This window comes from Pseudarthrobacter sp. fls2-241-R2A-127, from assembly GCF_030209355.1.
Classification (GTDB): Bacteria; Actinomycetota; Actinomycetes; order Actinomycetales; family Micrococcaceae; genus Arthrobacter.
This window is the reverse complement of the sequence record NZ_JARVSF010000002.1, coordinates 281176-371096: the sequence shown is the minus strand read 5'-3', so window position 1 is coordinate 371096 and position 89921 is coordinate 281176. Positions and strand designations below refer to the sequence as shown.

Genomic DNA, 89921 nt, shown 5'->3' with positions numbered 1-89921 from the left:
GCTTTACTTTAAAAGGCTTCTCACCCGTCCTACGCAATAGGACTTACTCATCTAGCGGCCCGGGAGGACGCGCCATGTGCCGATTGTTCGGGCTGCACGCCGGTCCGCGGACCGTCCGGGCGACATTTTGGCTGCTGGATGCCCCGGACAGCCTCACCGAGCAAAGCCGCCGCGAGCCCGATGGAGCCGGCATCGGGACCTTCGACGCTGATGGCCGGGCCAGGCTGACCAAAAGGCCGCTGGCCGCCTGGGAGGACCACACGTTTGCCCGCGAGGCACGGGAACTGCGGAGCACCACCTTCCTGGCCCACGTCAGGTACGCGAGCACCGGTGCGCGAACCGTGGTGAACACGCACCCGTTCATGCAGGACGGGCGGGTCTTTGCCCATAACGGTGCCTTCGCCGGCATCGACCGCCTTGACCACCACCTCACCGATCTGGGGGTTGCGGACCTGGTGCAGGGCCAGACGGACAGTGAGCGGCTGTTCGCCCTCATCACGGCCCATACCCGCGGGGCGGGCGGCGACCTCGGGGAGGGCATCGTCCGGTCCGTCGAGTGGATCTCGGCGGAGCTGCCGGTCTACAGCCTGAACCTCATCATCACCACTGCCACCGACCTCTGGGCGCTCCGGTACCCGGCCAGCCACGAGTTGTACATCCTGGAAAGGAACCCTGCCGCCGAACCGGCCCCAGCGGCCCCGCTGGACGCCAGAAGCCCGCGGATCCACTCCCGCAGCACGGATCTGTCCCTGTCGCCGCACGTCCTGTTCGCCACCGAGCCCATGGACGACAACCCGCGCTGGCGCGCCCTGGCGCCCGGGGAGCTGGTCCATGTGGGTCCGTCGCTGGCGATAACGGCCACTTTCCCGTTTCCGGAACATCCAGCGCACCTGCTGACCCTGGCCGATCTTGAACCATCGGCTGCAGCGTCCCAAAAGCCGTGATGGCAGCCGCTGCCGCGGCCCGGCCACTCCCGTGGTTTCGGGCCGGAGGACAACACGCGGGCCTGATTCCACGGAATGTCAGACCCCGGTTGCACACTGGATTTATGGAGAACCAAACCGTTCAGGAATTTCACGTCACCTACTTCGACGCCGACTGTGGCCGTGCCCGCGCCGAGGTTTTCGACACCTTGGTCGAGGCGGAGCGTTTCGCCAGCAGGCAGTGCACGGGCGAGGACAGCTGGGTCGTGGTGGACGCCGTGAGCGTGCAGCCGGTCAGAATCGCTGCCTGACCGGCCGGAACAGGAACACGCAGCGCGGGGGCGCCCGGCCGCGTTAAAGGCGTCAGCCCGCGCTGCCTGGCGGTTGCCGGCAGCACGGGCTGACGTTGGATTGGCGGGAGTCCACCGGCCGGGTGAGGCCGTGGGCCGCCGTCGCGGAATAGTGGAACCGCGGGCTTACTGGAAGTCGGAAACGGCAGGATCGGGTCCGATGCGGCCCTCGCCGCCGGCGGTCCGGTCCAGGGCGTTGATCGCCTCGACGTCATCGGCGTCCAGGGAGACCTCAAGGGCTGCGAAGTTCTCCTTGATGCGGGACTCGGTTACCGACTTGGGGATGACCACGTTGCCGATCGCAAGGTGCCAGGCGATGACAACCTGCGCCGGTGTGGCCTGGTGCTTGGCCGCGATGGACGCCACGGCGGGGTCCTCCAGCAGCTCGCCGCCCTGGCCCAGCGGGGACCAGGCCTGGGTCAGGATGCCCTTGTCAGCTCCAAACGCCCTCAGTTCACGCTGGCTGAAGTAGGGGTGCAGTTCGATCTGGTGGATGGCCGGAACCACTCCTGTTTCGTCGATCAGGCGCTGCAGGCCTTCTGCCGTGAAATTGGAGACACCGATGGACTTGACGCGCCCGCGCTTTTGCAGCTCGATCAGCGCCTTCCAGGTATCGACATACTTGTCCTGCTTGGGCTGCATCCAGTGGATGAGGTACAGGTCCAGGGTTTCGAGGCCAAGGCGGTCCATGGACTCCTCGAAGGCGGCGAGGGTCGACTCGTATCCTTGGTCCGCGTTCCACAGCTTGGTGGTAACGAAAATCTGCTCGGGCGAGAGGCCGGAGCCGGCAATGGCGCGGCCCACGCCTGCCTCGTTGCCGTAGATCTTTGCCGTGTCAATGTGGCGGAAGCCGGCTTCGAACGCCTGGCGGACAACCTTTTCAGCCACATCGTCCTCAACCTGCCACACACCGTAGCCGAGCTGGGGGATCGTGTTTCCGTCGTTGAAAGTCAAGGTAGGTGAAAGAGTCATAAGTGCATCCTGCCAAAACCCGGGAGCCCAACGCTGCGAAATCGGGCTCTGTCAGCCAGACGCTTAACTGAAAAGTAGGCTTCCAAATTGGGAATATTCCTGGGCACCCGCCCGGCCTATCCCCCGTGAAGCTGCCGCTCGGCGTCGTCCACCTGCTGGAAGACCGCTTCGGCGCGGCGGTGGACGGACGCGGCGCCCACCGGCACCGGCCCCACGGCGAGCCGAAGCATAGCCGCAGCTTCCGCCGTGGTTGCCAGTGAATTTCCTGCCTTTGACAGGGACCTGTGGACGTTGGACAGTGCGGCGGGAATGTCCAGGCCGTCGCTGGGAGCACGCCGCTGCGCTTCCACGCAGACTGCCCTGACACGCGGCAGCAGCGCAGCGAGCTGGTTGGCAATCTCCACCAGCTCGCCGTACAGCTGGTCGTCCTCCACCCCCTCCAGCACCTGGTGGAAGCGGTCCAAACCCCGGTGAAAGCGGTCGTGCGCACGGCGCCACAACCCCTTGCCAAGTTCGGCATCATCTTTGCGCCCCTGCCTGGCGGCGCTGAAAAAGCCCAAGCGGAGCCTACAGGTACTGCCCGGGACCGTGGTCCGGGTCGTCACGCTGGTTGGGCGCGCCCTGCGCGGGCGGGCGTGCCCCGGCCGGCGCCCGCTGGGGCTCACCGTTTTCACCGATGACGACGCCGGGCGCAATCATGGTGCCAGGCGGCAGTTGGCGAAGCTGCAGCTGTGCCGCAGCGTGTTCCCGGGCAGCGTTCTGCGCTGCGATGGCCGTCTGGATGCCATGGAACAGGCCTTCCAGCCAGCCCACCAGCTGGGCCTGGGCGATGCGGAGTTCAGCATCCGAGGGGGTGACATTGTCGGAGAACGGCAGGTTGATCCTGTCCAGTTCAGCCACCAGCTCGGGGGCAAGGCCGTCCTCGAGTTCCTTGATGGAACGCTTATGGATGGCGGCCAGCCGCCCCCTCGCGGCCTCGTCCAGGGGTGCGGACTTCACCTCTTCCAGCAACTGCCTGATCATGGTGCCGATCCGCATCACCTTGGCCGGCTCGTCAACAAGGTCGTGCAGGCTGCTGCGCTGCGGCCTTCCGTCCGTTCCCAGCGGTGCCTGGAGCGGCGACGGGTCGTCCTCAACGGGGGTGCCTTCTACCGGGAGGTCCTCAGCTGCCTGAGTGTCATTGGGATCGCTCATGCGTTCATACTCTCATGCGCCATCGGGCCCGGTGCCACCCCAGGAACGCCTCGTGCGCCTTGTCCGCTGCGGGCTCAATCAGCAGCACCTGCCTTGCGGGTTGCTGTCCTGGCGGTCCGTACGGTCCCGCCAGAATTCCCGCTCGCTGAGCGGTGCTTCCTGTTGCCCGGAGGCCCTGTGGTGCTCAAGGTACTTGGCGTAGGCATCCGCGCCCATGACACCGCCCAGGTAGCGCGCAAACCCGCGGAAGCCATTGGCCACCGCGGTGATGCCTGTGCTCATCAGTGTCCGGCCCGTTCCATGCGGGCGTCGGCGGGCACCTTGTCCCACTCCGCGCCCAGCACGCGCTCGGCAGCCGTCGGGACCAGGCCGGCGGGAGCGAACACCCGGGAGGGCACTGCGGGGTCTTCGTTGTCCGTGGTGGCCGTCCCGGAGGCACGGTCACGGAACGCCTTGGCCGTAGCGAGTACCGCCGTGGCGATCACGATGATGCTCAGCACCACGAAGATCACTGACAACCAGCCCTGGATGGCGGTGTTGCGGACCACGGCCTCCATGGCAGCCACGGTCTTGGCCGTGCCAAACTCGGTCTTGCCGTCCGCGAGCGCCTTGCTGAACGCCGCATTGTTGGCGAAGTACCCCACGGCCGGAACGGGCGAGAAGATCTTCTGGTAGCTCGCGGTAATGGTGACCACCGCGGCGAAGGCCAGCGGCAGGGCAACGATCCAGAGGTATTTGAAGGTTCCGCGTTTGGCGACGATGGCCAGGACCACGGCCAGCGCGATGGCGGCGAGCAACTGGTTGGCGATGCCGAACAGCGGGAACAGCGTGTTGATGCCGCCGAGCGGATCGGTGACGCCCATCAGCAGCACGGCACCCCACGCCGCGACCATGATGGCGGTGCAGAGCCAGGCGCCCGGCCGCCAGGAGGCTTCCTTGAACTTGGGGACGAAGTTGCCGATCGAGTCCTGCAGCATGAACCGGGCCACCCGGGTTCCGGCGTCAACGGCGGTGAGGATGAATAGTGCCTCGAACATGATGGCGAAGTGGTACCAGAAGCCCATCATGGCCGTCCCGCCCACGAACTGGTGCATGATGTGCGCCAGGCCCACGGCCAGCGTGGGTGCACCGCCGGTGCGGGACACAATGCTCTGCTCCCCCACGTTCGCGGCCGTTTCGCTAAGCAGGCCCGGGGTGATGTTCACGCCGCTGAGGCCCAGGCTGTTGACCCACGCGGCTGCCGTCTCCGCGGTTCCGCCGGTAAGCGCCGCGGGGGCGTTCATGGCGAAGTACAGGCCACGGTCGATCGAGATGGCCGCAACGAGCGCCATGATGGCCACGAAGGATTCCATCAGCATGCCGCCGTAGCCGATGTACCGGGCCTGCCGTTCCTTTTCAATCAGTTTGGGGGTGGTGCCGGAGGAGATCAGGGCATGGAATCCGGAGAGCGCGCCGCAGGCGATGGTGACGAACAGGAAGGGGAACAGGGCGCCGGAGAACACGGGCCCGTTCTCACGGCCGGCGAATTCACTGAAGGCCGGGACGGTAATTTCAGGCCGGACCACCACTATGGCCAGCGCGAGCATCACGATCACACCGATCTTCATGAAGGTGGAGAGGTAGTCGCGCGGGGCCAGGAGCAGCCACACCGGCAGGATGGCGGCAATGAAGCCGTAAATGATCAGGCCCCAGGCGATGGTCACCTTGTCCAGGTGGAAGAACGCGGCGCCCCACTCGGTACCGGCCACCGCGCCGCCGCCGATGATGGCTGCCATCAGCAGGACGAAACCAATGATGGAGACTTCCATGACCTTGCCGGGGCGCAGGTAGCGGAGGTAGACACCCATGAACAGGGCAATCGGGATGGTCATGCCGACGGAGAACACACCCCACGGGCTTTCGCCCAGGGCATTGACGACGACGAGCGCCAGGATGGCCACGATGATCACCATGATCAGCAAGGTGGCAATGAGGGCGGCCGTGCCGCCGATGACGCCCAGTTCCTCGCGCGCCATCTGGCCGAGCGAGCGGCCGCCGCGGCGCATGGAGAAGAACATGACCAGGTAGTCCTGGACGGCGCCGGCGAGGACTACGCCGACAATGATCCAGATGGTGCCGGGGAGGTAACCCATCTGGGCGGCGATGACAGGACCTACCAGCGGGCCGGCGCCGGCGATGGCAGCGAAGTGGTGGCCGAAAAGTACATTGCGGTCGGTGCGGACGTAGTCCTTGCCGTCGGCCTTGTACTCGGCCGGGGTGGCACGGTGGTCGTCCGGCTTGGTGATGTATCGCTCGATCACCTTGGAGTAGAAGCGGTAGCCGATCAGGTAGGTGCACACTGAAGCGAAGACGAACCAGATGGCGTTGACGGTTTCACCGCGGACAATGGCCAGCATGAACCAGGCGACGCCGCCCAGCAGGGCGATCGCCACCCACATTGCGATCTTTGCGGGGGTCCATTTCCGGTCTTCGGCCTCGAGCGTTGCCTGGTCCACGGCGGGCGGCGGGAGATCCGGGTCTGTCGCCAGCCCGCCCTCCGCCCGGGTACCGTCCTTCCGCTGGTCCGGTATTCCGGCCATGTCTCCTCCTTGAGAGTGTTCCCGCTTCTGCTACCCGGCACCCTACCAATGCCCCGGCGGGCAGGGACGGCGGTGCACGGTGCGGCTCGGGACTGTGCGGTGAGCGGCGGCGAACCGGCGACGAACGAGCGGGAAACAGGTACGGAGGCATGCGGCGGAAGGCCGCGGAATCCGGTTCCTACCCCAGGGCGCGCCGTGACATGGGCAGCCGGGAACGAGTGAGGGCCCAGGCGAGGGCAGCACCGGTCAACGGCACCGCCGCCACCAGGACGGACAGGGGCAGCCACGGGATCTCGACGGCGGTCCGCAGGTCCGTGGAGAGCACCAGGAGGAGGGCGGGAACGGTTCCTGCCAGCGTTCCCAGCACCGCCCCGACGCCGCTGGTGAACAGGGCCTGGGCCCCGGCCAGGGCCTTTCGCAACCTCGGCGCGGCGCCCACCCCGGCCAGCGTTGCATGGTCTGTTCGGGCGTCCGCCAGCGACAGGCCGGTGGTAATGCCCGCGGCGCTGAAGGTTATGAGTGCACTAACCACGACAATGATCCAGGTGGTCCACTGGCCGCCCTGGGAGATACCCGGTTCCGCCCGGAAGGTTATTCCCGGTAACCCGTAGACCGATGCCGCCGCGGCGGATGCGGCGTCCGTTTCCGCTTCGGACGGGGCGCCGGCCAATTGGACCAGCAGGGCCGCTGGTTCCGGGTGCAACTCAAGCCGCTGCGCCGTTTCGGGTGACACGACGCCGTAGTAGGGGACGGGAACCAAGGGCTCGAGCACTGCCGCGGCGAGCGGCGTGCTGCTGACCGTAGCGGGGACCGCGCCTGGCCCTTGAACCGCCGCCTCATGGGTCCTAACGTCCTGTGCCTGCAGCAGCACGTTCCCATCGCTGACGAACACCGGATTGGTCACCACCATCCCGCCGGCGTTCAGCACGGCCATGGCCTCCGGGGTGGCGTCCCGGCCCAGCACGGCGCGAATGTCGTCTTCGCCTCCCACCAGGACTGTCCCGTCGTAGGTCGACCGAAGGGTCATCGAACCGCGGCACCGCCAGTCACCCGGATCCGCCAGCCTCCCCTGCGGGGTTCGCGGACACGCGTTGGCTTCGGGCAGGGCGAGCGAGTACTGCAGGCAGTTGGACGAGGACGTCCGGGGCCGCAACCCAGGGTCGGACTGACCGTCCGCACAGGTGCGGGTGCTTTCCGGGGCGGTGATGGGATGGGTCCATTCGACCGTGCCCAAGGCGCCGGCCACGGCAGCGGAAAGTGCGGAGGCGTCCACGTGCACCGGCGGTTGCCTGCTGCCACCGGCGCCCATCGGCGGATCCACCACCAGCGGCAGGGAGGCCTGGTTCTCCAGTCCGCCCCACCAGTGCGATTGCCGCAGCCCCGCCTGCTGGCTGGCCGAGAGCACCATCGCGGCACTGGCCAGCGCCGCGGCTGCCAGGACCGCGGCGACCGCGGGGACGCTCCGTCCCCGGTTCCTGGCCGAGTCCCGTGCCGCCATCCGGAAGGACAGTGTCATCCACCGGGTGCGGGACGTCAGGCGGAGGACCAGCCAGCCGGTGACCATGACCAGGCCGGCAACGCCAAACACGGCACCGAGGATCAGGAGAGTGACCACCAGCGGCAGCTTGGCGGCCCGCTGGTCGGGATCGGTGGTGGACGTGCCCAGCACCCAGCCGGCCAGCAGGAGCACCGCCGCAGCCACCAGGGCCACGGCACCTGCAACAGTGGACCGCCGCGTCTTCGGAGCCGGTGCCCGCCCCGATTTCAACGCGCCAAGTACCGCCTGGCGTGACACCTGCCGGGCCGGCACCATGGCGGCGAGGACGCAGGCCGCCAGGCCCATGGCAGCAGCGGCCAGGGTCATGGGGACGTCCGGGTGCACGCCCGCCAGCCGGACGGATCCGGTCAGTCGGACCAGATGGACGACGACGGCAGCGGCCCCCAGCCCCACCGCGGCTCCCGCGGCAACAGCGATGCCGCCAAGCCACAGTCCGGCCGCCGTGACCACCGCGCGGATGGTGGTGCTTTCCGCCCCTGACGAAGCCAGGAGCGCCAGTTCGCGCACCTGCTGCTTGGCACCGACGGCGAACGCTGCGCCGGCGAGCAGGCCCACCTCCAGGAGTGCGAGCGCGCCGACCAGGCCGAAGGTGGCGTAGACGGCCATCAAGGCGGAAGAGTCGTCGCGGGGCTGCGAACCCGGGACGACGCGCTGATCGAGTGGCGGCGGGTCCAGGACCACGCTGCGTGACAGCACGGCCACGCCCTTGCTGTTGGCGTCCTTGATGTAATCCCATGTCACAGGCTCAGGGCCCACCAGGTAATACGAAACTGACAGATGGGCCTGCGGTCCGGGGGCGAGGTTCGCCGGCACCTGGTTCGACTGCAGGTACAGGAAACTGTTGCCGTCAGCCGAGCCGGCGTCGCGGATGGTGCCCACCGGGACGAAGGTTCCTGCCGACGTCGTGATTTCCTGGCCGAAGGTGAGGTGGAAGCGGGCCATGAGCCCGGGTGAGGCGAGGACCTCCGCCCCGCCGTGCGGGGGCCGGCCGTCCAGGAGCGTGAACTTGCCGGCGAAGGCCGGATTGAGTGCGTCCACCTCCCTGCCCTGCAGTGCTACCAGGGCTGCCCCAACCCCGGTGGTCAGCTGCAGCTGGCGCTGTGGCAGGACTTGATAGCCGGCGGGAAGGACATCGCGGGGGTCGGCCGGCTTGAAATCCGGGTCGTAGCGGCCGGTGCTGGAGGCCACCATGGCGTCGTTGAGCGGGTCCTGGAGCGAATCCGAGCTTGGGACCGGCAGGGCGCTGAACCGGGCCTGGGTGCCGCCGAGTTCGTAGTCCACGATTTCCGCTGGCGTCCGCTGGGAGCTCTGGTAGAGGGTGGCGGCGCCGGTCATCCCGGCCACCGGCACCATGATCAGCAGGATGATCAGGAGTGACCGCCCCTTGTGGCGGCCGATGTCGCGGCGCGCCAGCCGCAGGGCAACCCGAAGGCTGCTCCGCCGCCCACTAGGCGCCGGAGCCAGGTCCAGCGGCATCAGAGTCCGGCCTGGGTGAGGAGCATTGTGGGGTCGTGCATGGCGGCGGCCTGGTCGATGATCCGGCCATCCCGGAGGAAGACCACCCTGTCAGCCCAGGCGGCATGCCGCGCCTCATGGGTGACAAGCATGACGGCGGCGCCGGCGTCGGCGCGGGACCGCAAGACCTCCATGACCCCCTGGCCGGTGGTGGAGTCGAGGGCGCCGGTGGGCTCGTCGGCCAGGATCAGCCGGCGTTGGCCAACGATGGCCCGGGCGATGGCCACCCGCTGCTGCTGGCCGCCCGACATCTGGTCCATGAACCGGTCCGCGAGCTCTGGAATGCCTACCTGCCGGAGCGCGTCAGCTGCCTGCCGGTGCGCCTTCCGGGCCGGGACCCCGTCCAGTTCCAGGGGCAGCGCCACATTCTCCCCGGCGGTCAGCGTGGGAACGAGGTTGAAGTCCTGGAACACGTAACCCACCGCGCGCCGGCGCAGCCGGGCCAGCTCGTTCAGGCCCAGCCCCGCCAGCGGTGTGGATTCCACGAAGACAGCGCCCGACGTCGGGCGGTCCAGGCCACCGGCGAGCGCCAGCAGGGAGGACTTGCCGGAGCCCGAGGGGCCCATAACGGCGACGAACTCCCCCGCGTCGATGGTGAGGTCGACATCGCGAAGGGCAGCGACCGCCGTCGCGCCCTCGCCGAAGGTCCTGCCGACTTTCGCGAGCTCGAGGACCTGTTGCGGCCCCTGCACGCTCACCGGCGGATATCCGCGTTCAGCGGGGCATCTTCCATGGCCCCGTTGGGCGTCTTCCGGGCGCCGGCCGCAGCGGCGGACTGCGCCTGCTGGACCATCCTGGCCTCGCAGAGGTCCAGCCAGCGGACCTCCGCTTCGGTTTGGAAGATGAGCGAGTCAAGCACCAGCAGCCAAGCGGTGTCCGCCGCACGCTGGTTCGCCGCGGTGTCGCGGCGGGCCTTGGTGTAATCCTGCAGGGCCCTGATGGAAGCCACGCGCTGGGCCTGGATGATGGCCTGGACGTCGACGCCGGGCAGCGTCACGGCGAGCGCCAGCTTGATGGCCAGCTCGTTGCGGGGCGGGTTGTTGCGCTCGACGGGCGCGGCGAACCAGCTCCGGACCTCGGCCTGGCCGGCCGGAGTGATGCTGTACACCACGTGGCCCTCGCCGTCGTCGCCGTCCCTGGCCACCAGTGCATCGCGTTCCAGCCGGTCCAGCGTGGTGTACACCTGCCCGATATTCAAGGGCCAGGTGGCTCCGGTGCGGTTCTCGAACTCGACCCGCAGCTGGTAGCCGTAGCGCGGCTGGTCCTGCAGCAAGGCGAGAAGGCTGTGGCGTATGGACATTGTGCTCCCCCGGGCTGGTGTCTACCGGTATGCACGAGCCCCCAAGACTCGTGCATACCGCGTATGGACAACAGTAATGGGCGGTCCGGTCCATGGCAATACTGAGTATCTAGGTCCTACATGACCAGGAGGACCTTGCCCACATGGTCCCCGCTGTCGAAGTACCGGTGCGCCTCGCTGACCTGATCCAGCGGGAAGGTCTTGGCGACGAGCGGGCGGATCCTGCCATCGACGATCAGCGGCCACACCGCCTCCCGGACGGCGCTCATAATGGCCCCCTTCTCTGCCACAGGCCGTGGCCGCAGGGCCGTGGCCACCACGGCCGCGCGCTTCTTCAACAGCAGCCCCAAATCCAGCTCCCCCTTGGTGCCACCCTGCAGGCCGATCACCACCAGCCGCCCATAGTCGGCCAGGGCATCCACATTCTGGGGAAGGTACTTGGCCCCCACGACGTCAAGGATGACATCGGCGCCCTTGCCGTCATTTTGGCGGCGGAGGCTCTCCGGAAAGTCCTCTTCCTTATAGTTGATGGCAATGTCTGCGCCGAGGAACGCCTTGGCGGTGCCCACTTTCTCGTCCGTGCCTGCCGTGGCTGCAACCCGGGCGCCAAACGCCTTGGCCAGCTGGATGGCCATGGTGCCGATTCCGCCCGTGGCGCCGTGGATCAGGACGGTCTCGCCCGGCTGCAGCTGCGCCGTCATGACCAGGTTGGAGTACACCGTCGCCGCCACCTCGGGCAGGGACGCCGCTGTGACCAGGTCAACGCCTTCGGGTACCCGCAGCACCTGTTCAGCAGGGACCGCCACCTGCTGGGCGTAGCCGCCGCCGGCCAGCAGGGCCACGACCTTATCCCCCACCGAGAAGGGCTTGCTGACGCCGGGGCCGAAACCCGCGATCCGGCCGGATACTTCCAGCCCGGGGACTTCGGAGGCACCGGGAGGGGGCGGGTAGAAGCCGCGGCGCTGCTGGACGTCGGCCCGGTTCAGGCCGGCAGCCACCACATCGATCAGCACTTCGCCCTGGCCCGGCACCGGGGCGTCCACGTCGCGGACTTCCAGCACCTCCGGGCCGCCCGGTTCCGAAATGTAGACGGCTTTCATGGACTTTCTCCCGTTCCTGATTCAAATCCTGGCTGCAACCAGTGTGCACCGGGCTCCTGCCCGCGGCCTGTTTTGTTGCAGGCAAGTGCCTATGAAACACTACTAGCTGAGGAAGGTTGTCCGAGCGGCCGAAGGAGCTGGTCTTGAAAACCAGTGTGCGGTAACCCCGTACCAAGAGTTCGAATCTCTTACCTTCCGCAAGGGAACCCCTGGCAGCCGGTACCGGCCGCCAGGGGTTTTTTGCTTTAAGCTCCCGGCCCGGCCGTGTTGCGGATACGTAAATTCTTTGGATAAAGCCCCCTCCAACACCTGAACGCGATGCTACTGGCGGGTATCGTTTGTGACTGCCGGCACACCACTGGGTTGCCGGCGAGCATCATTCCCGCCACCAGCATCTCCGGAACGGGCTTGGGGAAAAGCCCGGGCCGGACGGCGGGGCGCTCCGCTGGGGACCGCCCCGCCGAATGCACGCGCCAGCAACCTTGCGTTCATTCGGTGCTGTTGTCATGTGCCTGGACAACCATCCGGCCAGGCACAATCCTGCCCAGTCCGATCCATGAAGCATGGACGCACCCACCGGGCCACCCACCCGGTACTCCTCAATGAAAGTAAGAGCGGATGCATCAAACACCCTGGAAGTTAGCGCTCGGCGCAGCACTGTCAGCGGGGCTCATCGCAGCCCCGCTGGCCGCTGTTCCGGCGGCCGCGGAGGTCTCAACCGCCGGCACATCCCCCGTTGTCATCAACGAGGCCTACCTGAGCGGCGGCAGCAGCGGCGCCGCCTACAAGAACAAGTTCGTGGAGCTGTACAACAGCTCCGACACTCCCGTCTCCCTGAACGGCTGGTCGGTCCAGTACCGCCCCGCCACCGGCACTGCGGCTCCCACTGCAGTCGCCGCGTTGACGGGGTCCATTCCCGCAAAGGGCTACTTCCTGGTGCAGGGCGGGAGCAACGGCACCAACGGCGCCGACCTGCCCGCACCGGACCTCGTGACCGGGGCGCTCAACTTCGGCGGCAGCGGAGGCACCATTGTGCTCGCCAAGCAGCCCACCGCCGTCGGGCTTTCCACCGGCTCGGTAGTGGAGCCCGCGGGCGTGGCCGACCTCCTGGGCTACGGCACCTCCAACACCTTTGAGACCAAAGCCGCCGCGGCACCTGCTTCCAATAAGGATGTGAAGAGCCTGAACCGGACCGGCGGCGCGGACAGCAACAGCAACGCCGCAGACTTCACGCTCAGCGCCACGCTCACCCCCACGTCTTCCGGCGGCACCGCCGTGGACCCGGCCCCGGCGCCGGACCCCGTCGCCAAGACGATCGCCGAGATCCAGGGCACCGGCGCCGAAAGCCCGCTGGCAGGAGCGGCCGTCACCACCAAGGGAAAGGTCACCGCAGCCTTTCCCACCGGCGGATTGAACGGCTACTACCTCCAGACTCCCGGCACCGGCGGTGACCTGAACGCCACCAACCACGCCGCCTCCGACGGCATCTTCGTCTACTCCCCCGCCACGGTGGGATCGGTCCAGGCCGGAGACTACGTCCAGGTCACCGGCACGGTAGCCGAGTTCTACGGCATGACCCAGCTGAACGTCACGGCGGCAGCAAGCCTCACCAAGCTCTCCGAAGCCGCACCCGAGGTCAAGCCCACTGTCTTCACGCTCCCGGCCGGCGAGGCCTTCCGCGAGTCGCTGGAAGGCATGCTGCTGGCGCCACAGGGGCCCATGACGGTCAGTGACAATTACAGCCTGAACCAGTACGGCGAGATCGGCCTGGCCGGCGGCACCACCGCCCTGGAGCAGCCCACCGCCGTGGCGCCCTACGGCTCGGCTGAGTACGCCGCCGTAGTGGCTGGGAACGCAGCCCGCGGCATCAAGCTCGACGACGGGTCCAGCACCAACTTCCTCAAGGACGCCTCCACCAAAGCGGAGGTGCTGCCCTACCTCACCACCTCAGATCCGGTCCGGGTGGGCTCCCCGGTCAGCTTCACCACCAACGTGGTCCTCGGCTACGCCAACAATGCCTGGAAGTTCCAGCCGCTGACCCACCTGACGGCGGCCAACAAAGCCACCGTCCAGCCGGCAAGCTTCGGCGCCACCCGCGCCGATGCCCCCGCGGCGGTGGGCGGCAGCCTCAAGCTCGCCTCCTTCAACGTGCTGAACTACTTCCCCACCACCGGCGACCAGGTGGCCGGCTGCACGTTCTACAAAGACCGGGTCGGCAACCCGATCACCGTCCAGGGCGGCTGCAACGTCCGCGGCGCCGCCAACGCCGAGAACTTCAAGCGACAGCAGGACAAGATTGTCGCCGCCATCTCCAAGTCCGGCGCCGACGTCGTCACCCTGATGGAGGTGGAGAACTCTGCCCAGTTCGGCAAGAACCGGGATGACGCCCTGGCCAAGCTCGTGGAGGCACTCAACATCCCCACCCCCGGTATCTGGGACTACGTCCGCACCCCCGCCAATGCGCCCCCGCTGTCCGACGAGGACATGATCCGCACCGCGTTCATCTTCAAAAAGGCCGCCGCCGAACCGGTGGGCGAGTCCATCATCCACAACGACACTGTGGCCTTCGCCAGCGCCCGCAAGCCGCTGGCCCAGGTCTTCAAGCCGGCCGGCGCCCCTGATGACAAGAAGTTCATCGCGATCGCCAACCACTTCAAGTCCAAGGGCTCAGCAGCCACTCCTGACGACACCGACAAGGGCCAAGGCAACTCCAACCTCGCCCGCACCGCCCAGGCGCAGTCCCTGCTGGCCTTCGCCGACGAGCTGCAGAAGTCCAAGGGCACGGACAAGGTCTTCCTGATCGGCGACTTCAACTCCTACGCCAAGGAGGACCCGATCAACGTCCTCACCGGCGCCGGGTACGTCAACCAGGACGAGAAGGCCAGGAACGCCGACGGCTCCGCCAAGCACTCCTACCTCTTCGGCGGCCTGGTGGGCTCCCTGGACCACATCCTCGCCTCCCCGGCGGCCAACGCAGCCGTCACCGGCGCGGACATCTGGAACATTAACTCGGTGGAATCCGTGGCGCTGGAATACAGCCGCTACAACAACAACGTCACCGACTACTACGCCCCGGACCAGTTCCGCGCCAGCGACCACGACCCCGTGCTGGTTGGCCTGGACCTGAACGCGGGCACGGCCCTTCCGGCCAGCGTCGACCTGAACCTGCTGGGGATCAACGACTTCCACGGCCGGATCGACTCCAACACCGTGCAGTTCGCCGGCACCATCGAGAAGCTCCGCGCTGCCGCCGCCCCCGGCGTCACCGCATTCCTCTCCGCCGGCGACAACATCGGCGCCTCCCTGTTCGCCTCCGCGGTGGCCAAGGACCAGCCGACCATCGACGTGCTCAACAGCCTGGAACTGCGCACCTCGGCCGTGGGCAACCACGAGTTCGACGGCGGCTGGGCCGACCTGCGTGACCGCGTCATCGCTGGCGGCGCCAACGCCAAGTTCCCGTACCTGGGGGCGAACGTTTACAAGAAGGGGACCACCGACCCGGTGTTGCCCGAGTACACCGTGCTGGAGCTGAACGGCATCAAGGTCGCCGTGATCGGCACCGTCACGCAGGAAGTGCCCTCGCTGGTCACCCCGGCCGGCATCGCGGACCTCGAGTTCGGTGATCCGGTCGAGGCGATCAACCGGGCCGCCGCGAAGATCAAGGCGGACAAGCTCGCCGACGTGATCGTGGTCGAAAACCACGACGGCGCCGGGTCCGGAGCGCCCGAAGGCGCCACCCTGGAGCAGGAAGTCGCCGCCGGCGGCCCCTTCGCGGCCATGGTCCAGAAGGTCAGCCCCGACGTGGCCGCGATCTTCAACGGCCACACGCACAAGCAGTACGCCTGGGATGCCCCGGTCCTGGACGCCGCAGGCCAGCCGACCGGCAGGACCCGCCCGATCGTCCAGACCGGCAACTACGGCGAGTTCATCGGCCAGATCCAGCTCACCATCGACACCAAGACAATGTCCGTCACCGGTTACAAGGCGGCCAACGTCAAGCGCAGCACGGATCCGGCCGCGGACCTGATCGCCGCCTACCCGCGGGTCGCCGCGGTCAAGGCCATCGTGGACAAGGCCGTCGCGGACGCCGCCGTGATCGGCAACCAGCCGGTGGGCAAGGTCACAGCGGATATCACCACCGCGTTCGGCGGCTCCCCCGCCGTCCGCGATGACCGCAGCAGCGAGTCCACCCTGGGCAACCTGGTGGCCGACTCGCTGGTGGACGCGCTGAAGGCACCCGAGCTGGGCGGCGCCGAGATCGGCGTCGTCAATCCCGGCGGCCTGCGCAACGAGCTCTACTACGCGCCGGACGGCACCATCACGTACGCCGAGGCCAACGCGGTCCTGCCGTTCGTGAACAACCTCTGGACCACCGCCCTGACGGGCGCGCAGTTCAAGACGTTGCTGGAGCAGCAGTGGCAGACCAACCCGGACGGCACGGTTCCCAGCCGCGCGTACCAGCAGCTGGGCCTGTCCAAGAACGTCAACTACACCTACGACGCCGCCCGCGCCGCGGGCGACCGGATCACCGCGATCCGGGTCAACGGTGCGCTGATCGACCCGGCGAAGTCCTACCGGATCGGCACCTTCAGCTTCCTGGCCACCGGCGGCGACAACTTCCGGATCTTCACCGCCGGCGCAGGCACGAAGGACTCCGGGCTGGTGGACCGGGACGCGTGGATCGCCTACCTGAAGGCCCACAACCCCGTCTCGCCGGACTTCGCACGCCGTTCCGTGGCCGTGGTCAACACCACCGCGGCCGAGGTCAAGGGCGGAGAGGCCATCACCCTGGCGGTCTCGAAGCTGGACCTCACCTCGCTGGGCAGCCCGGCCAACACCTCGCTGCTGGCCGAGTTCACCGACGCCGCCGGGAAGGTCACCGCGCTGGGCACCGTTCCCGTCTCGGCCGGCGCCGCCACGGTCAACCTCACCGTGCCGGCAGGTGCCGCTGCCGGTACGGGCACCCTGGCGCTCACCGCCGTCGAGTCCGGCACCGTGGTGAAGACGGCGGTCCTGGTTGGGGCGGACACTCCGTCGCAGCCGGTCTGCGTCCCGCCGGTCAAGCCGTCGCGGCCTGCGGACCTCAAGGGCCAGGTGAACTACGGACAGGCCATGGCCGCCTACCGGGCCTGCCTGCGCGGCTGACACCAGGATGCGCCATCACTTGTGGTCCCTATTCCGCCGGTTTAGGGACCATAAGAGATGGCGCATCGCCATTTAAGACCTGGGCGTCAAGCCCTGCGAAGGATGGCTGCCGCGATTTCGTCGGCATCGTGGAGCGTGCGCTGGCCGCTGGCGTAGGCGGGGCCGCCGGGCTGGAGGGCTTCGGCGGCGATTGCAGTGCCCCATTGTGCCGAGGACAGCTGCAGCCCGAGCACGAACAAGCCCTCCGTTACCGTCCCGTTGGCCCCCACCGGCCGGTATGGGTGGGGCTCCACGTCCAGTCCGGTGGACTCCACCGGGGCGCCTTCGGCGGTCATCATCAGCTTGGATCGGACCAGCCCGTCGGCCAGCAGCTGGTCGAGGAGGGGGGAATCGTTGGCAGACACCCGGTTGCCCGGGGCCAGCGCTTCCACCATGGTCCGTGCCGTGGCCGGCGGCCCGGAAACCCATGGTGAGGAAGCGGTGAACTCCGCAGCTTTCCGGTCCACGCCGAATTTGGGGTCCGGCCCAACAAAACTGACCACCCCGGCCCGGGCGAGCGCGGCGAGCTGCTCGGAACGCACCGCCGGCGGCCCGCTGGCCAACCCTTCCACAAAGGACTCAAACCAGCCTCGAAGCCCGGCCACCCAGGACTCGTCGGTGATGCCGCCGTCGGCCACTGCCGTTTTGAGGAGGGCGCGCCCGTGGTGCAGGGCGCCGATGGCCATCTTGACCGGGTCGTCCTCACCAAGCGCGGAGCGGCGTGCGTCGTCGAGCAGGAACTCCACCACGGCGGCGTCATGCTCGGCCCGGGAAGCAAACGAACGGCCGGCCAGCGGAGCGGCCAGTCCCAGCAGGTCAAGGCGGTGCCTGGGGCCGACGTGGACGGCAAGGACGCTGTCCACGCCGTCTTCCCATTTCACGGCGCTGTGCGCATGCGGCTGCAGGGCTTCTTCCAGCGCGGCCAGGAATTCCGGGGCATCAGGGACCGCTCCCGGCTGTGAGCGCACCAGCGTGGCGTAGTAGGCCCAGATGGCGTCACGGTGCAGCAGCGGCCACAGGTCATGGTCGAACGAGGGCCGGATTCCTGCCTTGGCAAGCCGCCCGAGGGCCGCCTCCGTGAGGTAGCGCAGCGTGACGGAGGTGGCGTAATAGCCGTCCAAGGCGGCCTTGGCGCGGTAGGGGGTGCCGCGCCGGGAAGCGGCAATGATCAGCGGCTCCTGGCCGGAGGGGTCGTACTCGAGCCGGTTGCCGGTGGCGACGAACTTCCCGCCGCGGCCTTCGGTGAGCTGTCCCATGGTGTCAAAGAAGTTCAGCCCCATACCGCGGACCAGGACAGGTTCGCCGGCCGGTACCCGGGACCAGTCCACATCCGCGGGCGCGGCGGGCGGAAAGTACTGCAGCCCCAGCCGCGCTGCCGAGTCCTGGAGGTCGCGCTGTTCCGGGTTCAGCCGGGACGGGATGTGCCCCAGCGCGAGCACCACGGAGTTGGCTCTGATGGTTTCGCCGGCGGCCAGTCCGACGTCGAACATTCCGTCCGCTGCCGGGCGCACCCACAGGGCGGAAGTTTCGTGGAATTCGATGGTGACGCCGGCTGGAGCCTTGGCCAGCAGGTCCGCGAGGGTGCTGCGAAGGTACCGGCCGTACAGGGCACGGCTGGGGAAGTCCCGCGAACCCAGCACCGCGATTTCGGCCCGTTCGTCATCGGTGAGGGCAGCCAACGGATCCTGCTGCTGCCGCAGCCGCCACTGATCGAACGTGGTGCCGGCAACCGGGGCCGGCAGCGACGGGTCCTGGGGCACCAGGGTGGGGTAGAACGACTGGGTGTTCATGAGGAACAGCCGGGACTGGCCAGGCTGCCAGACATGCCCTGGGCCCGCCGGGTAGGGGTCCACGACGTCGATTCGCAGGCGCACGGGGTGCCCCGCCGCGGCCGTGTGGGCGAGCAACCGCTCCAGCACGCTGCTGCCCCGGGGGCCGGCACCTATGATGACGGCCCGGGTGCTCTGCGATAATTCCACGCCATCCAGCGTACGGGCTCAGGACAGCCGGCGCCCCGACCGCTTGACTTGCCAGCGTTGGGGGATGTTGTTTGGATGGGGCGCATGACCACCACAGCAGCTGATCAAGCGTCCGTTCCCGGTCCCGGCCGGGACACCTCCGCCACCCTGTCCGCGGGCTCCGCTCCCGAACCGGTCGACGAAAATGTGTGGTTGGAGGACATCTACGGCGAAGAACAGCTGGCCTGGGTCAGGGAGCAGAACTCCCGCACCGAGGACCTGCTCGAGGGCGCCGACTACGCGGAACTGGAAGCGGGCATCCTCGAAGTCCTCGACTCCACCGACCGGATCGCCATGGTGGGCAAGCGCGGCGACTGGTACTACAACTTCTGGAAAGACCGGCAGAACCCGAAGGGCCTTTGGCGGCGCACCACGTGGGAGAGCTACTGCACCGATTCCCCGGAATGGGACATTCTGCTGGACGTCGATGCACTGGCCGAGGCCGAGGGCCAAGAGTGGGTGTTCCACGGCGCCACATTCCTGCGCCCCGCCGCGGGCGAGCCCTACCGGCTGGCACTTCTGGCCCTCTCCCCCGACGGCGGCGACGCGAACCGGTACCGCGAGTTCGACGTCGAGGCACGCGGCTTCGTGGATCCTGCGCAGGCAGGTTTCGACCTGCCCACTGCCAAAGGCAACGTGTCGTGGCTGGACGCGGACACCCTGCTGGTCGCCTCCACCGCTGACGGGCTGCCCAAGACAGCCTCCTCCTACGCCCGCACGGCGGTGACGCTTAAGCGCGGAGAGTCCTTGGCAGCGGCTCCGCGCCTCTTCGAGGTGCCCGAAGACCACATGATGGCCATGGCAGCCCACGACTCCACACCCGGCTTTGAGCGGACCTTCGCCGTGGACTACATCGACTTCTACAACCGCACCAACTTTGTGCTGCGGGACGAATCCTGGATGGAGATCGACGTACCCACCGACGTCAATGTCAGCGCCCACCGGGAGTGGCTGCTCTTCCGTCCCCAGCAGGACTGGGTCCTGGAAGGCACCACGCATCCGTCCGGGTCCCTGCTTGCCGCCAGGTTCGAGGATTACCTCGCCGGCAGCCGCGACCTTACGGTCCTGTTCACCCCTGATGCCCACACCTCCCTGCAGTCCTGGAGCTGGACCCGGGACTTCCTCCTGCTCAACCTGCTCAAGGACGTCTCCGCTGAGATCCGGGTGCTGGACCCGTCCCGACCTTCCGGCGCGCAGGGCGGCTGGGCTGCCACCCTCCTGGACGCCTGCCCGCCGCTGCATGACGTGAACGCCTATGCCGTGGACGACGAGGACGAAGGGCCCGCCGACGGCGGCACGGGCGACGACTTCTGGCTCATCGCCACGGGTTTCACCACGCCCACCACGTTGATGCGGGGCACCCTGGAGCGGGACAGCGCACCGGCGTCGGGCAGCGCCGGGACGTCCGGCGTCGTGAGCCGGCACGCGGTGGTCAAGTCCTCGCCGTCGTTTTTTGCGGACGGCGACTATGACGTGGAGCAGCACTTCGCCGTGTCCGACGACGGCACCCGGGTCCCGTATTTCCAGGTGGCGCCGCGCGGGCTGGCTTTGGACGGACAGAACCCCACCCAGCTCTCCGGTTACGGCGGGTTCGAGGTATCACGGACACCCGCTTACAGCGGCACCGTGGGCCGGGCGTGGCTGGAACGGCGGACCACGCTCTCTGACGGCAACGACGGAAAGGCACCGCACTCCCGCGGCGGCGTGTACGTGGTGGCGAACATCCGCGGTGGCGGCGAGTACGGGCCGGCCTGGCACCGCGCCGCACTGAAGGAAAACCGGCACAAGGCATACCAGGACTTCGCGGCAGTGGCCCGGGACCTCATCTCCCGCGGAGTGACCTCTCCGCGGCGGCTCGGTTGCGTGGGCGGCTCCAATGGCGGCCTCCTGGTGGGAAACATGCTCACCCGGTACCCGGAACTGTTCAGGGCGGTTTCCTGCGGCGTGCCGCTGCTGGACATGCGCCGCTACACCAAGCTGTCCGCCGGGCATTCCTGGATCGCCGAGTACGGGGACCCGGATGTTCCAGAACAGTGGGAGTACATCAGGACTTTCTCGCCGTACCACCTGCTCAAGGACGCGGTGGAGTACCCCGAAACCTTCATCTGGACCGCTACCTCGGACGACCGGGTGGGTCCGGTCCAGGCGCGCAAGATGGCCGCTCGCATGCTGGCCATGGGGATCCCCAACGTCTGGTTCCACGAAGCCTTGGAGGGCGGCCACGCCGGCGCCTCCGACAACCGGCAGGCGGCAGCGCTGCAGGCCCGCAGCCAGCATTTCCTCTGGAAGGCGCTGGCGGGCTGAATGGCTGCCGGCATGGCGGTCCGGAGGGCTGTGGCCGGGGACATTGAGCAGGTGGCCCAGGTGCACATCCGCTGCTGGCGGGAAACGTACCGGGGCATGTTGACCGATGCCTTCCTTGCCTCGGTGGATCCCGCGGGCCGGCTTGCCCTGTGGCGGCGCTTGCTGGACCGTCCGGACCCTGCCGAGGCCTGGGTGGCGTGCGACGGCGGGACGGTAGTTGGTTTCGCCGGCCGGCGGCGGCTGCCCGCCCCGGGTTCCCCCGTTGGTCACCCGCCGCCGGCTTCCGGCGACTTGGAGCTGTGGGGGTTGTATCTGCTGGCCTCGCATCAGGGCCTGGGCCTTGGCGGCCAACTGCTGACCGCTGCGCTGGGTACCCGGCCGGCGAGCCTCTGGGTGGCGGCGGCGAACAGCAACGCCATCGGTTTCTACCGCCGCTTCGGCTTTGAACCTGATGGCGCCAGGGATGTCCTGGCTGACTGGGAGGACCTGCCGGAAATCCGGATGGTCCGCGCGGAGCAACGACTCCCCTAAGGAACCCCGCCAAGGCACGCCGCCGGGGCACCCCGCCAAGGCACCCCGGCGCCGGGTTCCGGGCCTGGCTCCCCGGCGTAGCGCCGTTGCTGCCGGCCTGTTTGCCTGGCCGGGCACCGTTTTGCACTGCATGGCCGGATCTGCGTATCCTTGGTGGGCTAGGAATAGCAAATGGAGACGTGCCAGAGCGGCCGAATGGACTTCACTGCTAATGAAGGGTCGGGGTTAAACTCGACCGGGGGTTCAAATCCCCCCGTCTCCGCGTTTGGCCCCGGTCCTTGGACCGGGGCCTTTTGCGTTCCCGGGGTCTTTTTGCGCGCCCGGGGCCTTTTGCGCTCCTGGGGTCCCCGCGGCTGCTTACTGCCGACGGCGCCCGGATTGGAATGCGCAGTCCGCCCAACGGACGCGGAGGGCGGAGTTCCGGAGTCGGTGGCAGGATTGGCCCATGGCGGCACGCAGCAACCCACCCATGCCCGAAGGCACCCGGACGGCATGGAATCCTCGCCTGGCACTCCTGGTGGCGGCGACCTTCTTCATGGAGTTCCTTGACGGGACGGTCCTCACCACCGCCATCCCCAGCATCTCGGCAGACTTCGCCATTCCCGCCGCGGACGTGAACATCACCATGACCGCCTACCTGCTGACGGTCGCCGTCGGCATTCCCCTCAGCGGCTGGTTGGCGGAACGCTTTGGTGCGCGCCGGATCTTCTGCCTGGCAATCGCCGTCTTCACCCTCGCGTCGTTGGCCTGCGCCCTCAGCCCGGACCTCACCACCCTGACCTTGAGCCGCGTCGCCCAAGGGGCGGGCGGCGCCATGATGGTCCCGGTGGGCACCCTGGTGGTGCTGCGCGGCACACCCAAATCCGAGTTACTGCGCGCCACCGCGTTCCTGGTGTGGCCCGGGCTCCTGGCACCGGTCCTGGCCCCGCTGGTGGGCGGCGCGCTCACCACCTACCTGTCCTGGCACTGGATCTTCCTGGTCAACCTTCCGCTCGGTGCCGCCGCGTTCGTGGCTTCGCTCCGGCTGGTCCCGGTGTCGCCGGGCGATCCCGGCCGGCGACTGGACTGGCCCGGCCTGGCACTGACCACCGCCGGGGTGGGCGCGCTCGTAGCCGGTCTGGAGCTTGCCAGCAGCCACCCCGAACTGCCCTGGGCCGCGATCAGCGCCGCCGCCGGGGCAGCGGCGCTGGCGGCGGCCGTGGCGTGGATGCAGCGCACCCCGCATCCACTGTTCAACCTGCAGGTCTTCCGCGCCAGGACGTTCCGCGCCATGGCTACCGGCGGTTTCGTGTACCGGGTGACCATCAGCTCGGTCCCGTTCCTACTGCCGCTGATGTTCCAGGCCGGGTTCGGCTGGACCCCCTTGCATGCAGGCGCCCTGGTGGCCGCGGTGTTCATCGGCAACATCGGCATCAAGCCGGCCACCACGCCGCTGATCCGGAAGTTTGGCTTCAAAGCGATGCTCGTGTTTGCCTCCCTGGCCTCCGCCGCCACCTTCGCCGCCTGCGCCCTGCTGACTCCGGAAACCCCGGAAGCCCTGACGGTCGCGCTGCTGGTGTGCAGCGGGGCCTTCCGTTCCATCGGCTTTTCGTCATATGCGTCCGTCCAGTACGCGGACATCCCGCCCGCACAACTCACCTCGGCCAACACCGTGTCAGCGACCCTGGTGCAGCTGGCTACGGGCTCGGGGATCGCCGTCGCGGCCCTGCTGATCAGGACGTTTGACGGGATATCCCCCGGGCACCAGGATGCGGCCGCACCGTTCCGGGCCGCATTCGTGGCCATGGCCGTCCTGATGCTGGCCAGCACTGCGGACAGCATCCTCCTGCCGCGGCACGCCGGGGCGTCGGTGAGCCAGCGGGGACACCGGACGGACGCCGGTGACCGGCCCGGCCCACCCGCCGCCGACCAGGCCCGGCCCGGGACAGCCGGCGGCCCTGGCACTGGAGCCGGTGGCGTTGGAGCCGGCGGCCCTGGCAGTGGAACCGGCGGCGCGCAGAAACTGTGACCGGCGGGCCTGGCACTATGGCCGGCGGGCCTGTGGTCAGCCCGCCTGCGCCAGCACCAGCGGAAGCACCGCCCCCGCCCCGGCCTGCCGAAGGGCCCGCCCGGCGACCGTAAGGGTCCACCGGCTGTCGGCAAGGTCGTCAATCAGCATGACCGGCTGGCCTTGGGCAGCCTGCAGCGCGGCCTCAAGCTCCGGGCCCACCACCAGCCGGTCCCACACTCCCGCCAGCCGGTACGCGCTGTTCCCGCCACGGCCGCCGGTGGGCCCGCCGTGCGCCAACTGCAGCTCGCCAAGGTAGGGGATGCGCCCGATGTCCGAGATCCCGCGGGCCAGCGAACCCACCAGCTGCGGCTTGCTGCGGGAGGGGATGCTGACGATCGCAGCCGGCCTGCCGGCCCCGCTCCACCCCGGATTCCGGGCGTCCCTGCTGCCCCACTCACGCAGCACCTGCACGCAGGCCTGGAGCATCCCGGGGTCCACCGGCCGGTCCTGCGCGCCGGAGGCGAACAGCTCCCGCAAGGCCCCGCCCCAGCCGAGGTCCGTCAGCCGGGCAAGGACACGGCCCTCAGCAAGGCCTTCCGCGGGCTTGAGCTTGCCTTTCACCGGAACCCCCAGGCGGTCCATGCCGCTGGGCCACTGCAGGCGGGGCTCCAGGACCCCGCCCGCCCTGCTCAGGGTCTGGCTCGCGGCCGCTGTGGCATCGGCCGCGACGTCGGCGGGGAACCATTGGCCAGCACAGTTGTCGCACCGCCCGCAGGGCCGCGCCGTCTCATCGTCCAGGACCGAGGTGATGTACTCCATCCGGCAGCCCGCCGTGTCCTGGTAGATCACCATGGAGTCCTGCTCATCCACGCGTGCCTCGGCGATCCGGCTGTACCGCTCGGCGTCGTAAACCCAAGGCTGGCCGGTGGACCGCCAGCCGCCGCCCACCCGTTCCACGGCACCGTCCACGGAAAGTACCTTCAGCAGCAACTCGAGCGGCGTGCGCCGCAGGTCCACCCTGGCTTCCAGCGCCACCGTTGACAGGGCCGTTCCGGCCTCGGCCAGGGCGGTCAGCACGGCCCCGGCCTTCTCCTCGGACGGCATGGACGCGGTGGCGAAGTATTGCCAGATTTCGCGGTCCTCGGAGCCGGGCAGCAGCAAGACGTCGGCGTTGGCCGCCCCACGGCCGGCACGGCCCACCTGCTGGTAGTAGGCCACGGGCGACGACGGTGCGCCCAGGTGGACGACGAAGCCAAGATCCGGTTTGTCGAAGCCCATTCCCAGTGCCGACGTAGCTACCAGCGCCTTGACCTCGTTGTCCTTCAGCAGTTGCTCGGCCCGTTCCCGGTCGGCAGGATCGGTCCGGCCGGTGTAGGCCAGCACGTGGTGCCCGGCCTCGGCCAGCAGCCTGGCGGTGTCCTCGGCTGCGGACACCGTCAGGGTGTAGATGATGCCGCTGCCGGGGAGATCCGAGAGGTGTGTCAGCAGCCAGCCCAGGCGCGCTTTGGAATCGGGAAGCGACAGGACGCCGAGCCGCAGCGAATCGCGACCCAGCGCGCCGCGGATGGTCAGGACGCCCGCACCAAGCTGCTCTTCGATATCGTGCACCACCCGTGAATTGGCCGTGGCGGTGGTGGCCAGGACCGGCACCGAATCCGGCAGACGCGTGATGAGGTCTGCGATGCGGCGGTAGTCGGGGCGGAAGTCGTGGCCCCAGTCGGAGATGCAGTGGGCTTCGTCGATCACCAGGAGGCCGGTCCGGCGGAGGAGCTCGGGCAACTGGGTCTCACGGAAGGCGGGATTGGTCAGCCGTTCCGGGGAGACCAGGAGGACGTCCACTTCATCGGCGGCCAACTGCTCACGGACCGTGTCCCACTCCAGCTGGTTGGCGGAGTTGATGGCCACGGCCCGGACGCCGGCCCTCGCGGCGGCGGCGACCTGGTCCCGCATCAGGGCGAGCAAGGGCGAGACAATCAGCGTGGGGCCCGCACCCCGGCGCCGCAGCAGCAGGGACGCCACGAAATACACGGCGGATTTGCCCCAGCCGGTGCGCTGGACCACCAAAGCCCGCCTCCCGGCGTCGACCAATGCCTCAATGGCTTCAAACTGCCCGTCATGGAACACCGCACCGGGATGCCCCACCAGGCCGCGAAGCACCTCGAGGGCCTCGGCATGGGTGGCAGTTCCCGGAGCATCCGGGCCTTCGGGGTTTGCAAGTGTGGTGGCGGAGGTTGTGGAAGCGTACTGGTTATCGGCCATTGATTCAGTATCCCAGCACCCCCTGACAGCCGGCACAGTCCGGGACCGCTATGTGGAAAGCGGCGGCCGGCACGCCGGAATGCGCGCAGCTGTTACGAAAGTGCGCCCGGAACCAGCTTGGCTGCGTCCGCCGCCCACGTAAGATAAAGCCCGTGACTAGCGAACAGACAACGACATTTGATCTCTCGGCATCCTTCAAGGCCTACGACGTCCGCGGGATCGTGGGCGAATCGATCACCGCCGAAATCGTCGAAGCCGTGGGGGCCGCGTTCGTGGACGTCCTCAAGCTCGAAGGCCAGACCATCGTGGTGGGCGGCGACATGCGCCCTTCCTCCCCCGAGTTCACCAAGGCCTTCGCCAACGGCGCCGCCACGCGGGGTGCCAACGTGGAGCTGCTGGACCTGATCTCCACTGACGAGCTGTACTTTGCCTGCGGTTTCCTCAACCGCGCCGGCGCAACCTTCACCGCCAGCCACAACCCTGCCGCCTATAACGGCATCAAGATGTCCAAGGCCGGGGCTGTCCCGATTTCCTCCGAAACCGGCCTCAAGGAGATCCAGGCCCTCTCGGAGCAGTACCTCAACGCCGGGTCCATCCCCGCAGCCGGCGCCCGTGGAAACATCAGCGTCCGCGACGTCCTCAAGGATTACTCCGAGTACCTCCGCAAGCTGGTTGACCTCTCGGCCTCCCGCCCGCTGAAGGTGGTGGTGGACGCCGGCAACGGCATGGCAGGCCTGACCACGCCCGCCGTGCTGGGCGACACCCTGCTGCACAAACTGCCGTTCGACATTGTTCCGCTGTACTTCGAACTGGATGGTTCGTTCCCCAACCACCCCGCCAACCCGCTGGAGCCGGAGAACCTCCGCGACCTGCAGGCGGCGGTCATCAAGCACGGTGCGGACATCGGCCTGGCGTTCGACGGCGATGCGGACCGCTGCTTCGTCATCGACGAGAAGGGCGAGCCCGTATCGCCGTCGGCCATCACCGGAATGGTGGCGCGCCGCGAGATTGCCCGCGCCAAGGCACAGGGCGAGGAAAAGCCCACTATCATCCACAACCTCCTGACCTCCCGTGCGGTCGCCGAGCTGGTGGAGCACGACGGCGGACGTGCTGTCCGGACGCGCGTGGGCCACTCATTCATCAAGGCGGTCATGGCTGAGGAAGGCGCCGTGTTCGGCGGCGAGCACTCCGCGCACTTCTACTTCCGCGATTTCTGGAACGCGGACACCGGCATGCTGGCGGCCATGCACGTCCTGGCCGCACTGGGCGAGCAGGACGGTCCGCTGTCCGACCTCGCACGCGAATACGAACCCTATGTCAGCTCCGGCGAGATCAACTCCGAGGTGGAGGACAAGCCGGCGGCGGTAGAGCGGGTGCGCCAGGCCTTCGCAGACGAGGACCTCACCATCGACACCCTGGACGGCAGCACGTTCACTGCCAACGACGGCAGCTACTGGTTCAACCTCCGCCCGTCCAACACGGAACCGTTCCTGCGGCTCAACGCCGAGGCAACGGACCGGGCCACCATGGAGCGCATCCGCGACCGCGTCCTCTCGCTGGTACGGGCCTAGCAGCGGATGGCTGACCACACCGGGCAGGCAACGGAGGGCCTCGGCGGGCAGGAGAGCTGGCGCGATTCGGTGCCGGAAGCCACGGCAACCGACCTGGAGAACCTGCTGGGCACGGGTGTCAGCGCGGCCCAGGAGCAACTCCAGCGCAACGGCGGCTTCCTGCCCTTCGCCCTCACGGTCCAGAACGACGGCGAGGTGCGGCTGGTTGCCGTCTCCCCGGCAGAGGCCGGGGAGGACACGGACGGGGATTTTGACGCCGAGGCAATGATCCAGGATCTCCAGGCGCTCCTGCGGCAGAACCGGGACGACTTCCGGGCCGCCGCGCTCGTGTGCGACATCCTGTTGGTCGAAGAGTATTCCGACGCCATCCACGTCGCCGCGGAGCACCGGGACGGTTCCCTTTTCGCGGCTGTCCTGCCGTATGCCGCCAATCCCACCACCCAGTCCTGGGATTTTGGCGAGCTGGGCGCGGATGCCAGCGAGCCCGCCATCTGGGTGGACTAGACCAGCGGCCCTCCGTGAAGATCAACGCCTTCGCTGACGTGAGCCTGCGCGCACTCATGGTGCTCGCAGCGGTCCCGGACGGCACCCTGCTGACTACGCAGAGCATCGCGGACTCGGTGGGGACGCCTTACAACCACGTCAGCAAGGCCATGGCCAAGCTGCGGAGCCTGGGACTGATTGAGGTTGTCCGTGGCCGCACCGGCGGGTCCCGGCTCAACCACGCCGGCCGCGTTGCCAGCGTGGGGCAGATCCTGCGGCAGCTCGATTCCAGGGCCGATCCTGCCGATTGCGTATCGCCGGCCGGCAACTGCCCCCTGATCACCGAATGCCGGCTCCGCAGCGCCCTGGCGCGCGCCCGGGAAGCCTTCTACGCGGAGCTCGACTCCGTGCTGATCGCGGACCTTCCCCACGCCCGCCAGATGGCGCCCGTGTTCCAGATGATCGGCCTCCGCCCAGGCTTGTAGCCACCGCATCCGGGCGTCGACTACCAGTTTGCTTTCAAACTTCTACGCAGTGTAGAACTGAGGCAGAAATACTTGTATTTGAAATGCGAGTTTTCATCCGGCCGGACGAAGGCCCCGGCCATAACCTCAGGAGTTTCAGATGCTCTCGGACAAGTCCCGCCCCGTCATTGAGGCCACCCTGCCGCTGGTCGGCTCCCGGATCGGATCGATCACCCCGAACTTCTACGCCCGCCTGTTCGCGGCGCACGCCGAACTGATGGATGGCCTGTTCAGCCGCTCCAACCAGCGCTCCGGGAACCAGCAGCAGGCCCTCGCCGGGAGCATCGCAGCCTTCGCCACCCACCTGATGAACAACCCGGGCACCCTGCCGGAAACGGTCCTGTCCCGCATCGCACACCGGCACGCCTCCCTGGGGATCACCGAACCGCAGTACCAGGTGGTCTACGAGCACTTGTTCGCCGCCATCGCCGAAGACCTGGCAGAGGTCATCACCCCCGAAATCGCAGAAGCCTGGACCGAGGTGTACTGGCTGATGGCAGATGCCCTGATCAAGCTCGAAAAGGGGCTCTACGCGGCCCAGGCCAACGACAAAATGTGGACGCCGTGGCGGGTGGCGGCCAAGGCCTCCGCCGGAACCGGCTCCATGACCTTCACCCTGGAACCGGCGGATGACACCCCTGTCACCGCAGCCTTGCCCGGACAGTACATCAGCGTGAAGGTGCCGGTCGCTGACGGCCTGCGCCAAGTCCGGCAGTACTCCCTTTCCGGGGATGCCGGCACCAGCCGTATCTTCACCACCAAACTCGACGACGGCGGCGAGGTTTCCCCCGTCCTGCACCACACCGTCCAGGTGGGCGACGTCGTCGAAATTTCCAACCCCTATGGCGAGATCACGCTCAAGGAAGGCGACGGCCCCGTTGTCCTGGCCTCCGCCGGCATCGGCTGCACCCCCACCGCGTCCATCCTGCGGTCGCTGGCCGCCTCAGGCTCTGACCGGCAGGTACTGGTGCTGCACGCGGAAAGCACCCTGGACAGCTGGGCCCTGCGCAGCCAGATGACCAACGACGTCGAGCGACTGGACGGTGCCGAGCTGCAGCTCTGGCTGGAGCAGCCGGTGGACGGCGCCAAGGAAGGTTTCATGTCCCTGCGCGAAGTGGACCTGCCCGCGGATGCCTCCCTGTACCTTTGCGGCCCGCTGCCGTTCATGAAGAACATCCGCAACGAGGCCATCAACGCCGGCATTCCCGCCACCAGGATCCACTACGAGGTCTTCGGCCCGGACATCTGGCTCGCCAGCTAGCAAGGCATCCGTTGGCGGCTGGACAAACGACGACGGCCCCGCACCTTTTCGAAAAGGTGCGGGGCCGTCGTCGTGCTTCAGGCGGTGGTGCTTAGGAGAGGCGGCCCTTCAGGCCTGCCAGCTCGGACTGCAGGGCTTCGGGCAGAGAGCCGCCGAAGTTGGCGAACCAGTCTTCGATGGAGGCCAGCTCGGTGGCCCATTCGGCGGGGTCAACCTTGACGGCTTCCTCGACCTGCGCGGCCGTCATGTCCAAGCCCTCGAGGTCGATGGCCTCGCCGGTGGGCACGTAGCCGATGGGGGTTTCGACGGCGTCTGCCGTGCCTTCCAGTCGCTCGATGGCCCATTTGAGCACGCGGGCATTGTCGCCGAATCCAGGCCAGGCGAAGCCGCCTTCGGAGTTCCGGCGGAACCAGTTGACCAGGAAGATCTTGGGCAGGCGCTCCGGGTTTGCCTTGGCGGAGAGGTTGACCCAGTGGTTCAGGTAGTCGCCTGCGTCGTAGCCGATGAAGGGCAGCATGGCCATGGGGTCGCGCCGGACCACACCCACCGCGCCGGCAGCGGCGGCGGTGGTTTCCGAGGACAGGGTGGAGCCCATGAAGATGCCGTTGGACCAGCTGCGGGCCTCGGTGACCAGGGGAATGGTGGTCTTCCGGCGGCCGCCGAACAGGATCGCGGAGAGCTCCACGCCGTCGGGGCTGAAGTATTCCTCGGCCAGCATGTCGATCTGGTCGATCGGGGTGCAGAAACGGGAGTTCGGGTGCGCTGCGGGCTTGTCCGAATCCGGCGTCCAGGAGTTGCCCTGCCAGTCGGTCAGGTGTGCGGGCACCTCGTCCGTCATGCCCTCCCACCACACGCCGCCGTCGTCGGTCAGGGCCACGTTGGTGAAGATGCTGCTGCCCTTGGCGATGGCCCGCATGGCGTTGGGGTTGGTGCCCCAGCCGGTGCCGGGTGCGACGCCGAAGAGGCCGGCCTCGGGGTTGACGGCGCGCAGCTCGCCTTCCTTGCCGAACCGCATCCACGTGATGTCGTCACCGAGGGTTTCGACCTTCCAGCCCTTGATGGTGGGATCCAGCAGGGCGAGGTTGGTCTTGCCGCAGGCGGAGGGGAAGGCCGCGGAGATGTAGTACGTCTTCTGCTCGGGCGAGGTCAGCTTGAGGATAAGCATGTGCTCGGCCAGCCAGCCTTCGTCGCGGGCCATCACGGAGGCGATGCGCAGGGCGTAGCACTTCTTGCCCAACAGCGCGTTTCCGCCGTAGCCGGAACCGAAGGACCAGATGGAGCGCTCTTCGGGGAAGTGGACGATCCACTTGTCCGGGTTGCACGGCCACGGGACGTCATCCTGGCCCGGCACCAACGGAGCGCCCAGGGAGTGCAGGGCCGGGACGAAGAAGGCGTTGGTCTCGGTGATCCGGTTCAGGACATCCGTGCCGATGCGGGCCATGATGCGCATGGAGGCGACGACGTAGGCGCTGTCGGTGATTTCCACGCCGAACTTGGGGTCCTCGGCATCCAGGTGGCCCATGACGAACGGGATGACGTACATGGTGCGGCCACGCATGGAACCGGCGAAGAGCCCGCGCAGCTTGTCCTTCATCTCGCGCGGGTCCATCCAGTTGTTGGTGAAGCCGGCGTCACGCCTGTTTTCCGAGCAGATGAAGGTCTGTTCCTCGACGCGGGCCACGTCGGCGGGATCTGAGAACGCGGCGAAGGAATTCGGGAACAGGTCGTGGTTGAGGCGCGTGAGGGTTCCGGCAGCGACAAGCTCGTCGGTAAGGCGGGTGTTTTCCTCTTCCGACCCGTCAACCCAGTAAATGCGGTCCGGCTGCGTAAGCTCAGCAACCTCTTCGACCCATGCCAGCAAGCCGGCATGTGTGGTGGGTGCTTTCTCAAGCAGCGGCTTCTGCGCCAGATCGCCCATTGCAGTTCCCTTCCTCGGGTTCATCGGTGTGTCCTAAATGCTATGGTCCGGACCACTGGAGTTTTTGGGGAGCTTGACTGACATCTCCGGTCACGAAAAGTGAATTCCGCGGAAAATCAAGGAATTGTTGCGGCAAAAACGCCGATTAAGTGACTAAGGTCACCTAGACCGGTCTAGTTGCGGAGATTACAAGCGTTTCGATTTGGCACTACGGCCCCGGCTCGCGTAAAGTAATTCGAGGTTCGGGGAGAGCGGTTCTTCTCCCGGAACACGGAATGCGCCCATAGCTCAGCTGGATAGAGCGTCTGTCTACGGAACAGAAGGTCAGGGGTTCGAATCCCTTTGGGCGCACCAAAAAGGTCCGCACCGGTTCGCCGGTGCGGACCTTTTTCGTGCTGTCCCGCCGCTCCGGCCCGGCTAGGCTGTGCACATGATGCCCGAGGCCGCTGAGCGCGAATTTGATGTTGTTGTGATCGGCGCAGGCGCCGTTGGAGAAAACGTGGCGGGCCGTGTGGTCCAAGCGGACCTCACCGCCGTCATGGTGGAGGCGGAACTCGTTGGCGGTGAATGCTCGTACTGGGCGTGCATGCCGTCCAAGGCGCTCCTCCGGCCTGGCACCGCCCTGCATGGGGCGCAGACCACTCCCGGAGCCAAGGAAGCCGTCACCCGAACCCTCGACGCCGCCGCCGTCCTGGCACGCCGCAACTACTTCACCTCCAACTGGCAGGACGACAGCCAGGTCACCTGGGCTGAGGACACCGGCATCGACCTGGTGCGCGGCCATGGCTGGCTGACCGGGCCCAAGACGGTGGAGGTGGCAGGCCTGGACGGGGCGCAACACCTGCTGCGGGCCCGGCATGCGGTGGTCCTGGCCACCGGATCGACCCCCAACAACCCTCCCATCGAGGGACTGGAGGACGTGCAGGTTTGGGGCACCCGGGAAGCGACGTCGGCAAGCGAGATTCCGGAGCGCCTCATTGTCCTGGGCGGCGGCGTGGCCGGAACGGAGCTGGCACAGGCCTTTGCCCGCCTGGGCTCAAGCGTTACCTTGGTGGCGCGCAGCGGCCTGCTTGGCACATTCCCCGAGGAAGCGGCGTCGCTGGTCGCGGCGGGGTTGCGGGCAGACGGCGTCAACCTCCGGCTGCACACGGCCACTGAACGGATCGCCGCGAACGACGACGGGACGCTCACCCTCAGCCTGGGTGACGGAACCACCGTGACGGCCGAGAAGGTACTGGTCTCCACCGGCCGGCACCCCGCCCTCGAAGGCCTGGGCCTGGAAAGCGTCGGCTTCGAGCCGGGCGAATCGGGGCACCTGAGCCTGTCCACGGACACCACGGGCCTCGTGGAAGGCACCCCGGGCGACGACGACTGGCTGTATGCAGTGGGGGACGCCGCGGGCAAGAACCTCTTCACCCACCAGGGCAAGTACGAGGCCCGCGCCACCGGCGACGCCATTGCCGCCCGGGCCAAGGGCGACCTCAAGGGAGCCCCGGGCGACTGGACCCGGTACGCCCAGACTGCCAACCAGCACGCGGTGCCCAGCGTCGTCTTCACCGATCCCGAACTGGCCAGTGTGGGGCCCACGCTGGCGACCGCCAGGAAGGACGGCTACAACGCCTCCTCCGTGGAGCTGCCCATCCAGGTGGCCGGCTCCTCCCTGCACTCGGAGAACTATGAGGGGTGGGCACAGTTGGTGGTGGACGAAGACCGGAAGGTCCTCCTGGGCGCCACCTTCGCCGGGCCGGACGTAGCCGAGCTGCTCCACGCGGCCACGGTGGCAGTAGTGGGCGAAGTTCCGCTGGACCGGCTCTGGCATGCGGTCCCTTCCTATCCCACCATCAGTGAGGTCTGGCTGAGGCTGCTGGAGAAGTACGGCCTGTGACCCTTATTTGAACTGACCGGTCAGTTTGGTTAGTCTTGATGCAGACTTCTTCTGCGAAAGGCAAACCTTGCTCTCAGCACACCAGCTCCAGGCCAAAGGACGCCGGGATCCGCTGCTTCCCGCCACGTCGCTGACGGCTGCCCGCGGCGGGCTGCTGCTCGTTGCCGGCGACCGCCAGGACCAGCGCACCGCGCTTTCGCTCCTGCTCAGCGGCAGGATGAAAGCCACCGGCGGCGGACAGCTGAGCTGGGACGACAACCCCCGGACCAAGCAGCTCCGGCTCGCCGCGGCACTGGTGGACTCCCCCGGCGTCAATGAACCGGAGGAACACCTCAGCGTCCGCGACCTGGTCACCGAGGACCTGGCCCTGATCCCCCGCCGCTACCGTGGCGCCCTGCTCAGCCGGCCTTGGCTCAAGGTCAACCGGTTCGAGGACATCGCGGACCTGTGGACCGAACAGCTCGAGCCCCGGCGGCGGCTTGAGCTGCTGACGGCGCTGGCCCTGGCCAACCCGCGCACCGACCTGCTGGTGGTCGATTCCCCGGACCGGCACAGCGCGGATGAACTCACCTGGCTACCGCGGCTCCAGGAGTTGGCGTACGACGCCGGGCGGCCGCTCGCCGTCGTAGCGGCCGTCAGTGCCGTCCCCGCCTCGTGGGACGGGCCGGTTGCCCACATCGGCAACGAGGCGCCTGAACCCGCCACCGAACCGGCGCCGGAACCCGCGCCCGAAGCCCCGGCCGGCAAGCACTCAGCGGAGTCCTCGCCTGGCCGGGAAGACCAGGAAACCGAACTCGAAACCGAGGTTGCCAAGTGACTGTCCTGCGGCTGGCCCGCTCCGAACTCAAGCGCATGACCGGCGGTCTGCTGCCCAAGCTGACCATCCTGGCGCTGAGCATGGTCCCGCTGCTCTACGGTGCGGTGTACCTGTATGCGAACTGGGATCCCTACGGCCACCTCAACAACCTCGACGCCGCCCTGGTGGTGGAGGACTCGGGCGCCACCGCTGCAGACGGCAGCCGGCTGGAGGCCGGCACCAAGGTGGCCGACAGCCTGGTGGAAGGGAACGTGTTCCACTGGGTTCCGGTGGCCAGCTCCGCTGAGGCCGACGCGGGAGTCAGCAGCGGCCAGTACGCCTTTGCCCTGAAGATCCCCAAGGATTTCTCGGCAAACCTGGTCTCGCCGGGCAGCTTTGATTCCGCGAGCCAGGCCATGCTGAACGTCACCACGAACGATGCCAACAACTACCTCCTGAGCACCATCGTGGACAAACTGACCACGGCAGTCCACACCACGGTGGCCAAAGAGGTGGGTGAGGAGACGGCCAACCAGTTGCTGACCGGCTTCGGCACCATCCACAGCAAGATGGTCCAGGCCGCGGACGGCGCCAACCAGCTGGCCGACGGCGTGGCCACGCTCAGGGACGGCACGGTCACCCTCCACGAAGGCACGACCGCCTTGAGCAGCGGCGCCGACCAGTTGTACGCCGGCCAGCTGAAGCTGAGGGACGGCGCCAACCAGCTGACCGACGGCGCGGGGCAGCTCAGCACCGGGTTGTCCACGCTGAAGGACAAGACCGCCACGCTGCCCACCGATACCCAGACGCTCGCCTCCGGCGCGGCCCAGGTGGCTGCCGGCAATGCCCAGCTCAATACCAAGGTGCAGGACGTGGTGGCCCAGCTGGATGCAGCGGACCAGGGCCTGCGGGCCCGGGTGGTGGAGTCCAACAGCAGGCTGGTCGCCTCGGGCGTCCTCACCCAGGAACAGGCCGACAAAGTGCTGGCTGATTTCGATGCCGCCGCAGCGTCCGGCCCCGTGGCCGCGGCCAAGGCCAAAATCCAGACAGACGCCGGACAGGTCCAGCAGCTGGCCGACGGATCCCAGGCCGTCAGCGTCGGGGCAGCGCAGCTGGCCGCCGGAATGCCTGCGCTGAAGGACGCGATCGGGCAGGCCTCGGCCGGGGCGAACCAGCTGCATACAGGTGCCGCAGCGCTGGCAACCGGTGAGCAGTCCGCCGTCGACGGCGCCGCGGGCCTGGCTGACGGGGCGCGGAAGGTGGATACCGGCGCCGCCCAACTCGCCGATGGCGCAGGGCAGGCCGCCACGGGTTCGCGTACCTTGGCTGATGAGATCGGAAAGGGCGCCGGCCAGGTCCCCAACCCCGACGACACCCAAAAGAGCAACCTCTCGCAGGTGATGGCGGATCCTGTGGCGGTCAGCAATGTCTCCCAGGCCAAGGCCGGTTCCTACGGCGCAGGGCTGGCACCGTTCTTCCTCACGCTCGCCCTGTGGATCGGGATCTTCATGCTGATCCAGGCAATGCGCCCCATCACCCAGCGGGCCCTGGCCTCTAACGCGCCGTCGTGGAAGATCGCGCTGGGCGGCTGGCTGCCGTTCCTGCTGGTCTCGGTGGTGCAGGCGTCCCTGCTGACCCTGGTGGTGGATGTGGCGCTGGGGCTGAACCCGGCCCACCCGGTCCTGATGTGGCTGTTCCTGCTGGCCGCGGCCATGGCGTTCAGCGCCCTCATCCAAGGGATCGTGGCCCTGCTGGGCTCCCCGGGCAAACTGGTGGTGCTCATCCTGCTGGTCCTGCAACTGGTGTCCTCCGGCGGCACCTTCCCGTGGCAGACCACCCCCGAGCCGCTGCATGCGGTGCACCAGGTCCTGCCCATGGGCTACGTTGTGACCGGCATGCGCCACCTGATCTACGGCGCGGATCTGTCCATGATTGTTCCCACCCTGGTTGGCCTGCTGGGATATACCCTCTTGGGTGCGGCCCTCTCCACACTGGCTGTGCGCAAAAACAAGTACTGGACACTCAAGACGCTGAAACCGGAGATCGCCGTATGACCACCGAACCCCAGGCCGGGGCGAAAGCGCTCCGGCCTGCCCGGACCAACGCCACGCGCCAGAAACTCTTCGATGCCTCAATGGAGCTGATCGGCGAACGCGGGGCGGCCAACGTGACCGTGGATGAGATCGCCGCCGCGGCCGGGGTGTCCAAGGGCACGGTCTATTACAACTTCGGCAGCAAATCCGAACTCATCGCCCAGTTGCTGCGGCACGGGGTGGACATCCTCAAGGCCCGGTTGCTTGACGCCGCTGACGGGCGCGACGGGAGGGACCCGCTGCTGGCCATGGAAGCGATGATCGGCCAGGCCATGGACTTCATGGCCGAATACCCCTCGTTCGCCCGTCTCTGGGTCAGCGAGAACTGGCGGATCCCCAGTGAATGGCAGGGCACCTTTTCGGTCCTGCGGGGTGAGCTCCTCGAAGTCATCGCGCAGGCCGTCGAAAGCGTGGCCGCGGCGTATCCGGTGGATGACTCGGTTTCCCGGGGCAGCCTGGAGACCGCCATCTTCGGCGCCTGCTTCGTTGTGGGGCTGGACCGGCAGACCTACAATCCTGAGCGCACCCGTGACCAAAGTGTTGCAGCAATCATGGCCATCATGCGCGGCTACGTCCTGAAGGAGGCTGCTCCTCGGGGATGATGGAGCACATGCGCCATACCGGGAAGAGCGGAAAGTTTGCGGTGATCTGCGGCGTCGTCGCCGCCGGGCTGCTGGTGCTCACGGGGATGACCCTTGCCGAGCCGGTGTTCATCGCCTTCATTGGCGTCCTGGGGCTGGCCTACCTGGCGGCGGTTGCCGAGATCGTGGTCCGCCGCCGGCGCTTCGCCTTGTTCGCAGCAGGTGCCGCCACCGCCCTGGCCCTCGGTTTTTCGCTGGCATTCATCAGCACCTGGACGCTGGCGTACGACGACCAGTCCTCGTTCCTGGGCACGCCGCTGCCCACCCGCGACCCGGACAACTACTTCCTGGGCGCCGGGGTCGCGGCCGCGGCGACGTTCGGGATCCTCTTACTGGGCGCGCTCTGGCCGGGGAGGCGGCGCGCAGCACCGGTCCGCGGGCCGGCCGGAAGCAGCAGGCGCCCGGCGTCCGGTGCGCGGCCAGGTACCCGGTCCAACGCGCAGGGCCCCGCACGCCCGGCACCGCAGCGCACCCCGTCACCACGGCCCGCTCCGGGGGCGCGCAACCCGCGCGCTGCCGCAACACGGACCGTCGGCCAGGGGTCCGGGCCGCAGGCATCCGGCGCCCAGCCGTCCACCGTTCAGCGGACGTCCGCCTCGCGTGCGCCCGCCCGCGGGACGTCAGCGGCAGCCAAGCGCCCGTCGTCGTCCGCGTCCCCGGCGCCCAAACCGGCACCCCGGTCCGGCAGCGGCTCAGCCCCGCGCCGCTGACGGCGACCGCGCGCTCCGGTGAGCACCGCCGTCGCGACGCCGCCCAGGAGGAGCAGGCCGCCCGCCAGTTCCGTGGCCGACGGCACCTCGGCGAGGACAAGCCAGGCAGTGCTCATTCCCACCACCGGGACCAGCAGCGTGAAGGGCACAACGGCCGACGACGGGTGGCTGGCAAGGAGCCGGTTCCAGATTCCGTAACCCACCAGCGAGGCGAAGATTGCCGTGTACAGTGCGCTGAGCACGGTGGGCGCCTGCAGCGTGGCCAGCGACTGCCACACCGTATCCGGCCCGTCCACCAGCACGGACAATATTGCCAGCGGGAGTGGGACCACGGCCCCGGACCACACCACCAGCCCCAGGCCTGACGCCGCTTTGGCCTTCCGGGCAACGACGTTTCCGGCGGCCCATGACAACGCCGCGGCCAGGACGATGATGAGCGGCAGCAACGGTGCCACGGCACTGCGCCCCGCTGCCACGAGGGCGAGTCCGGCAACGCCCAGCACCACGCCCGCCAGTTGCCGCCGGCTGGGGCGTTCTCCCAGGAAACCCGCGGCAAGGAGGACGGTCAGCAGGACCTGTGCCTGCAGGACCAAGGACGCGAGCCCCGCGGGCATGCCCAGTGCCATGGCCAGGTAGAGCAGGCCGAACTGGCCTGCGCTCATGAAGAGTCCCACCCCGAGAATGGCCGACCAGCTGACGTCCGGTTTCCTGATGAAGAAGATCCAGGGAAACACCACGAGGACAAAGCGCATGGCGACGAAGAGCAGCGGCGGAAAGTCGTGGCCGCCGGCGTGAAGTCCGAGGTCGATGGCCACGAAGTTCAGGCCCCACAGCAGGGCAACAAGGACGGCAAGGAGGGAATCGCGCAGGTTCACAACCCATACTTTGGCAGGCTTGTGGATGAAGCACCAGCGCTGATTAACACCGCAAATCATGTACCTTTGCTTCATGATTGATATCGGTTCCCTGCGGGCCCTCACGGCGGTCGAGCAGCACGGCTCCGTCATTGCGGCCTCGGAAGCCATGGGGTTCAGCCCGTCGGCCGTGTCCCAACAGGTGAAGAAACTCGAGAAGGAGGCCGGCTTCGCGGTCCTGGAGCGCCGGGGACGCGGCGTCCTGCTCACGGAGCGCGGACTGGCCCTGGCGGCATACGGCCGCCGCATCCTGGCCGAACTGGAGGAGCTGCAGTCCACCCTCCTGGCAGATCCGGCCACGCCCAGCGGCAGCCTCCGGGTGGTGTCCTTTTCCACAGCCTGCCGCGGCTTGGTGGGCCCGCTGCTGGCGCGGCTCGAAGAGTCGGGTGCAGCGTTGAGCATCTCGGTGCTTGCCGAGGATCCACGCGAAGCCGTAGCCCGGGTGGCCAACGGGGAAGCGGACCTTGGGCTGGTGCACAACTGGAATTCGGTGCCGCTGGTGATTCCGGAGCATCTGACGCTGGAGTGGCTGTGCGAGGATGTGGCGGACGTCCTGGTGCACCGCCGCCATCCCCTGGCAGGCCGGACCGAGGTTGCCCCACCGGAGCTTGTTGACGAACGGTGGATCAGCACGCCGGCCGGGGCAATCTGCAACGAAGCCCTGCTGCGGATTTTCGCGGACCTGGGGCGGGTGCCGGATATCCGGGTTTACGATCCCGATTTCGCGACACACATCGCGATGGTGGAGCAGGGGGTGGCGGTGGCGCTCGTTCCCCGGCTGGGGCGGCCTGTACTCCCCCGGGATGTCGCCGCCGTCCCGGTAGTCAACCCGGTCCAGGCACGCCAGGTTGGGCTGGTCCACCGCAAGACCATGACCGCAAGCCCCGGCATCAGGCATGTCGCGGGCATCCTGCGGGAGCTTGCCGGCAACGGGGTTCCCGGCAACGAGGTTCCCGCCAGTGGGGTTCCCGCGGGCGGGGTCCCGGTTAGTGGACCCGCGGGACCTTGAACCGGGTAATCCTGGCGTCCTGCCCATCCAGTTCCGCCCAGGGCTTCTCCGTCTCCAGCACGGTCAGCGCATTGGTGGGGAAGCGGGTGGCGGCGTCCATATAGGCGTCGTGATCGGATTCCCGCGAGGCGAGATGCATTGCCAGGTCCTGCACACCAGGCAGGTGCGCGATCAGCATGAGCGTGGTCACGGTGTCCGGCACATGGTTGACCACGGTGAGCATCCGCTGGGCCGTGGCCGCGTACAGGCCGTCCTCAAGCTTGGGCGTGGGCGCCTTGTCCCCCAGCTCGGCGCAGACCCAGGTGCACGTCTGCCGGGTGCGCAGGGCGCTGGAGCACAGGATGAAGTCCGGAACGATGTTGTGCTTGAGCAGCCAACGCCCGGCGAGCGGGGCTTCCCGGTGCCCGCGTTCTTCGAGCGGCCGTTCATGGTCGGCCACCCCGCCCGGCCAGTCAGCCTTGGCATGGCGCATGATCACGAGGCGTCGAACATGATGCGAACTCATGGCCCAAGCCTATCCAAACCACTTAGCCGCGGAGGTCAATGCCTGGCTGGGCAAAACGAACTCAAGAAGGCGGCACATCCCGAAAGCGCCGTTGTTGCGTTGGGCCCACGCCGCCAGGGTTCCCTGGCCGAGCTTGCGAAGCGAGGGAGGCGGTGGGGAGGAACGAGCGCAGGCGCCGAGGGATATGCCGCCTTTAAGCGGAGGTTAGAGAGGAGTTAGATCGAGTATTCCGGAGCGGCCCAGACAACAACCTCGGGGTGCTCGTAGAACCGGTAGCCCTGGCCGCGGACCGTGCGGACGGTGTTGGCGAGGCGGCCCAGCTTGGAACGGAGGCGGCGGATGTGGACGTCGATGGTGCGCTCATTGGGTACTTCTTCGGCGTTGCGCCACAGGCCTTCGAGCAGTTCGTCGCGGCCCACGGTGCGGGTTCCGTTCTCGACAAGGTAGTTCAGGAGCTCGAACTCCTTGAACGTGAGGTTCAGGGACTCACCGTCGAGGTGGACTTCGCGGCGGGCGAGGTCGATCAGGACACCGGAGGGGCGCGGTTCCTGCGCCTGGGCAGGACGGGCGGCCTCGGTGCGCTGGCGGGAGTTCACCGTGGGGTCGCCGAACGTGGAACGGACGACGTCGAGCGCGGAACCAGGGGTGCCGGCCGGAGCCACCGCAACCGCGGCGTAGCTTTCGGCCCCGGAAACCAGCGACTGGGCGTACGCCCGGATTTCCTGGGCGAGCTTGGCGATGGAGGTGCCGGCAGCTGCCGCGGTTTCCTCGTCGATGCCCATGTAGAGGACGAACCCGCGGGCAACGTTGTCGTTGGCCACCGGGCGGACAGCATTCGGGCCGGCCACCACAGGGGTGGGGGCGGTAACGGGAGCGGCCTCGGCGGGCTGGACGGCGCGGAGTTGGCCGTAGGAGTTCGGGTTGTATCCCTGCGGAGCGTAGCCCTGCGCGGGGAAGGTGCTTCCGGAAGCCGGAGCGAGCGACGGGCGCGGCCCGAAGCCGGGGCGCAGGCCGGAGGGCTGGCCTGCCTTGGCGGCGTTACGGACGGAGATGTGGACGTATCCGGATGCAACTGACATGAATGCTTACCTCAATGTGAATGGCCGCCTTCGCGGCTCGAATGCTGGATTCCCCATACACGCGGACCGGGGAGAGGCGCCCGACGCTGGGCTGGGGGGCGAATGCCTAAGAACTTCAGGGGTGCGAAGGTCAGGCGTGCATTCGACAACAGCGCATGTCGGCAGCAGCGGATGTGCTGGGCCAATATTCTGCGGCTGCAGGTGCTGTTGAGTTCTTGTTCACATTGGAAGTGTGCAGCGTAACAATGCCAACTTGCAAGTAACAATGGACCGATTCGTCCACATGGTGAGACAAAACGGCGGATTGTGCTTCAGATCACTATTTCGAGATGGGGAAATAATAACGTTCGTTATCCGGAGAAGAGTCTCAGATCCCCCTTCGTTCGGAAGATAATTCGATAGATGTCCACTTTTTCGAATCTCCCCGAAATTCAATCGCTTGACATAGAATCGGCCGGACGGCTGCTTGCCGTGTCCAGTCCCGGTCCTGCCGGCGGCAGATTTTTTTGCCCGAAGAGCGGGCGTGGGCCGGCGGCAGGACCTGCCTGGGAGTGGTACGGCATGCCGCTGTCAGTTGGTGCTGGTCCCCGAGCCGGCTGAGGTACCGGCCGAGGTACCGGCGCCGGCAAGCTGGATGTCCTGGGCCGTGTAGGCGTCGCCATTCTTGAGGGCGGTCACCCGAACGCTGGTCCCGGTAGTCACGCTGGACATGCTGAGGGTGCTTCCCGTGGATGTACCCCCGCGCTGCCGCATCCCCTGCGTGACCTGCACATCGGAGCCCACTGAGTAGGTGCGGGAGAAACCGTCCTCGCTCTTGACTGTCAGCGAGGTGGCCGAGACATCCGTTACCGTGCCCGCCTGGCCCGCCATGGTCACATAGTTGGAACCTTCCAGGACCACATACTCGGAGTGGATGGCAGCGTTCAGGCCGGCTGCCCCCATCCCCAGGCCGCCGGGGCCACCGTTCATGCCCATGCCGCCGGCCGCGCCGCCGTTGGTACCAGCCTGGCTGCCCGGCCCCGCCATCCCGTTCTGGCCGCCGGGACCGAACTGGCTGGCCGCGCCCGCGCCTTGGGCGTTGGCGGCCGTGCCCGAGCCGTTTCCGGCTGCATACGCTCCGGCGCCGGCCGCTGCGCCCAGGACCACGGCCGCGCCCCCGACCAGCAGCCCCTTCTTAGCCGTCCAGGTGCCCTTCGGCCCGCGGGAGGAAGGGGTGGAGGGGTACTGCTGGGGGGCGCCCCAGCCCGTGCCGGCGTTGGGCACCTGGCTGTTGGCCGGCGCGGTACCCCAACCTGGCGACTGCGGACCGGGGACGGGGGCGCCCCAGCCCTGTGCAGCCTGCCCTTGCCGGGACTCGCTGCGTGGATGCCCGTCGCTGGCGGCCGGAGCCTCCTGGCCGGGGGCCGCTGCGCCGTTGCCGCTGACTTCCGATGGGGTTCCCCAGACGGGGACCGGCTGCCCGTTCTGCCCTGATGCGGCCGGCCCTGGTTGGTTGCTGTGCTGGTCCATTGCATTCTCCAAAGATGTTGAACTGAAGGTGGTGACGTTGCTTGTTCCAACAGGCTCTGCCGGTTTGCTGTGCGGGGGCTGTGCAGCAGGCCACGTCCGCCTGTGACCTGCACGGCCCCCTTGCGCACAGGGAACCGCCGTCCCGCTGGTCCAGGTGGCTAGGCTGGAGCTCACAGCTGGAACACAGCAACGGCAAAGCACCGGCACACCGGTAGATCGGAGAGTTGTCCCATGGCATCCCCGCACTCCATGACCAACAACCTGCCCCAGCTCACCCACCCCGACGGGTCCCCCATCCGCGCCTTGGTGGTGGATGACGAACCCAGCCTGTCGGAGCTCATGAGCATGGGCCTGCGCATGGCGGGCTGGTCCGTGGCGGTGGCCGGGGACGGACCCACGGCGGTCAAGCTCGCCAAGGACTTCCATCCGGACGTCCTGGTACTGGATGTCATGCTGCCGGGGTTCGACGGCGTGGAGCTGCTGGGCAGGATCCGCGCCTTCGCGCCGGAGGTGCCTGCGCTGTTCCTCACGGCGAAAGACGACGTCCAGGACCGGATCGTAGGGCTGGCCGCCGGCGGCGACGACTACGTGACCAAGCCCTTCAGCATGGAGGAAGTCCTGCTCCGCCTGCACCGCCTGGTCCAGCGCTCAGGCGTGGCCGCAATGGACACCGCCGAACTGGTGGTGGGCGACCTGGTCCTCAATGTGGACACCCGGGAGGTCACGCGCGCCGGGGAGGCAATCCAGCTGACGGCCACGCAATTCGAGCTCCTGCGCTACCTCATGGAAAACCCCAAGCGCGTGGTCAGCAAGGCGCAGATCCTGGACCACGTGTGGGACTACGACTTTGGCGGCCAGGCGAACATCGTGGAACTGTACATTTCCTACCTGCGCAAGAAACTTGAGGCCACCCATCCGCCCATGATCCATACCGTGCGCGGAGCCGGTTACGTCATCAAACCCGCAGACTAAGCCAAAGGAAACGCGTGTCTCTTTCCGGCGTTCCCCGGCCCACCGGCCGGTCATGGTTCAACCCCACCACCTGGCACCTCCGTACCCGCCTCATCCTGCTCTCCATGGCCCTCCTGGTGGCCATATCCGGCGCGATCGGCGTGGTCAGCTACGCCTCCATGGACGTGGTCCTCTCCAACCAGCTCGATGCACAGCTGATGCTGGCCTCACGCGGCCGTCCGCCGGAGGGCAACCCGTCCGGCCGTCCCGACCCGCTGGATGCGCGGGGACAAAGCGTGGGAACACTCAATGCCAGGGTGGTGGGCGGCCAGGTCAGCCGCGAGGCCGGCTTCCTCTCCTCCGATGCCACCCGCACGGCGCTGACTTCGCGGGACATCAGCACCCTCCAGTCGCTCCCCCACAACGGAGTCGCCGTGGACCGCGAGCTGTCCAACGGCGATTACCGGCTGATCGCCACCGCGACGCCCTACGGCGACGTGGTGATCACGGGGCTGCCGCTGGCAACCAAGGAAAGCACCGAAGCCTCCCTGGTATTGACCATGGTGCTGGTGTCACTGGGCGGCCTGGTCCTGATCGGGCTGGCCGGGACAGCGTTGATCCGCCGGACCATGCGGCCGCTGGAGCAGCTGTCCGACGTCGCCACCAAGGTTTCCAAGCTGCCCCTGGACGCGGGCGAGGTAGCCCTGGCGGTGCGTGTGCCGCCGTCGGCAGCGCATCCCACCACTGAGGTGGGCAGCGTGGGGCACGCGCTGAACCTGATGCTGGACAACGTCTCCAGCGCGCTGGAAGCCCGGCAGCGCAGCGAGATGAAGGTGCGCCAGTTCGTTGCCGACGCCTCCCATGAACTTCGGACCCCGCTGACGGCCATCCGCGGATACACCGACTTGATGCGCATGACCGAAACCCTCACCGAGGACGGCCAGAAGTCGCTGGGCAGGGTGCAAAGCCAGTCGGAGCGCATGACCGCCCTGGTGGAGGACCTGTTGCTGCTGGCCCGGCTGGACGAAGGCAAGGCGACCGAAACCACCGATGTGGACCTCACCCAGCTGGTCATCGAAACCGTCAGCGACGAAAAGGTCATGGCACCGGACCACACCTGGCAGCTGAAATTGCCCGAAGAACCCGTGACCGTCCGCGGCGACACCACCCAGCTGCACCAAGTACTGGCTAACCTGCTCTCCAACGCCAGGAAGCACACGCCGGCCGGAACCACCGTAATCACCGGCGTGATGCGCTCCGCCGACGGCAGCGTGGTGGTGACGGTCACGGACGACGGGCCCGGCATTCCCGCCGAGTTCCAGGGCAACATCTTCTCGCGGTTCACCCGGGCCGATGCCGCCCGTTCCGGCTCTGCCTCCGAGGGCTCGTCCGGGCTGGGGCTATCGATCGTCGAATCCATCGTCGCGGCCCATGGCGGCACTGTGGAACTCGTCTCCCGGCCCGGCAGGACCGAGTTTGCCGTCCGCCTGCCGGCAGCCGCCAGGTCCTGATTGCTCCAACCGGCCCACTTACACAGGCACGTCACAGGTTCCGCCTAAAGCCTTCAAATGCGGCGGCGCGACCCTTGATCCATGACCCTCACCGACTCCACCTCAGGAACCCTGCCGGACGCCGCGGTGGCGCCGGTGGGCATTGCGTCCCGGGCCCGCACCGGACGGCGCGCACCCGTGGACACCCGCACCACCGTGCCCGTCCTCGACGTCACCATTCCGGTCTTCAACGAAGAACGTGACTTGGAGGAGTGCCTTCGCAGGCTCCACGCCCACCTGCTCGAGACTTTTCCGCACACGTTCCGGATCACTGTGGCGGACAACGCCAGTACGGACGGGACGTTGAAGATCGCCGAACGGCTGGCCCGGGAATTCACAGAACTCGCGGTGGTCCACCTCGACGAAAAAGGCCGCGGCAATGCCCTGCGCAAGGTGTGGCTGGCCTCGCCGTCGCCGGTCCTGGCCTACATGGACGTGGACCTCTCCACCGACCTTGCGGCCCTGGCGCCCCTGCTGGCGCCCCTGATCTCCGGCCATTCGGACCTGGCCATCGGCACCCGGCTGACCCGCAACTCCCGCGTTGTCCGCGGGCCCAAACGGGAATTCATCTCCCGCGGTTACAACCTGATGCTGCACTCCTTCATGGGTGCCCGGTTCAGTGACGCACAGTGCGGGTTCAAGGCGATCCGCGCGGACGTCGCCCAGCAGATCCTCCCGTACACCGTGGACAACTCTTGGTTTTTTGACACCGAGCTCCTGGTCGTGGCGGAGCGGTGCGGCCTGCGCGTCCATGAAGTTCCCGTGGACTGGATCGACGATCCTGATTCAAGCGTTGACGTGCTCCGGACGGCGCTGGCGGACGTCCGGGGCATGGCACGGCTCACCCGCGACCTGCTCTACGGCCGCATCCCTGTTCCGGAGCTGAGGGCAGCCCTGGCACGGGGGCCGCTGCCGGCATCGTCCCGGGCGGCCGAACAAACCCGCGGCACCAGCCTGTTTGGCCAGCTGGTGCGCTTCGCCGCCATCGGTGCCGCGTCGACCCTGGCCTACCTTGCCATCTTTGTCTTCTGCCGGGGCTTCATGGATCCACAGCTTGCCAATTTCCTGGCCCTGCTGATCACGGCGGTGGCCAACACGGGAGCCAACCGGCGGTTCACGTTCGGCATCCAGGGCGGCAACCCGGTCCGGCACCACTTTGAGGGGCTTATCGTGTTCGGCATCGGCCTGGTGCTCACCTCTGGTGCGCTGGCACTGGTGCACCGGACGACGACGCCGGACCGCTGGGCCGAGATCCTCACCGTCGTGGCGGCGAACCTTGCCGCCACCGCCGTCCGGTTCCTGCTGTTCCGGCTCTGGGTCTTCCGGGAACGGACGCCGCGCACAGCACCTACCGCCCACGCCGGCCGGCGAACAGGCCTTGGCCGAGGAACAACGACCGCCGGAACCACTGCGGCGCCAACCGCCGACGACACGACAGCCACCGCATCCACAGAAACGGCAGCACCATGACCTCCACCATCTCACCGGCAGGCGCCGGATCAACCGCGGGATCTCCCTCCACCCGCCAGGACCCCTCCGAAGCTCCTGGTTCCACCACCGCCGCACGGCCCGGGCCACGCTGGACCCGTTACGTGTACGGCAACCAGCCCCGCTGGGTGGGGCCCTCGGCCGCCGGCCTGCTGGTGGCCACGGCCATCCTGTACTTATGGAACCTGGCCGCCACCGGATATGGAAACTCCTTCTACGCGGCAGCCATCCAGGCGGGCACCAAGGACTGGACCGCATTCCTTTTCGGATCGCTGGACGCCGGCAACGCCATCACCGTGGACAAGCCGCCCGCCGCGCTCTGGATCCCGGCCCTCGCAGGCCGCATCTTCGGCTTTTCGTCACTGAGCATGCTGGTGCCCGAAGCGCTCATGGGAGTGGCCGCCGTCGGCTTCCTGTACCTTGCGGTGAAGCGGGTCTCCGGGCCGGCGGCAGGGCTGCTGGCCGGTAGCGCCCTGGCGCTGACCCCGGTAGCGGCGCTGATGTTCAAGTTCAACAACCCTGATGCCATGCTCACCCTCTGCCTGGTGCTGGCGGCCTATTTCACTACCCGGGCCATCGAACGGGCCGGCTGGAAGTGGCTGGTGGCCGCGGGGGCCGTGCTTGGCCTGGCATTCCTCAGCAAGATGCTGCAGGGCTTCCTGGTGGTTCCCGCGCTTGGACTCGCCTACCTCTGGGCAGCTCCCACCACGTTGGGCCGCCGGCTGGTCCACCTGCTCGGCGCGCTGGGCGGCATCATCGTGGTGGCCGGCAGCTACGTTGCCTTGTTCCAACTGACGCCCGCCTCGGAACGGCCGTACATGGCCGGCTCCACTACCAACAGCTTCCTGGAGCTGACTTTCGGCTACAACGGGTTGGCCCGCATCACTGGGTCGGGCGAAGGAATGCCCGGCGGCGGAGCGGGCGGCCCCGGCGGCGCGGCGGGCGGCTTCGGCGGCGGCGCGGGAGGCTTCGGCGGCGGCAATACCGGATTCGGCGGCGCAGCTGGCGTGCTGCGGATGTTCGGAACCAGCTTCGGCGGCGAGGTGTCCTGGCTGCTGCCGGCCGCCCTGGTACTGCTGGTGGCTGGCCTCTGGTTCACCCGCCGGGAGGCGCGCACGTCCCGCAACCGCGCGTCCCTGATCCTGTGGGGCGGCTGGCTCCTGGTCACGGCAGGGGTCTTCAGCTTCATGAGCGGCATCGTCCACCCCTACTACTCGGTGGCACTGGCACCGGCTATTGCGGCACTGGTGGGTGTCGGCTCAGTTGAACTGTGGCGGGGCCGCGGGTACTGGCCGGCACGGATCACCCTTGCCGTCGTGGTCCTGGGCACCGCCATCTGGTCCTCGGTGCTCCTGGGCCGTGACACGTCGTGGCTGCCGTGGTTGCGCATCGCCACCCTCGTCCTCGGCGTCCTTGCCGCCGCCGCCATCCTCCTCCGCCTCGACGCCAAGGGCGCTGCGGGACGGTTCCAGCGCTCCGGGGCCGCCGCCGTCGTCGTCCTCTCCTTGCTGGCCGGTGGGCTTGGAACGACTGCCTGGACAGTTGCCACCGCTGCTTCCGCCCATGCAGGATCCATCCCCACGTCGGGGCCCGCGGGTTCCTCGGCGGGCGGCTTCGGCAACAGGGCTGCCGGGTTCCGGGACGACGCCGCACTCCGTGGCGACCGGACCGGCGGCACGGATACGGCCCCGGATGCAGGCAGTTTTGATCCCGCGAATGGCGTCAACGGCGCCCCGGGTGCCGGCGGGGCCGGTGGTCCCGGCGAAGGCACCGCCGATGCCGCCGTGACCGCACTGCTGACGGGCACCACCACGAAGTGGTCGGCGATCGTCTCCGGGGCCAGCCAGGCCGCCAGCCTGGAACTGGCCACGAACACCAACGTCATTGCACTGGGCGGCTGGAACGGCGGTGATCCCTACCCGACGCTCGCCGAGTTCCAGGACATGGTGGCCAAGGGTGAGATCAGCTACTTCATCGAAGGCGGCATGGGCGGAGGCGGCATGGGCGGCCGGGGCGGCAACTCCGAGGTGGCCGCGTGGGTGCAAGCCAACTTCCAGGCCCAAACCGTGGGGAACTCCACGGTGTACCAACTCACCAAGTAGGACCCGATGGCCAGCTATCAGCCCACCACAGTGGCTCCCTCCGCTTCCTCGGCCCGCGGCCCTGCTGCCGCGACCCGCATGCGGCGGGATCCCCTGGCCCTCCGGCACCGGCTGGAACTGTCAGCCGTGCTGGCAGCAACCGCCGTGCTGTACCTGTGGAACCTCGGGGCCTCAGGCTGGGCCAACGCCTTCTACTCCGCCGCTGCCCAGGCCGGATCGACGGACTGGGCAGCCTGGTTCTTCGGCTCCTCGGACGCCGCCAACTCCATCACGGTGGACAAGCCACCGGCGTCCCTGTGGATCATGGGCCTCTCGGTCCGGATTTTCGGCCTGAGCTCGTGGAGCATCCTGGTTCCTGAGGCCCTGATGGGCGTGGGCACCGCCTGGCTGCTGTATCTCGCTGTCCGGCGGGCGGCGGCGCCGGCCACCGGGGACGCGCGGCTCGCCCACCGGGCAGGCTTGCTGGCCGCCGTGGTGCTGGCCCTGACCCCGGTGGCCACCTTGATGTTCCGGTTCAACAACCCGGACGCCCTGCTGGTGCTGCTCATGACCGCCGCCGGCTACGCGGTGCTCCGCTCCGTCCAGGAGGACCGGCTGCGCTGGCTCCTGCTGGCAGGGGTATTCCTGGGCTTCGGGTTCCTTGCCAAGCAGCTGCAGGTCCTGCTGGTGGTTCCCGGGTTCGCGCTCGCCTACCTCGTCGCGGCGCCGGCCGGTCTGGGCCGGCGGCTGTTGCACCTGCTCGCCTCCGGTGCCGCGATGGTTGCCGCAGCCGGCTGGTGGCTGGCCGTCGTCGAACTCACCCCGGCGGCGGACCGGCCGTTCATTGGCGGCTCGCAGGACAACTCCATCCTGGAGCTGACCCTCGGCTACAACGGCCTGGGCCGGCTGACAGGGGACGAGACCGGAAGCGTGGGCGGCGGCAACGGCTGGGGCGTTCCCGGCCTGCTGCGGATGTTCAACAGCGAATTTGGCGGCCAGATCGCCTGGCTGCTGCCCTCCGCGCTGATCCTTGCGGCCGGCCTGCTGTGGATCGGACGCCGGGCGCCGCGGACTGACGCCGTCCGGGCGTCGGTGATCATCTGGGGTTCCTGGGTGCTGGTTACCGGCCTGGTCTTCAGTTTCATGGCCGGCATCATCCACCCGTATTACGCAGTGGCATTGGCGCCGGGGATCGCCGGGCTTGCCGGGCTGGGCGCGGTCCTCCTGTGGCAGCATCGACGGCAGGCCGCTGCTGCCGCCCTCCTCGCCGCAGCCGTGGCGGCGGCAGCCCTGATGGCTTTCACCCTGCTGGGAACCACGTCAGCCTATGGCCCGTGGCTGCGCTGGCTGGTGCTGGCGGCGGGCCTCACGGCCGCGGCGGGGATTGGGCTGGGCGGGTTTATCCGCCGGCGCTTCGTGCAGCGGACGACGACGGCACTCGCCCTTGCGGCTGCGCTCGCCGGACCGCTGGCATTTTCCATCTCGACGGCGGCAACGGCGCACAGCGGGGCCATTGTCAGCGCCGGGCCGGCGACGTCGTTCGGCGGGCCTGGGTTTGGCGGCGCGGGCTTCGGCGGAAACCGGGCCGGCGGGTTTGGCGCGGGCGGGAACGCCCGGCAGTTCAGCGGCAAAGGTTCCGGCCAGGCTGGGGCCGGCCAGGGTTCCAGCCAGGCTGGGGCAAGCCAGTTCGGGACAAGCCAAGGTTCCGGCCAGTTCGGCCCCGGCGGGGGTGTCCGCGGGGGCGGGATGGGCGGACTCCTGGGTGCGCCCACGCCGTCGGCCGAGCTCGTGGCAGCACTCAAGGACGGAGCCTCAAACTACACCTGGGCGGCGGCAGTAGTCGGTTCGAACAACGCCGCCGGCTACCAGCTGGCCACGGAACTTCCGGTGATGGCCGTGGGCGGCTTCAACGGCACCGACCCCTCCCCCACGCTGGAACAGTTCCAGGCGCTGGTATCCCAGGGCAAGATCCATTACTTCATAGCCGGCGGGACCATGATGTCCAGCAGCGGCTCGGACGCCTCCACCCGGATTGCGCAGTGGGTAACATCTACCTTCAAGCCGCAAAGCATCGGCGGGACCACCGTCTACGTCCTGGCCGGATAATCGACCACCCTGGAACGAATCATGGAGCAAATCGACGCGCCAGGAATCGTGACTTCCGTTACCCAAATGTGACTAATGCGAGATCTTCCTGTACCGTCGATTGGGTGCGGTCCCCGTTCGGGCCGCATATCCCGGGTTGACGCCAAGCTCTGCCGCTTCCCGGATTCCGCTTGAGAAACGGCAGAGGCGGGGGACCCACCGTCCCGGGCAATGATCGCCCTTGGGGTTAAGCCAGCACGTGTTTGTTCCGTGCGGCCGGATGCCCTCATCCGAACCCGACAGCTAACTCCGCAGGTGTGAGAGGCGATCAATCATGTCTAAATCCATGGCAAAACCATGCCCGCAAACCAGGGCAAAACACCGGGCCAAACCCCAGCCCGCCAAGAAGACCACCGTGGGCCGGCGTGCCGCAGTCCTCGCAGCATCCTGCGCGGTGCTGGTTGGCGTTGGCGCGGCCGGCCAGGCGACCACCAGCATGACCCAGGCGTCGTCTACCGGCTCAACTGCTTCCAGCTCAGCGGCGGACGCCCAGATGAGCATCGAGAAGAGCGAAATCCGGTCCAACCCGGCCGCGAGTCCCGCTCCTTCCGCCATCAGCGTGGCACCGCAGGCAGCGGAGCCGGCCCCAGCGCCTGCACCCGCCGCCCCGGCCGCTGAAGCACCCGCACCGGCGCCGGCCCCTGCACCCGCTCCCGCTCCCGCCGTCGCGGTCAACGATCCTGCGGGCGCCCAGGCCTATGCCGCCAGCCAGCTGTCCTCCTTCGGGTGGGGACCGGACCAGATGCAGTGCCTCCAGACGTTGTGGACCAAGGAATCCGATTGGACCACCACGGCCACCAACGCCAGCAGCGGCGCGTATGGCATCGTCCAATCGCTGCCCGCGGAGAAGATGGCCAGCGCAGGTGCCGACTACCTGACCAACTACCGCACGCAGATCAACTGGGGCCTGGACTACATCAAGAAGAGCTATGCCTCGCCCTGCGGTGCGCTGAACTTCCACCTGGCACACAACTGGTACTAGGCACCCTGGCCTTCCGCTGAATCTTCCCGTTTTCGGCCTTCGCTGACGGCGCGCCCCGGCCAGCCGGCGTCGTACGCCGCGCCCAGCCCGCCAAAGGTTGGAAACTTCAGCACAGGCAGCGGCCCGCATCCGTCGATGCGGGCCGTTGCCTGCTTTAATCAGCCGGCGCCCTGCCCGGCGTTCCGCCAGGGGATGTACTGGACGGACCACTTGTTGCCGTCGGGATCAGCGAAATACAGGAAGTGGCCCCACTGCTGCACGTCCACGTCGCTGACATCCACGCCGTTGCCCTTGAGCTGGCGGTGGGCCGCCTCGATATCGCTGACCACCAATTGCAGGTTGGAGCCGGTGCCCGGCGGAGCATCGGTGAGCCCTTCGCCGATGCAGATGGAGCAGGCGGAGCCGGGGGGCGTCAACTGCACGAAGCGGATGGAATCCGACGGGCGCTCGTCGTAATCGGCGTTGAAGCCAACCTTGTTGACGTAGAAATCCTTGGCACGGTCCACATCGGAGACAGGGACAAAGGCAAGTTCAAGTTTCCAGTCCATCCGCACAGGCTAGCGGCGGGACCCGGCGCGGGAAAGGGGCGGTGCTACCCGGCGATCCCGTAGAGGCGGTCACCGGCGTCGCCGAGGCCCGGAACAATGTAGGACTTTTCGTTGAGCTTCTCGTCGATGGAGGCCAGGACGATGTGCACGTTCGCGTCGCCCAATTCCTCCTCCAGTTTCGCCAGGCCCTCCGGGGCTGCCAGCAGGCAGATGCAAGTGACGTCGGAGGCGCCGCGCTTGAACAGGAACTTGATGGCCTCGCGGAGGGTTCCGCCGGTGGCCAGCATCGGGTCCAGGACGAAGACCTGGCGGCCGGTCAGGTCCTCGGGGAGGCGCTCGGCGTACGTGATGATGTCAAGGGTTTCCTCATCCCGGGCCATGCCCAGGAAGCCCACCTCAGCGGTAGGAACCAGCTTGGTCATGCCCTCCAGCATCCCAAGGCCGGCGCGCAGGATGGGAACCACCAGCGGCGTGGGCTTGGTGAACGCGGTGCCGATCGTGGTGCTGACGGGCGTTTCGATGGTGACCGGCTCGGTGCGGACCTCCCGCGTGGCCTCATAGGCCAGGAGGGTCACCAGCTCCTCCGTCAGCTGCCGGAAGACCGGCGACGGCGTGTTCTTGTCCCGCAGGACGGTGAGCTTGTGGGCGACCAAGGGGTGGTCAACAACGAGAGTGCGCATCCCCTAAAACTATCATCCGGCGCTGCCTTTGCCGGGTCCGGAGGAACCGCCGTCGTGCAGTTCCTCGGCCACCACGTCGCGCACAATGGGGCGGTCGAACGATGGAGCGGCGCCCACGTGTTCCCGCCTGCGGACGATGTGGAACAGCCGGTGGGCCAAAATCACCACGCCCACCCAGGTGAGCCCCAGCAACCAGCCGGCCATTACGTCCGTGAGCCAGTGGTGGCCAAGGAAGACCCGGCTCAGGCCCATGGCGATGATGAACACCGCACCCGCAATGATGGCCGTGACCCGGACCTGCATGGTGTGGAACTGCAGGCAGATCAGGTAGACCACCAGGCTGATCACCACGGTGGTGTTCAAGGTGTGCCCGCTGGGAAAGGACGGGGAATTCTCGTACGGCGGAACGGCGTCTGCGTGGTCCGGGCGCGTGCGGCCCACCAGCTTCTTGCCGAGGGTGGTGGCGGTGATGGAGACGGCTGCGGCACCGCCAATCAGGACCAGCGGACGCCAGTTGCGGCTGAGGTACGTCAGCCAGGCGACGAGGATGCTGGCCAGGATGGGCATTCCGATGCCGCCGCCGATGTTGGTGAAGCCGGTGACGAACGCGTCGAGTCCGGGGCTGCGGAGGCTCTCGGAGAGGGCCAGGGCGGGCTTGTCCAGGTTCGCCAGCCCGGCGGAGTCCACCACGTTGTCGTACACCTCGGCGCCCAGCAGGGCGAGGGAGACGATGACCACACCGCCCACGAGGATGGTGAGGACCAGTGCCGCGTAGGGTTTGAACCAGGTCCCCAAGCGGTCCCGAAGCGTATCCATGGTGCCTCCCGGCATCGGTAAGTAACCTGAGTATCCCCGAAACTATCATTGAGCCATGCCGTTGCCCGAAAAGAAACACGACGCCTGGATGGGCCTTGCCCTCGCGGAGGCCCATCGCGCCCTCGCGACAGAGGACGTGCCGATCGGCGCCGTGGTCATCGGGCCCGACGGCGGGGTGCTGGGTTCCGGCCGGAACCAGCGGGAGGAGCTGGGCGACCCCACAGCCCACGCCGAGGTGGTGGCCATCCGGGAAGCTGCCGCACGGTTGCAGGAGCGGGCAAGGCTCGACGGCGGCCGCGGCGACGGGTGGCGGCTCTCCGACTGCACGTTGGTGGTCACCCTGGAACCCTGCGCCATGTGTGCTGGCGCGATCGTGCTGGCCAGGATCCCCCGGGTGGTATTCGGGGCATGGGACGAGAAAGCCGGCGCGGCAGGATCGGTGTTCGACATCCTGCGCGAACGCCGCCTCAATCATTGGGTTGAGGTGTACCCGGGAGTCCGCGAAGAAGAGTGCGCCCGGTTGCTGCGCGAGTTCTTCGCAGCGCACCGCAGCAGCCTGTAACGGCAGACGGCCTGAGTCAGTCCCCCGCTGCCAGCAGGGCCAGCAGGCTCTTGGCCGTGCTGCTCCATCCGGGAAGTTTCCGCCGCGCCTCCCCCGCCGCCATGCGCCAGTTTTCCCGGACCCCGGCGTCCTCGAGCCACCGCCGCAGGACCGCTGCCAGCCGTCCGGGGCTCTCCTGTCCCCCGACGGGCAGGGTAAGCGGTGCCCCCGGAAGTCTTGGGCCGCCGTCGGACGTTTCCAGGCCGGCGAGGCTGAGCGCCTCCACAGCGCCAGTACCTGCCCTGACCAGCGCGGGGATGCCATGGGCCAGGCTCTCGGTGACGGCCATCCCGAACGCTTCCCTTTGGGACACCAGCAACGTCAGGTCAGTCCGGGCCCACTGCGCTTCCAACGGTTCGCCGGTGAGCTCGCCGGTCAGCCGCACCCGCTCCTGCAGACCGCTCGCGGCGACCGCAGCCTGGACCTCCTGCGCGTACAACGGATCCGCCCGGTCCGACCCCACGAATGACGCAGTCCAGTCAAGATCACGGATCCGGCCCAGGGCCTCCACCGTGAGCAGCTGGTCCTTGTTGGGCAGCAGCGCCGCGACGACTGTCAGGTGGGGCGGCGTGGAACCGGGCGCCTGTGGTGCCGGATCCACGCCGGGGAGGACAACCCGTGTTCCAGGGAATCCGCGGGTGCTGAGCTCGTTTGCTGCCGATGTGCTGGTGCAGATGACGCCCGTTGCCGCGCGCAATGCCCTGGCTTCGCGTTGCAGGGCCTGGCTGCCCGTATTTTCCGGCACGGGCATATGCACCAGGACCCATGTTTGCCGGCCGGCCTTCGCGGCGAACTCCAGTTCGTCCGGAGCCCCTACTGCCACCAGTCCATCCACTATGGTCACCGGCTGCCCGGGAACAGCCTCCAGGTCCCGCGCCCCGAGGAAGGCGCCAAGCCGGCGCCGGTCCCGGGCTCCCGCATGCGGCCAGCTTCCTTCCACGGCGATCACCTCCACCTCGGCGCCCAAGGCTTTGAGGCCGGCAACGAGGCGTGCGTTATAGACGTTCCCGCCCGAGCTGTGGCGGATATTGCCCGGGACGAGCAGCCGGAGGGGGCGCACTGTCAGGCGGACAGGTCCAGGACGTAGGTGGCCCAGGCGTCCGGATTTTCACGGAGGGTGACGTCAATGCCGGTGAGCTCCCGGCCGTCGTCGCTGTCCTTAATCTTTTCAAAAACTGCCTGGGCGATGTACTCCGCCAGCGCCTCGGTAGTGGTGAGCTTGCCCTCGAAATCCGGGTGCTCGTCCAGGTTGCGGTAGTTCAGGCCGCCCAGCACGTCCTCGATGATGGTCCCGGCGGCGCCGATGTCCAGGACGATCGCGTCCGCGTTCAGGGCACGACGCCGGAAAGTCACCTCAGTCACGAATGTTGCGCCGTGCAGTGCTTGTGCGGGCCCGAATGCTTCGCGGGGAAGGCTGTGGGCGATCATGAAGTGGCGGCGGACGGTCAGGCTGAACATGGGTTACCTTACGTTTTCGGAATTGTGGGTGGTCTGGCTCGATACGGGATGGCCGGCAGGGTACTCGACGACGTGGCACAGCGCTTCCAAGCTTCCGTCCGCGAGGCGCTCGACCACCTCGGGAAGGTCCTCGAACCGGGACGACCCGGTCAGGAAGGCATCGAAGACGGGGTCCTCGAGCAGGGAGACGGCAAGGTTGAGGCGGTCCGCGTTGGTACGGCGGTGGCGCCGGGACCGGGCCACCATGCCTACCTGGCTTGCCCTGATGGACAGCCGCCGCGCGTGGAAATCCTCACCCAGCGGTATGGTGACCGTCCGGTTGGCGTACCAGGACATTTCGATGACATCCCCGTCGTCGCCGACGAGCTGAAGGCTGCGCTCCAGTCCCTCCTGCGAGGCTGAGCAGTGGATGACAATATCGCAGTCGGCCAAGGCGTCATCAGGGTGAACGAAATCGACGCCCAACGCCTCCGCCAACTGCTTCCTGCCCGGATCCACGTCCACCAATTGCAGGCGCTGAAGCGGGAACGTACGCAGCAGGGTGGCGACCATGCCGCCCACCAGGCCCGCGCCGACAACCGCGACCCGATCCCCCAGGCGCGGCCCGGCCTCCCACAGCGCATTGACTGCGGTTTCGACCGTTCCGGTCAACACCGCGCGCCGGGACGGGACGTTATCCGGGATCCGCGTCAGCGACTCCAGCGGCACCACATAAAGGTCCTGGTGGGGGCTCAGGCAGAACACGCGTGCGCCTTTCCAGTCCTCGGGCCCCTCCTCTACAACGCCAACGGACAGGTAGCCGAACTTTACGGGGCCCGGGAAATCCCCCTCCTGGTGCGGGGCGCGCATCTGCTCCGCGACCCGAGGGGGAACCGACCCGGCGTGGACCACCATTTCGGTGCCCCTGCTGATGCCGGAATACAGGGCACGAACCAACACCTCGCCGGGACCGGGTGCTGGCAATTCTTCGGGCCTGAGCTCGCCGTGCTGCTTGGCTGTGGTCCAGTATGCGGTTGCATGGACAGGAGTCTGTGAATTCATCATCTTGCTGATGAATCTAGCCGGACGTACACGTGCTGGGAAAGTCCGACGGCGCGTGGCGGCGGCCGTGTCGAGGCACAGTCGAGGCATAGCTGACGTACACGTGGGTTTCGGGGAAGTGGTACGCCACAGCACGGGGCCTACAGGGCGCGGGTCTGGGATGGCAGGGGTCTGGTAGGGCGCGGGTCTCGGCTGGCGGGGCTGTTGCAGGGCGCAGACTTTGCAAGGCGCGGGTCTCGAATGGCGTGGATCTTGCAAGGCGCGGGTGTGCCAGCGGGCTTGTGTCATGCCGGCGCGTGAATTATCCGTGCCAGGCTTTCTTCTCCTGGCGACAGCCCAAAGTAGGCGAAGTCGGGGTGGCTGCCCGGTGGTCGGGCGGCGTGGTGCTGTTCCCGTTTCAGGGGGTGGGGCCACGTGGCGGGTTCCCAGTCTTGGTGTTCGCTTGTGTAGTGACGGCCGGCCGGTGAGGTCCAGCCGGGCGGTTCGGTTTTGCTCGCGGGGGTGGGTTTCCAGCCTGTGGTGTGCCGGAGGCGGTGGTGCTTCGGGCAGGGCTGCCCGAGGTTGCTGATTCCGGTGGTGCCCCCGCCTGCCCAGGCGAGGATGTGGTCGGCCTCGGTATCCAAGGACGGATTGCTGCAGCCCGGGAACGGGCATTTGCCGTCCCTGAGCCGGAGCCAGTTCCGCATCGCTGTGCCCACCCGGTAGCTGGTCCTGCCGATCTCCAGCGGTGCCCCGTCCCTCGGGTCCACCAGCACCCGGTAGAACGAACCTGCCCCCTCCGCGACCAACCGGCGGGCCATCGACGGCGGGATCGGCCCGTACCCGTCCAGCACCGCCGGCTCCTCCCCCAGCCCCAGCAGGGAGAACACCGGAACAGTGACCAGTACCTGTGCACGGACCGGTGACGGCGGGAGATCTGCCTCGTCAACTGCCCCGACGGCGGTACCACTGGCGTCCGTGCGGCCGCTTCCAAGGATCGCGTCAGCGAAGTTGTCCGCACGGAGCTGTGTCATGGTCCGGGGTTCGTCAGGTCCCTGCTGGGACCGGGCGATCGCGGTGAGCCGGTTCAACCCGGCCACGGCCCGGTCGGCAGGCAGGTACGCGCTCAGCCACGCCATCCCGTCGCGGTCCGGCCGGTACTCAACCCGCCGGTCCGACACTCCCTTTGCATGGCGTTTCTCGATCGACCCGGCCTGGTGGCGCTCCCGCCAGGTGCGTGCTTTGGCACGGAACCGGTGCGCCGGCAGCTCCCCAACCGGACATCCCCGCGCCGGATCCGGCGCCTCGCTGTCAAGGAAATGCGCTTCCAGGGCCGCCGTCTCCGCAGCATCCAGGCCAGCTGTCTCATCGGCCATCACCACCGCGTGCTGCCAGGACACGGTCCCGGCCTGCAACGCAGCCAAAGTCAACGGCAACGACATTGTCAGCGCGTGGGAAGTGGCCAGGAACGACGATGCTGCCCGCGGACCCAAAGCGAGCACACACCCGATCTCCGCCGCGACCGCCATCTCCTGCGCCACCACCGGCACCCCAGGCCCCGCAACAACACCGGCAGCATCCGCATACGCCACCGCCGCCCGGGCTTTCAAACCAGCCACGCTGGCCTCCACCTCACGTGCCCCGGCCAGGACATCCAGGCAGCCATCCGCCAACCCCGCCAACGGATCAGATGCCGAGAACGACTCCGCAGCGCACCCTTCCACCGCGGCAAGAAGCACGGCAAGGGCAGCACGAATGTCCTCGAACGCCTCCACCACCGCCGCTTTTGCCATACCCCCATCATCACCAAGGGGTACGACATTTAAGGCGGACAGGACAACGGGCACAGAAGAACACTCGCCGGGTTACGACACAGCCCAACGGCCGGGTTCAAGGTTTCGACACGCGCAGCCACCGGCAGACCTAACCACCTGGTCCCAAACAGAGCCCATGGCCAGCTCCCTCATTGCCCGGGCAATCAGCCTCGTTCCAGCTCCGTTTTGGGGATGACGGCTTCGCTCCGGTACCCTATTGAGGTTGGTGACGTGTCCGAGCGGCCGAAGGTGCAACACTCGAAATGTTGTTTGGTGTAAAAGCCAACGTGGGTTCAAATCCCACCGTCACCGCCACGTAGAAAGGCTCTGCTTTCCTTGGAACCAAGGGAAGCAGAGCCTTTTCTTTCCCGTGAATGGTGTTGCGGTGACGCAGCAGTAACAGAATTTCTGAGGTGCTTCCAGCTCCTCCCGTCCTCGGTTCTGCTTCATTGCTTTCCTCCAAGTGGTTTGATCATGGCGCGCGGGCGGAGCGGATACGTCACACGGAAGGACGCCCTCAGGTGTCGTCCCAGGTCGAACGCTCGGGCGAGCTGATTGTTTCCCCGAAGATGGCACGATGAAGAATTTCATGCGATCGATGGCCACTGACGTTCTCAACGTCCTAGGCCCTGGGCGGCGCCTGGTGGCAGTTGACGGCGTTGACGGCAGTGGCAAGACCACCTTCGCCGCACACCTTGCAGCCGAGGTACGGGACCGCCCCGTGATAATCATCCACGCCGACGACTTTTTGAACCCGTCGCCGGTGAGGCATGCGAAGGGACGTGATTCACCGGAGGGGTTCTGGGAGGACACCTACAACTACACGGCGCTCCAGGATCAGCTGTTGGCGCCCCTCAGCCCGGCCGGGGACGGGCGGTACACGCCAGCCTCCTACGACGCCCAGTCAGACCAAACAGTGCCGGCCGAGATCCTCCTGGCACCGTCCAACGCGCTCGTCGTTGTTGAGGGCATGTTTCTTCACCGCGATCAGCTGGCCTCGTACTGGGACGCGTCCATATTTCTGGACGTGCCGTTTACTGAGACAGCTGGGCGTATGGCCGTCAGAGATGGCAGCAACCCGGACCCTCAGCATCCAACGATGCGGCGGTACGTTGGAGGGCAGCGCCTCTACTTCGAAGCGGCTCGACCCTGGGAACGCGCCACGTTCGTGGTGGACAACTCGGATTTCACGTCACCGAGAGTCGTCCAACCCGAGACGGTTTCAGGTGCACGGTGATGCACCCTCGAACGAACATCCTGAATCATCGCCGGGAGGGATCGTCCGGCTGACGATGATGGAGAATCGGTCCATGATCAGTGCACCGGAAGTTGAGGGTTTCGTGATTCGAGTGGGCGGTCTGTCACGAAGTGAAGTCGTGCAGTCGCTCCACAGTGAAGGCGTTTTGCTCAATGTTCACGCCGAGACGCTGCTCGCTCACGCCGAGTTCGACGCCCCAAAAGATCAGAGCCTTCGAATCGTAGAACGAACGGTAGAGGACCTTGGCTTCAAGCATGGCGCGGTTCAGTCGCGGATCTTCACGGCTGCAATCAACCAAGGCCTCGGACTTTGTCCCATAGTGACAGGGCCCTACCTCCGACTCGCGACGATGGGCCAGACGAATGCGCCGGACTCCATCTTGTCCGCAGGCCGCGCCCCCGCCGGAGCAATCCACGTCGCTTCCAAGCCGGTGAGCGATGACGTGGAGTATCCGAAGGGCTTCTACCTCCGTGTTGTGGATGGGCGGGCCTGGCTGAGGGGCTATCGGTGTGACGATGCGTATGTGTGGACGCCAGACCAGAGGCTCGCGTTCTTGTTGCCCGATGGCTAACAGGACGGGACGGTAATTTCTGACCCCAGGAGTTGCAAAACAGATGCCGTATCACGTCACGTTGGAGACTCCCCTACTGGCGTGCCTGAAAAAGGACCAATTCGGATCGCCCGTTGTCAGCCGTTACTCCCCGGATCTGGGCGAAGCGTCCGATGGACTGAAAACCCAGCGTCTCGTGCATTATGATAGACGCCGTGTTGTGTTCGTTTGCGAAGTAGTAAGCGGTTGAAGATCGGGCCCAGATCCACTCCATCCGCACGCGGGTAAGAGCAGAACCAATACCCCGCCGGCGGAAATTCGGATCGATGATCACACCTCCCAGATAGTGACCCGCAGGCGCTCTGCCCTCCGGTTCACCATGGAAGTGTGTCTTGGCTGCGCCGACGACCTCATCTTGCACAATCGCCACCAACACGACCCGACCGCTTGTTGGAGTAATCATTTCCCGCGTCCAGCGTGCTCGGCCGCTGGCATCACAGATCGCGCCAATATACGGCAGGTCGGCAAAGGTCGCCTCTCGCATCTGCATGCCTTGAGCTTACTGAGGGGCCCAGCCACGGCTTAGAGTGCCCGTTCAGGAACCGGTTATGGTGCAGCTGTCCAAATGATGAGCATCTTGGCAGCGGATCCCGTACTGACCGACGATGCCTCCGCGGAAGGAACCGCTGAGCACGATGTGACCAAGGCGGCGCTGCGAAAGTACTGGATGAGTTTCGGCTTCCCGCCGGCCCACGGCGGCTATCTGGTCTTCGACGACGTGGTGGACGTTCTGGAATAGCGGCGCCGGAAGTGCTGACTCCCAGCTTCCGGATCCAAAGCCAGATCGAATTATGCCGCTCACCTGCGGAAACACTCCAGTTCTGGGTAAGAGTGTCCCGTAATATGCTCGGGTCGGTTTCCGCTGGAACCGGCGGGTGACCAGGTGGGAGACGGCATGGAGTGCACCAAAGTCGAGTCCGGCAAATACACCGTGGTGCTGCGCGAGGACGGCATCATCCACCTTGTCTGGAATCCCCATACGCGCATCGAGGCTGCCGACGCGCGCGCGGCCATGGCTGCCGTACTTGATCTCGCACCCGGCAACGAATACCCGTTGCTGATCTATATGACCCTGACAGCCTCACTAAGCCGTGAGGCCCAGGCAGTGTTCAATCAGCGCTGTGCCACCCGTATCGCGCTTCTTGGCACGAGCCCGGTCGACCGCATTCTCGCCAACTGGGTAATTGGCGCACAAAAGCAGCCGTGCCCGAAGCGGTTCTTCACCTCTGCTCACGATGCCACGACGTGGCTGCTGCTGCCGGACACTACTGTCGATTCCTGACCCGAATCATTCATCTCACTGTCATATGCCGCTGGTAGGGTCCCGTCATGGATGAACCAACAACAGCGGCGGTAACCCTCGCCGCCAGTGACCTCGCCGGCCGCGCTGGATATGATCCTGCTTTCCTGGGGCCTGCCGTTGCTGTTGCCCCGCTGGCTGGCGTGAAGACGGTGCTGCTGCCCTACACGCACTTCTCCGTGCTGATGCGTGCGGACAAGCGGCTTGCCGCTGTGACGGCCCTGGCTATGGACGGGACGAAACTGATCGACCTGGCCCGGGAAGGCATCCCGTGGCGGCTGGACCCCCGCATCCCTGCCGACCAGCAGACCGGGGAACAGGTCTACGCCCGCAACGACATCGACCGCGGACACCTGGTCAGGCGCGCTTCGGCTGTCTGGGGGGACACCAAGGCTGAGGCAGCCCAGGCGAACGAGGACACGTTCCACTACACGAACGCGGCCCCACAGGCTGCTAAGTTCAACCAGGGTGCCGAGCTCTGGCTGGGGCTGGAGTCCTACCTGCAGGAGAACGCCGCCGACAACAGCCGCAAAATCACGGTGTTCACCGGACCCATCTTTGAACCCAACGATCCGATCTACCGCGGCGTGGACATCCCGCTGAAGTTCTTCAAGGTCGCTGTCTTTCTATACCAGGGCCAACTGGCCGCCACCGGCTACGTAGTGGACCAGACTGCGGTCCTGGCTGATCTTCCGGACGTCCCGAAGCCGGGCGTCACCCAAGAGCCCGTCCCGCCGGGACAGTTCCGTACGTTCCAGGTCCCCATCAGGGACATCGCAGCCTTGACCGGGCTGGACCTGGAGCAACTCGTGGCCGTGGACCGGATGCCGATCGCAGCAGCACTGCCGAGCGCCCGGGTGGCCTCTACCTGGCGGGAACTGCACTCCCCCGAGGATCTGGACCTGGATTTCGACCTCGGCGGTTAGCCATGGAGTGTCGAGAGCTGGGCGTGTTGGAAGAGAAGTGCACCAGATGGACCAGACAGGGACGCTTAGCCGTGACGCCGGAGGCCTGGTGGTTGGGGACGCCCGGCTATAAGCCAGGCCAGGCCGCCGACCACGCTTCCGAGGACAAGGAGGACCAGCCAGGTGTCCCTGTTGAAAGTCCGCATGTCACGCTCGTCTGTCTGGCTGAAATCGACGAGGCTGTATGCCCAGATGGCCACGCACGGGATAAGGGCCAGCCAAGGCAGCAACGCGTTGAGACTTGCCGTGCTCACAGCACCAGTATGCACCCGTTTTGCCCGGGGTTTCGGGGTGGATAGGATGCTCGCCACGCCGGGCTGTGCACTCCGCGTAGAACCACCCCCGGATCAACACATCTTCAGCTCCAGGGCGCGCTCAAAGAGACTCAACCCTCCTTGTCTGGGCTCAATCCCAGCGTCACAGCCACGAAGAAAGGCCCTGGCTCCCTTGAAATAAGGGAGCCAGGGCCTTTCGCAGTCCGCGGCAAGGAAAGCGCCGCCGGTATGGATGCGTTAGCGGTCGGGGTGGATCATGGTCATGCCTGCGACGTTTGCCGTGTCGAGCCGGGGCAGCAGCTCTGCGGCATCTTCCAGTCCGATGACGCGTTCGATGAGTTTCTGCGGCTGGAGCGCGCCGGACTCGATCAGTGCAAGCATGCCGGGGTAGTCCGCCGCGGCCATCCCGTGGCTTCCGTAAACATCCAACTCCCACGCGATGACCCGGGCCATCTGAACGCGGGGGTGGCCCTCGACGGGTGGCAGGAGCCCAATCTGGACGTGCCGGCCACGTCGCCGGAGGCTGAGGATCGCGTCCGCGCAGGTCTGCTCGCTGCCCACGGCGTCGATGGATACGTGGCTTCCGCCCGTCAGGTCCTGTATCTTCGCCGGAATGTCCGACCCATCGGCGACCAATACGTGGTCAGCTCCAAGGGAGGCCGCCGCATCAAGGGCACCCGCGTTACGGTCCACGGCAATGACATTGGCGCCCAGTGCCTTGGCGATCATGACGGCGCTGAGCCCCACGCCGCCCACCCCAACAATGGTGACCCATTCACCGGCGGCCAGGCGCGCCCGGCTTGTCAGTGCCCGGTAGGCGGTGGCGAATCGGCAGCCCAGGCTGGCCGCCGCTTCGAAGCTGACGCCCTCGGGAATCGCCACGAGATTGGTGTCCGCCGCGTGGATCACCACGCGCTCCGCGAACGACCCCCAGTGCGTGAAGCCCGGCTGCTGCTGTTCGGGGCAAACCTGCGCATTGCCGCCGAGGCACCACTCGCAATTCCCGCAGCCTTCAACGAAGGGCGCCGTCACGCGGTCACCGACAGCCCAGCCGGTTACTCCCGGGCCAACCTCAACGACGACACCGGCGAACTCGTGGCCGGGGACGTGCGGGAGGGCGATGTCGTCATGGCCGGCCCACGCGTGCCAGTCGCTGCGGCACAAGCCAGTGGCGACGACGGAGATCACCACACCTCCCACCGGCGCCTCCGGCTGGTCTACTTCCTGAACGGTCAGTGGTCCGGCGATCTGGTGCATGACAAGGGAACGCACAGGCCCTCCTTTACTTGGGTTGTTCAGCCCAGTCTAGGTCGGGGGGCGGCGGCGCCTCCGCTTCCCGGGACAGGGCCACCAGAGCCGCCCGGGAAGGTGCGATGAACGGTCCCCGGTGCCTGCGTGAGGCACTCGATACGCCCGGAGCGGCGCGCCGGGCAGTGCCTCGCCGACATCAAACCGTTCGCGGGGTGAGTGTTGTGCCCCCTTCAGGCAGAATGGGGCTTCTATCAGCCACACGGAACTCTGAAACAAGCGGAACGGGGAAACGGATGAGCGAGTTTTTTGCCGCTTCGTGCGAGCACGGCATCCTGCGGCTGCGCTGGGCCCCGGACGTCCACATTACGTATGAGATTGCCGTACGGGCTGCCCGGGTCCTGGAAGGCTTCAGCGGCGGGTGGACCCTGCCTCTCCTAGTTGACCTGAACGGTGTGTCCGGGTTGACGCCCGAGGCCAGGGCGGGCATGAATGCCTACCGCGGGTTCTCTGCTGTGGCCCTCATCGGAGAGGGACCCATGGGCAAGGTCGTGGCGGCATTTTCACAGCGGTCATTGACTCCCACCGCGTATTTCACCAACGAAGGCGACGCCCTTGATTGGTTGTCCGGCCAGGGCAGCCGGGCCGCGAAGTAGCGCACAGCGGCCCGGCGTTGCCCGTCGTCCCCCTTCAGGTCCAGCCACTGCGAATGGGCACGGTCCGCGCTATTGAAAGGCCTCCAAGGTCCAAAGCCCCTACAGCCGCGTGTCGAAGGATCCGCAGAACACGTTCTCGTTGAACGTGCCCTGGAAACCGGACTTCCCCTGGATCTTTTCCACCACTGCCCGGATCGCTTCCCGGGTTCCGGCGTGCGCGTGGATGGCGGTCTTGACCATTGGCACGTCGATCAGGTGGTTGGGCTGGTTCAGCGACACGAACACGGCGGGCACCTCGGTGACGTACCAGGGGATTTCTGCTGCCATGGGCGAGGACCACTTGATGCGGATGGCGGCCTCCTGCGCGAAACCTTTCACATTGGCGAACACAAAGGCGGCGTCGTACCTATCGGCGTAGTCCCCGGTGGCCTCTTCGGAGATGACGGACATGAAGTTCACGCCCGCCTCCCCGGCGGCTTCGCGCTGCGCGGCAGTCCGGAACAGGCTGACTTCGAACCCCGCGGCTTCCAGTTCCTCCTTGACGACGCCGAGGTAGGCCAGCGGATCAGCCCGGGTGAAGTCGGCGCCGCCGGAGATGCCGTAAAGCCGGATCCGCGGGTGGGTTTCGGGGGTGATGGGCAAGTTTCCCGCTGTGTCCTTGACGAGCGTCACGGTCTTGTCCGCGATCTGCGCCGCTACGGCGCGATGTTCGGCACTGCCAATAACGGCAAGGGCTTCCGGTGGCGGCACGAGTTGGTCAAGAGGCTTGAGGTGCAGCCCCAGTGACGCCTTCAGGCCGAGGATGCGGCGCAGCGCATCGTGCAGCCGCTGCTCGGTAATGATGCCGGATTTGTACCCGTCCAGCATGTACTGGAAGTCCTCGGCCGGGTTCCGGAAGAACAGGAACATGTCGCAGCCGGCGGCGATCGTGGCCGGCACCAGGTCCCTGCGCTTCATGGCCTGCGTGAGGCCCACCATCTGCGAAGCATCCGTGAGGACCAGCCCGTTGAAGCCGAGTTCCCCGCGCAGCAGGTCCTGCAGCAGTTCAGGCGAGAGCGTGGCCGGCAGGACCTCCGCGTCGGCCAGCTCAGGGCGGAAATGCCGCGAAACCTCCGGCGCTCCAATGTGGCCCACCATGATCGACTGCACGCCGTAAGCGATCATTTCCCGGTACACATGCCCGTACGTACGGTCCCATTCCTCATAGGGAAGGGTGTTGTAGGAGGTGACCACGTGCTGGTCGCGCTCATCGATGCCATCGCCCGGGAAGTGCTTTATGGCGCAGGCCGTGGGTGATTCGCTGATGCCGTCGAAGTACTCCTTGGCCCGTTCCACCACGATCTCCGGGGTGTTGCCGAACGAGCGCGTCGAGATCACCGTGTTCCGCCAGTTGTAGTGGATGTCCACAATCGGTGCGAAGGCCCAGTTGCAGCCCAGCGCCGCCGTCTCCACCCCGGCCACCTGCCCCATTTGCCGGGCAATTTCCTTGTCCGGGTGGGAGCCGGCCTGCAGGTGCGTGGAGACGAATGTGCCGTCGTCACAGCTGCCGGCCCCGCCCATTTCCGGGTTGGAAGCAACCAGCAGCGGGATCCGCGACCTGGACTGTGCGTACCGGATGTGTTCCTGCACGGCGGCGGACGGCCCGGGGCGGTACCGCATGCCGCCCACGTGGAAGGTGTCCAGCACGCCGTCGAGGTACCCGGGCGAGTAGTCGTTGTTGTGGTTGATGAACAGCTGCCCGATCTTTTCCTCAAGCGTCATCCCGCCAAGGGTGCCCTCCACCCAGGCGATGGCGCCGGCGTCGAGGTTGAACGGCGCGGCGCCGAGGTCGACGTCGAACGGCCGCTGCCGGCTGCCCCCGGCCGTCCGGGCAGGAGGCACGACGCCGGCGATCCCCTTGAGTGCCTGAGCCACCACCTGGGCGACCGGCGCGGCAATGTCCACCACCACGCCACGCTCGTCGTCCTGGAGCGGTTCGAGGGTGGCGAGCTGGGAGTCCAGCAGCGCGGGAGGCATGAAGTGGCCGCTGCGGCCTTCCGTGCGCTCCTTCAGGACTTCCTTGCTGCCGTTCAGGTGCAGGAACACGGTGTCCGGTGCCTGGGCACGGATGGCGTCGCGGTACGTGCGGCGAAGCGCCGAGCATGCCAGCACCAGGCCGCCGTCGGCTGCTCCCGCAAGCCTGCTGCCCACCGTGGCCAGCCAGGGCCAGCGGTCCTCGTCGGTCAAGGGCGTGCCGGCGGCCATCTTGGCCACGTTCTCCACAGGGTGGAGGGAATCGCCGTCCAGGAACGGGACGCCCAGTTCGCGGGCCACGAGATCGCCGATGGTGGTCTTGCCGCAGCCGGAGACGCCCATCACGACGATGCGGATCATGTTCATCGAGTGCTTCATTACCAGTCGTGGACGGTGCCGTCGACCAGGCGGTTGTAAGGCAGGTAGGCCTGCTGGTAGGGGTAGGCGGCGGCTGCTTCCTCGTTGAATTCGACGCCGATACCTGGCTTGTCGCCGGGGTGCAGGTAGCCGTCCGTGAAGGTCATGGACTGTTCGAAGACCTCGTTGGTCTTGTCCGAGTGCTGCATGTACTCCTGGATGCCGTAGTTGTGGATGGCCAGGCCCACGTGGAGCTGTGCCGCGAAACCCACCGGGGAAATATCCGTGGGTCCGTGGAAGCCGGATTTGATCTGGTACTGCGCCGCGAAGTCCATGACCTTCTTCAGCGGTGAAATGCCGCCAAAGTGGGTGGACGCTGCCCGAACGTAGTCGATCAGCTGTTCCTTGATCAGCGTCTGGAAGTCATACACGGTGTTGAAGATTTCACCGATCGCCAGCGGCGTGGTGGTGTGCTGGCGGACCAGCCGCAGGCCCTCCTGGTTCTCCGCCGGGGTGCAGTCCTCCAGCCAGAACAGGTCGTAGGGTTCCAGCGCCTTGCCCAGCTTCGCGGCCTGGATGGGCGTCATCCGGTGGTGGCCGTCATGCAGCAGCGGGATCTCCGGGCCGAACTCATTCCGGACAGCTTCGAAGACGGTGGGCAGGTGCCGCAGGTAAGCGCGGGTGTCCCAGTCCTCTTCCTGCGGGAACGCTCCTCGGCCGGCGGGCTCGTAGTCATACCGCTCCCCCGACGCCTGCGCCTGGGCAGCCACACCGTAGACGGCTTTGATCCCCGGGATGGCGGTCTGGATCCGGATCGACTTGTAGCCGAGCTCCAGGTGCTCCCGGACCGAATCGAACAAGGACTCGATGTCCGAGCCGGACGCGTGGCCATAAGCGCGCAGCCCGTTCCGGGAGGCCCCGCCGAGCAGCTGGTAGACGGGAAGTCCGGCGACCTTGCCCTTGATATCCCACAACGCCATGTCGACGGCGGCGATGGCCGCCATGGTGACCGGGCCGCGGCGCCAGTACGCGCTCCGGTACAGGAACTGCCAGGTGTCCTCGATCCGGTGCGGGTCCTTGCCGATGAGCAGCTGCGCCACGTGCTCCTTCAGGTAGGCGGCGACGGCGAGTTCGCGGCCGTTCAAGGTGGCGTCGCCAATGCCCGTCACGCCGTCATCCGTGGTGATCCGGAGGGTCACGAAGTTTCGGGTGGGGCTGGTAACGAAGACTTCCGCAGCGATGATTTTCACGGCAGGTCCTTTCGGAGACGATCGGGTCGGAGGGGGAAGGCAAGGGTGGTCAGCCGGACGAGCCTTTGTTCTGGTTGCCATCCTAACGAGACGGCAAATTGGCGGCAACCGGTTGCCAAAATTTGCAGAGATATTCCACGAATAAGGCTGTCCCCCACCTCTATGCGGGACAGCCTTTTCGCCGGCTGGCTCATGGCACTGGCCTGGTCACAGCGGCGCTGATCGGCCGGCAACCGTGCCACACAGGCCTTCCAGCAGCGCCACCACGCCGTCGTCCCCGGCCAGGACCGGATCGATGACGGCCAGCAACGCCTTGGTCCGTTCAGTCCCCTGCAGCCGGTTGGCGGCGGCAACGTCCCCGTCCAGCGGATCCTGGAAGGACGGCGCGGCCGCACTGTAGTCCATCCAGGCCGCGATCATCAGGGCCGCCCCCGCACCCGTCCTGCCGGCCGCCCGCTCGGCCTGCAGGACCGGAACGGCGCGCATGCGCAGTTTGGTGCTGCCGTCCATGGCTATTTGGGCCAGGTTGTGGGCGATCCTGGCATTGCCAAAGCGTGCCAGCAGGGCTTCCCGGTACGCAGGGACCTGCAGGTCCACGGCGGCGGGGAGGTTGGCTTCCGCCTCATCCCAGAAAGCCTCCACAGCCTGCCGGCACACCGGGTCCGCCAGGGCTTCCGCGACCGTTGTGTGGCCCCTCAACTGGCCTGCGTAAGCCATCAGCGAGTGCGCTCCGTTGAGCAGCCACAACTTCCGGTTTTCATAGGGTTCGATGTCCTCGACAAACAAGGCACCGGCCTCTTCCCAGTGTGGACGCCCGGAAGGGAAGGCCCCGCTAAGCACCCAACTCGAGAAGGGCTCGGCCACCACAGGCGAGTCGTCCCGGTAGCCGCAGGCCTCACGGACGGCAACCAGGTCCTGCTCAGTGGTCCGCGGCGTGATGCGGTCCACCGAGGTGCTGACAAAACTGACATTGCCGTCGATCCAGGCGGCGAAACCGGGGTCCCACGCCTGCGCAAATCCTGCAACCCCTTGCCGGGCCACCGTGCCGTTATTGGACAGGTTGTCGCAAGAGACCACGGCGATCGGCCCCGAGCCCGCGTCCCGCCGGGCGGCGAGCGCCAGCACCAGCCGTCCCAAGGGCGTAACCGGCCGCCCGCCGCCTGAACCCAGCCTGGCAAGGTCCGCGGCGACGTCGGGCGCGTTGACGTCAAGCTTGCCGTCCGCACCCAACCCGTAAGCGGCCTCGGTGATGGTCAGCGTGACCAGGGCAGTCTCCGGCGCGGCCACCAGGGTGGTGAGCCTTTCAAGGTCCGCCCCATCCACAGCCTCCACGATGCTGCCGAGGACGGTGAAGGAGTCCCCCTCGTCCGCCCGTTCCACCAGGGTGTAGAGCCCGTCCTGCTCTGCCAGCGCGACGGCGGCATCCGGACGACGGCCGGTGAAGGCTGCGATACCCCAGTCCGCCGCATCCGGGGCCTGCTGGGTGTACCAGGCCTGGTGTGAGCGGTGGAAGGCCCCAAGCCCCAGGTGCACGATGCGCACCGGGGCCTTGGGGACCGGACGGAGCTGCCGGTTCAGGCGCGGAACGCCGGCCGCCGGAAGCGTGGCGGACGGCGCAGCCTCGAAAGGGGCACTCACAGCTTGAACACCCTCCGCGGCGAGGCATCCACGATGTCCACGATGAGTTCGTGAGCCCGTTCCTCGGTGACCCTGTGCTCCGCCACGAGGCGGGCCAGGAAGGATGCCTCGATCCGGCGGGCCGTGTCATGCCGGGCCGGAATGGAGCAGAAGGCGCGGGTGTCATCGATGAACCCGGAAGACCGCGAGAAGCCCGCGGTCTCCGTCACCGCGGACCGGAAGCGCAGCATGGCGTCAGGGGCGTCCAGGAACCACCACGGCGCACCGAGATACACCGAGGGGTAGAAACCGGCCAGCGGTGCCAGCTCGCGGGAGAAGACGGTCTCGTCCAGGGTGAACAGGACCAGGTGGAAGTCCTTGGCCGTGCCGAAGTCCTGCAGCAGCGGACGGACGGCCTCCGTGTAGTTCACCGCCACCGGGATGTCGTGCCCGGTATCGGCGCCGAAGACTTCGAACGTCGGGGCGTGGTGGTTTCGGAAGGAACCCGGGTGGATGGTCATGACCAGCCCGTCGTCCACCGACATCCTGGCCATCTGGTACAGCATGTGGGCTTCGAAGGCATCCCGGTCCCGCGCGCTGGCCTGGCCTGTCCTGCCGCGTTCGAAGAGCCGCTCCGCCTCGCCGTCGTCCAGTTTCAGGGTGGCAGGCGTGAACACGCCGTGGTCTGCGGAAACAGCACCGCGCTCCACGAAGTGGCGCCGGCGCGCCTCAAGCGCCTTGATGTACCCGGCATAGCCGGCGGCACCCTCCCCCGCCGAGCTGACCAGGCGCTCAACGTTGTCCTGCCACGCCGGATGGGCCATGTTCAGGTACTGGTCCGGCCGGAAAGTGGGCAGCACCCGGCCGGCGAAGGCAGGGTCCGCATGCAGCGCGGCGTGGCTGTCCAACGAGTCCAGCGGGTCATCCGTGGTGGCCAGCACCTCGATGTTGAACTCCTTGAACAGCTCCCGCGGCCGGAAACCCGGTTCGGAGAGCTTGGCCTGCAGGGCATCGTAGAGCTGGTCCGCATTCTCCGCGGATGGTTCCTCCCCCAAACCGAACACGTGGGCGAACTCCTGCCGGATCCAGTATCCGGAGGCGGTTCCCTCAAACGCGGGCCAGGCTTCGCAGAAGTGCCGCCATACCTGCCGCGAGTCAGCGGGCTGGTGGCCCAGTCCCAACTGGTCCATGGGCACGCCGCCGGCGTGGATCAGCCGGGTGACGTAGTGGTCCGGGGTGACCAGGAGGGCGGCCGGGTCCGGGAACGGTGTGTTCTGTTCGATGACCGCTGCATCGACGTGCCCGTGCGGGGAAATGATCGGCAGGCCTTCCACCTTCGCGAAGAGCGAGCGGGCAATCTCCCGGACCCCGGGATCCGCCGGCAGGAGCCGGTCCGGGTGGTCCGCTAAGGGCTGTGCCATGGCTCAGCGCCTCCCTGCGGCAACAGGGAGCCCGGCCAGGGCGGCGGTGGCGCGGAGGTATTCGAGGTTCCCGGCGGTGCGCTCGGCCAGCGGAAGTTCCGTGGAAAAGTCCTCCACTGTCACCCAGCCGTCGTATCCAAAGGCGGCGAGCGCCTTGAAGTACTGCAGGACGCTGCCCTGGCCCGAACGCAGCGGAGCCCACTCGTTCTTGTAGACCGCGGCGCCGGACTCATCAGTGTCCCCGCTGTTGACCCAGACAGCGTTCTTGACGTGAACGTGGGCCAGGTAGTCACCCAGGAGCTCGAAAGCAGGCAGATAGTCCTCCTGTCCTTCAATCAGCAGGTTGCCCAGATCATGGATGACGCCGACATGCCGGGGGTCCAGGCCGTCCAACAGCCGCAGCGCCGATGAGGCCGATGCGGTGATGGTGCGGTGGTGCAACTCCACGAGCGCTTTCACCCCGTGATGCGCGGCCCGCCCGGCAATCCACTCGAAATCGCGGCGGGCCGCGGCGAAGAGTTCGGGGTAGGGGGTGCCGCTGGCCGGTTCGTTGCCCCAGGCTGCGGTTCCCAGTGGCAGCGTGGTCACCCGCACCTGGCCGGCGCCGAGCTTGGCGGTGGCGGCGAGCATGCGGTCCACGTCCTCATGGTTGTCGCACCGCGCGTATCCGCCGATGCCGGAGAACTCCAGGCCGGCGCCGGTGGTGAGGGCGGCGATCCTGTCCAGGTGCCCTTCCATTCCGGCCAGCGGAACGGTTGCCTTGTTCCCGGCCCAGAAGCCGGGTTCGGGGGCGTCACCCTGGTCCGTGATCCGCCATTCGACGCCGTCCCAGCCCTGGCTTGCCAGGTGCTGGACGGCCTCCTCGGGGGTCCACTCGGGGGTTGATGCCGTAAATACTGAGAACTTCATGGTTTCAGGCGCTTTCTGCCGGTGTGCTGCCGGTGTGGACTTCGAGGTCGTTGTACTTGCCCGCCAGGACATCCTCGAAGAGGACGGGCTGCCCGAGGGTGGCCGAAACGTAGACCGAGCGCACCGCGGCCAGGGCATTGACGGCGTCGCTGACGGTGACTCCGGGCTGCTTCCCACCGGCGATGGCGGCAAGGATGTCGCGGTACTGCCGGACGTGGCCGGCCGGGTACACCGTGGGATCGGCTGCTTTGTAGTCTTCCTCGGGGTATTTGGCCAGTTCCTCCTCAGTCTGGTTGCCGCCACCTTGCAGCCCCATGTCCGCCGAGGCGCCGCCGGTGTCCCTGCTGTGGAAGTACTGCAGGCGGTCGTTGTCCACCACGGCCGAGCCCTCCGAGCCCATCAGCTGCACGCGCACGGTCAACCCGGGGTAGGCGGCCGTGGTGGCGTGCAGGACGGCCAGGCCGCCATTCTCGAAAGTGACGGTGGCTACCGCAGTGTCCTCCACTTCGATGCGTTCGTGGGCGAGGCGGGCCGTGTGAGCGAAGATCTCCACCGGCCGGCCCATGAACCACAGCAGCAGGTCCACGGTGTGCACGCCCTGGTTCATGAGGGCGCCGCCCCCGTCCATCGCCCACGTACCTCGCCAGTCCCCGGAGTCGTAGTAGCCCTGGCTGCGCCACCACGCCACCGAAGCAATGGCGGAGGTCAGCTTGCCGAAGCGGCCCGCGGCGATGGCGCGGGAGACGGCAACGCTGGACTGGTCGAACCGGTGCTGGCTGATGACCGAGGCCACGATGCCCTTACCCGCCGCTTCCTTCGCAGCGGCCTCGATTTCCTGGGCCCTGCTGAGGTCCACGTCGAGGGGCTTTTCAATGACCACGTGCTTGCCTGCCGCGAGCACCTCCAGGCTCTGCTGGATGTGCAGGCCGCTGGGTGTCGCCAGGGCCACGAGGTGGATGTCTTCGGCGGCGAAGGCCTCCGCCTGGGTGGTGTAGAGCGCCGGGCGCTCACCGCCTTGCTGCTCGATGAAGTCGGCTAGTGCTTCGGCGGCCGCCGGGATGGCGTCGATGAGGGCCACGATGCGGACTTCAGGGAATTCGCGGAGGGCTACGGCGTGCGTGCGGCCAATAACGCCGCACCCGGTGATGGCTGCGTTCAAGGTACTCATGCGGTCTGGACTCCTGCTTCTGCGGTGACTTTGGCGAAGGCACGTGCTGCGATTCCGAAGGCCGTGGGGCCGGAGAAACCGCCCAGGCCATGGGCGCCGGCGAGGTGCGGCTCAAGGGATGCGAAGCCTACGTACCCGTCGGCTTTGAGGGCCTCCACGGTCTTCAGGACGTCCCCGTCGCCTTCGCCGGCGGGTACCACGTGGCCGTTTTCGAAGAGGGCATCCTTGACCTGGAGGTATTCAAGGTGCGGGCGCAGCTTGGCGTATCCCTCGTCGAAGGGTTTGACCCCCACCTGGACGAAGTTCGCAGCGTCCCAGGCAACTTTCAGGGCAGGTGATCCGACGGTCTCGATGATGTCCAGGACACGGTCCGGGACGTCCCCAAAGATGTCCTTCTCGTTTTCGTGCAGGAGGATCACGCCTGCTTCCTCGGCCACGCCGGCCAGGGCCCGCATGCGCTCGATGACCTCATCCCGGATGCTTTCCACCTGGACTGACTCGCCGTAGTAGAACGAGAAGATGCGGATGTACTTCGCGTCCAGGACCTTGGCAGCCTTGACCGCACGGCGCAACCGCTCCACCTCGTGCTCCACCGGAAGGCTGACGTCCACCTTCCCGATGGGCGAGGCAATGGCCGAGACCTTCATGTCTTTCCCGGCCAGCAGGGCGGCAAGTGCCTGGAGCTGTTCGTCGCTGAGGTCAACAATGTTGGTTCCCCATGCGCTGCGGACCTCGATGTGGTTGGCGCCGAGGGCCTGCAGCACAGCGATCTGGATTGCGGGGTCGTCGTCAATTTCGTCGCCGAAGCCTGACAGCTGCCACGTGACCTGGGTGGTCGAAACCATGGTTATTTAACTCCTCCGGCGGTCAGCCCGCCTACTAGGTAACGCTGGAAAATCAGGTAGAGAATGACCACCGGTGCTGCGCACACCAGGGCTGCGGCCATCATTTGGCCGTAGTAGGGGATGGCGCCGCCTTCCTGCGAAGCACCAAAGATTTGCAGGGCGACGGCGGCGGTCTGGCTTTCCGGGCGCGTCATCACCGAGGCGAACAGGACGTCGTTCCAGCCGAGCAGGAAGGCGAAGATGCCGGAAACCACGATGCCGGGCCAGCTCAGGGGCAGCACGATGCGGAAAAGGACGCCGAGGTTGGACGCGCCGTCGATCTTGGCCGCTTCCTCCAGTTCCTTGGGGAGCCCGCGGAGGTAGGTAACCATCACCCAGGTGGAGAACGGCATGGCGAAGGTCAGGTACGTGACAAAGAGGCCCCACTGCGTTCCAATGACCTGGATGCCGAGGTAGGTGGCAGCCGAGGAAAACAGGACGAATACGGGCAGGACCATCAGCGTTCCGGGGACCGACTGCAGCGCAAGGAGGCCGCGCAGGATGCTGAGCCTTCCCCGGAAGCTGTAACGGACCAGGACGAACGCGGTGGAAACGGACAAGGCCGCAGAGACCACGGCAGTCGATCCGGCCACCAGGACACTGTTGGTCAGGCCGGTGGCCAGGCCAACGCTGGTCCAGATCTTCGAGTAGTTATCGAACGTCACCGACGACGGCCAGAACTCACCGTTGGCAACCCCGATGTCCGAGTTCACCGATGCCAGGAAAATGTAGAGCACCGGAATCAGTACCAAGGCACCCAGGAAGACAAGGATGATGACCAGCAGGGGGCCGGGCAGCAGCCGCAGGACCTCGTGCTGGCGGTGGGAGCCGGGACGCTCGACGTCCGCGGCCGGGGCACTCCGCCGACCGGCGATGGTGGCGCTCATTTCTTCGCTCCTGGGGTGTCGGCGTCGTCAAGCTTCACGGCGCGGAGGTAAACGAACAGCGGGATGGCGATGAGCACCAGGGAGATGAAAGCCATCGCAGCACTCAGGCCAAAGCGGAAGCTCTGGAAGCTGGTGACGTAGGTCAGGATGGGGAGGACTTCAACGTCCGTCGGCGCCGGGACGCCGAACAGCACGAACGGCAGGGTGAAGTTGTTGATGTGGTGCAGCATCCCGATCAGGAAAGCGAGGGCCAGCGGGCCCTTCAAGTACGGGAAGATCACGTACCGGAGCTTGTTCCACCACAGCGCCCCGTCCAGCGCGGAGGCCTCGTGCACCTCGTGGTCCACAGACTGCAGGCCGGACAACGCCAGCAAGTAGATGAACGGCCAGGAAGCCCAGATCTGGACCAGGACCAGCGTCCAGAATGTTTGCGGCCCGTTGAGCCAAAGCCCTACGTGGATTCCCACGGTGGAGAGTGCCTCGTCCACGATGCCGCCGGGCTGGAGCATGGTCCGCCAGACAGTAGCCACTACGAAGGACGGCAGGACATACGGGATGAGGAAGATGGAACGGATCACTGCGCGGCCCTTGAAGGCGTTCTGGGTTGCCACTGCTGCAGCGATGCCAAGCGGCAGGGTCACCACCATGGCAAGCAGCGAGTAGCTGACGCTGAGCCACACCGCGTGCAGGAGCGGAGAGTTCGTGACGGCTTCAACGAAGTTTTCGGCTCCGATGATTGGTGCACTGACCCATTTCCGCAGCGTGTACTGGTCCAGGTTGAGGATGGACATGTAAATGCCCAGCAGCAGCGGCACCACGATGATGATGATCATCAGGACCCCGCCGGGGATCAGCATCCAGAGCGGGCGGTTCCGCTCGCTCAGGCCTTTGCGCCGGAGTCCGTCCTTGGGACCGGGCTGCTGCCCGGCCTCGTTGGCGGTCCGGGGCGCCCGGCCTGCGGTGGAATCCACCGCAGGCCGTACTTCATGAGAGGCGTCGGTTGACATCAGAACTTATCCTTTGGAGGCCCGGTCCAGGGAAGCCTGGCCCTTGTTTTGGGCGTCTTTGATCCGGGTATCGAGAGCGGATTCGTCCACCTTGCCGGCGGCCAGGTCCGGGATCGACTGGACGGTGACGTTGAGCAGGCCCAGCTGGATGTCGCCCCAGGCGCCAGTGAACGGCGTGGCTTTGGACTTGGCGGCGGCATCGGCCACCGGCTTGAGCTTGGCGTCGGTCAGGGTGGCGAGGGCTTCTGCGTTTGCCGGCAGGTCGCCGAAGGTCTTCTGGTAGTTGAGCTGTTCGTCCTTGGAGGTGATCAGCTTGATGTAGGCGAAGGCCAGGTCCTTCTGCTTGGAGTAGTCGGCCACCACCAGGTTGTCGCCGGAGAGGATGCTGGCGGCGTCGCCGTCGGACTTGGACTGGGTCTGGCCCGGAGCGATCGTGGGCATCAGGGCGTACTCGTACTTGCCGGCGACTGCGGACTTGTCCAGGGTGGGAATGGAGCTGGACGTGGTCATCATCAGGTAGCCTGCCTTGCCGCTGGCGAAGGCGGCCACGGCGTTGCTGTTGCTCCAGCCTATGGATGCGGGGTCAACCACTTTGTCGTTGGTGAGCCAGCCGAAGTACGTTTCATAGGCCTTCTTGACCGTGGGGTCATCCATCTTCAGCTTGTTGCCGTCCACCAGCGGGTTGCCGGCCTGGACGGACATGGCCCAAATGAACTTCCAGGGATCGAAGCTGTCCTTGTATCCCGTGGCGATGCCGTAGGTGCCGTCCTTGGTCATCTTCTTCGCCTGGGCGGCCAGGTCATCCCAGCTGGTGGCAGGCTTGTCGATGCCCGCGGCGGCCAGGAGGTCCTTGTTGTACGCCATGACGAAGGGCCGGCTGACAAACGGGATGCCGGCCAGGTGGTCCTTGTCCGGTCCGGAGATGCCCAGGGTTGCCGGGTTGAAGCGGTCTTTGCCCCCCACCTTGTTCCAGTCGTCGTCCGAGAGGGTCACGAAGGCCTTGGTGGCAAAGGCCGTCGGGGTGAACGTGGTTCCGAGGCTGTAGACGTCGGGGCCCTGCCCTGAGACCACGGACGTTTGGATCCGCGTGAGTTCATCGTTCGCCGAGGCGAAGGTCTCGAACTTCACGTCGGCGCCGGTCTCGGCCTTGAACTTTGCGGCAATATCGGACTGCCACTGCTTCTGCTGCTCCGGGTACTGGCTGGAGACGTTCACGAGGACGCTCAGCGTCTTGCCCGTGCCGTCCACTTTGCCGTCCGAGCTGGTTGAGCCGCCGCCGTTGCCGGAGCTCGATCCACACCCGGTCAAGGCGAGCGCTGCAGCCGTGACAATCGCCGCAAGCCCAGTAGTCGATTTAAACCTCATTGTTTTTTCTCCTCTAGGACACCCGCATGGCCACATCCGTCTTGTGGCGGAAATCACTGCAGGCGACTCGAGAGCCAGTCTAGGAAACTGGAAAGCTTGCGGCAAGCGGTTGCCAAAAATTGCCACAAGTGGTCTTATTGGATCACCCAACTCGGGGAAACGCCGGCGGAATACAGCCGGCAGACTCCCCAAGCCAGCGATGAAAGGTCGGGCAACTATGGCTAATCCATCGGTGGAAACCGTTCCACAAGGCGCCGGAGACGCGAACAGCCGGCGGGACCGCCCGCCCACCATCCGTGATGTTGCCGAGCTTGCCGGCGTGGCCACATCCACTGTGTCCAGGGCCCTCTCCCGCCCGGACCGCGTGAATCCGCGGACACGGGTCCGGATTGAAGAAGCCGCGGCGGAATTGAACTACATTCCCAGCTCGCAGGCGCGCGGCCTCAGCTCCGGGCGGACGAACGCCGTGGCCGTGCTGGTGCCCGACATCACCAACCCGTTCTACTTCGACATCATCCGCGGCACCCAGCACCAGCTCAAGGCCGCCGGCGTCACGCAACTCCTGGTGGATACCGAGGAATCCAGCGAGATGGAGCTGGATGCGCTGCACAAGATGCGCAAGTCCGCTGATGGCTTCATCCTGGCCGCGTCCCGGCTCACCGATGCCCAGCTGACCGAGGTCTCGCAGACACAGCCCCTGGTCACGTTCAACCGCGCGTCCACCAGCGCGCCGACCGTGATGATCGATACGCCGTCTGCCATTATCCAGGCGCTGGAGCACCTGGCATCACTCGGCCATCACAAGGTTTGCTATGTCGCGGGACCTCCCACGTCCTGGTCAAACCAGATGCGCTGGAAGGTTTTCGAAGAGGACGCCACGAAGCGTGGGATGGAAGTCCACCGGATTGGGCCCTACGCGCCGAAGACGACGTCCGGGGCGGCCGCGGCGGATGCTGCCGTTCGCACCGGGGCCACCGCCTGCATCGTGTTTAATGACCTGCTCGCCATCGGCATGCTCCAGCGTCTGCAGGCACGCGGGATCCGGGTGCCTGCAGACATGAGCATCATCGGCTCGGACGATATCTTCGGCGCTGACTTCTGCAACCCGCCACTGACAACCATCTCCAGCCCCATCGAGCAGGCGGGCAGGGTGGCAGTGTCCATGCTCCTGGCCCAGCTCAATCCGCTGCCGGGAAGCACCACCCGGAAACTCGCCGTCATGCCCACCCACCTGACGGTCCGCGAATCGACGGGCCCGGCACCCGCCTGAGTCAGCCCACCGTGAACGGCAGGAGCAGCAGGGACTGCCCTCGCGGACAGCTGGTACCACCTGCTCTGCGACGAGGGCTGAGGGGACCTAGGCCCGTGCGGAAATCCAATCACCCAGCGCGGCGGCAGTTTCCGCGGTGAGCGCGTGCCCGCCGGGGTCCCTGCGGGCGTGGGTGTCAGCCCCGGAGTCCCCCAGGAGGTAGTCCCAGGTGCGGCCCAGCAGGTCAGCCGGGATGACCGTGTCGCTTTCACCGTGGGCCAGGAACACCGGCGCGCCGGCAAGGCGGCCGGCGGTGGTTGGTACGCCTGCCTCGAACGGCAGGGTTCCGTAGAGGATGGCCGTGCCGGCAAAACGTGCAGGATCAGCCAGCAGCAAACCTCCGGCGAACGCCGCCCCGCCACTGAAGCCGACCAGGCTCACCGGTCGCCCTGCCGGGGCAAGCGGGTCAAGCCAGCCCCGGAACCATGCCATGGTTTGCTCCAAAGATTCGGCGACGGGCCGCCCGATCCCACGGTTTGCGAACCAGGCGTACCCGCCGCCTGCCGGGATCGGCGCGCGGACCGCAGCGTAGGAGGGGCCGGCAGGAAGGTGGTTGGCCAGTCCGATGATTCCTGATTCATTGGATCCGCGCCCGTGCAGCAGCACGACAAGCGGCTGGTCGGGTTCGTCGGTGCCTTGCCAGGCGACGGTGGGTTCAGCGAACGGTGCGTGCATATCGTGTCCTCGGTGTTCGTGGTGGAAATGGCGTTCGTCAGGCAGGGGCCGGGGCCCCGATTTCCCGGTTCACAGCAGGCATGATCTCAGTGGCCAGGAGCTCGATGGACCGGGCCGTCTCGGCGAACGGCAGCCCGCCGAGCCCGATCTGCGCCATGTACCGGCTGGTCCCCAGCGCCTCGTGGATGGCCAGAAGTTTCTCCACCACCTGCTGCGGGCTTCCCACCAGGAGGCCGCCGCCTGGCTCGGCCCAGTCATCGAAGGTGGAGCGCGGGAAATGGCCCACGGGGCGGGGCATGTTCTGCTCGAAGTAGGCCCGGTAATAGGGATAAAAGGTATCGCGGGCCTGCTGGGACGTGGGCGCCACATAGAAGTGGCCGCCGGCACCCACCGGCAGTGCCACGGGGTCATGCCCGGCCTCGGCGGCGGTGTGCCGGTACAGCTCCACCAGGCGCCGGAACCGCTCGGGTCCGGACAGCAGCGCAACAAACAACGGCAGGCCCAGGCGCCCCGCACGGGCAAAGCTGGCCGGCGTACCGCCCACGCCCACCCAGATGGGCAGCTTCTCCTGCAGCGGCCGCGGCGCAATGTCCATGCCCGCGATGGTTTGGGTCAAAGTCCCCTGCCAGTCCAGGCTGGCGTTGTCCCGCAGCTCCAGCAGCATCCGCAGCTTTTCGTCGAAGAGGGCGTCGTAGTCTGCGGTGTCATAGCCAAAGAGCGGGTAGGACTCGATGAAGGCGCCCCGGCCAGCGATGATCTCGGCGCGGCCGCCCGAGACCAGGTCCAGGGTGGCGAACTGCTCGAAAAGACGCACCGGGTCCTGGGTGGACAGCACCGTGACGGCAGTACTCAACCGGAGGTGGGTGGCCTCGCGGGCAACCGCGGCCAGCACCATCTCAGGGGCGGAGAGGGCAAAGTCGCGCCGGTGGTGCTCCCCGAGTCCCAGGAAGCTGATTCCCGCCTGGTCGGCCAGCTTGGTCAGTTCGATGATCTCGGCCAGCCGCTGCCGGGGCGAGAGAGCGTGGCCCGCTTCGTCGCGGGACAGCTCGCCGAAGGTAAAGATTCCAAAGTCCATATTTTATTGAACCTTCAAGTTTCTTGTTTTATTCCCCGCGCAAAAAGCGGGCGTACGACGCCGGGAGCCACCCGCCGTCGTACGCCCGCCTTGGCTTTGCGGTGCCTAGGCCTCGGCCAGTACGGCGCCGGCCGGAACCTCGGCGGGAGCACCGGGCGCGTTACGGCCGTACAGCCAGTCGTTGTACTGGAAGTTGTTGTCGCCGCGGCTCTTGAACAGCATGTTCCGCAGGACGCGCGCCACGCCGTCCACGTGCCAGGACTCGCCCCAGATCCGGGCGGTGCGCTGGACGCGGGCGGTGCGGGCTGCGCGGGTTTCGTTGAACTCGCGGAAGGCCGCCTCCCAGGCGCCGGCGTCGATGCCTTCGGCCGTGAAGACGCGGTCCCGGGTGGCATCCTGCAGCACGGCCGCATCCTCGAGTGCCTGGCAGGCGCCCTGGGCCAAGTACTGCAGCATGGGGTGCGCGGCATCGCCAAGCAGTGCCATGCGGCCGGAAACCCAGTTCTCGATCGGATCGCGGTCGTACATGGGCCAGCGGATGCCCGTGGCCAGGTTCTTCAGGGCTTCCTGCACGGCCGGAACACAGTCCTTGTACGCGGCCTGGAGTTCATCCACGCCGCCGTACTGCTCTTCGCCGCGTTCGAACGAGGGGGACTTGAACACCGCCACAGTGTTGAGCAGTTGGCCCTTCCGGAGCGGGTACTGGACCAGGTGGCAGTTGGGGCCGAGGTAGACGATGACGTCCTCCAGGTCCGCGGCGGGGGTCTCCTCCGTGATCGGCACGGTGCCCCGGTAGGCCACATAGGCCGAGTTCACGGGACCGTCATTGGCAACCGTGCCGCGCAGGGTGGACTTGAGCCCGTCCGCGGCCAGGATGGCGTCGGCTTCGAACACCTCGCCCTTGGCGGTGTAGGCCCGCGCCCGGTCACCGTCGGTTTCCACCTTCTGCACCAGGACATCGTTCACCAGGGTCACGCCGGCTGCCTGGCAGGCCTCCAGCAGGATCCGGTGCAGATCGCTGCGGTGGATCACCACGTAGGGGGCGCCGTAGCGCTCCTCGAACTCGCCGCCCAGGGTCTGCCGGGTCAGTTCCTCCCCCGTGACCGCGTCGCGGAACACCAGGTGCTTGGGCTGGACGCCGATTTCCAGGGCCTTTTCCAGCAGGCCCCAGCGTTTGAGGACCCGGGAGGCGTTGGGTGCCATCTGCAGCCCTGCTCCCACTTCGCCGAAGGCCGGTGCAACCTCCACGAGCGTGACGTCCGCGCCATTTTCGCGCAGGGCCAGCGCCCCGGCCAGCCCGGCCATGCCGCCACCCACCACGAGGACATCGGTGGACTCTTTGACGTTAGACATTGGAAACTCCTACTGCTGTTGATTTCTTGATTTTGGCGCCGACGGCGGCGATCAGGACGGCCGCTGCGGCCGCTGCTCCGGCGAAGGCCAGGAAGTTCGAATTGACGCCCAGGCCCGCGGCGAGCAGGAGCCCGCCGGCCTGCGGAGCGGCGACAGCGCCGATCCGGCCCACGCCCAGCGCCCAGCCCAAGGCGGTGCCGCGAAGGTGTGCCGGGTAGTGGCTGGCCACTGCGGCGATGATCAGGCACTGGGTGCCATGCGTTCCCACGCCGGCGAGCACCAGCATGAGGTAGACGACGGCGACGGGCGGCCCGGTCACCAGGACCAGCAGTCCGACGGCGGCCACGGCCGCTGCCGCGATGGCCGTGGGGATGGGACCGAACCTGGTGCCGGCCCATGCCGTGAGGACCGAACCGGCTACCGCCCCGAGGTTGAGCGCCAGCGCGAACGTCAGCGCGGATCCAAGGTTGTAGCCCGCCAGCTGCATGAGGTTGGGCAGCCAGGTCCCCAGCCCGTACCAGGCGAAGAGGGTCACCAGGGTGCCGATGGCGAACAGCACACTGATCCCCAGGTAGGGGGCCCGGAGGAGGGACCCGAACCCGACGGCTTCCTTGGCGGCTTGGCCCTGGGCTGCGCCCTTGTGGCCCGGCGCCAGCGTCTCCGGCAGGTAGCGGATGCCCAGCGGGATGACAACCAACAGGGCGACGACGGCCACCAGGAACATGACGGGCCAGCCGAAGGCCGGGATCAGCGGGATGCCGGCGAGGGCGGCGATGGAACCGCCGATGGGGACGCCGGACATCATCAGGGTGGCGATGGTGGACCGCCACTTTTCCGGAACCAGTTCAGCCACCAGGGCATTCGCCGACGGCACCAGGCCGCCCAGGCCAATGCCTGCCAGCAGGCGAAGGCCGCCGAACACGGGTGCGCTGGGAGCGAAGGCGCAAAGGATGGTGAAGACGGAGAACACTACGGCGCAGCCGATAATGGTGCGGCGCCGGCCCCAAGTATCGGACATGCGGCCTGCGAAGACCGCGCCGATCATCATGCCGACGAAAGCCATTGAGCCGATGGTTCCGGCCGTGGCCTTGGTGAGGCCCCAGCCGGTGTCACTGATGAGCGAGCCCTGGACCGTGCCGTAAACGATCAAGTCATAACCGTCGAAAACGACCAGCAGCCAGCACACCAGGACGGCGAGCACGGAACGCCGGGGAAACCCGGAACGGCCTGCGCCCGGAGCGGGGGCGGCCATGCGCTGCGGCGCTGCAGCGGAAGTTGTGTGATTCATCCCACCACTGTGCTGGCAGGCCGGGCAGACCGCCCATAAGATTCTGTCATGCAGAATCTTCCGGCCCGTCGGAAACCTACCTACTCCATCGAAGCGGTGGACAACGCCCTGCAGCTCCTCCAGCTCCTGCGGGATGTGGGCAGCCTGCGGCTCAAGGATGCCGCGGCGGAACTGGGGGTGGCCCCGTCCACCGCCCACCGGCTCCTGGCCATGCTGGTGTACCGGGGGTTCGCGGTCCAGGACGAAACCCGGCGGTACGTTCCCGGACCGGCCATGGGAGCGGGGCCGGCCGGCTTCAGCTGGACGCGGCAGCTGCGGGACATCGCACGGCCGCACATGGAGCTCCTCTGTGCGCGCACCAACGAGACCGTCAACCTCATGATCCGGGTGGGCACCAAGGTCCGCTTCCTGGACACGGTGGAAAGCACCAACATCCTGCGCGTCGGCGACCGGCAGGGCACCGTGCTGCCGGCCCACAGGGCATCGGGCGGAAAGGCCATCCTGGCCGAACTGGAACCGGCCATGCTGGAACAGCTCTTCCGCACCCCCAACGCGGAGCTCGCCGGTGACTACATTTCCGACGCCGAGTACCCGGCTTTCCTGCGCGAGCTGGAGTCCGTGCGGGCCAACGGCTTTGCCGCCAACTTCGAGGGCACCGAGGAAGGCATCAGCGCCTTCGGAATGGCGCTGCACAACGGCAAGGGAATGGTGGTGGGCGCCCTGAGCGTGGCCACCCCCGTGGCCAGGTTCCGGCCCCTGTTCGACGCCGGCCTGGTGGGCGTCATGCTGGAAACCCGGCGCCAGCTGGAGCTGGACATCGCGGCCCATCCGGTGGATCGCGGCGCAAAAGGCTGAACAGTGCGGGCAGCTCTTTCTGCTCTACAGAATATGCTGGGGATCACAGCCCGTTTTCCTTATGGTCGAATCCACGTCGCACTCAGTCCGCACGCAAGGAGAAGGCCAGTGTCCATCAGCGCTGAAAACCAAACACACGAATCCGTGGCCCAGGAACACCATGTTCCCGAGCCCACTCCGGAGGAGGCTGCCCAGCTGGAGCAGCTCTACAAGGATTTCGATAAGGAAAACCTGATTCCGTTGTGGACGGAGATCGCGGACCTGATGCCGATGGTCCCCTCTCCCAAGGCGGTGCCGCATGTGTGGCGGTGGGATGACCTGTACCCGCTGGCTGCCCGTGCCGGGGACCTGGTGCCGGTGGGCCGTGGCGGGGAACGCCGCGCGATCGCGTTGGCCAATCCCGGCCTGGCCGGCACCCCGTACGCCACCCCAACCCTCTGGGCAGCGATCCAGTACCTGGGCGGCCGCGAAACCGCCCCCGAGCACCGCCACTCGCAGAACGCCTTCCGTTTCGTGGTGGAGGGCGAGGGCGTGTGGACCGTGGTGAACGGCGATCCGGTAAGGATGTCCCGCGGCGACTTCCTGCTCACCCCGGGCTGGAACTTCCACGGCCACCACAACGACACCGATGAGCCGATGGCCTGGATCGACGGCCTGGACATCCCATTCGTCCACTACGCCGACGCGGGCTTCTTCGAATTCGGCACCGAGCGTGTCACGGACGAGGCCACCCCGGACATCTCCCGCTCCGAGCGGCTCTGGGCCCACCCCGGCCTGCGCCCGCTCTCCGGCCTGGACCAGACCACCAACTCCCCCATCGCCGCGTACCGGTGGAAGTACACCGACGCCGCGCTCCGCGAACAGCTGCTCCTGGAAGACGAGGGCCACCCCGCCACCGTGTCCCAGGGCCACGCCGCGGTCCGCTACACCAACCCCACCACCGGCGGCGACGTCATGCCCACCATCCGCGCCGAATTCCACCGGCTCCGCGCCGGCGCCTGGACCGAAACCGTCCGCGAAGTGGGCTCCAGTGTCTGGCAGGTCTTCGACGGCACCGGCACCGTGACCCTCAACGGCGAGGCCAGGGTCCTGGCCAAGGGCGACCTGTTCGTGGTTCCGTCCTGGGCCGCGTGGTCCCTGCAGGCCGAGACTGAGTTTGATCTGTTCCGGTTCAGCGACGCGCCCATCTTTGAGCGCCTGAACTTCAACCGCACCTACATCGAAGGACGCACCAAGTAATGAAACTCCTCACCCTCCGCCTCCCCGCCGGTACAGGCAACGGCACAAGCACGACGGCGGTCCGCCAGGACGGCGACACCCTCACCGAAATCCCGGGCTTCTCCGACGTCGGGGCCCTCCTGCAGAACACCACCTGGGAAACCATCGCGAAGGCGGCCAACGGCGCAACCCACGCCCTCGGCAGCGCCGACCTTGCCGCCGTCGTGCCCGCCCCGGGCAAGATCATCTGCGTGGGCCACAACTACCGCAACCACATCAAGGAGATGGGCCGCGAAGTCCCCGCGCACCCCACCCTGTTCGCCAAGTACGCCGAATCCCTGATCGGCCCCAACGACGACCTGGCCCTGCCGCAGGAATCGGACACCGTGGACTGGGAAGCCGAGCTCGCCGTCGTCATCGGCAAGGCAGGCCGCCGCATCCCCGAGTCCGAAGCCGCCGAGCACATCGCCGGGTACGCCGTCCTGAACGACATCAGCATGCGTGACTACCAGTTCCGCACCATCCAGTGGCTGCAGGGCAAGACCTGGGAAAAGTCCACCCCGTTCGGCCCGGCCCTGGTCACCAAGGACGACTTCACCCCGGGCCCGCTGATGACCTCCGCGGTGGACGGCGACATCCAGCAGTCCACCCCCACCTCGGACCTGGTGTTCACCCCGGAATACCTGGTCTCCTACATCTCCACAATCATCACGCTGAACCCCGGCGACGTCATCGCCACCGGCACCCCCGGCGGCGTGGGCCACGCCCAGGACCCCAAGCGCTACCTCCAGGAAGGCCAAGTCCTGGTCACCACCATCGAGGGCCTGGGCCAGCTGACCAACCGCGTGGTCAAGGAAGCCTGATGGCCGCCCGGCACGACCAGACCACCGATCCCGTCCTGCTCGACGGGCTCCTGCAGGCCAGGCGCGGCACCGCGTTCTTCGCCCGCAAGCTCAACGAGCTTTCCGACGCGGACCTGGACGGAGACTCGCTGCTGCCGGGCTGGTCGCGCCGGCACGTTGTAGCCCACGTGGGCTACAACGCCCGGGCGGTGGCCCGCCTCGTGGAGTGGGCAGCCACCGGGGTGGAGACACCCATGTACCCCTCGGTGGAGGTCCGCAACCACGAGATCGACTTCGGCGCCACCCTCTCCCCCATCGCGCTGCGGAACCTCTTCGACCACTCCGCCGTGCACCTGAACGTCGAATGGCGCGACCTTCCCGCCGACAACTGGCACCACAAGGTCAAAACCGTCCAAGGCCGTGTGGTTCCGGCAGAAGAAACCGTCTGGATGCGCACCCGGGAAGTCTGGGTGCACGCCGTGGACCTGCACAACGGGGCAACATTCAAAGACATCCCCGCACCCGTCCTGGCCCGGCTCCTCACGGACATCACCGGCGCTTGGCACGCCCGCGGCACGGACAAGGGGCTCCTCATCAAGGTGGATGGCACCGGGCTCTCGTTCGGTGACACCACCGCTGACTCCCCCACCGTGGTGTCCGGCTCCCTGGCCGCCATTGCGCAGTGGGCCACCGGCCGCGGCACGGACGGCACCACAGCAACCCACGACGACGAATCCACCACCCCCACACCGGCCGCACCCGCCTGGATCTAGCTGCAGCTTCGGTCGCCGGCGCACCGGCACCGCACCGCACCGCACCGACGGCGGGCCAGCATGGGCTGGCCCGCCATCGGTGTTAAGGCGCCTTCGGTTTGAGACGCTTTCCCCGGGAAGGTGCCTCGTTCCCCGCCTCCCGGCGCACCTCAGGCTGCGGACCAAAAAATACACTCCGCACTTGGGAGGGGATCCATATTTCGGCTGCCCTGCGCTCGATAGCATGAGTGGACCGGACAGAGCCGTCCGGCGGTATCAACGCAAAAGGACAACCCATGGCCGCGGTTACGGTGGATGACATCCTCTCGGATCTCCCCCTCGGCTTCGCCAGCCTCATCCTCCGGGCCGCCCCCTCGGCGGCGGCCATTGAGCGGTTCCTGATTGTCGACGCCGACGACGAAGCGCCCGCAGCCGCGGGAGCCTTTGTCCTGCTCATCGGCGTCCGTGGCCGCTCAGCCCTTCCCGCCCTTCGGCGCCTCTTGAAAGACCCGCCGCCGGTGGTGGCCCTCAAGGGCAACCGCGAGGACCTGGCCGAGGCGGAGGAACTCCTGCGTGCCGCCGGCTCGGGCCTCCTGCTGGTGGATCCGGCGGCCGACTGGGACCGACTGCTGTCCATCGCGCAGGACCGGATCCAGCCCCGGAGCTACCAGAGCGAAGTCCTCACTCTGCTCGAGGAGGACCTCTTCGCCATCGCCCAGACGACGGCGAGGCTCACCTCCAGCCACGTGCTCATCGAGGACGCCGCCAACAAGGTCCTGGCGTATTCCACCGTCACCAACGACATCGACGAGCTCCGCAAAGCGTCCATCCTGTCCCGCCGCGGGCCGCGGAAGTACGAGCTGCTGCTCAAGGACCTGGGCGCCTACCGCGAGCTGCACCGTACCCGGCAGCCCGTCCGCGTCCCCGCGAGGCCCCAGGACGGGCTCCGTGAACGGGTGGCCATCGCCCTCTTCGCCGGCGAACGCATCATGGGCTACATCTGGCTGCAGGAGACCGGCGACGGCTTCGGCTCCGACGTGGAGTATGTCCTCACCGGGTCCGCAGCCAGGGTTTCCGCAGAGCTCATCCGCTACCGCAACCAGCAGTCCGTCCACATGCGGGAGGACCGGGTCGCACGGATCCTGTCAGGTCCTGCCGAGGCCGCGGCCAGCGCCCACAGCGGCAAGATCCCCTCGGAGCGTCCGGCGGCACTGCTGCTGATCGGCATGTCCGACGCCGACTCCCGGGCTGACGACGCGGCGCTCAAGCACGGCGAACTGGCCAACCTCGCATCCATCCACGCCGCCGCATACAAAGCCTCCGCCGTCGTGGGCCAGTTCAACGGTGACACAGCCATCATCATGCCGGACCTCCAGTCCGGCACGGCGGAGGCGGGGCTGAGGTCCCTCGCGGAAGCAGTGGTCAAGGACGCCCGGAAACACCTGGGCATCACTCCGTTCGCCGCCGTCGGTCCACTGGCGCCGGACCTGCTGTCCCTCCACAGGGTCACCGGCATCACCGAGGCCCTGCTGGCGTGCGTGCGGGACGCCACGCCGGGCACGGTAGCCGGCGTGGACGATTTCGAGGCGGAAATCCTCTACCGCGAGGCAGTACGGAACTTCCACGGCTCACCCTTCCGGCACCGCAGCCTGGCCGCGCTGCTCCAGGATGACGCCGAACTCGCAGCAACACTGCGGGCCTACTTCGACGCGTGCTTCGACGTGTCCGAATGCGCCAAGCATATGAACCTCCACAAGAACACCGTCTATTACCGCGTTGCCAAGGCGGCCAGGGTTACCGGCCTGGACTTCGGCAATCCCCGCGATTCACTGGTGGCCCTGCTCCACATCCAGGAGTGGGCCTCCTCCAACGACAATTCAGGCAGGAAATGAGCACCACACTCAGCGCACCGCCACTTGGCCTCCTCCTGGAGGAAATCGTCCGGCGCCACCGGCCCCGGCAGAACGCCGGCAGTGTCCCCACGAACATTCCGTTCCTGGCCACAGTCCCTTTCGACCGCTTCGGCATCGCCGTGGCCACCACCTCCGGGGAAGTCTTCAGCTCCGGCGACGCCGGCGTTCCCTTCTCCATCCAAAGCATTTCCAAGGTGTTCACCCTGGCCATGGCCCTGCAGGGCGGCAGGTCCGCCGGCCTCTGGTCCCGGGTGCTGCGCGAACCGTCCGGAACGTCCTTCAACTCGCTGGTCCAGCTGGAGGCCGAAAAGGGTATTCCCCGTAATCCCTTCATCAACGCAGGCGCCTTGGTGGTCACCGACCACCTGCTGGAAGAGTCGCCCGACGCCGCCACGCAGCTCCTGCGGTTCCTCACCGAACAAACGGGCAGCCCGGGCCCGTTCATAGATGAAGCGGCCGCCGCCGGTGAGCTGGACAGCAGCAGCCGCAACCTGGCCCTGGCGCACTTCCTGAAGGATTTTGGCAACCTCACCCGGCCGGCCGCCGTCGTGGTGGAAAACTACGTCCGCCAGTGCTCCATCATGATGACCTGCGTCCAGCTGGCCAAAGCCGGCTTGTTCCTCGCCAACAACGGCCAGGGAA

74 protein-coding genes, 4 tRNA genes, 1 pseudogene and 1 riboswitch (1 of these 80 running past the window's edge) are annotated in these 89921 nt (G+C 67.2%); of the genes and pseudogenes, 39 read left to right on the top strand and 40 right to left on the bottom strand.

All coding sequences use genetic code 11. The annotated features are described in order from the left end of the window. The first annotated feature begins 74 nt into the window (after positions 1–74). Positions 75–944 carry a class II glutamine amidotransferase gene (locus QRN53_RS01775; RefSeq protein WP_285242301.1) on the top strand — a complete coding sequence of 290 codons (870 nt, stop codon included), beginning with the start codon at positions 75–77 and terminating at the stop codon, positions 942–944. A 104-nt stretch (positions 945–1048) separates the two neighbouring features. Further along, entirely contained in the window at positions 1049–1234 is a 186-nt protein-coding gene (locus QRN53_RS01770; protein ID WP_285242300.1) for a hypothetical protein, read from the top strand. Between the two features lie 165 nt (positions 1235–1399). Here QRN53_RS01770 and QRN53_RS01765 read toward each other — a convergent pair whose 3' ends face one another. The 9 genes and pseudogenes from QRN53_RS01765 to QRN53_RS01725 form a co-directional block, all read right to left on the bottom strand. Then, entirely contained in the window at positions 1400–2245 is an 846-nt protein-coding gene (locus QRN53_RS01765; protein ID WP_285242299.1) for an aldo/keto reductase, read from the bottom strand. A gap of 116 nt (positions 2246–2361) precedes the next feature. After that, on the bottom strand, positions 2362–2805 hold the full coding sequence (locus tag QRN53_RS01760) for a hypothetical protein (RefSeq protein ID WP_285242298.1): 444 nt from the start codon (positions 2803–2805) through the stop codon (positions 2362–2364). Between the two features lie 7 nt (positions 2806–2812). Next, positions 2813–3439, bottom strand: a complete 627-nt coding sequence (locus QRN53_RS01755; RefSeq protein WP_285242297.1) for a bacterial proteasome activator family protein — start codon at positions 3437–3439, stop codon at positions 2813–2815. Positions 3440–3517: 78 nt separating this feature from the next. Next, the gene (locus tag QRN53_RS01750) at positions 3518–3721 is read right to left on the bottom strand and encodes a YbdD/YjiX family protein (protein WP_285242296.1); all 204 of its coding nucleotides are present in this window, start codon (positions 3719–3721) and stop codon (positions 3518–3520) included. Then, positions 3721–6018 carry a carbon starvation CstA family protein gene (locus QRN53_RS01745; protein ID WP_285242295.1) on the bottom strand — a complete coding sequence of 766 codons (2298 nt, stop codon included), beginning with the start codon at positions 6016–6018 and terminating at the stop codon, positions 3721–3723. The genes QRN53_RS01750 and QRN53_RS01745 overlap by 1 nt, the downstream gene beginning before the upstream one ends. 1795 nt (positions 6019–7813) lie before the next feature. Then, a pseudogene (locus tag QRN53_RS21835) lies at positions 7814–8182 on the bottom strand (FtsX-like permease family protein); the annotation flags it as partial. Between the two features lie 869 nt (positions 8183–9051). Next, positions 9052–9789 carry an ABC transporter ATP-binding protein gene (locus QRN53_RS01735; protein ID WP_285242293.1) on the bottom strand — a complete coding sequence of 246 codons (738 nt, stop codon included), beginning with the start codon at positions 9787–9789 and terminating at the stop codon, positions 9052–9054. Beyond that, positions 9786–10391: a PadR family transcriptional regulator gene (locus QRN53_RS01730; RefSeq protein ID WP_285242292.1), complete on the bottom strand. Its 606-nt coding sequence runs from the start codon at positions 10389–10391 to the stop codon at positions 9786–9788. The genes QRN53_RS01735 and QRN53_RS01730 overlap by 4 nt, the downstream gene beginning before the upstream one ends. A gap of 116 nt (positions 10392–10507) precedes the next feature. Further along, complete coding sequence (locus QRN53_RS01725) at positions 10508–11491, bottom strand: NAD(P)H-quinone oxidoreductase (protein ID WP_285242291.1); 984 nt, start codon at positions 11489–11491, stop codon at positions 10508–10510. A 110-nt stretch (positions 11492–11601) separates the two neighbouring features. Here QRN53_RS01725 and QRN53_RS01720 point away from each other — a divergent pair. Further along, positions 11602–11689, top strand: a tRNA-Ser gene (locus QRN53_RS01720). Between the two features lie 420 nt (positions 11690–12109). Next, entirely contained in the window at positions 12110–16636 is a 4527-nt protein-coding gene (locus tag QRN53_RS01715; protein ID WP_285242290.1) for an ExeM/NucH family extracellular endonuclease, read from the top strand. 86 nt (positions 16637–16722) lie between these two features. Here QRN53_RS01715 and QRN53_RS01710 read toward each other — a convergent pair whose 3' ends face one another. Then, complete coding sequence (locus QRN53_RS01710; RefSeq protein WP_285242289.1) at positions 16723–18654, bottom strand: FAD/NAD(P)-binding protein; 1932 nt, start codon at positions 18652–18654, stop codon at positions 16723–16725. An 84-nt stretch (positions 18655–18738) separates the two neighbouring features. On the opposite strand from QRN53_RS01710, the gene QRN53_RS01705 reads away from it, so the two are divergent. The 4 genes from QRN53_RS01705 to QRN53_RS01690 all read left to right on the top strand — a co-directional run bounded on the left by QRN53_RS01705 (position 18739) and on the right by QRN53_RS01690 (position 23536). Further along, the gene (locus tag QRN53_RS01705) at positions 18739–20997 is read left to right on the top strand and encodes a prolyl oligopeptidase family serine peptidase (RefSeq protein WP_285242288.1); all 2259 of its coding nucleotides are present in this window, start codon (positions 18739–18741) and stop codon (positions 20995–20997) included. After that, positions 20998–21528: a GNAT family N-acetyltransferase gene (locus tag QRN53_RS01700; RefSeq protein WP_285242287.1), complete on the top strand. Its 531-nt coding sequence runs from the start codon at positions 20998–21000 to the stop codon at positions 21526–21528. A gap of 173 nt (positions 21529–21701) precedes the next feature. Then, a tRNA-Ser gene (locus tag QRN53_RS01695) sits at positions 21702–21790 on the top strand. A 183-nt stretch (positions 21791–21973) separates the two neighbouring features. Next, the gene (locus QRN53_RS01690) at positions 21974–23536 is read left to right on the top strand and encodes an MFS transporter (protein WP_285242286.1); all 1563 of its coding nucleotides are present in this window, start codon (positions 21974–21976) and stop codon (positions 23534–23536) included. A gap of 36 nt (positions 23537–23572) precedes the next feature. Here QRN53_RS01690 and QRN53_RS01685 read toward each other — a convergent pair whose 3' ends face one another. Continuing rightward, positions 23573–25777: a RecQ family ATP-dependent DNA helicase gene (locus QRN53_RS01685; protein WP_285242285.1), complete on the bottom strand. Its 2205-nt coding sequence runs from the start codon at positions 25775–25777 to the stop codon at positions 23573–23575. A gap of 152 nt (positions 25778–25929) precedes the next feature. On the opposite strand from QRN53_RS01685, the gene QRN53_RS01680 reads away from it, so the two are divergent. From QRN53_RS01680 to QRN53_RS01665, 4 genes are all read left to right on the top strand, one after another. Then, positions 25930–27348, top strand: a complete 1419-nt coding sequence (locus tag QRN53_RS01680; protein WP_285242284.1) for a phosphomannomutase/phosphoglucomutase — start codon at positions 25930–25932, stop codon at positions 27346–27348. 6 nt (positions 27349–27354) lie between these two features. Further along, the gene (locus QRN53_RS01675; RefSeq protein WP_285242283.1) at positions 27355–27852 is read left to right on the top strand and encodes a hypothetical protein; all 498 of its coding nucleotides are present in this window, start codon (positions 27355–27357) and stop codon (positions 27850–27852) included. Positions 27853–27866: 14 nt separating this feature from the next. Further along, complete coding sequence (locus QRN53_RS01670; protein WP_285242282.1) at positions 27867–28316, top strand: RrF2 family transcriptional regulator; 450 nt, start codon at positions 27867–27869, stop codon at positions 28314–28316. A 139-nt stretch (positions 28317–28455) separates the two neighbouring features. Then, complete coding sequence (locus tag QRN53_RS01665) at positions 28456–29616, top strand: globin domain-containing protein (RefSeq protein ID WP_285242281.1); 1161 nt, start codon at positions 28456–28458, stop codon at positions 29614–29616. Between the two features lie 91 nt (positions 29617–29707). Here QRN53_RS01665 and QRN53_RS01660 read toward each other — a convergent pair whose 3' ends face one another. Continuing rightward, positions 29708–31534 (bottom strand): phosphoenolpyruvate carboxykinase (GTP), encoded by a 1827-nt coding sequence (locus tag QRN53_RS01660; protein WP_285242280.1) that lies wholly within the window; start codon positions 31532–31534, stop codon positions 29708–29710. Positions 31535–31811: 277 nt separating this feature from the next. Between QRN53_RS01660 and QRN53_RS01655 the strand changes: the two genes are divergently transcribed. From QRN53_RS01655 to QRN53_RS01635, 5 genes are all read left to right on the top strand, one after another. Next, positions 31812–31888, top strand: a tRNA-Arg gene (locus tag QRN53_RS01655). 76 nt (positions 31889–31964) lie between these two features. After that, positions 31965–33419, top strand: coding sequence for a dihydrolipoyl dehydrogenase family protein (locus QRN53_RS01650; RefSeq protein WP_285242279.1), 1455 nt, complete (start codon positions 31965–31967; stop codon positions 33417–33419). A gap of 67 nt (positions 33420–33486) precedes the next feature. Next, entirely contained in the window at positions 33487–34236 is a 750-nt protein-coding gene (locus tag QRN53_RS01645) for an ABC transporter ATP-binding protein (RefSeq protein ID WP_285242278.1), read from the top strand. Next, on the top strand, positions 34233–36269 hold the full coding sequence (locus QRN53_RS01640; protein ID WP_285242277.1) for a YhgE/Pip family protein: 2037 nt from the start codon (positions 34233–34235) through the stop codon (positions 36267–36269). The genes QRN53_RS01645 and QRN53_RS01640 overlap by 4 nt, the downstream gene beginning before the upstream one ends. Next, the gene (locus QRN53_RS01635) at positions 36266–36910 is read left to right on the top strand and encodes a TetR/AcrR family transcriptional regulator (protein WP_285242276.1); all 645 of its coding nucleotides are present in this window, start codon (positions 36266–36268) and stop codon (positions 36908–36910) included. The genes QRN53_RS01640 and QRN53_RS01635 overlap by 4 nt, the downstream gene beginning before the upstream one ends. A gap of 619 nt (positions 36911–37529) precedes the next feature. On the opposite strand, the gene QRN53_RS01630 is transcribed toward QRN53_RS01635, so the two are convergent. After that, positions 37530–38534: an EamA family transporter gene (locus QRN53_RS01630; protein WP_285242275.1), complete on the bottom strand. Its 1005-nt coding sequence runs from the start codon at positions 38532–38534 to the stop codon at positions 37530–37532. Between the two features lie 73 nt (positions 38535–38607). Between QRN53_RS01630 and QRN53_RS01625 the strand changes: the two genes are divergently transcribed. Continuing rightward, the gene (locus QRN53_RS01625; protein ID WP_285242274.1) at positions 38608–39582 is read left to right on the top strand and encodes a LysR family transcriptional regulator; all 975 of its coding nucleotides are present in this window, start codon (positions 38608–38610) and stop codon (positions 39580–39582) included. On the opposite strand, the gene QRN53_RS01620 is transcribed toward QRN53_RS01625, so the two are convergent. The 3 genes from QRN53_RS01620 to QRN53_RS01610 all read right to left on the bottom strand — a co-directional run bounded on the left by QRN53_RS01620 (position 39560) and on the right by QRN53_RS01610 (position 42675). Further along, complete coding sequence (locus QRN53_RS01620; protein ID WP_285242273.1) at positions 39560–40087, bottom strand: SixA phosphatase family protein; 528 nt, start codon at positions 40085–40087, stop codon at positions 39560–39562. The genes QRN53_RS01625 and QRN53_RS01620 overlap by 23 nt on opposite strands. Positions 40088–40302: 215 nt before the next feature. After that, on the bottom strand, positions 40303–41166 hold the full coding sequence (locus QRN53_RS01615) for a winged helix family transcriptional regulator (protein ID WP_285242272.1): 864 nt from the start codon (positions 41164–41166) through the stop codon (positions 40303–40305). A 570-nt stretch (positions 41167–41736) separates the two neighbouring features. Next, positions 41737–42675: a hypothetical protein gene (locus QRN53_RS01610; RefSeq protein ID WP_285242271.1), complete on the bottom strand. Its 939-nt coding sequence runs from the start codon at positions 42673–42675 to the stop codon at positions 41737–41739. A 231-nt stretch (positions 42676–42906) separates the two neighbouring features. On the opposite strand from QRN53_RS01610, the gene QRN53_RS01605 reads away from it, so the two are divergent. The 6 genes from QRN53_RS01605 to QRN53_RS01580 all read left to right on the top strand — a co-directional run bounded on the left by QRN53_RS01605 (position 42907) and on the right by QRN53_RS01580 (position 51872). Further along, a complete protein-coding gene (locus QRN53_RS01605) occupies positions 42907–43647 on the top strand; it encodes a response regulator transcription factor (protein WP_285242270.1) in 741 nt (246 codons plus the stop codon). Between the two features lie 14 nt (positions 43648–43661). Continuing rightward, a complete protein-coding gene (locus QRN53_RS01600) occupies positions 43662–45137 on the top strand; it encodes a sensor histidine kinase (protein WP_285242269.1) in 1476 nt (491 codons plus the stop codon). Between the two features lie 81 nt (positions 45138–45218). Continuing rightward, a complete protein-coding gene (locus tag QRN53_RS01595) occupies positions 45219–46646 on the top strand; it encodes a bifunctional glycosyltransferase family 2/GtrA family protein (RefSeq protein WP_285242268.1) in 1428 nt (475 codons plus the stop codon). Continuing rightward, complete coding sequence (locus tag QRN53_RS01590; protein WP_285242267.1) at positions 46643–48766, top strand: ArnT family glycosyltransferase; 2124 nt, start codon at positions 46643–46645, stop codon at positions 48764–48766. The genes QRN53_RS01595 and QRN53_RS01590 overlap by 4 nt, the downstream gene beginning before the upstream one ends. A 6-nt stretch (positions 48767–48772) precedes the next feature. Next, on the top strand, positions 48773–50851 hold the full coding sequence (locus QRN53_RS01585) for an ArnT family glycosyltransferase (protein WP_502934806.1): 2079 nt from the start codon (positions 48773–48775) through the stop codon (positions 50849–50851). A 147-nt stretch (positions 50852–50998) separates the two neighbouring features. After that, positions 50999–51159: riboswitch (cyclic di-AMP (ydaO/yuaA leader) on the top strand. A 5-nt stretch (positions 51160–51164) separates the two neighbouring features. After that, complete coding sequence (locus QRN53_RS01580) at positions 51165–51872, top strand: aggregation-promoting factor C-terminal-like domain-containing protein (RefSeq protein WP_285242266.1); 708 nt, start codon at positions 51165–51167, stop codon at positions 51870–51872. 158 nt (positions 51873–52030) lie between these two features. Here QRN53_RS01580 and QRN53_RS01575 read toward each other — a convergent pair whose 3' ends face one another. The 3 genes from QRN53_RS01575 to QRN53_RS01565 are packed head-to-tail and all read right to left on the bottom strand — an operon-like array spanning position 52031 to position 53916. Then, complete coding sequence (locus QRN53_RS01575; protein ID WP_285242265.1) at positions 52031–52420, bottom strand: glyoxalase superfamily protein; 390 nt, start codon at positions 52418–52420, stop codon at positions 52031–52033. Between the two features lie 44 nt (positions 52421–52464). Then, positions 52465–53100, bottom strand: coding sequence for a uracil phosphoribosyltransferase (gene upp / locus QRN53_RS01570; protein WP_141158139.1), 636 nt, complete (start codon positions 53098–53100; stop codon positions 52465–52467). A gap of 12 nt (positions 53101–53112) precedes the next feature. Next, positions 53113–53916 (bottom strand): phosphatase PAP2 family protein, encoded by an 804-nt coding sequence (locus QRN53_RS01565; protein WP_285242264.1) that lies wholly within the window; start codon positions 53914–53916, stop codon positions 53113–53115. 55 nt (positions 53917–53971) lie between these two features. Here QRN53_RS01565 and QRN53_RS01560 point away from each other — a divergent pair, with 55 nt between their 5' ends. Continuing rightward, entirely contained in the window at positions 53972–54478 is a 507-nt protein-coding gene (locus QRN53_RS01560; protein ID WP_285242263.1) for a nucleoside deaminase, read from the top strand. A gap of 16 nt (positions 54479–54494) precedes the next feature. Here the strand turns inward: QRN53_RS01560 and QRN53_RS01555 are convergent, their stop codons facing one another. From QRN53_RS01555 to QRN53_RS01540, 4 genes are all read right to left on the bottom strand, one after another. Beyond that, the gene (locus QRN53_RS01555) at positions 54495–55577 is read right to left on the bottom strand and encodes a glycosyltransferase family 4 protein (protein WP_285242262.1); all 1083 of its coding nucleotides are present in this window, start codon (positions 55575–55577) and stop codon (positions 54495–54497) included. A 2-nt stretch (positions 55578–55579) separates the two neighbouring features. Next, a complete protein-coding gene (locus QRN53_RS01550) occupies positions 55580–55975 on the bottom strand; it encodes a 6-pyruvoyl trahydropterin synthase family protein (RefSeq protein WP_285242261.1) in 396 nt (131 codons plus the stop codon). Between the two features lie 3 nt (positions 55976–55978). Further along, a complete protein-coding gene (locus QRN53_RS01545; RefSeq protein WP_285242260.1) occupies positions 55979–57019 on the bottom strand; it encodes a zinc-dependent alcohol dehydrogenase in 1041 nt (346 codons plus the stop codon). Positions 57020–57300: 281 nt separating this feature from the next. Then, the gene (locus QRN53_RS01540; RefSeq protein WP_285242259.1) at positions 57301–58788 is read right to left on the bottom strand and encodes an HNH endonuclease signature motif containing protein; all 1488 of its coding nucleotides are present in this window, start codon (positions 58786–58788) and stop codon (positions 57301–57303) included. Positions 58789–59034: 246 nt separating this feature from the next. On the opposite strand from QRN53_RS01540, the gene QRN53_RS01535 reads away from it, so the two are divergent. From QRN53_RS01535 to QRN53_RS01525, 3 genes are all read left to right on the top strand, one after another. Further along, positions 59035–59124, top strand: a tRNA-Ser gene (locus QRN53_RS01535). Positions 59125–59386: 262 nt separating this feature from the next. After that, positions 59387–60046, top strand: coding sequence for a nucleoside/nucleotide kinase family protein (locus tag QRN53_RS01530; protein WP_285242258.1), 660 nt, complete (start codon positions 59387–59389; stop codon positions 60044–60046). 73 nt (positions 60047–60119) lie between these two features. Then, positions 60120–60638, top strand: a complete 519-nt coding sequence (locus QRN53_RS01525) for a hypothetical protein (protein WP_285242257.1) — start codon at positions 60120–60122, stop codon at positions 60636–60638. A 73-nt stretch (positions 60639–60711) separates the two neighbouring features. On the opposite strand, the gene QRN53_RS01520 is transcribed toward QRN53_RS01525, so the two are convergent. Continuing rightward, a complete protein-coding gene (locus QRN53_RS01520; protein WP_285242256.1) occupies positions 60712–61167 on the bottom strand; it encodes a GNAT family N-acetyltransferase in 456 nt (151 codons plus the stop codon). A 75-nt stretch (positions 61168–61242) separates the two neighbouring features. Between QRN53_RS01520 and QRN53_RS01515 the strand changes: the two genes are divergently transcribed. From QRN53_RS01515 to QRN53_RS01505, 3 genes are all read left to right on the top strand, one after another. Then, the gene (locus tag QRN53_RS01515) at positions 61243–61416 is read left to right on the top strand and encodes a hypothetical protein (RefSeq protein WP_285242255.1); all 174 of its coding nucleotides are present in this window, start codon (positions 61243–61245) and stop codon (positions 61414–61416) included. A 156-nt stretch (positions 61417–61572) separates the two neighbouring features. Then, complete coding sequence (locus QRN53_RS01510; protein WP_285242254.1) at positions 61573–61959, top strand: DUF7793 family protein; 387 nt, start codon at positions 61573–61575, stop codon at positions 61957–61959. Positions 61960–62006: 47 nt separating this feature from the next. Beyond that, entirely contained in the window at positions 62007–62903 is an 897-nt protein-coding gene (locus QRN53_RS01505; protein ID WP_285242253.1) for a DNA/RNA non-specific endonuclease, read from the top strand. Between the two features lie 65 nt (positions 62904–62968). On the opposite strand, the gene QRN53_RS01500 is transcribed toward QRN53_RS01505, so the two are convergent. Both QRN53_RS01500 and QRN53_RS01495 read right to left on the bottom strand, forming a co-directional pair. Then, entirely contained in the window at positions 62969–63196 is a 228-nt protein-coding gene (locus QRN53_RS01500) for a PLDc N-terminal domain-containing protein (RefSeq protein ID WP_285242252.1), read from the bottom strand. Positions 63197–63454: 258 nt separating this feature from the next. Then, complete coding sequence (locus tag QRN53_RS01495) at positions 63455–64489, bottom strand: zinc-binding dehydrogenase (protein ID WP_285242251.1); 1035 nt, start codon at positions 64487–64489, stop codon at positions 63455–63457. Positions 64490–64761: 272 nt separating this feature from the next. Here QRN53_RS01495 and QRN53_RS01490 point away from each other — a divergent pair, with 272 nt between their 5' ends. After that, positions 64762–65121, top strand: a complete 360-nt coding sequence (locus QRN53_RS01490; RefSeq protein ID WP_285242250.1) for a DUF7793 family protein — start codon at positions 64762–64764, stop codon at positions 65119–65121. Between the two features lie 99 nt (positions 65122–65220). Here QRN53_RS01490 and QRN53_RS01485 read toward each other — a convergent pair whose 3' ends face one another. From QRN53_RS01485 to QRN53_RS01440, 10 genes are all read right to left on the bottom strand, one after another. Continuing rightward, positions 65221–67500: a gluconokinase, GntK/IdnK-type gene (locus QRN53_RS01485; protein WP_285242249.1), complete on the bottom strand. Its 2280-nt coding sequence runs from the start codon at positions 67498–67500 to the stop codon at positions 65221–65223. 11 nt (positions 67501–67511) lie between these two features. Beyond that, positions 67512–68741: a D-mannonate dehydratase ManD gene (gene manD, locus QRN53_RS01480; RefSeq protein ID WP_285242248.1), complete on the bottom strand. Its 1230-nt coding sequence runs from the start codon at positions 68739–68741 to the stop codon at positions 67512–67514. 207 nt (positions 68742–68948) lie between these two features. Further along, complete coding sequence (locus tag QRN53_RS01475) at positions 68949–70379, bottom strand: mannitol dehydrogenase family protein (RefSeq protein WP_285242247.1); 1431 nt, start codon at positions 70377–70379, stop codon at positions 68949–68951. Beyond that, the gene (uxaC, locus tag QRN53_RS01470) at positions 70376–71779 is read right to left on the bottom strand and encodes a glucuronate isomerase (RefSeq protein WP_285242246.1); all 1404 of its coding nucleotides are present in this window, start codon (positions 71777–71779) and stop codon (positions 70376–70378) included. Before uxaC ends, QRN53_RS01475 begins: the two co-directional genes overlap by 4 nt. A gap of 3 nt (positions 71780–71782) precedes the next feature. Then, complete coding sequence (locus QRN53_RS01465) at positions 71783–72688, bottom strand: sugar phosphate isomerase/epimerase family protein (protein WP_285242245.1); 906 nt, start codon at positions 72686–72688, stop codon at positions 71783–71785. Positions 72689–72692: 4 nt separating this feature from the next. Beyond that, positions 72693–73856 carry a Gfo/Idh/MocA family protein gene (locus QRN53_RS01460; protein ID WP_285242244.1) on the bottom strand — a complete coding sequence of 388 codons (1164 nt, stop codon included), beginning with the start codon at positions 73854–73856 and terminating at the stop codon, positions 72693–72695. Further along, positions 73853–74701, bottom strand: coding sequence for a sugar phosphate isomerase/epimerase family protein (locus QRN53_RS01455; RefSeq protein WP_285242243.1), 849 nt, complete (start codon positions 74699–74701; stop codon positions 73853–73855). Before QRN53_RS01455 ends, QRN53_RS01460 begins: the two co-directional genes overlap by 4 nt. A 2-nt stretch (positions 74702–74703) precedes the next feature. Next, entirely contained in the window at positions 74704–75627 is a 924-nt protein-coding gene (locus QRN53_RS01450; RefSeq protein WP_285242242.1) for a carbohydrate ABC transporter permease, read from the bottom strand. Further along, entirely contained in the window at positions 75624–76634 is a 1011-nt protein-coding gene (locus tag QRN53_RS01445) for a carbohydrate ABC transporter permease (protein WP_285242241.1), read from the bottom strand. The genes QRN53_RS01450 and QRN53_RS01445 overlap by 4 nt, the downstream gene beginning before the upstream one ends. Before the next feature lie 6 nt (positions 76635–76640). Beyond that, a complete protein-coding gene (locus tag QRN53_RS01440; protein ID WP_285242240.1) occupies positions 76641–77999 on the bottom strand; it encodes an ABC transporter substrate-binding protein in 1359 nt (452 codons plus the stop codon). A 217-nt stretch (positions 78000–78216) separates the two neighbouring features. Between QRN53_RS01440 and QRN53_RS01435 the strand changes: the two genes are divergently transcribed. Continuing rightward, positions 78217–79269, top strand: coding sequence for a LacI family DNA-binding transcriptional regulator (locus QRN53_RS01435; protein ID WP_285242239.1), 1053 nt, complete (start codon positions 78217–78219; stop codon positions 79267–79269). 87 nt (positions 79270–79356) lie between these two features. On the opposite strand, the gene QRN53_RS01430 is transcribed toward QRN53_RS01435, so the two are convergent. From QRN53_RS01430 to QRN53_RS01415, 4 genes are all read right to left on the bottom strand, one after another. After that, positions 79357–79983 (bottom strand): alpha/beta hydrolase, encoded by a 627-nt coding sequence (locus tag QRN53_RS01430; RefSeq protein WP_285242238.1) that lies wholly within the window; start codon positions 79981–79983, stop codon positions 79357–79359. Between the two features lie 37 nt (positions 79984–80020). After that, positions 80021–81058, bottom strand: a complete 1038-nt coding sequence (locus QRN53_RS01425; protein WP_285242237.1) for an LLM class flavin-dependent oxidoreductase — start codon at positions 81056–81058, stop codon at positions 80021–80023. Between the two features lie 105 nt (positions 81059–81163). Then, the gene (locus QRN53_RS01420; protein ID WP_285242236.1) at positions 81164–82411 is read right to left on the bottom strand and encodes an FAD-dependent oxidoreductase; all 1248 of its coding nucleotides are present in this window, start codon (positions 82409–82411) and stop codon (positions 81164–81166) included. Continuing rightward, positions 82404–83699, bottom strand: a complete 1296-nt coding sequence (locus QRN53_RS01415; RefSeq protein WP_285242235.1) for an MFS transporter — start codon at positions 83697–83699, stop codon at positions 82404–82406. Before QRN53_RS01415 ends, QRN53_RS01420 begins: the two co-directional genes overlap by 8 nt. Before the next feature lie 48 nt (positions 83700–83747). Between QRN53_RS01415 and QRN53_RS01410 the strand changes: the two genes are divergently transcribed. The 6 genes from QRN53_RS01410 to QRN53_RS01385 all read left to right on the top strand — a co-directional run. Beyond that, positions 83748–84554 carry an IclR family transcriptional regulator gene (locus QRN53_RS01410; protein ID WP_285242234.1) on the top strand — a complete coding sequence of 269 codons (807 nt, stop codon included), beginning with the start codon at positions 83748–83750 and terminating at the stop codon, positions 84552–84554. Between the two features lie 108 nt (positions 84555–84662). Next, positions 84663–85793, top strand: coding sequence for a cupin domain-containing protein (locus QRN53_RS01405; protein WP_285242233.1), 1131 nt, complete (start codon positions 84663–84665; stop codon positions 85791–85793). After that, entirely contained in the window at positions 85793–86635 is an 843-nt protein-coding gene (locus tag QRN53_RS01400; RefSeq protein WP_285242232.1) for a fumarylacetoacetate hydrolase family protein, read from the top strand. Before QRN53_RS01405 ends, QRN53_RS01400 begins: the two co-directional genes overlap by 1 nt. Next, positions 86635–87387: a maleylpyruvate isomerase family mycothiol-dependent enzyme gene (locus tag QRN53_RS01395; protein ID WP_285242231.1), complete on the top strand. Its 753-nt coding sequence runs from the start codon at positions 86635–86637 to the stop codon at positions 87385–87387. The genes QRN53_RS01400 and QRN53_RS01395 overlap by 1 nt, the downstream gene beginning before the upstream one ends. Positions 87388–87662: 275 nt before the next feature. After that, positions 87663–89258, top strand: a complete 1596-nt coding sequence (locus tag QRN53_RS01390) for a PucR family transcriptional regulator (RefSeq protein ID WP_285242230.1) — start codon at positions 87663–87665, stop codon at positions 89256–89258. Next, positions 89255–89921, top strand: the 5' portion of a protein-coding gene (locus QRN53_RS01385; RefSeq protein ID WP_285242229.1) for a glutaminase. 266 nt of this gene lie beyond the right edge of the window; the window shows 667 of its 933 coding nt (coding positions 1–667); the start codon lies at positions 89255–89257; the stop codon falls past the right edge of the window. Before QRN53_RS01390 ends, QRN53_RS01385 begins: the two co-directional genes overlap by 4 nt.

Bases quoted from the DNA above. Each gene is read 5' to 3' on its own strand.
- QRN53_RS01775 (WP_285242301.1), top strand. From the start codon at position 75: ATGTGCCGATTGTTCGGGCTGCACGCCGGTCCGCGGACCGTCCGGGCG.
- QRN53_RS01770 (WP_285242300.1), top strand. From the start codon at position 1,049: ATGGAGAACCAAACCGTTCAGGAATTTCACGTCACCTACTTCGACGCC.
- QRN53_RS01765 (WP_285242299.1), bottom strand. From the start codon at position 2,245: ATGACTCTTTCACCTACCTTGACTTTCAACGACGGAAACACGATCCCC.
- QRN53_RS01755 (WP_285242297.1), bottom strand. From the start codon at position 3,439: ATGAGCGATCCCAATGACACTCAGGCAGCTGAGGACCTCCCGGTAGAA.
- QRN53_RS01750 (WP_285242296.1), bottom strand. From the start codon at position 3,721: ATGAGCACAGGCATCACCGCGGTGGCCAATGGCTTCCGCGGGTTTGCG.
- QRN53_RS01745 (WP_285242295.1), bottom strand. From the start codon at position 6,018: ATGGCCGGAATACCGGACCAGCGGAAGGACGGTACCCGGGCGGAGGGC.
- QRN53_RS01730 (WP_285242292.1), bottom strand. From the start codon at position 10,391: ATGTCCATACGCCACAGCCTTCTCGCCTTGCTGCAGGACCAGCCGCGC.
- QRN53_RS01725 (WP_285242291.1), bottom strand. From the start codon at position 11,491: ATGAAAGCCGTCTACATTTCGGAACCGGGCGGCCCGGAGGTGCTGGAA.
- QRN53_RS01715 (WP_285242290.1), top strand. From the start codon at position 12,110: ATGCATCAAACACCCTGGAAGTTAGCGCTCGGCGCAGCACTGTCAGCG.
- QRN53_RS01705 (WP_285242288.1), top strand. From the start codon at position 18,739: ATGACCACCACAGCAGCTGATCAAGCGTCCGTTCCCGGTCCCGGCCGG.
- QRN53_RS01700 (WP_285242287.1), top strand. From the start codon at position 20,998: ATGGCTGCCGGCATGGCGGTCCGGAGGGCTGTGGCCGGGGACATTGAG.
- QRN53_RS01690 (WP_285242286.1), top strand. From the start codon at position 21,974: ATGGCGGCACGCAGCAACCCACCCATGCCCGAAGGCACCCGGACGGCA.
- QRN53_RS01685 (WP_285242285.1), bottom strand. From the start codon at position 25,777: ATGGCCGATAACCAGTACGCTTCCACAACCTCCGCCACCACACTTGCA.
- QRN53_RS01675 (WP_285242283.1), top strand. From the start codon at position 27,355: ATGGCTGACCACACCGGGCAGGCAACGGAGGGCCTCGGCGGGCAGGAG.
- QRN53_RS01665 (WP_285242281.1), top strand. From the start codon at position 28,456: ATGCTCTCGGACAAGTCCCGCCCCGTCATTGAGGCCACCCTGCCGCTG.
- QRN53_RS01660 (WP_285242280.1), bottom strand. From the start codon at position 31,534: ATGGGCGATCTGGCGCAGAAGCCGCTGCTTGAGAAAGCACCCACCACA.
- QRN53_RS01650 (WP_285242279.1), top strand. From the start codon at position 31,965: ATGATGCCCGAGGCCGCTGAGCGCGAATTTGATGTTGTTGTGATCGGC.
- QRN53_RS01635 (WP_285242276.1), top strand. From the start codon at position 36,266: ATGACCACCGAACCCCAGGCCGGGGCGAAAGCGCTCCGGCCTGCCCGG.
- QRN53_RS01625 (WP_285242274.1), top strand. From the start codon at position 38,608: ATGATTGATATCGGTTCCCTGCGGGCCCTCACGGCGGTCGAGCAGCAC.
- QRN53_RS01620 (WP_285242273.1), bottom strand. From the start codon at position 40,087: ATGAGTTCGCATCATGTTCGACGCCTCGTGATCATGCGCCATGCCAAG.
- QRN53_RS01615 (WP_285242272.1), bottom strand. From the start codon at position 41,166: ATGTCAGTTGCATCCGGATACGTCCACATCTCCGTCCGTAACGCCGCC.
- QRN53_RS01610 (WP_285242271.1), bottom strand. From the start codon at position 42,675: ATGGACCAGCACAGCAACCAACCAGGGCCGGCCGCATCAGGGCAGAAC.
- QRN53_RS01605 (WP_285242270.1), top strand. From the start codon at position 42,907: ATGGCATCCCCGCACTCCATGACCAACAACCTGCCCCAGCTCACCCAC.
- QRN53_RS01595 (WP_285242268.1), top strand. From the start codon at position 45,219: ATGACCCTCACCGACTCCACCTCAGGAACCCTGCCGGACGCCGCGGTG.
- QRN53_RS01590 (WP_285242267.1), top strand. From the start codon at position 46,643: ATGACCTCCACCATCTCACCGGCAGGCGCCGGATCAACCGCGGGATCT.
- QRN53_RS01585 (WP_502934806.1), top strand. From the start codon at position 48,773: ATGGCCAGCTATCAGCCCACCACAGTGGCTCCCTCCGCTTCCTCGGCC.
- QRN53_RS01580 (WP_285242266.1), top strand. From the start codon at position 51,165: ATGTCTAAATCCATGGCAAAACCATGCCCGCAAACCAGGGCAAAACAC.
- QRN53_RS01575 (WP_285242265.1), bottom strand. From the start codon at position 52,420: ATGGACTGGAAACTTGAACTTGCCTTTGTCCCTGTCTCCGATGTGGAC.
- upp (WP_141158139.1), bottom strand. From the start codon at position 53,100: ATGCGCACTCTCGTTGTTGACCACCCCTTGGTCGCCCACAAGCTCACC.
- QRN53_RS01565 (WP_285242264.1), bottom strand. From the start codon at position 53,916: ATGGATACGCTTCGGGACCGCTTGGGGACCTGGTTCAAACCCTACGCG.
- QRN53_RS01560 (WP_285242263.1), top strand. From the start codon at position 53,972: ATGCCGTTGCCCGAAAAGAAACACGACGCCTGGATGGGCCTTGCCCTC.
- QRN53_RS01550 (WP_285242261.1), bottom strand. From the start codon at position 55,975: ATGTTCAGCCTGACCGTCCGCCGCCACTTCATGATCGCCCACAGCCTT.
- QRN53_RS01545 (WP_285242260.1), bottom strand. From the start codon at position 57,019: ATGATGAATTCACAGACTCCTGTCCATGCAACCGCATACTGGACCACA.
- QRN53_RS01540 (WP_285242259.1), bottom strand. From the start codon at position 58,788: ATGGCAAAAGCGGCGGTGGTGGAGGCGTTCGAGGACATTCGTGCTGCC.
- QRN53_RS01530 (WP_285242258.1), top strand. From the start codon at position 59,387: ATGAAGAATTTCATGCGATCGATGGCCACTGACGTTCTCAACGTCCTA.
- QRN53_RS01525 (WP_285242257.1), top strand. From the start codon at position 60,120: ATGATCAGTGCACCGGAAGTTGAGGGTTTCGTGATTCGAGTGGGCGGT.
- QRN53_RS01520 (WP_285242256.1), bottom strand. From the start codon at position 61,167: ATGCAGATGCGAGAGGCGACCTTTGCCGACCTGCCGTATATTGGCGCG.
- QRN53_RS01515 (WP_285242255.1), top strand. From the start codon at position 61,243: ATGATGAGCATCTTGGCAGCGGATCCCGTACTGACCGACGATGCCTCC.
- QRN53_RS01510 (WP_285242254.1), top strand. From the start codon at position 61,573: ATGGAGTGCACCAAAGTCGAGTCCGGCAAATACACCGTGGTGCTGCGC.
- QRN53_RS01505 (WP_285242253.1), top strand. From the start codon at position 62,007: ATGGATGAACCAACAACAGCGGCGGTAACCCTCGCCGCCAGTGACCTC.
- QRN53_RS01490 (WP_285242250.1), top strand. From the start codon at position 64,762: ATGAGCGAGTTTTTTGCCGCTTCGTGCGAGCACGGCATCCTGCGGCTG.
- QRN53_RS01485 (WP_285242249.1), bottom strand. From the start codon at position 67,500: ATGAACATGATCCGCATCGTCGTGATGGGCGTCTCCGGCTGCGGCAAG.
- uxaC (WP_285242246.1), bottom strand. From the start codon at position 71,779: ATGGCACAGCCCTTAGCGGACCACCCGGACCGGCTCCTGCCGGCGGAT.
- QRN53_RS01465 (WP_285242245.1), bottom strand. From the start codon at position 72,688: ATGAAGTTCTCAGTATTTACGGCATCAACCCCCGAGTGGACCCCCGAG.
- QRN53_RS01460 (WP_285242244.1), bottom strand. From the start codon at position 73,856: ATGAGTACCTTGAACGCAGCCATCACCGGGTGCGGCGTTATTGGCCGC.
- QRN53_RS01455 (WP_285242243.1), bottom strand. From the start codon at position 74,701: ATGGTTTCGACCACCCAGGTCACGTGGCAGCTGTCAGGCTTCGGCGAC.
- QRN53_RS01450 (WP_285242242.1), bottom strand. From the start codon at position 75,627: ATGAGCGCCACCATCGCCGGTCGGCGGAGTGCCCCGGCCGCGGACGTC.
- QRN53_RS01445 (WP_285242241.1), bottom strand. From the start codon at position 76,634: ATGTCAACCGACGCCTCTCATGAAGTACGGCCTGCGGTGGATTCCACC.
- QRN53_RS01440 (WP_285242240.1), bottom strand. From the start codon at position 77,999: ATGAGGTTTAAATCGACTACTGGGCTTGCGGCGATTGTCACGGCTGCA.
- QRN53_RS01435 (WP_285242239.1), top strand. From the start codon at position 78,217: ATGGCTAATCCATCGGTGGAAACCGTTCCACAAGGCGCCGGAGACGCG.
- QRN53_RS01430 (WP_285242238.1), bottom strand. From the start codon at position 79,983: ATGCACGCACCGTTCGCTGAACCCACCGTCGCCTGGCAAGGCACCGAC.
- QRN53_RS01425 (WP_285242237.1), bottom strand. From the start codon at position 81,058: ATGGACTTTGGAATCTTTACCTTCGGCGAGCTGTCCCGCGACGAAGCG.
- QRN53_RS01420 (WP_285242236.1), bottom strand. From the start codon at position 82,411: ATGTCTAACGTCAAAGAGTCCACCGATGTCCTCGTGGTGGGTGGCGGC.
- QRN53_RS01415 (WP_285242235.1), bottom strand. From the start codon at position 83,699: ATGAATCACACAACTTCCGCTGCAGCGCCGCAGCGCATGGCCGCCCCC.
- QRN53_RS01410 (WP_285242234.1), top strand. From the start codon at position 83,748: ATGCAGAATCTTCCGGCCCGTCGGAAACCTACCTACTCCATCGAAGCG.
- QRN53_RS01400 (WP_285242232.1), top strand. From the start codon at position 85,793: ATGAAACTCCTCACCCTCCGCCTCCCCGCCGGTACAGGCAACGGCACA.
- QRN53_RS01395 (WP_285242231.1), top strand. From the start codon at position 86,635: ATGGCCGCCCGGCACGACCAGACCACCGATCCCGTCCTGCTCGACGGG.
- QRN53_RS01390 (WP_285242230.1), top strand. From the start codon at position 87,663: ATGGCCGCGGTTACGGTGGATGACATCCTCTCGGATCTCCCCCTCGGC.